Here is a 115343-nt window from a genome sequence, read left to right as displayed (position 1 = left end):
GGGACGTCCCGCACTCCCTCGGCGCCGAGGTCGACGCGCGCTCGAGCGCCTGTCGGGACGGTGACGACGATCGACACCCTGTCCTCGTCATCGAGGGTCCAGGCCACGTCCGCACGGCCGTACGCGGTCTCGAGCCACGCCTCGGCGGAGGTCAGACCGCCGCCGGGGCGCGGGGCCACCTCGAAGACGTCGCCTGCCGCCGACACCTGGCGCAGGCCGGCCACCGTCCCGTGCAGCCAGTCCGCGACGGCACCGAGCGCGTAGTGGTTGAAGGACGTCATGTCGCCGGGGTTCACCGTGCCGTCGGGCAGGATCGAGTCCCAGCGCTCCCACATGGTCGTCGCGCCCTGGCCCACCATGTAGAGCCACGACGGGCAGGCCGTCTGCAGCAGGAGCGCGTACGCGCGGTCGAGGTGCCCGGTGCTGGACAACGCCTCCAGGACGACCGGGGTGCCGACGAAGCCGGTGGCCACGACGTCGCCCTCCTCCTCGACGAGCGAGGCGAGACGGTCGCCGGCAGCGCTGCGCAGCTCGGGCGGGACCAGGTCGAACGCGAGGGCGAGCGCGTACGCCGTCGGGGCGTCGCTCGTGAGCCGGCCGTCGGGCAGCGCGTACCGCCGCACGAACGCGTCGCGCACCTCGGCGGCCAGCGCGCCGAACCGCTCGGCGTCGTCGGCCCGGCCCAGGACGTCGGCCATGCGCGCCAGCAGGTGCGCCGAGCGCGCGAAGTAGGCGGTCGCGACGAGGTACCGATCGGTGCGCGCGTCGGCCGGGTCGTCCGGTGGCGCCGCCGGGTCGAGCCAGTCCCCCAGCTGGAAGCCCTGGTCCCACACCCTGCCCGGACCCGCCAGCCGCTCGACGCACTCGACCCACGCGCGGGCCGAGCCGAACTGCCGGCGCAGCACGTCGAGGTCCCCGTACCGCTGGTAGAGCGTCCACGGCACGATCACGGCGGCGTCGCCCCAGGCGGCACCCGGCCGCGGGGGCGACCACATCGGGTTGCCGTAGATCGTCGGCACGAACCAGGGCACGGTGCCGTCGGGGAGCTGTTCCAGCGCGACGTCCCGCAGCCATGACGTCAACAGCCCCGCGCAGTCGTACAGGAACGTCCCGGTGGGCGCGAAGACCTGGATGTCGCCGGTCCAGCCGAGCCTCTCGTCGCGCTGCGGGCAGTCGGTCGGCAGGCCGACGAAGTTGCCCCGCATGCTCCAGACGACGTTGTCGTGCAACCGGTTGAGGCGGTCGTCGGACGAACGGAAGCCGCCGGTGCGTCGCATGTCGGTGTGCAGCACCCGGGCCACCACGTCGCCGGCACGGAGCTCGCCGGGCCAGCCCTCGACCTCGAGGAAGCGGAACCCGTGGACGGTGAAACGCGGCTCCCAGTCCTGGCGTCCGCCGGGCCCGACGGTGTACTCGTCGACCGACTGCGCGCCGCGCAGCGGCCGCACGGAGAGCTCGCCGTCCTGCAGCACCTCGGCATGACGCAGGCGCACGACCGTCCCCTCGGGGCCGTCGACGCTGATGCGCACCCGCCCGACGACGTTCTGCCCGAAGTCGACCAGCGCGGTGCCGCGGGGGGTCCGGGTGATCGACTCGGGCGCCAGCTCCTGCGTGCACCGGATCGGCGGTCCGTCCGGCGCGACCAGGGTCGCCGGGTCACGGTCGACCACCTCGACCGCCGACCATCCGCTGTCGTCGAAACCGGGCACGGACCAGCCGGCGAGCTCCAGCCGGGCGTCGTACCGCTCGCCCTCGTACAGGCCGGAGCTGAGGATGGGTCCCGTGCCGGCGCGCCATCCGGGTCCGGTGCTGATCACCTGCCGGGTGCCGTCGGCCAGCTGGACCTCCAGCTGGGCGAGCAGGGCGAGGCGGTCGCCGTAGATGTCGCGGTTGCCGCCGTCGAAGCCCAGACGCCCGCGGTACCAGCCGTCCCCGAGGAACGCTCCCAGCGCGTTGGCGCCGACGCACAGGAGGTCGGTCACGTCGTACGTCGAGTACGTGAGCCGGTGCGGGTACACGGTCCACCCCGGCGCCAGCTCCTCGTCGCCGACGCGCACACCGTTGAGGTGCGGCTCGACGAGACCGTGCGCGGTGACGTACAGACGCGCGGACGCGGGCTCGGCGGCGAGGTGGAACTCGTGGCGCAGGAGCGGCGGGCGGCGGAGGTCGCCGTCCTCGACGGGGCCGGCGGGGGTCACCGCCCTGGCAGTCCAGTCGGACGCGTGCAGCAAGCCGACTTCGACGACAGTCTCGCGGGACCAGCTCGACCGGCGCCCGTCCGCGTCCCGCACGCGCACCGCGAGGGCCACCCGCTCGCGTGAGCGCAGGGACTCGAAGGGCCACTCGACCAGCGTCTGCGTCACGGCCGGGGTCCAGCCCGAGGCCCGGTCCGGCACACCCTCGGACCTCACGCGCAGCTCGTAGTCCGCGGTCCGCCAGCCGGCCGGGGCACGGTCGAGCCGCCAGGAGACGCGCGGCCGCTCCTCACCGATGCCGAGTGCATGGGTGTGGTGCTCGACGGTGGGCGCGCCGACGGAGATGTCGTCGTCCGCGGCAGCACCGCGCTGGTCCGGCGTGAGCGCCGGACGGGGTTCGGTGATCACGCGTCAGCCCTTGACCGCTCCGGCGGACAGGCCGCGCATGACTCGCTGGTTGAGGAAGATGTAGAGCACCAGGACGATAAGCATGTTGATGCAGATCGCGGCGAACGTCGGGCCGTAGTCGACGGCGCCGAACTGCCCGGTGAAGTTGAGCAGCCCGACCTGGACCGTGCGCAGGTTGTCCTGGGTGGTGAACGTCAGGGCGATGAGCAGGTCGTTCCACAGGAAGAAGAACTGCACGAGCGCGATCGTGAAGACGGCGTTGCGCATCATCGGGAAGCCGATGGACCAGAACGAGCGGACCGCGGACGCTCCGTCGAGCGTGGAGGCCTCGAAGACCTCGCGCGGTATGGATCGGAAGTAGGTCGCCATCATGAACACGGTCAGCGGCAGGCCGATGGCGGTGTACGTGATGATCAGCGGCCAGAGCGTGCTGGTCAGGTGCAGCTGGAAGTACACCGTGAACAGCGGCAGCAGGATCATCTGGCCGGGGATCATGATGCCGGCCAGGAAGAGCAGCAGGACGCCGCCGCGGCCGCGGAAGACCATGACCTCCAGCGCGTACCCGGCCGCCGTCCCCAGCACGACGACGAGGGCGAGCGCGGGGAAGACGGCCAGCACCGAGTTGCGCAGGTAGAGCGCGATGCTCGACCACGCCTCGGTGTAGTTGCTGAAGTTCGTGAAGCTCTCCGGCAGCGACCACGTCGGGTTGTTGAGGAACTCGTCCTGCGTCTTGAAGGACCCGAGCAGGAGCCACAGCAGCGGGTACACCATCACGACCAGCAGGACGGTGACTCCTGCGTAGAGCGGGATGCGGCGCAGGCGGTTGCGCGTCCTCCCGGGGCGCGCGGGGCCGACGGGAGTGGTCACGGGAGACTGCGTCAGAGTGGTCATCGCTCAGTCCTGGGTGAGGTCGCGGCGGTTCGCGCGGAAGATGAAGAGGGTGACGATCAGGCACAGGATCGTGAGCGCCAGCGCGATCGTGGAGCCGTAGCCGTAGTCGCCGTAGAAGAACGACGTCCGGTACATGAGCAGGGTCAGCGGTGTCGTCCCGCTCCCCGGACCACCCCCGGTCAACGCGTAGATCGAGTCGAAGACCTTGAGGGTGCCGTTGATGCTGAAGATGATCGACGAGACCAGGACCGGCAGGGACAGCGGGAGCACGATGCTGCGCACCAGGCGCCAGCCGGCGGCACCGTCGAGGCGTGCGGACTCCAGCAGCTCGTCAGGCACGTCGACCAGGCCGGCGTACAGCAGGACCGCGTAGAACCCCATCGAGCGCCAGATGTCCATGAGCGCGATGACCCAGAACGCGTGGCTCGCCGTGCCGAACCAGTCGACGGCGTTGAGCCCGACGGCCTCGAGCAGCGCGTTGACCGGACCGGTCTGCGGGGCAAACTCGAAGAACTTCTGGAACAGCAGCGCGACCGCGACCGTGGGCAGCACCACGGGGAAGAAGACCAGGGTCCGGATGGTCGCCGACGCCTTGCGCAGGAAGAAGATGTAGAGCAGCGCGAGCGCGTAGCCCACCGTCACCTGCCCGATCGTGATGACCACGGCGTACTTCAGCGTGAACACGAGCGCGTCGCGCGCGGCGGGGTCGGTCAGGAGCTTCTGGAAGTTCTCGAGGCCGACCCACTCGAACCCCGTGACGACGCTGCCGCTGAAGAACGTGTACCCGAGCGACCACACCATCGGCAGCAGCATGACGAGCGAGTACACGAGCAGGGCTGGTCCGAGCAGCAGCAGGATGGCGCGCTTGTCGCCCAGGACACGGTTCATGGCAGGGGCCTCTCATCGTCGAGGGGTGTGGAGGCGGGCCGATGGATGCCCCTCGGCCCGCCTCGTCGTACTCAGGGGATCAGGAACCCAGGCTCGCCTGGACCTGCGACATGAAGTCCTCACCGCTCAGCTGCCCCGAGCCGAGCAGACCGCCGTCGTTCTGGCTCGTGGTGGTGGCCTCGGGGCTGAAGTAGGCCTCGAACCAGAGGATGCTCTCCTGCGTCTTGCCGATCTCGTCCTGGACCAGCTGGCTCAGCGGAGAGACCTCCACGTCGCCGTTGACCTTGAAGCCGGTGACCTGGCCGCTGTCGCGCAGGGCGACGGTGCCGTAGTTCGCGGCGACGCACTTGACCCAGTCCTGCGTGGCGGTGTCCTTGAAGCCCTTGGACGAGATCGCCATCGCTGTGCCGACGTTGGCCGGCATCTGGTCGGCCGAACCCTTGCCGCCGTCGACGGTCGGGAAGTGCATGAAGCCGATGTTGTCCGCACCGACCTTGTTCTGCTCGGGGTCGCTGAAGTTCGACACCGCCCAGGAACCCATGTAGATGAACGCCGCATCGCCGGTCAGGAAGGTGTTGAGGGCGGTCGTGTAGTCGATCGAGGTGGGCGACTCACCGAAGTAGCCCTGCTTGCCGAGGTCCGCGATCGCGTCGGCCGCCTTGACGTACTCCGCGTCCGTGAGCTTGGCCTTGCCGTCGCGCACGGCCTGCAGCGCGTCCGGACCGAGGTCGCGCGCGATGTAGTTGCCGACCCACCGGGTGACGCCCCATCCGTCGCCGCCCTTGCCGGCGTTGGAGATCGGCTGGATGCCGGCAGCCTTGAGCTTGGCGAACGCGTCCGTGAGCTCGGACCACGTCGTCGGGACCTCGATCCCGTTGTCGGCCAGGATCTGCTTGTTGTACCAGATGCCCTCGATGTTGAGCTCGGTCGGCAGGACCAGCTGCTTGCCGTCGTAGAGGTTCTCGATGACCGACGTCGCCGCGGGAAGGACATCGTCGGTGATGCCCAGCTGGTCGAGCGCGGTCCCGGCGTCCTCGAGCGTGCCCTGCTCCGCGAGCTGGGCGTTCAGCGACGGGGCGTTCGCGCTGATGAAGAGCTGCGGCAGCGCGTCCTGGCCGGCGAGCAGCTGGAGCTGCTGGTCGAGCGTCGACTGGGCCTGCTTGGTGATCTTGAGCGGCTGCGCGGCGTCCTCCGCCTTGCACTCGTCCTTGCTCAGCGTGGTGAGCGTGGTGGGGATCGTCTCGTTCTCGTTGATCGCGAGGAACGACAGGTTCTTGTCCGAGCTGCCGGACCCAGCGGTCGAGGACCCGCCGGAGCCAGAGCCAGAGCTGCAGGCAGCGAGCGCCAGCGTCGCGCTCAGACCGACGGCGCCCAGCAGCAGCGTCCGCCGGCGCTTCAGCATCGAGTTCACAGTTCCTCCTTGAAGTGCGAAAGTATGGATTGAAGCGTTTCAAAACGTAGCCTGCACCATCCGATCGGTCAACTAGTGTTGCGAAACCGTGATGTGACCAGGTTCGATGCGGGTAGCTGCTCGCGATCCGTGCCCGTGGACGAACGCACGGATTGGCTCGCTTCAATACGTCCGCGACACCACCGCAGGGTCCGGCCCTCCGGGGGGCGTCGACGGTTACTCTCGTCTCGCCACGACATCACGGGACCATGGAAGGAGTCATCGGTGCCTCCCCGAGACCAGCCGAACCGCTCCGGGTCCAGGTCGCGACCCAGCGTCGACGACGTCGCCTCCCTCGCCGGGGTGTCGCTGGGCACGGTCTCGAACGTGCTCAACCACCCCGACAAGGTCGCGGCCGCGACCCGGGAGCGCGTCGAGCGCGCCATGGCGATGCTCGGGTACGTCCCGAACACGGCGGCCCGCTCGCTGAAGTTCGGGTCGTCACGGTCGATCGGTCTCATCGTCTCGGACCTGAGCAACTCGTTGTTCGTCGACATCGCGCGCGGTGCGGAGAACGGCGCCGAACAAGGCGGACTCACCCTGCTCATCGCCAACAGCGACGCCAAGATCGAGCGCGAGTCGAGCTACCTGACCATGTTCGCGGAGTCGCGCGTCACCGGCGTGCTGATGACGCTCAACGACGCCGCCCACTTCGCGGCCGTCTCGCGGCGCGCACCGGCCGGGATCCCGCTGGTGCTGCTCAACTTCAGCGCTCCCCCGTCGCAGTACTGCAGCGTCGACGTCGACAACGCGCTCGGGGGCTACCTCGCGGCCAAGCACCTCATCGAGACCGGCCGCCGCAAGCTGGTCTTCGTCGGCGGCCCCTACGAGCTCCAGCCCGTCGTCGACCGCGGCAAGGGCTTCCACCGCGCCGTCGGTGAGCACCCCGAGGTGACCTCCGAGGTGCTGACGCCCGAGTGGATCAACCGGTCGGACGGCTGGGCGGCGGGCACCCAGCTGGCGCCACGGGTTGCCGCCGGCGAGGTCGACGGGATCTTCGCGGCGTCCGACCTCCTGGCGGCAGGCATCGTCCAGGCCCTGTCGGCCGCCACCGACGTCCGGGTCCCCGAGGACGTGGCCATCGTCGGCTACGACAACAACCAGGCCGCCTGGGACAGCCCGATCCCGATCTCGACGATCGCACAGCCCGGCGACGACGTCGGGCGCCTGGGCGCGATGCTCCTCCAGGAGGAGGCCGCGCACGGGACCGGGCCGCACGAGCACTCCACGATCGTCCTGCCTCCCCGGCTCATCGCCCGACAGAGCTCCCTGCCCCGGGCGTGACGTCGGGCGGCGCTCCGAGCGTCAGCCCCAGCAGAGGCAGAACGGGTGACCCGCCGGGTCCGCGTACACCTGGAACCCGTGGGCGGCCGTGAGGTCCGCCGCCTGCAGCAACCGGGCGCCGAGCGCGACCGCCTCCTCGTGGGCGGACGCCACGTCCTCGACGTACAGGTCGAGGTGGATCTGCTGCGGCTCGCCGTCCGGCCAGTCGGGCTGGACGTGGTTCGGCGCGAGCTGGAACCCCAGGTGCGGCCGGCCGTCGACCGAGACCGTGTGCCAGTCGTCCTCCGCGTCGACCGTCCCCCCGAGGAGGCCGGCCCAGAAGGTGCTCTCAGCGGTGAGGTCGGCGGCGTCGAACACGGTGATCTGCTTCGTGATCTTCATGGCGGCATGGTTCCAGCGACCGCCGACACGGGCTCGCGGTCCGCGGTGGTGCGCCCGTCGTCACCCCGACGTGTCCTCCTCGCCGCCTCCCTTGCCCTTGTTGCCCCCCTGGCCGTCCTTGCTGCCCTTGCCCTTGTTGCCGTCGTCGTCCGTGGCTGCGGGGGCGTCGGGGTCGGGCGTGGGCGTGGGCGCCGGCGCTGCTCCGGACGCGTCCGTCGACGCGACCGGCGCCGGCACGCTGATCGGCGCCGGCGCGGCCTGCGGCTCGTCGACCTCGTCGGCCGGCTGCGCCGCGTCCACCGCGCGGGGTTCCTCGGGTGCGTCGGGTGCGGCGGCCGCGGAGGTCGGCGCGACGACGAGGTCCGCCGAGGCGCCGCCGGCGCCCTCGGCACCAGGAGCGGTGACGGACTGCTCGGCGGGGACGGCGATGGGCGGCGCAGGCGGCGACGGGACGCCCGCCAGTGCACCGCCGGCGGTCAGGGTCGTCACCGACAGCACGAGGCCCACCGCGCCCGCGCTCTGCAGAGCGCCCGCCGCGGCCAGCCGCTGCACGGCGGACGGGAGGTCGGCGGCGAAGGAGGGAAGCCCGGGCAGGACCGAGAGGACGCCCAACGGGCCGGCGACCCGGCGGAGCCGGCCCAGGCCGATGGCGAGGAACGCCCGGACCACCTGCGGGTCGAACTGCTCGCCCGCGCACCGCGCGAGCTCTGCCCGCGCCGCCGACGCGGACAGAGGCTTCTTGTACGAGCGTACTGACGTGATCACGTCGTACGCGTCGGCGACGGCGACGATGCGCGCGCCACGGCTGATCGACTCGCCGGCAAGACCGGCCGGGTAGCCCCCGCCGTCCCAGCGCTCGTGGTGCTGTCCGATCACGTCCAGCCAGGGACCGAGCCACTCGCGCAGCGGGCCGGCGATCTGCATCCCGGCCTCGGGGTGGCCGGCGAGCACGGCCCACTCCCCCGCGGTGGGTTGTCCGGGCTTGCTCAGGACGCTCGTCGGGACGCGCAGCTTGCCCACGTCGTGCAGCAGCGCCGCCCAGCTGAGCTTGGCGGCGTCCTCCTCGGAGAGGCCGAGCTCCTTGCCGATGAGAGCCGCGTAGGCCTGGACCCGCTCCGAGTGGCCACGCGTAAGCGGCTCGTGGTCACCGATCGCCGCGACGAGGTTCAGGATCCGCGCGGCGTGCACGTCTCGTGGACGCAGCTCGCGCCGGCGCGCGAACCGGCTCCCCGACCCGGCCTGCAGCGCCCGCGGCGAGTAGTGGTTCATCGCCACCGCGAGCCGTGACGGGGCCCGGTCGGGGAAGTAGGACGTCAGCCGGAGCAACGTCGCCAGGGGCACGAGCCGGCGGGCAGTGCGCGTCGCGACGACCAGCACGAGCGTCGCGCAGGCGAGCTCGACCAGCAGCCACAGCCACGGGTTCACGCCGAGTCGGCGCGGCGGGAACCAGTGCAGGGCCGCGAGGCCAAGTCCCACGGAGAGCAGCACCGGGACGGCGGCGATCAGCGTCCGGACGGCCGCCGCCAGGATCGGACGGCCCTTCCACACGCCAAGACTGACGTCGTCGTAGTTCTGCGTAGGACCGAAGGCCATCCCTGTGCATCGACGCCGGACTCGCCCGGCTTGATCCCTCGCCCGAGTGACGCGCGTTCACCCGCAGGTGCACTTCAGGAACGCGTCGACGGAGAAGCCCGACTCCTGCAGCCGCTTGCGCAGCTCCGGGCTCATCGCGCGGGCCGCGCAGCGCAGGAGGTGGCACGCGTCGCCGGTCCCTGTGCCGGGCCGGCCCGGGTCGCTGGTCGGGTCCGGGTCGTTGCCGCCACGCCAGACGGCCCCCGTGACCACCTGCTGCCGCGTGAACGGCCTGCTGCGCGACGTCGTGCCGGCGGCGCCGACGACGAACCGGTAGATGCCGGCCAGGTGGGCCGGAACGGTGGCCTCGTAGACGGCGCCGCCGACGGGCGACAGCGTGACGGTGCTGGTCGATCCGTCGGGTGCCAGGAGCTCGGCCCGGACGCTCGTGTGGGTCGGGAGCGGCTCGCCGTACTCGGTGAGCCTGGCCCGGAGGTAGAGGGACGCGCCCGGCTCGTTGCCGTCCTGGGTCAGGGTGGCCACCATCCGCAGGTTCGAGAACGAGTGGACCATCGCGGTGAACTTCACGCCGTGCGCCACCGCCTCGGCGAACTCCTCCTGGTGGCCGTCGCGCAGGCCGGACAGGTACTTCTTGTAGCGCGCCTTGTCGACGGTCAGCACGAGGTTCCACGTGCCCTCCTGGGCGTTGACGGACACCCCGTCCTGCACCGGCAGCGTCATCCGGTAGTACGAGATGTTCGGTCGGTCGACCTTCTGGACGGTCGGGAACGAGCCGACGTTCGCCGGGTCGATGAGGTCGCCCTGCGGCGTCTCGACGGCCACCTGCAGCAGGTCCTGCATCGGCATGAGCACGATCGGGTCGACGGAGATGTCCGCCTCGCTGAGGATGAACGGGATGCGCACGACGGCGCCCGGTGCGACGTAGCCGTCGGGGTCGACGACGACGTCCTCGTTGTTGACCCCTGCCTGGATCTGCAGGAAGTACTTCGCCAGCTTGAAGGTGTCGTCGGCGTCCAGCTGGTCCGTGAGCAGGACGTACCCGTCGTGGTCGTGGCAGATCGCGCGCAGGGCTGCGGGGTTGAGCTCGCTCGCCGTCCCGAGGCCCACCGCGAACACCTGGTTGTCGATGAGGGAGGCGACGTCGGCGATGTACCGCGACGCGGTCTCCTTGCCGTCCGTGAACACGACGATCGCGTTCTTCTGGTAGCCGGCCGCCGCGGTGATCAGGTCGTGCCCGGCGCCGATCCCGTCGCCGATCGCGGTCGATCCGGCCGGGTTGGCCGCGTAGGTGCCGAGCGCCGTGCGGGCGCTGGTCCGGGCCGCGTCGAAGGGGTCGTCCGGGGCCCCGAACGGACCGGCGACCGGCGTGAGCAGGTCGTGCGCGTCCTGGTCGAAGGTGACCATGCCGACCCCGTTGTGCTCGCGCACGTAGTCGACGAAGATCCCCGCCGAGAAGCGCAGCACCTGCTCGCGGGTCATCGTCCCGACGCCCGACGGGTCGAGCATGCTGCCCGACTGGTCGAGGACGAGCGCCATCGCCGCGGTCGGGCGGGCGATCGTGTTCGCCGTGATGGTGACGGGGTACACCGCGCCGGTCGTCGTGCAGGTGACCTCCGCCGTGCCGGTGGCCGTGGCGCCCGCGGTCGTGCCGGTGTAGCGGACCCAGAGGTAGACCTCGCGCGGGGTGTCGTAGTCGGTGGACTTCCCCAGCGTGACCGGCCCCGAGTAGTTGTGCATCGAGAACGGCGCTCCGGGGAGCACGGACATCTCGAACGCCGTCTGGTGGAAGCTCTGCACGTCGATGCGGATCGCGCGCAGCTGGGTCTCCCCCTCGGGCACGTCGAGGAACGTGAGGTTCAGCTGCCGGGGAGTCAGCGCCCAGCCGGCCTTGAGCACGGCGTCGAGGGCGTCGATCCTGCCGTGGCCCCAGGAGTTGTCGAAGTCGCCCGCGCCCAGCTTGACCGCCGTGTTGCACACGACGTCGCGCACCTGCTCGTTGGTCAGCTGCGGCACCTGGCTCCAGACCAGCGAGGCCAGGCCGGTCACGTGCGGGGTGGCCATCGAGGTGCCGTCCCACGAGACGTAGTCGTGCACGGTGTCGCCGGTGACGTCGTACGTCGGGAAGGTGGACAGGATGCCGACGCCCGGGGCCACCACGCTCACGGCCGGCCCGACGTTGGAGAAGCCGGCGACCGCGTCGGCGCTGTCCGTCGCACCCACGGCGATCACGCCCGCGAAGTCCGCCGAGTGGATCGCGGGAGTCCGCAGCGTGCCGCCCTCGTTGCCCGTCGCCACGCAGAGCACCATCCCGTGGTCGTGCGCGTAGGCACAGGCGTCGCGCAGCACCTGGTTGTCCGTGAACCAGCCGGCGCTCAGGTTGATGACCGCGCGCAGGCTGTGCGCGACGGCGTAGTCGACGATCTCCTCGACGGCGGCCTCGAAGTCGGCCTCCGAGCCGTTGCCCGACGCGTCGAAGACCCGGCAGACGTAGACGGGTGACACCCAGTTCATGCCCGCGACGCCGACGCCGTTGTTCGACTCGGCGGCCGCGGTGCCGGCGGTGTGCGTGCCGTGGCCGTGCGCGTCCTGCGGCGTCGTGTCGTCGCTGACGAAGTCGGTGCCGAGGGTGTACCGCCCGGCGTCGTCGAGGTCGGGGTGGGTCAGTGCGCCGCCCGCGAAGCTGATCCCGGTGTCGATGTCGGCCACCAGCACCCCGGCGGCGCCCGTCTGGTGGTCCCACGCCTGGTCAGCCTTGATCTTCGGGAACCCCCACTGCTCCGCGTAGCGGGAGTCGCTCGGCGTGACCGTCACCGACGTCACCCGGTCCGGCCCGGCGAAGACCACGTCGCCCCGGCGCGCGAGCTGCTCGGCGGCCGCGACGACGTCGGTGTCGTCGGGCACCGTGAGCACGATCGTGCCCGTTCCCGCCGAGACGCGGAGCACGCGGGCGTCCGGCAGCTCGCCGGCCAGCTCGTCGGCGATCCGACGGACCCGTTCGGGGTCGGGCTTCCCGCGCTCGACCTTGACCTTCGCGATCACCCGGCCGACGCGGTAGGCGACGTCGTCGCCGCGCCACTGCGTGCGGGCGACGTTGATGACCTGCTTCTTCTCCGTGCTCTTCTCAGCCATGATGCGCTCCCCCTGCTAGTCCCGTGACAGTCAGGAGCGGGGACCACCGCGGCGTGATACCCGGGCGCAGGCGAGCCGAGGCCGTACGTCCACGGCCTCGGCTCGTCGTTCCGACCTAGACGGCCGACGGCAGCGGCGCGGGCGTGCGCTCGCACGTGAGCGCGTCACCGCTCCACGCCACGGGGATCGGGTCGCACAGCCCGCCCACGAAGTCGCCCGACTCGTCGTGGTTGGCGAACGCCAGGAGGTTCCACGTCCCCGACCGGTCCTGGACGAGACGCCCGGCGTACAGCGAGCTGTCCGTCAGCCGCGTGGCACGACCGACGTCGAACGGCCCGGTGAGGTCGTCGACCGGCAGGCTCCAGATGCCGCCACCGGGGTCGGTCGCGCGGCGTTCGTCGGCAAGCTCACCGTCCAGGCAGCTGAACAGCAGCACGCCGCGTCCCTCGACCTGGACCACCTGGAGGACCTCGAGCTGTCCGAAGCCGTTCTCGGGTTCGCTCAGCGGGGGCTGGACACGCCAGGTCCGCAGGTCGCTCGACGTGGCGTGCCCGATGACCCCGCGCTGCCGCAGGTCACCCTGGCGGGCTCGCGCGGTGACGAGCATGTGCCAGCCCCGGCCGCCCGGGTCCGGGAACACCCACGGGTCGCGCCACGTCTCGTTGTCCCACTCCGAGTCGCCGAACAGCTCGTAGTAGGCGCCGTCGGCCACCACCGGCGACTGGTCGGGATCGGCCCGCCAGCTGACCAGGTCGTCGGAGAGGGCGACTCCGACCCGCTGTCGCATTCCCGGCTCGTCCCGGGTGCGGCCGGTGTAGAACATCCGCCACACGCCGTCCGGTCCGTGCACCACGGAACCGGTCCAGATGGCGAGGTCGTCGAAGCCCGGCCCGTCGCTGGGGACGAGCGCGTCGGCGACCTCCGTCCACGTCCGCAGGTCGTCCGAGACGGCGTGGCCGACCGTGGCGCGGTCGTGCCTGYGGTGCGGGTCGCCGAGCGCGCGGGAGGCCTTGAGGTAGAAGGCGTGGAACTGGTGGCCGTCGTCGACGAACCACGCGTCCCAGGTCCAGACGTCAGGAAGGAGGAACATGCCTAACCCTTCACACCGCTCGAGGCGATGCTGTTGATGAACGAGCGCTGGAACGCGAGGAACAGCGCGAGGACGGGGAGCGTGATCATCGAGGCGTAGGCCATGACCTGACCCCAGGCGACGTTGAGCTGGAAGAAGTACTGGATACCGACCATGACGGGCCGCAGCTCCTCGCTCTGGACGACCATGAGTGGCCACAGGTAGGAGTTCCACGCCGGCAGGAACGTGAGGATCGCGACGGTCGCGATCGCCGGGCCGGACAACGGCATCACGACGTTGCGGTAGATGCGGAACCAGCCCGCACCGTCCATGCGCGCCGCCTCGTCCAGCTCGCGCGGGATGCTCGAGAAGTACTGGTAGAAGAGGTAGATCGAGAACGCGTTGGCGATGAACGGGATGACCTGCACCTGGTAGGTGTCGATCCAGCCGGTGGTCAGCGCCAGGTGGAACCCGTCGAGCTGCAGGGACGGGAGCTTGTTCACCCACCAGACGAGCGGCAGCGCCAGCGTCTCGAACGGGACGATGAGCGTGGCGATGATCGCAGTGAGCACGAGCTGCTGCCCCCGCCACCGGAGCCGGGACAGCGCGAACGCCGCGAGGCTGTTCACGAAGATGCCGAGCACGACGGTGAGCGCGGAGATCCCGATCGAGTTGACCAGGAAGCGCAAGAACGGCACGCGGTCGAACACGCCGGCGTAGTTGGCGAACGAGATGTCCCCGACCGGCACGAAGGCGCGCCAGTTCGTCATGTCGGCGAAGATCTGCAGGTCCGGCTTGAGGGACGACACGAACATGAAGAGCAGCGGCAGGACGAAGACGAGCACGAGGAGCACGCGGGCCGCGGTGACCACGACGGATCGCCGACGGCCGGTCGCGGCCCTGCCCTTGCTCGCGGGAGCTGCGGCGGGCTGCACGCCCGTCGGTGAGTCGGTGAGCGCGGCCATGTCAGACCTTCTCCCGGGTCAGGAACCGCTGGATCGCGGCCACGGTGAGGACGAGCACGAAGAACACGAGCGAGATCGCCGAGGCGTACCCGGTGGCGAGCTGCTGGTAGCCGGTGCGGACGGCCATGAAGACGAGCGTCGTGGTCGAGTCCAGCGGGCCACCCTGCGTCATCACGTTGACCTGCGAGAACAGGCTGAGCGCGGAGATCGTGATGGTGATGAGGATGAACGTCCGGGTGGCCAGCAGGCCGGGCCAGGTGATGTAGCGGAACCGCTGCCAGCCCGTGGCCCCGTCCAGGTCTCCCGCCTCGTACAGCTCGGCAGGGATGGTCTGCAGGCCGGCCAGCCAGATGATCATGTGGAAGCCGACGGCCTGCCAGATGGACATCAGCATGATCGCGGGCAACGCCGTGGACGGGTCGTTCAACCAGTCGATCGGCGTGAAGTGCCCGAACGTGACGCGCACGAGCACCTGGTTGAGCAGGCCGTCGAGCTGGTACAGGAACTTCCAGAGCAGCGAGATCACGACGATCGACGTGACGACGGGGACGAAGTACATCGTCCGGAAGAAGTTCGTCCCGCGGACCTTGGCGTTGACCAGCAGCGCGAGCACGAGGCCGAAGCCGGCCTGGACCGGCACGACGACCACCGCGAAGAACAGGGTGTTGCGCAGCGACGCCCAGAACACCGAGTCGGTGAACAGGTTGGCGAAGTTGTCGAACCCGATGAACTCCGCGGGTCGGGGTGAGATCAGCCGGGCGTTGGTGAACGCGAGGACGAAGGCGAGACCCACCGGCACCACCAGGAACAGGACCAGGAGGATCCCCGCGGGACCCACCATCCAGGCGGCGGTGCGGGCTTCGTGCGATCGGGTGGAGCGTGCTCGGCGCTGACCGCCGGCAGAGGGGCGACGCGTCGGGCGTCGGGTGGGAGCCAGCGCTACGGGGTCGTTCCCGGGCGCGAGCGGAGTCGTGGAGACCATGGCGGGCCCTTTCGGGTGGGGTCCGGCGGGCCGATGGCGGCTGAGCGCCACCGGCCCGCCGGGGCGGCGTCAGTACTCGTAGCCGCCGTTCTGCTTGATGTCGGCGTCGATGTCCTTGACGGCCTTGTCGAGGATCGTCTGGACGTCACCGCCGGAGAGGATGTCCTGGGTCGCCTTCTGGAAGACCGAGGAGATGATCGGGTAGGCGGGCGTGACCGGGCGCACCAGGGCGTAGTCCTTGGCGAGGGTGCGGTAGATCTCGCTGGCGCCGCCCGGGGCGTAGGCGGGCACCTGGGCAGCCGCCTCGTCGGTCGCGGGGACCAGGCCGAGCGTCGTCGCGAAGTCGACGAAGTACTTCGTCTGGTGCGCGAACTCCAGGTAGGCCTGCGCGGCGTCCGTGTCGTCGCACTGACCCGTCATGCCCCACTGCCACGAGCCGCCGCCGATCTTCGGCCCCTGGCCCAGGTCCGGCGGGGGCATGACGGCGACGTCGTCCCCGAAGGCCTTGCGCACGGTGTCGTTGGCCCAGCTGCCGGAGTAGAGGATCGCGCTCTTGCCGTTGACGAAGTCAGCGGTCGCGTCCTCCCCCGACTTCGCGGACATGTCGCCGTTGCTGACCAGACCCTGGAACCACGTGGCCCAGTCGACGGCCTCCGGCCCGTTGAGCACGCCGTCGGCGCTCTGGTAGTCCGTCCGGTCGATCAGGTCGCCGCCGAAGCTCTGCAGGAACGGCGAGTACGCGTAGGGGATCCACTCGCCGCCTCCCCCGGTGCCGAGGTCGAGCGGGTACGACCAGCTGCCGGCGCCCTTGAGCTTGGTGAGCGCGTCGTCGAACTCGTCCTTGGTCCACGGCTGATCGGTCGTGGCCACCCGGACGCCGGCGGCCTGGAGCACCGACGGGCGGGCGAACATGGCCAGCGCGACGTCGTAGAAGCCGTAGGAGTAGACCTTGTCGTCGATGGTGCCGATGGTGGTCGGCAGCTGCCCGTCCCAGGTGCTCTCCGGCAGGTCGAGCGGCGCCAGGTAGCCGGCCCAGGCCCAGTTCGGCACGTTGGGCGCGTCGATGTCCACGATGCACGGCAGCTTCTTCGCCGACGCCGCCGCGACGACCGCGTCGTTGTAGGAGTCCTGCGGGAAGGACTGCACCTTGACGGTGTACTTGTCCTGGCTGGCGTTGAAGTCCTTGACGATGCGGTTCACGACACCGAGCTCGGCCTCGTTGCCGCCGTTGTGCGTCCAGAGCTCGATCTCGCCCCCCGACGACGAGCCGCCGCCCGAGCTGGAGCATGCCCCGGTGAGCGCGAGTGCGCCGATCGCTAGACTGGCCGCCGTGAGGCGACGGATGCTTCGGTGAGCCACGTTTTCCTCCGTTGTCACTGATGGGTCCTGATAGGGATCCGGCCTCGCGTGCTCCAACACGCGGGCGGTGGCAGGCGTCGTCCCCTCCTCACGGAGGGGGCGACGTCACCGATGCGCGGTGGATCACCGCGCACCGGAGCTGTTCGGTCCTGGCGGGCACCGTCGTGCCGGCCGGAGCGTCGATCTGGGCGTACAGCTGGTCGACGGCCCAGACGCCCATCTCGTAGTGGGGCAGCGCCAGCGTCGTGACGCCCGGGTACAGCCCGTCGGAGATCAGCTCGAGGTCGTCGAACCCGACCACGGACAGGTCGGTCGGGATCGTCAGCCCGAGCTCGGCCGCGGCGCGATAGGCCCCCATGACCATCCGGTCGTTGAAGCAGAACAGACCGGTCGGCGCGTCCGGGCCGCGCAGCAGGCGAACGGCCGCCTCGTAGCCGCCCTGGGCGACCGCGACGCTGTGCTCGACCACGACGTCGGCCGCGGGCAGCCCGGCCTCCGCGCACCGCGCCCGGAAGCCCTGCTCGCGACCATGACGTGCGGGGATGTCGTCGACGTTGTTGATCATGGCGATCCGGCGGTGGCCGGCCGCGAGGAGCAGGTCCGCCGCGTCCCACCCGCCGCGCACCTCGTCCGGCACCACCCAGGAGGTGTCCGCGTCCTGCGTGCGCGCGTTGACGACGACGACGGGCGATCCGACCAGCGCCTCGGGCAGCGCGACGACGCGGTGGTACATCGCGGCGTAGAGCATGCCGTCGACACGCCGGTCCTGCAGCGCCTTGATCGCCTGCCGCTCGACGTCCTCGTGGTACTCGGTGGTCGCCACGAGCAGCACGCTCGCCCTCGCGCGGAGCGCGTCCTGCGCCCCGTGGATGAGGTGCCCCGCGAACGGCGTGGTCGCGATCTCGTCGGAGATGAAGCCCACGGACTGCGAGCGCTGCGTGCGCATCGTCCGGGCTACCGCGTCCGCCGCGTACCCGAGGTCCGCGGCGACCGCCCGCACCCGGTCGCGAGTCGCCGGCGCGACCCGAGCCACGCGGTTGTCGCTCAGCGCGTGGGAGACGGTGGTGATCGACACCCCGGCCGCGGCCGCCACGTCCTTGATGGTTGCCCGGCTCTGCGGCATCGTCGCCTCCCTCGCTCCATCGCGCGTGTGCAAATCGTTTTGCAACGCGACGATCGTGGACCGCAGGAGGACCCTTGTCAAGCCCCCGATCGCCACGCACCGCAGAGGAGAACCCGATGTCCACCCCGGTCCCCGACTTCACAGGCCTGACCGCCACGTACGTCAACTGCACGCTCAAGCGCAGCCCGGAGCTCAGTCACACCCAGGGCCTCGTCGACGCGAGCGCCGCGATCATGCGCAAGCACGGGGTCGAGGTGAACGAGCTCCGGCTGGTCGACCACGACGTCGCCACGGGCGTCTACCCCGACATGCGGGTGCACGGCTGGGCCACCGACGCCTGGCCCGACCTCTACCCCGGGATCGTGGCCAGCGACATCCTCGTCGTGGCCGGCCCGATCTGGCTGGGGGACAACTCCAGCATCACCAAGAAGCTCATCGAGCGGATCTACTCGCTCTCCGGCGAGCTCAACGCCAAGGGCCAGTACCTGTTCTACGGACGCGTGGCCGGCTGCCTGATCACCGGCAACGAGGACGGCATCAAGCACTGCGCGCAGAACATCCTGTACTCGCTCCAGCACGTCGGGTACACGATCCCTCCGAACGCCGACGCGGGCTGGATCGGCGAGGCCGGGCCCGGCCCGTCCTACCTCGACCCCGGCAGTGGCGGGCCGGAGAACGACTTCACCAACCGCAACACGACCTTCATGACCTGGAACCTCATGCACCTGGCGCGGATGCTCCGCGACGCGGGCGGCGTACCCGGGTACGGCAACCAGCGCTCCGAGTGGAACGCCGGAATCCGCTTCGACTTCGAGAACCCCGAGTACCGCTGAACCCGCGGCCGCTGGTCAGGAGGGCGGCTGGTGCTCCACATGGACGTCGGGACCGGGGAACACGAGCGCCTCGTGCCCGTCCTCGTACCGGACGAGGAACGGCGGTCCGCCGTCACTCCCCCGCGCCTCCACCACCGTGCCCGTCCGCGACACCGCGCCGACGGTGCGCCCGTGGACGACCACCTTGTCTCCGACCTCTGCGCGCACGACCCATCACCTCGGATCCAGGCTAGGACGCCGCGGGCTCCGACGACACCGCCGACCTCACCCGGGATCGGCGGGACTCCCGCACCGGCCGCGGCAGGTGAAGGATGGAGCGGTCCTCAGGAGATCCGGTGCGACCAGAGATGAGCACCTCATGCGTTCCGACATCGTGCCGGGCGGCGTCTTCCCGGACTACGAGCTGCCCGACCACACCGGCGAGCTGCGCCGGCTGAGCGAGATCCAGGGCGACGACCCGATGATCCTGACGCTCGCCCGCGGGCACTACTGCCCCAAGGAGCACCAGCAGCACCTCGAGCTCGCCTCGATGCAGCCGAAGCTCGGGGTGGCGTACACGCGCGTCGCCACGATCGCGACGGACGAGCGCCACACCCTCCAGGAGTTCCGCGCCTCGGTCGGCGCCCACTGGCCGTTCCTCTCGGACCCCGGCCGCGTGGTCCAGCAGGACCTCGACATCCAGGAGTACACGGACCCCACGAACGACCCGATGATCCCGCACACCCTCGTGCTGAAGCCGGGCCTCGTGATCCACAGCGTCTACAACGGGTACTGGTTCTGGGGCCGCCCGTCCGTCGACGACCTCTGGCGCGACCTCCGCGCCGCCACGAGCGAGGTCCGTCCCGACTGGGATCTCAGCGCCCCGGGGCTGCGCGAGGCGTGGGACGCGGGCGACGTCTCCGCGTTTCACGGCTGGGAGCGGTGGTCCCCGGAACAGGTCCGGCACGCCCGCGGACAGGACGACGCACCGGACCCGACCCGTGCCGGCTGACCCGGACCGCCCGATGGCGACGCTCGTCTCGGTGAACGTCGGCCTGCCCAAGGACGTGCCGTGGCGGGGCCGGACGGTGCACACCGGCGTCTGGAAGAGCCCGGTGACCGGTCCGCGGATGGTGCGCCGGCTCAACATCGACGGGGACGGCCAGGGCGACCTCGCGGGTCACGGCGGGGAGCAGCGGGCGATCCTCGTCTACCAGGTCCAGTCGTACCGGCACTGGCAGGAGCACCTCGGGCGCGACGACCTCGAGCCGGGGGCGTTCGGCGAGAACTTCACGGTGGACGGGCTCGGCGACGACGAGGTCTGCATCGGGGACCGGTACCGCATCGGCGAGGCCGAGTTCGAGGTCACGCAGCCACGCGTCACCTGCTTCCGGGTGGGCATGCGGATGGGAGAGCCGCAGCTGCCGTCGCTGCTGGTCGCCCACCGCCGACCGGGCTTCTACCTGCGCGTGCTGACCGAGGGCCACGTCTCCGCCGGCGACCCGGTCGTGCGCACGAGGCGCGGCCCGCACGCGCTGAGCGTCGCCGACGTCGACGGGCTTCTCTACCTGCCGGGCCACGACCCTGGCCTGCTCGAGGCGGCCATCGACATCCCGGCCCTGAGCCCCGGGTGGCGCGACTCGTTCCGGAGCATGCTGGCCGCCGGCCCCGGCGAGGTCCACCCGGCCGGCGTCGCCGTCCCCCCCGTGCCCTCGTGGTCGGGCTTCCGCACGGTGACGGTCAGGGGCGTCGTCGCCGAGACCGCAACAGTGACGTCGTTGGTGCTGGCCGGGGACGAGGCGCTGCCGGCGTTCGCGCCGGGGCAGTTCCTCAGCGTGCGCGTGCTGGGCGCCGGGGATCCCGCTCCCGTGCGGACGTACTCGCTGTCGGGCGACCCGGACGGCGGCGAGTACCGGATCAGCGTGAAGCGTGAACCACACGGCGCGGTGAGCGCGCGCCTGGCCACGCTCCTGCGTCCCGGCGACCGGCTCGAGGTCGCGGCCCCGCGGGGCACATTTGTGCTCGACGACGGCGACGGACCGGTGGTGCTGGTCTCCGCCGGCATCGGCCTGACGCCGGTCCTGGCGATGCTCCACCGACTCGCGACGAGCGGCAGCACGCGGCCGGTGTGGTGGATCCACACGACCCACGACCAGCAGAGCCAGGCCTTCTCCGCCGAGGTCGCCGACCTGCTCGCCCATCTCCCGGCGGCGCGCTGCCTGGTCTCCTACACGACCCCGAGCGGTCCCCTGCCCGCCGGTGCCCGGGCGGGACGGCTCACGGCGGAAGCGATCGCCGGCCTCGGCCTGCCGACCGACGCGGAGGCGTTCGTGTGCGGCCCGGAGAAGTTCATGGACGACATCGTCGCCGCCCTCACCGCGGCGGGGCTCGACCCTTCCCGCATCCGCACGGAGCGGTTCGGCTCGCGCTCTGCGATCAATCCCGGCGTCGTCGCGGCGGACGCGCCGCCGCCACACCAGCCGCCCGGGCCGCCCGGCACCGGACCGGCCGTCACGTTCGCGCGGTCCGGGCTCACGGCCGGCTGGTCGGACCGGTACGGCTCCGTGCTCGAGGTGGCCGAGGCGTGCGACGTGCCCACGCAGTGGTCGTGCCGCACGGGTGTCTGCCACACGTGCGTGACCGCGGTGCTGTCGGGCGCGGCGGCGTACGCGGCACCGCCGCTGGAACCGCCCGGCGACGACGAGCTGCTCATCTGCTCCGCCAGGCCGACGACGGACCTGGTGCTCGACCTCTGAGCAGCGCTATCGCCGGAGCAGCTGCTGACCACCGTCGACGTCGAAGGTCGCCCCGGTGAGGGCGGTGTTCGCCATGACGTGGACCGCCAGCGCCGCGACGTCGGCCGGCCCGACGACGCGCCCGATCGGCAGGATGGCGCGCAGCTGGTCGCGGCGCTCGTCCAGGTGGTCGCCCAGCAGGGACGCCGACAGCGGGGTGTCGACGAAACCGGCGGCGATCAGGTTGACGCGCACCGGAGCGATCTCGAGGGCGAGGTTCGCCGCGAGGACAGGCAGGGCCGCGGTCAGCGCCGCGGTGATGCCGAGGCCGACGCCCGGCTGACGGGCGCCCGTGCCACCCATGAACAGCAGCGTGCCGCCCGGGCGCATCGTGGCCGGCGCGTAGCGTGCCACCCCGAGCATCACCATCGGGTGCTCGGCCAGCGCGTGGCGCGCCTCCTCGAAGACCATGTCGGCGAGCGGCGCGTAGTACGGGGCACCCGCGGTCACCATGACGTGGTCGATGGGGCCGTCCAGGCCTGCGAAGAAGGCCTCGAGCGCGGCCAGGTCGTTCGCGTCGAACGCGGAGACGCTCCGCGCGCCGATCTCGTCTGCGGCACGCTGCAACCGGCCGGGATCGCGAGCCGTCAGGACGACGTCGGCGCCCTCGTCCCGGGCCAGCCGCGCCGTCTCCAGGCCGATGCCTGCACTGCCGCCGATCACGACGACCGTCTGCCCGGCCAGCGCGGGCTCGCGCATCGCCGGGCTCATCGGCCGATCTCGCCGAGCAGCGCCTTGAGCGCGCCGACGTAGATCTCCGAGAACGTCGGGAACGGCTGGATCGTGTCGGCCAGGACCTTCACCGGGACGTGCGCCCGGATCGCGAGCGTGGCCTGCTGGAGCCACTCACCCGCCTCGGGCCCCAGCGCGTACGCCCCGGTCAGCCGCTCCCCGTCGCTGACGAGCGTGAGGAACCCGTTGCTCTCGGCGTAGGCGCGCGTGTAGGTCGACGTCTTCGCCACCCCGGACACCGGGACGGTCGCCTGGAAGCGGCCCTCCGCGGCGCCCACGGCCGCTGCCTGCGGATCGGTGTAGGTGACCCGCGGCACGGCCTCGTAGTTGGCGGCCCGCACCTCGCCCAGGATGTTCGCGGCGACCACGTCGCCCTGGTACTTGCCGACGTGCGTCAGCGGCCACAGCCCGGTCACGTCGCCGATCGCCCACAGCCCGTCGGCGACGCGCAGGTGCTCGTCGACGGGCACGCCCTTGTCGTCCGGCTCGATGCCCACGGTCTCGAGGCCGAGGTCGTGCACGCGCGGGCGCCGTCCCGTGGCGACGAGCAGCTTGTCGCCGCGCAGCTCCCGCCCGTCGTCGAGCTCGAGCACGTAGTCGTCCCGGTCGCTCCGTGCCCGGGCCACACCGGCCGACAGCACGAGCTCGATGCCCTCGCCCCGAAGGACCTCGCCGAGCGCCTCACCGAGCGGCGCGGGCTCCCGCCCGAGCACGTGCGCGGACCGGTCGACCAGGACCACCTCCCCGCCGAGCCGACTTACCACCTGCGCGATCTCCACCCCGACCGGTCCGCCGCCCATGATGAGCAGGCGGCGCGGGACAGCCGTCATGGAGGTGGCCTCGCGGCTGGTCCAGAGGCCGTCCAGCTCACGCAGCCCGGGGACCGGTGGCACGATCGGCGACGCACCGTTGGCGAGCACGACGTGGTCGGCCGTGTGCCGCACGCCGTCGACCTCCACGGCACCGGGTCCGGCGAGCCGTCCGTCGCCCCGCAGCAGGTCGATGCCGTTGTCCGCGAGCCACGTCTCCTGGCCGGCGTCGGAGTAGTCCGACACCTGGAAGTTGCGCCAGGCGAAGACGGCCTCGAGGTCGATCTCGGCCGTCGCCGCGGCCTCGCGTGCCGCGTGCACCGCCTCGCCCGGCCGCAGCAGCGTCTTCGACGGGATGCACGCCCAGTACGAGCACTCCCCGCCGACCAGCTCCCGCTCGACGACGGCGACGCGCAGCCCGCCCTCGGCCAGCGCGCCCGCGCAGTGCTCGCCGGGCGAACCGCCGCCGAGCACGATCACGTCGTAGTCGGCGGTCACGTCGGAAGCTCCTCGCCGGCGCGCTCACGCACCATGTAGAGCGCGTACCAGTCGGGCCAGTCCGGGTCCGCCTCGCCCGTCCGGGCCTCGTGCTCGCCGTGCGCCGCGGCAGCCCGCCGCAACGCGTCGGCGAGGTCGCTCACGGACTCGTAGCGCGTGTCCATCGGGTCTTCCCCTCAGCGGCCGGGCAGGCGCGTCTTGATCTCCTGCAGCAACCAGCCGTTGCCGTCGGGATCGCTGAAGGCAACGAACGAGCCGTAGTCCGCATGGTCGGGTGCGGCCCCGTCGACCCGACCCGCGGTGCCCGCATGGTGGAAGATGCCGGTCTCGTCGTGGAAGGGCTCGCTGACCTCGATGCCCCTCTGCACCAGGTCGGCACGCGCGGCGTCGATGTCGTAGACGGACAGCTGCAGCCCCTCGAACGAGCCTGGCGCCGCCGCCGTCAGGCCCGTGCCGAAGATGATCGAGCACGCCGACCCCGGTGGCGTCAGCTGCACCACCCGGTAGCCCTCGTCGACCGCGAGGTCGGCGTCGAGCCGCCACCCCAGCGACTCGTAGAAGCTCTTGGCCCGGTCGACGTCGGAGACCGGGATGACCACCACCTCGAGCCTCACCTGCCCCGGTTCCACCGGCGGGCTGGGGGCCGCGCTCGTGCTGCTCGTCCCGGTGCTGCTCATCCCCTGGCTCCTTGTCGTGGCTGTGCCCGAGAGGACCACCCCCCGGTGGCGATGGTGACGCGCTCGTGTCACAACATGCTCTCGGCAACCTGTGCCGTCAAGACCCGCGTCAGGCCTCGACCGGGGCTGTCGTCGGAGTCGGCGAGGGTGCATTGTTGCGGGATGCCGTGGTTCCCGGAGTTCGTCTCCGCCGCCGAGCTGGCCCGCCGGCAGGTGCGCGAGGAGGGCCACGCCGACCCGGTCGCGCAGTACCTGCGGGCCCTCGACACCGGCGACTCCCGCGACCTCGAGCTCGTGTGGCCCGGCGACGTGGTGGTCAACGACCCACGGGTGGGCGAGGTGCACGGGCACTCACAGCTCCGGCAGTTCGCCCGGCGCAACGCGTCGTGGTTGGCCGACCACCACGCCCGCGTCGAGACCGTCGCGTCGACGACCGCCGGGCGGCGCGCTGTGGTGGAGCTGCTGGCGCGCGTCGAGGACGACGACGGCAACGCCATGGACTGGCCGGTGGCCGTCGTGGCCGAGTCTCCGGACGATCGCTCCGTGGTTTTCCGCACCTACTGCAGCCAGTGGCCGGTGGACGGCCGCCGCCACGTGCGGCCGCCCATGCTGCCCGCGAGCGGCGACAGCCTCGCCGGCGTCGTCGATCGCTTCCGGAAGTCGCTGGCCGCCGGCGACGTCGAGGCCGTCATGGGGACGTTCGCCGACGGCGCGTATCTGCGCGAGTCGTTCGGCCCGCACGCCGCGCACCGCGGCAGCGAGGCGCTGCGCGCCTACTTCACGACGAGCCTCGGCGCGGGCGGCGGCATCGAGCTCGAGCCCTGCGCGGTGACCGAGGACGGCGCGCGGTCCGCGGTGGAGTACACCTGCGTCCGCTGGGGCGACCGCGACCTGCCGCCCCAGGCCGGCCTCGCCGTCTACGAGCACAGCGGCGACGACCGGCTGACCGCTGTCCGCCTCTACGACGACATCGAGCCGCCCGGCGAACCCCGCTGAACAGACCTGAGATCGGCGGCGGGTGGCCTCAGGCGGTGCGGCTCACCACGCCCGTGGCCTGCGAGGGGCCGAGCAGGCGAAGCATGGACGTCCCGTACTCGTCCTGGTGCTCGAGGCTGATCGAGAGGACGCGGCCGCGCTGCCGGCTCCTCGCCCAGTCGAGCACGTCCTCGATGTCCTCGGCGTCGAGCAGCCGCCACCGCTCTCCGGCGCCGCTCCCACCGAGCTCGACCACGTAGACGGGCTCGGCGACCGACGCCCAGGAGTAGTGGGAGAGAGCGGGTTCGACACGCACGGCGTGCTCCTTCCTGAGGTTGATCGCCCATCGTCGTCGGGACGGGTGAACGCCAGGACGACGTCCCGTGACCGCGCGATGGCCAGGACGGATCGGCCCAGGGCGCGCGACTGGTGTCCGAATCCGTGGTGGGCAGCGGGCGGACCCGCTCAAGTCCTGCCTTTGTGGCGGATCCGCCGAGCGGGCACCATGGAGCGTATGAGCACCGAACCCGACGCGGACGACGTCGCGCTCACGGTCCTGTGCCCCCGATGCGCTGCCGCACCGGGCGAGCCGTGCCGGACCGCCGACCGCCTCCCCCGCGCTCCGCACCGCCGACGGACCTCCGCCTACCTGGAGAAGCTCGCCGCCCAGCGGTGACAGGGCCGCCCATGGCGCCGGACGCGGGTCCGGCGTCTAGCGCACCTGCACGACCTTGTCCTTGCGGACGTCGATCGGTATCCGCTGCCCACCGATCGCCAGGGTGACCTCGACGTCGTCGGAGCCGGTGGCGTGCTTCACGGACTCGAGAGTTCCCCGGAGCAGCCCGCGGGGGTGATGCTCCGTACCGAACGCGAGAGTCGCGGTCCTGCCGAGATGCGACCCGTTCAACGCCGCCGCGGACACCTCGGTCGTCGGGTCCTCAGTCATCGTCGCACCCCGCTCGGTCAGTGATCTCGTAGGGCGTCGACCGTAGGAGGTCCCGGCGACCATGCGATGAACAGTGCGCGAACATTGCTCGCGATGTGCTGCGCGGGCACGAGAAGCACAGAAGTCGTCGCTCGGCGTCCTGCTCCGGTCGAGCCGGGGTGCACGGTGACGGGGGCATGAACGTTGACCGGCGAGCAGCGAAACACGCTCATGACCTGCGGCGACGGCGACGACGATCGGGGCGTGGCCGATGTCCAGACCCTTCTGCGTGACCTGCGCTCCGGCGCCGTCCCGCCCACCGCGCCCGTCGCGACCCTCGCCGTCCCGCTGCAGGTGGTCGACGCCGAGATGCCCGTGCACGAGGTCGAACCGCTGTTCCTCGACCCGGCTCTCCTCCGGATCGGCGTCCTCGACCGCGCCGACCTCAGCCACATCGGACTCATCACGCGGTCGCGGTTCAACGCCGGCATGGCGGGCCGGCTGGGCTACGGCCGGGCCGTGCTGACCCGGCGGCCCGCGCGTGCCGTGGCCGACTGGGACCCGCTGGTCGTCGACCCGGCGTCGTCGGTCGTCGAGGCCGCCCTGCTCGCGATGAGCCGGCCGCCGGAGGCCCGGTTCGACGACGTCGTCGTCCGCGCGGAGATCTGGTCGGCGACGGGCACGTCGGAGCTCGTGCACGCGCTGGCCGCCGCGCTCGCCGACCAGGGCATGCGCGACCGCACCACGGGACTGGTCAACCGGCACAACCTGGAGCACACCCTCGAGTCGTGGGCACGAGAGATCCGAGGCACCCGCCGACGCCTGGCTGTGACGCTGGTCGACGTCGCAGCGTTCGGGCTGCTCAACGCGATCCACGGCCTCCCCCATGGTGACCGCGTCCTCACCACGATGGCCCAGGCACTCACGAGGGCCTATCCGACGGGCTGCGTGCTCGGACGGCTCGGGGACGACGAGATCCTCATCGCCGCGGTGCTCCCGGCCGTCCCGGACGAGCGGGCTCGCGAGGTCGCGGAAGACCTGCGGCGGGTCTCGCTGCGCGCGCTCGACGCAGCTCCCCCGGGTTTCGTCGACGGCGAGTGGCCGGCCGTCCGGGCCGTCGCCGCGGTGAGCCTGCAGGGGTGGGCGGACGTCCCCCTCCTCCTGCAGGAGGTGCATCGCGGGATGCGTCAGGAGAAGGCCGAGCCCAGCACCCGTAGCTGAGCCGGTCCCGACCATCGCCGGGACCGGCCCTCGTCTGCGTCAGCCGACGGTCGCGGAGGCGACGTCCGGGTTGTCGCTGAACAGCCCGTCCATGCCCGCCCCGACGAACACCCGGATCTCGCCGGCCAGGTCGCCGACGGCGTTCGGGTCCGCGCTGCTGCGGAACTCCACCGGCAGGAACTGGTTCTCCCGACGGAACGTCCAGCCGTGCACGTCCAGGCCGACGCGGTGCGCGTCCCGGATGACCGCGGTGGGCGCGCCGAGGGTGCCGTCGGCGTTCCTCGGGATCATCAGGTCCTTGCAGAGGCCCACGCCGTCCGCGTACCGGGCGACCTGAGCCAGGCCGGAGCGGGTGACCAGGTCGCGGTAGGTGCGCGGGTCACCGGCCGCGACGAGGTCGTACGGCGCCCCCGTGCAGTCCACGAGCTGCACCAGAGGGAGGTCGGTCATCGTGTCGAGCTGGCGCAGGTTGCCCGTCTCGAAGCTCTGGATGAAGACGGGTGCTCGGCGGCCGTCCAGGCCGTTCGCGCGCAGCTGCCCGAGAAGCGGCTCCTCGAGGGACAGGCCGATGGAGTCGAAGTAGGTCGGGTGCTTGGTCTCGGGGTAGACCCCGACCGGCTCCCCGTCGCACGTCTGCGAGTGACGGGCGAGGTCGAGCACCTCGTCGAACGTCGGGATCTCGTAGAGCTTGTCGTAGGCCGCGTTGGCCGGGCGGACGGCGGGGAGGCGCTCCTTGGCGCGCAGGGTCTTGAGCTCGGCGAGCGTGAAGTCCTCCGTGAACCAGCCGGTGACGCTGCGACCGTCGATGACCTTGGTGGCCTTCCGGCCGGCGAACTCCGCGTGGTCGGCCACGTCGGTGGTGCCGCCGATCTCGTTCTCGTGCCGGGCGACGAGCACGCCGTCCTTCGTCGAGACCAGGTCGGGCTCGATGTAGTCGGCGCACATCAGGATCGCCGTCTCGTACGACGCGAGCGTGTGCTCGGGCCGGTAGCCGCTCGCGCCGCGGTGCCCGACGACGGTGACGTCGCCCGCCCTCGGCGCCCGGACCTGACGTAGATCGACCACGTCCATCTCCGTGTCGTCCGGGGTACCCGCGATGCGCGCGTCGTTGCCGGGGTAGTTGTTGTCGTTGGCGATGAGCAGCCGGCCGTCGCGCAGCTGCACGACCGTCTCGAACGACTGCACCGGCAGGGAGAACGGGTCGTCCGTCCCGTAGCCGTCTCCGGCACCGAGGTGGTCGGGGTTGGCGATCTTGAGCGCGTCGAGCACGAGGGTCTTGCGCACGAAGCCGTCCGCGTCGGTCGCGTCGAGGTTCACCCGGTAGACGCGCTTCATCACCGAGGCCGAGCCCTGGAAGTCGTCGCGCTCGATGAGGAGGAGCTCGTGCTTGCCGGTCATGAACGCGTCTCCGACGACGTTCGCGTCCTGGTGCGTCTGGTACGCCCAGGTGCGGCCCGTGTACGCGCCGACGGCCGTGTCGAACTCCGAGATCGTGCGTCGGCGCTGCACGGGGTCGTCGACGAACGCGCCCTCGGTGATCGGGTACAGGAACCGGCCGTCGCGGGAGCCCGCCATCGCCTCGAAACCGCGGCTCGCGCGGATCCGCGGCGTCTCCCCGACCTGCAGGTAGGGGTTCTGCGGCGACTTGCCGGCCGGGAACGGCACCGGAGCGGCGAGGAGCTTGCCGGTCGCGTCGACGTGCAGGAGGAACGGGCCGAACTCCTCGCCGATCCAGAAGCTGCCGTCCTTCGCGCGGACGACCGACTCGACGTCGAAGTCGGCGCCCGTCAGCAGGCGGTCGGCGGTCGCGTCGTTGACGATCGGGAAGCCGATGCGGTGGTCGGGGTCGCGCAGCGAGACGAACTCGCCCACGCCGATCGCGCCGTCTCCCCCGGCGGCCGTCTGCCAGCGCGGGGTCACGTGGTACAGGCGCAGCAGGAAGTCGGCGGAGTTCGCCTTCGTGCCGAACCCGTTGTCCGGCAGCGCCCAGAACGTGCCGTCGCCGGCGTCGACCATGCCCGAGAAGCCGGGGATCACCTGCCMGGCGAACGGGCCCTGCCTGCCGTTGGCGGGCGTGGCCAGCGCGCCCGACGGCGGTCCGGGTGCGAGGTAGTCGGCGGAGAGGGTGGCGCGGGCGACGAGGGTCGGCTGCGTGATCGTGTGACGACCCCGGGTGTCCGGGGCGTCGCCACGGTCCCCCGCGAGCGCGGGTGTGGGGGCGAGGAGGGCGGCGGTCACGGCCGCCGCGAGGACGGAGAGTGCTGCGGTGCGTCTCATGCCCGCCAGGCAACCGGCACCGGGCGACGGGAGCCCGACATCACGGGAATGTCCGGATGGCGACCCTGTGAACGCCCTGTGACCTGCCTGCGTGACTGCAGTCGCGCTCGCACTGTCTCTGCGCAGAACCGCGCGTCGACGCTTGGGTGAACACTCGGCAAACTGGCCGTCCCCGAGTTGCCGCCGCCGGACGACGGGCCGACCTTCGTCGTGTGACCGATGTCCCGCTCCTCGTCCTGGTGGTCGTGACGGCGCTCGCCTTCGACTTCACCAACGGCTTCCACGACACGGCGAACGCCATGGCGACGTCGATCGCGACCGGCGCACTCAAGCCCAAGGTCGCCGTGCTCCTGTCCGCGGTCCTCAACGTGGTCGGCGCGTTCCTGTCCCTCGCGGTCGCCGCGACCATCGCGTCGGGGATCGTCGAGCAGGACGCCGTCACGCTGTCCGTCGTGTTCGCCGGCCTGGCCGGCGGCATCCTCTGGAACCTCGTCACCTGGTACCTCGGCCTGCCGTCGAGCTCCTCGCACGCGATCATCGGGGGACTCGTCGGCGCGGTCCTCGCCGCGGCGGGACCCTCGGGAGTCATCTGGGCCGGGCTAATCGGCAAGGTCGTGATCCCCGCGGTCGTCGCCCCGGTCGCCGCCGGCGTCGTCGCCCTGATCGGCACCTGGCTCGTCTACCGCATCACGCGGGGCGTGCCGGGCCGGGAGCGCACCCGGGAGTTCCGGTGGGGGCAGATCGGCTCGGCGTCGATGGTCTCCCTCGCGCACGGCACCAACGACGCCCAGAAGACCATGGGCATCATCCTGCTCGCCCTCATCGCGGGCGGAGCGCTTCCCGACGACGCCGCGGTGCCGGTCTGGGTGATCATCTCGTGCGCGCTGGCCATCGGCCTCGGCACGTACATCGGCGGCTGGCGGGTGATCCGAACCCTGGGCAAGGGGCTCGTCGACATCGAGTCGCCGCAAGGACTTGCTGCCGAGACGTCGTCGGCCGTGGTCATCCTGGTCTCGAGCAACCTCGGGTTCCCGCTGTCGACCACCCACGTCGCCAGCGGCTCCATCATGGGCTCGGGGGTGGGTCGCGGCAGCGAGGTGCGCTGGTCCACGGCCCGCCGGATGGCCGTCGCCTGGCTGGTCACGTTGCCCGCAGCCGCGATCGTCGGCGCGGCCGCCGAGGCCCTGCAGAGTTGGCTCGGGGGCACGCTGGGCAACGTCGCGGTGCTGGTCCTGCTCGTGGCGGCGTCCGCCACGATCTTCGTCGCCGCGCGACGCAGCGCCGTGAACCACGAGAACGTCAACGACGACTGGTCCGAGCCCGCCCGGCCGGCCCGTCGCCCCGCCACCGTCTGACCGGAGGACCCATGGACAACCTGATCGACGGCGGTGCCCTGCTCCGGGTCGTGGTGGTGAGCCTGCTGCTCGGCGCCAGCATCCCGGCGGTCTTCGCCCTCGGGGTCCGCGCCCTGGCCACCGACGGGGCTCCCCGCCCGGCCGTGCGGACGCTAGCCGGCTACGCCTGCTTCGTGCTGGTCGTGGGCGCGGTCGTGCTCGGCATCTACAGCATCGTCAAGGCGAAGTGATGAGCAGGCCGAGCGCGGTCCGCCGCGTCGCCGACTGGCTCCGGGCCGGGTACCCCGTGGGGGTGCCCGAGAACGACTACGTCGCCCTCCTCGCGCTGCTCCGACGCAAGCTCACCGAGGACGAGGTGCTCGAGGTCGCCGACCGCGTGATGCTCCTGCACCCCGACGGTGCGACGCAGGCCGCCGTCGGCGAGCAGATCGGCGCGCTGCTCAGCGAGGAGCCGCACGAGAGTGACATCGCCCGGGTCAGCGCCCGGCTCGCGGCCGTCGGCTGGCCGCTCGCCGACGTCGACGAGTAGCTTCCGCGCGCGTCGCGCGCCGGCTGGCGCGACGAGGCGTCAGGACCCGACGAGCGTCACGGTGAGGGTCGAGGTGTACGGCGCCGCGCCGGGCGACTCCGGTGCCCCCAGGGGACGAACGCGTGATGTCGGAACGCTCGCCCGGGACGGCCCGTCAGGCGAGGAGCTTCCAGGCGCTCCACGGCGTGCCCGGAGCGACGCCGGACGTCCACCACTGCGCCTGGTACGTGTGGCCCAGGTACGTCACCTTCTCTCCGCCGAGGTAGACCGTCGCCGCACTCCACGCCGGCGACGAGCCCGCCGGGACGGGCGCAGGGAGCGCGCTCCACGGGCCGCCCACGCCGCCGGGGACCTGGTTGCGGGTCCACCACATCGCCGTGTACTTCGTGCCGTTGTAGACCACCACGTCGCCCGTGGTGAAGACCCGCGAGGGCGTCCAGATCGCGGTGCCGTCGGCGGCCGTCGCGAGCTCCTCCCAGGAGCCGTACACGTTGCTGCCCGGGACCTCGCCGGAGGTCCACCACTGGGCACGGAACACCTTGCCGCCGTAGGTGACCTTGTCCCCCGCGGTGTAGACCTTGGCGCGATCCCACGCGGCCGGTCCCGGCACGCCCTGGGCGCCCAGGCCCAGGTCACAGCTGATCCGGCCGCTGTAGAGCGCGTGGCCCGCACCGGGCGACCCGGCCCCGGTGCCCCAGATCCCGTCGTCGGACCAGACGACCGCTTTGCTGCCGTCGACACAGGTCGAGCTCGGTGCCACCGCGAAGCCCTCGATGTTGTCCACCGGCAGGCTCGCCGGCTTGCTGTAGGCGACGTCCGGGACGATCGTCCCGGTCGCGCTCACCTTGAGCAGGGTCGACGTGACCCCGCAGGTGTTGTCGCACAGCGCCCAGATCCGCTTCGCGTCGGCGTCGTACTGCACGTCCATGACGTGCCCCATCCCCGTGTCGACGACCGCGACGCGGTGGAAGGTGCGGTCGCTGTTGAGCGCGTACGCATAGAGCTTGCCGTCGTTCTCCAGCGCGGCGAAGTACAGCCCCGTACCGTGCAGCGGGTAGCTGGTGGGCGTGTAGGTCGCGCCGGTGGAGGCGTCGACGAAACCGTTGGCCACGAGGTAGCTGTCCGGCACGAACGTCACGCCCTCGAAACCGAGGTTCGCCTCCGTCTTGTTGCCGGCGTGCAGCTCGGGGAACTCGGGCGTCAGGTTCCACTGGTCGGTCGCGACCAGCTGGGTGCCCGACTGGGTCGGGTCGAACCGCAGGATCGAGTTCAGCGGGATGTCGTTCGCCGCGTTGTTGCGCTCGGTCGTGACGTAGAGGGCGCCGTCCGGGCCGACCGTCAGGCCCTCGGAGTCGGGCTGGTTGGTGACGGGATCGGTGCTGCCCGGGAAGAAGATCTCCTTGCCGGCGCCCCAGCCGTTGCGGGTGTCGGGGACCCAGAGGCCGTTCTGGTTGACCAGGCGGAAGACCCAGCTCTTGTTCTTGACCGAGTAGAGGACGTTCGCGTCCGCCGGGTCGAAGACGAGGCCGCTGATGTCACGTCCCTCCGGCCCGGTCGTCGTCATCCAGGCGCACTGGGCGTCCGCCACGGTGACGGCTGCCGATCCGGGCCACGCGGTCGGCGTGAGCGCGGTCGCCGGGAGCGTGCCGGTCCCCGACGGGCCCTCGGGCTGGCACGTGAGTGTCGGGCCACCGGTGCCGCCGCCCGGGACGACCGGCGTCTGGCACGCGCTGGCGTTCGAGGCGCCGAAGCTCTTGGTCGTCACGGAGACGAAGCCGCCTGTCCCGTCCGGGCAGCGCGCGTACGACGCGGCGCCGATGGGGTTCGTCTCGTCGGTACCCGCCTGCCCGGAGGTGTACGTGACCGAGTCGACGAGCGTGCCGGCGGTCCCGTTCGGGCCGTCGGGCAGGTAGATCTTCACGCCGTCGCCCCCGCTGCCCAGGCCCTTGGTGGAGCCGAGGTACGCGAAGCCGTGCGCCGGGACGACCGTGGTGGCGCTGCCGTCGGGCAGCTTCGCCGAGAGGGCCGTGGCGGCGCTGGCGAGACCGCTGTCGATCTGCAGCCAGCCGGCGATGCTGACGTCGGTGGCGCCGCCGTTGTACAGCTCGACGGCGTCGCCGACCGGAGTCGCCGTGTTGTCCGACGAGACCTCGTTGATGCGGACCCGGGTCCAGCTCTCGGCGGGCGGCGTCGCAGGAGCGAAGCGGCTGCTGCCGGGCGAGCCGATGTCGCCGGTGGCCGACGCGCGCGACGCCTCGGCGTCGCCGACGGCCGACAGCTGCCACTGCGACGCGTCGTTCGCGCCGAGCGCGGCCGCACCGCTCGGGATGCCGGCGACCCCCTGCGTGCGCGGGCCCTTGACGGTGCCCGTGCCCTGGTCGTTGTAGGTGAGGCGATCGACCAGGTCGGCGACCGGGTCCGGGCCGTCGAAGATGTTGATCTCGTCGGCGCGGCCGAGGTTGGTGGTGTTCCCCGCGAGGATCTTGACCCCTGCGGCGAGGCCCCAGTCGCTGCGGAACGTCGTGTCCGTGGACTCCGTGATGATCGCGGACTCCCCCACCGCCAGGGTGCCCAGGCTGTCGAGGGGGACGGTCCCCGGCGCCCTGCTGTCGTCGTCGAACGACCAGCCGGCGAGGCTGGCGGGGGCGGCGCCGAGGTTGGTGATCTCGAGGTACTCGCCCGAGGAGAGCACCGGGTTGTACATCCACTCGGTGATCCGGACGGCGGGCGGCGCTTCGTCGGCCTGAGCTGCGGCGGGGAGGGCGACGGCCAGCACGCTCACGGTGGCCAGGAGGGCGAAGGGCGCGACGCCGCGCGAGATGCCAGGTTTCACGGTGCAGAGTCTGGCGACGCCACATAGACGGACAAAGACGGCACGGCCAACATCGAGGAAACACGCCGCCTACGGCCACGTCACGGAGCGGACGGCTCCGTGGAAGCGACCGGGGTGCTGCTCGGCACCGGCGTCGCGATCGGCGGGGCGCTCGGGCTCGGCGCAGCGTCGACCGGAGCGACACTGGGCTGCTCGACGACGGGCGGCGCGGGCACGCTCGGGGGCGGCGCGGTGGGCGCCTTGACGCCCACGGTGATCGGCACCGACGTGCCGGTGCCGGCGTCGTCCGACGTGCCGAACTCCCAGTGCCAGGGCTCGTGGGGTCCGCGGCCGCCCTCGTCCATGTAGGTCGGGTGGTGCCAGCCGTAGGTCATCGCGTTGGCCTTGAGCCAGGCGTACTGCGCGGACCGGTAGCCGTTGAGCTGGTCGAGGTCCACCGCCAGGCCCCAGCCGTGGTTGGACGTGCCGGGCACGGCGGCCATGGTCCCCTTGGCGGCCCGGGTGCTGACCTGCTCGTCGAGCGTGCGGTACGAGCCCGAGATCGTCAGGTCGCGGCCGAAGTCCACCCGGTAGGCCGCGTTCATCCGCGCCAGCGCCTCCGCCGCGTCGCACCGCAGGTGCTGGCTCGGGGCGAACGCGACCTTGCAGAGCACCTTCAGCGGGATGTCGCCGTTGGTGTACCCGTCGGTCGACCTGGCCTGCTTCTGCACCTTGGCGACAGCCGCCTTCGCCTCCTCGTCCCCCGCCACCGCGATCTGCTGCGCCGCGACCGTGATGCCGGCGGCGGCGTCCCGCGCCTGGATGGCGGAGGTGGCGGCCGCGACGACGTCCCGCGCCTCGGCGGCGGCGTGGGTGGCCGCGACAGCCCCGTCGAGCAGCGCGACCTGCGGGTCGGCGGCGACCAGCAGGCGCGTCATGGCGGCGTTCTGCGCCGACTGGTCGCCGAGGTCGAGCGCGACCAGCAGGACGTCGGTCTCGACGTCGTCGACCACGCGCGCCGCTGTGCCGACGTCACCCGCCGCCACCTGCTGGCGTGCGTCCAGCACGCGGTCCGGGAGCTGCTCGACGGTCAGCCCCGACACGACGGGGACGGCCGTGGCGTCGACCAGGTCGGGACGGACCAGCGTCCGCGAGGCGGCGTCCGTCGTGTCGACCAGCGGATGCCCGACGAGAGCGACGGTCGCCGTCTCGACGGCCGCCACGCGGTCGCCGAGCCGCGCGAGCGCCTCCGTGTGCGCCGGCCCGGTCGGCTGCCGCGCGGTCGGCGATCCCACGCGCGACGCCGCCTGCGCGACCTCCGCGGAGTGGGAGGCGTCGATGGGCGGCGCCGTCAGGACGGCCGTCAGGAACGCCATCGACGCGAGGATCGCGACCGACTCCCACGGCCGCCGCCCCTGCCGCGGGCGCGCCGAAAGACGACCCTGGGTCGTCATAAGTGGTCCGGGCACTGGTGTCCTCCGCGGTGCGTCGTCCGACGATCCCATCGCCGTACCCGCACGTCGACCCGCCAGATGGGGGGTCTCAGGTCACCAGAAAGGCCCTCGTGACCGGTATGTCACGAAGAGTCGTGAACGACATTGACCCGGAGCTATCCCACCCGCTGCTCGTCGCGGTGCGGGAGCCGCCAGCCCGGGCGCACGTAGTGGCACGTGTATCCGTGCGGGAGCTTCTCCAGGTAGTCCTGGTGCTCCTCCTCGGCCTCCCAGAACTCACCCGCCGGCTCGACCTCGGTGACGACCTTGCCCGGCCAGAGCCCGGACGCGTCGACGTCGGCGATCGTGTCGAGCGCGACCCGACGCTGCTCGTCGGAGGTGAAGAAGATCGCCGACCGGTAGCTGCGGCCGATGTCGTTGCCCTGCCGGTTCTTGGTCGACGGGTCGTGGATCTGGAAGAAGAACTCCAGCAGGTCCCGGTACGAGATCTGGTCGGGATCGAAGACGATCTCGACGGCCTCGGCGTGGTCGCCGTGGTTGCGGTACGTGGCGTTCGGGGTGTCGCCCCCCGAGTACCCGACGCGGGTGGAGATCACTCCGGGGCGGCGGCGCAGCAGCTGCTGCGCACCCCAGAAGCACCCGCCGGCAAGGATCGCCGTCTCCGTCGTGGCCATCTGCAACCTCCTTCATGGGGACGGCTGCGGCCGTCGGGTGATCTTGACCCCGCAGCGTGCCGGGGCGCAACCGACGTCAGGCAGGGGTCGCCAGAACCGATCCGGTGCTGGCGCGCACCACGAGGGAGGTGGGCAGCGTGACGGGGGCCGGCTCCCCACCCTCGACCAGCTCGACCAGCAGGCGCACCATCTCGCCGGCGATCCGCATCAGCGGCTGGCGCATGGTGGTGAGCGGCGGGTCGAGGTTCGCTGCGAGCCCGGAGTCGTCGAAGCCTCCGACGGCGACGTCCTGCGGGACCCGTCTGCCGGCCTCGCGGAGCGCCTGCAGCGCCCCCGCAGCCATCAGGTCGGAGCCCACGAACACCGCGTCGAGGTCGGGTCGGCGCTCGAGGAGCGTGCGCATCGCCACCGCGCCCCCTTCGCGCGTGTAGTCACCGTGGGCCACGAGCGACTCGTCGTAGAGCGAGCCGAGCTCGTCGCGGTAGCCCTCGAGCCGGAGCCTGCCGCCGGGGGTGTCCAGGGGTCCGGTGATCGTCGCGATCCTGGTGCGGCCGATCTCGAGCAGGTGCCGCGTCATCCGCCGCCCGCCGCCGAGGTCGTCCGCGGCGACGTACCCGAGGCTGCCCTCGAAGCCGAGCGGGATGCCGCACGAGATCATCGGGATGCCCTGCCGCACCAGCGCGTCGAGCAACGGGTTGCCGCTGTGCGACGAGATCGCGAGGACGCCGTCGACGTGCCCGGCGCCGACGTACGACGAGACCTGCTCCTGCTCCTCGGGGGTTCCCGCGACCATGAGCAGGAGCGGCATGCGGCGTGCGGCCAGCGCCTCGGCGGCTCCCCGCAGGAGGATCGAGAAGTTGGGGTCCTCGAAGAGCAGGTGCTGGGGCTCGGTCAGCAGGAACGCCACCGAGTTCGACCGTCCGGTGACCAGGCTGCGCGCGTGCTGGTTCGCGGAGTACCCGGTGGTCCGGATGGCCTCCTCGACCGCCGCGAGCGAGTCCGGCGACACCCAGTGCCCCCCGTTGATGACGCGCGAGACCGTGCCCCGGGACACGCCGGCCGCCGCCGCGACGTCACGGATCGTCGGGCGCTTGCGCGGCGCGGTCGTCGGTCCCATCGCCCGAGACTCTAGGGGAACACGAGCCCGATCAGTCCTCTCGGACGACGACGACGCCCCGCGCCGGGACGTCCGCCCCCGCCTCGTGACGTCGGTCGGCCACCAGGTCGTGCCCGGAGACGTGCAGAGGCACGCCCGCGTCGGTGTGGTTGAGCGCGAACAGCCAGCTGCCGGACGCGCCCGTCCGGCGCACGACCTCCAGGCCGCCGGGCGACGGGACGAGGGACGACACGCCGGCCGCAGCGAGCACGCGCCCGAGCAGGTCGGTGAGGGACGGGTGGTCGAGGCGGGTCGACAGGTACCACGCCGCACCGCTCGACCGCGTGGTCCGGCGCGTGACCGCAGGACCGCCCGCCGACGGTCCGTCGACGTAGGTCGCCAGGACCTCGGCGCCTGTCGACGTCATCCGCTCGGTCCAGACCTCCCCGGTGCCCCCGTCGCTCAGCGCCGTGGTCCCCTCGGCCGCCAGCGGCGCGAACTCCTCCACGCGCACCCCCAGCAGGTCCCGGAACGCCCCCGGGTACCCACCCAGGAGCACCCGGTCGGAGCCGTCGACGATGCCCGAGAAGTAGGAGACGAGCACCTGTCCGCCGCGGGCCACGACCTCGGTCAGCCGGTCCGCAAGGTCCGGCGGGGCCAGGTAGAGCGTGGGCACCAGGACGACGTCGTAGCCGTCGAGCGACGACCCGGCCGGCAGGACGTCCACCGTGACACCGGCGTCGAGCAGCGCGCCGTGCATGCGCTGCGCGAGGTCGAGGTAGCGCAGGTCGACGGTCGGGTGGGCCTCGAGCTCGGCGGCCCACCACGCCTGCGTGTCCCACAGGAGTGCCACGCGTGCCTGCTCGACCTCGCTCCCCCGCACCTCGGCGAGGCGGCCCAGGGTCGCGCCGAGCTCGACGACGTCCCGGAACAGCTGGGAGTCCCGGCCGGCGTGCGGAACCAGCCCGGAGTGGTACTTCTCCGCGCCGGCGCGCGACTGCCGCCACTGGAAGAAGAGCACGCCGTCCGAGCCGCGGGCGACGTGCTGCAGCGCGTTGCGCAGCATCTGCCCGGGCTCCTTGGCGATGTTGCGCGGCTGCCAGTTGACCGCGCTCGTGGAGTGCTCCATGAGGATCCAGGGGTGTCCCCCGGCCAGCCCGCGGGTCCTGTCGGCGCTGAAGGCGAGCTCCGCCCACCCGCGCGGGTCCTCGCCCCAGAGGTAGTGGTCGTTGGACACGATGTCGACCAACGGCGTGGTCTGCGTGTAGTCGATCTGGTGGAAGTCGCCCATGACCATGTAGTTGGTGGTCACCGGCAGGTGCGGCGTCACCTCGCGCAGCACCGCCGCCTCGGCCTCGAGGTGCGCGACGAACGCGTCGGACGAGAACCGCTCGAACGCGAGCCGCTGCCCCGGGTTGGGGATCGTCGTGGAGCGTCGGGGCGGCAGGATCTGCTCGAAGGACGTGTAGCGCTGACCCCAGAACGCAGTCCCCCACGCCAGGTTGAGCGCGTCGATGTCCGCGTACTCCTTGCCCAGCCAGTCGCGGAACGCGGCCGCCGAGACGTCGCAGTAGCAGCGCCCGTTGTGGCAGGCGAGCTCGTTGGACACGTGCCACATCTTCACCGCGGGATGGTGGCCGTACCGCTCGGCGACCACCCGGGCGATCCGCGTGGCGTGGTGCCGGATGACCGGCGAGCTCACGCACCACGACTCGCGGCTGCCGTGCGTGAACCGCAGGCCGTCGGCGTCCACCGGCAGCATCTCGGGGTGCTGCAGGTGCAGCCAGACCGGCGGGGCCGCGCTGGGCGTCGCCAGGTCCACCCCGATCCCGGCCTCGTGCAGCAGGTCCAGCACCCGGTCGAGCCACCCGAACTCGAACCGTCCTTCCTCGGGCTCCAGCTCGCCCCAGGAGAAGATCCCGACGCTCACCAGCGTCACGCCCGCCTCGCGCATGAGCGCGACGTCCTCGGCCCAGACCTCCTCCGGCCACTGCTCCGGGTTGTAGTCCGCACCGAACGCGATGCCCTCGCTGGGCCACGGGCCGGTCCAGCGCGCGCTCACCGGGTCACCGCCACGAGCACGTCCCACGCGCCGAGCGTGACGGTGTCGCCCGGGGTGAACCGAGCCGGGGTCGGCCAGGACCCGTGCGGCGCCGCGATGACGTCGAGGTCGGTAGGAACGGTGAGCACGGTGGCCTCCCAGGACCAGTTGTGGACGACGTGCACGCGCGCGCCGTCGGGTCGGGTCGAGCTGTGGACGGTGACGCTCGGCGGCAGGTCGGACCAGCCGGCGAGCGGGGTCGGCACCAACCAGTGCGCCAGGCTGCGGGCGAGGCTCAGGTCCGGCACGGTGCCGACGACCGTCACGCGACCCGCGCCGTACGCCCGCGTGGTGACCGCCGCCCAGGCTCCGAGGTGCGGGTGCTCGTAGGTGGCGAGGACGTCCGCGCCGTCCGCGACGAGGCACTCGGCCCAGGCCGTCGCCGCCGCGCCGTCGTCGAGCGGGAACGCGGCGGACCCGCGCACCGGGACCGGCTCGTCGAGGTTGGAGAACTCGTCGTACCAGGCTCCGGCCGGCTCGGACAGGCGCGCGGGCTGGGTCTCGGCCCGTGCGCGCGCCTCGTCGTCCGCGTACCCGGTCCGGGGCCCAACGACGAGGTGCCCGCCGGCCTCGGCGTACCGCCGGAGCCAGTCGAGGTCGCGGTCGGAGGCCGGGTAGTAGCCGGCCGCGACCAGCACCGGATGGGTGCGGGCGGCCTGCGCCGGTGCCTCGTCGAACAGGTAGCGCGGGCGCACCACGCGCACCTGCAGGCCGGCGTCGAAAGCGCCCCGGTAGAAGGACGCGACGATCCGGGGGTAGCTGTTGCGGTCCCCGGCGCCGTCGGGGAGCTGCAGCGGCGGCTGGGCGGCGAGCGCGAACCGGGCCTTGGTCGACGACAGGATCGCGATGTCGGCGTCGGGCGTCGCGTCGGCGATCGCGCCGCCCGCCCCGGAGAGCTCCTCACCCAGCCGGGCGATCTCGGCGTAGGCCCGGCCCGGCTGCCCGCTGTGCGGCAGGACGCCGCCCCAGTACGTCTCGGTCCCGTAGTGCAGCGTGTGCCAGTGCCAGTACTCGACCATCCGCGCGCCCCGCGCGACCAGCGCCCAGGCCGCCTGGCGCCACTGGCCGGGATAGGCCGGGTAGTTGGTGCTCGGGCCACCGATCGCCTGGGCATCCGTCTCGGTCACCAGGAACGGCTCGCCCCGGCTGGAGAACATCGCGTCGCCCGACTGGAACAGCGTCCAGGTCCCCTCGGTCGTCCAGTACTGCGGCACGACGGCTGCACTCGGGTGCGCGAGCCCGTCCTGCATGCGGTAGTAGGGGTTCCCGCTCGTGACGTCCAGGACGGCGGCGAGGTCGGCGTCCTCGAGCGCCGGGCGCTCGTAGGAGATGCAGGTGGTGACGAACTGGTCGGACCGGGCGAGCTCGCGGACCGCCTGGGCCTGCCAGGCGATCATCTCGGTGGTCAGGGCTGCCTGGAACTCGCGCCAGGCGAGGTCGTACTGCGGCTGGGCGTTGCCGTCCGGGGTCCACAGGTCCGCCCACGACGACAGCCGGTGCGACCAGTAGACGAGGCCCCACTCGCGGTTCAGGGTCTCGACGTCGCCGTACGTGTGCCGCAGGTGGTCGACGAACCGCTGGAACACCCCGTGGTTGTGCAGGAGGTGCAGCCCGGGCTCGTTGTCCACCTGGAAGCCGATCACGGCGGGGTGGTCCCGGTAGCGCTCGACGATCTTGCGCAGGATCCGCTCGGCGTGGAACCGGAACACCGGGTGCGTGAAGTCCGCCTCCTGCCGTGCGCCCCAGCCCATCGGGTGGCCCGTGCGGTCCTCGCCGGCGACCTCGGGGTAGCGCCGGACCAGCCACATCGGCAACGCATACGTCGGCGTGCCGATCACCACGTCGATCCCCCGGGCCAGTGCCCCGTCGAGGACGGGCTCGAGCCAGTCGAGCTCGAACCTGCCCTCGTCGGGCTCCCACGTGGACCAGACCGACTCCCCCACCCGGATCACCGAGAACGCCGCGGCCTGCATGAGGTCGAGGTCCCGCTCCAGCGTCTCGGGCTTCGGGTCCTGACCCGGACCGGCGTACTCGTAGTAGTACGCCGCGCCGAACCGCACTCGGTCGTGCTGCAGAGCCATGGTCGTCTCTCCGTGGTGGTAAGAGCGGGCGGAGCCCGATCCGAGCTCAGGCCGCGGCGAACCGGCCGCCGACGGGAGTGCACGCACTCCCGTCGGCGAGGTGCCGGGCCTTAGAGGAGGCCCCGGAAGGCGAACCGGAACGTCAGCTCGGTCTGGGTGGGCAGGCGGTACTCGGGATGGGTCTGTGCGCCCCAGGAGTCGTCGCCACCGACCCCGCGCCGCTGGAGCGCCGGCCGCAGGACCGTCTGGTAGATCGGCGGCAGCTCGGTGTGGTGCGCCGCGTTCTCGATCTCGAACGGCGTCCACGGCAGGGCCGACAGCTCCATCCCGTGGTCCGACTCCAACCGCAGGCCGGCACCCTGCTCGTCGGTCACGGTCGCCCAGCGCACGCCGGTCCGGCTGCCCGCCTCCTGCGGACGCAGGTACGGCGTGAGCGAGGTACGGACGTCGGCGTCCCACACGCCCAGCCGCGCGCCTGCTCGGCGGTCGACGTAGGACTCCTCGGGCCCCTCGCCGTACCAGCGCAGGGTGCGGAACGCGGGGTCGGTCACCAGCAGCAGCCCGAGCTCCGGCATGTCCGACAGCCCCGCGCCGGGACGCACGGTGAGGGTCACCTCGACGCGCCCGTCACCGTCCACGAGGTAGGAGAGCTCGCACTCCCCCGCGGGCGACGTGGGCAGCTCGTACCGGAAGCGGACCAGGACGCCGGCGTCCGTCTGCTCGACCGCCGGCTGGTCGGGACCGCGGACAGCCGTCGCGTACCGGCTGGCGATGAGCCACGCGCCGTCCTGCACGGGGGCGCCCCAGCCGTGCTCGTTGGAGGTGGGTGCGTGCCAGAAGCACGGCTGGGGCACCGACCGCAGGAGCTCGCGGCCCCCGTCCGGCGTCAGCCCGTAGCGGTACGAGAGCAGCCCGCCGTGCAGCCGCGAGAACAGGGCGGTGAAGTGCCGGCCCCGCACGCCCACGTTGTGGATGCCGTGGACCACCTCCGGCGCGGCGACCCGCCGGGTCGACGTCGAGGCCGCGGCCGGGACGGACACGACCGCCTGCTCGTAGGCCACCTCGTGCCCCGCCGGCGCCCAGCGCGTGGTGCGACGCAGCCGGAAGGACACGTCGACCGTGTACTCGCCGGGCGCGGTCGGCACGGTGACCGGGAGCGCGTAGATCTCCGAGGCCCCCGGGGCGACGGCCGTCTCCAGCACCTCCTCCTGGAGCACCCGGCCCTCCCGGGCGAGGGTCACGACGCACTCGTGCGCCGACGAAGGGGTGGCGAGGTGCCGGTTCTCGACCGTGACCTTGTCGCTGCCCACCGAGAGCCGGTAGCCCTGGTAGAGGTACCGCACCTCCTGGGTGAGCGGCTTGAGGGTGCGATCGGCGAAGACGATGCCGTTGCCGCTGAAGTCGGAGTCGTGCGGCGCGTCCCCGAAGTCCCCGCCGTAGCCGAAGTACTCCCGGCCAGCGGCGTCGGTGCGCCGGAGTGCCTGGTCGGCGAAGTCCCAGATGAAGCCGCCCTGGAACAGAGGCTCGCGGTAGGCGAGGTCGACGTACTTGTGGACCGCCCCGAACGAGTTGCCCATCGAGTGGGCGTACTCGCACAGCAGGTAGGGCTTGTCGCGGTGCGACGCGAGGAACTCCTCGATCTCGGCCGCCGGCGCGTACATCCGCGAGACCACGTCGGTCGTCTGCGGGTGCCGCGGGTCCCAGTGGACGCCTTCGTAGTGCACCGGCCGGGAGTCCGCGCGACGGAAGTACTCCGCGACCTCCAGGATGGTCGTCCCGCCGAACGACTCGTTGCCGCACGACCACATCACGACGCTGGGGTGGTTCTTGTCCCGCTCCAGCATGCTCTCGGCGCGATCGAGCAGAGTGGGCAGCCACTCGGGACGATCCCCGGGCAACGCCTCCTCGACCCCCGCCCCAGCGAACCTGATCCGGTCCCACATCCCGTGCGACTCGAGGTTCATCTCGTCGATGACGTAGAGCCCGTACTTGTCGCAGAGCTCGTAGAAGAACGAGTTGTTCGGGTAGTGGCTGGTCCGCACGGCGTTGATGTTCAGCCGCTTCATGAGCCGGACGTCGGCCTCGGTCTGCTCGCGGGTGATCACGCGACCCTGCAGGCCGAACTCGTGCCGGTTGACCCCGTTGAAGACCACGCGGGACCCGTTGACCTTCAGCAGGCCGTCCTCGATGCCGAACCGTCGCACCCCCACCTTCACGGGGACGTGCTCGGTCAGGCGGCCCGACGCGTCGTACACGTCGAGCACGAGGTCGTACCGGTGCGGGTCCTCCGCGCTCCACAGCCGCGGGCTCTCGATGCGGACCACGAGCTCGTCGTCGCCGGAGAGCTCTCCCGCACCGGTGATCCTGGCGTCCACGCGGCCGTCGCCGGCCAGGTCGACGCGCACGCGCACCGTCGCCTCGGAGAGGTCGTCCGCGACGTCGGTGACCACGCGCACGTCCTCGACGTGCACCGCGGGCCGCCGGTACAGGACGACGTCCCGGAACAGGCCCGAGAACCGGAAGAAGTCCTGGTCCTCGATCCACGAGCCGGCGCTCCACCGGACCACCTGCGCCACGAGGACGTTCTCGCCGGCGACCAACGCGTCGGTGAGGTCGAACTCCGACGGCGTGAAGGAGTCCGTCCCGTAGCCCACGTAGGCGCCGTTCAGCCAGACGGCCACGGCGCTCTCGGCGCCGTGGAAGCTCACGCTCAGCCGCTCGCCGGGCCCGAGCGGGTGCTCGAGGGCGAAGGTCCGCCGGTACGTCGCCACGGGGTTGAACCGCTGGGGAACCTGCCCCGGCTCGACCTGCTCGTAGCCGTCCCACGGGTACTGCACGTTCGTGTACTGCGGGCGGTCGTAGCCGAGCAGCTGAAGGTGGGCGGGGACCGGCACGTCGTCCCAGCCGCTGTCGTCGACGTCCACCCGCTCGAAGCCGGGGACGACGAGGGCGGGGCTCTTCGCGTAGTGCAGCTTCCACAGCCCGATGAGCGACTGCTCGAAGGAGCTCGTCCCGGTGGCCGCCTCCTGGGCAGAGGCGAACCACCGGTGGTCGGAGTGCGCGGCGAGCCGGTTCTCGTGGACGAGCTCGGGGTCGGCGATCCGGTCGAGGTCGAAGGTCACTTGATGGCCCCCGTGACGCCCTCTGCGAAGCTGCGCTGCAGCAGGAGGAACACGACCACCGTCGGCACCGAGACGATGAACACGGCGAGCATGAGGCTCCCGTAGTCGGTGACGTACCCGGCGCGCATGTTCGACAGCAGCATCGGCAACGTCTGGTACGCGTTGTCGACGAGGATCACCTTCGGCCACAGGAAGTTGTTCCACGAGAACAGGAAGGTGATGACACCCGCGGCAGCGAGGGTGGGCTTCATCGTCGGCAGGTAGATGCGCGCGAAGATGCTCACCTCGCCCAGCCCGTCGAGGCGCGCCGCCTCGATGATCTCGTGCGGGAACGTCCGCGAGGCCTGCCGGAACAGCAGGATGAGGAACGGCGTCGCGATCAGGGGCACGATGACCGCGACCGTCGAGTTCACCAGTCCCAGCTGGGCGAAGAGGCGGAACAGCGGGATCATCGTCGCCGCGAACGGGATCATGATCGCCAGGAGCAGGATGGCCATGACGGCGTCCTTCGCCCGCGAGTGGTAGATCTCGAACGCGTACCCCGCGATGGAGCACAGCACCAGGGCGAGCAGGGTCGTCGCGATGGCGTTGACCGCCGAGTGGTAGAACGCCGTCCCCAGGGGCTGGGAGTCGACGAGCGCCTTGAAGTTGTCGAGCAGGTGGCCACCCGGCAGCAGCTTGGACGCCAGGACCTCGTTGCTGGTGTTCGTCGCCGAGACGGTCATGAAGTAGAGCGGGAAGACCGACAGGATGACCGCGACCCAGAGGAACACGTATGCGGGGATCCGGCGAAGAGTTGTCCTAGTCACGCTTGTCGCCCACCTTCAGCTGGATGGCGGCCAGGATGGCCACGATGATGAGGATCGCGTAGGAGATCGCAGCCGCGTACCCGAAGTTGGGGCTGTTGCGGAACGACACGTTGTACAGGTAGTGCGAGACCGACATCGTCGTGTTGCCCGGACCACCGGCGGTGAGGTTGAACGACTCGTCGAACATCTGCAGCGTCCCGTTGGTCGACAGGATCGCGCAGAGCAGGATGATGGGCTTGAGCTGCGGCATGGTCACGTACCAGAAGGTCTTGAACCCGTTCGCGCCGTCGACGCGGGCGGCCTCGAGGGTCGACCTGTCGATGTTCTGGAGGGCGGCCAGGAAGAAGATCATGTTGTAGCCGGTCCACCGCCACAGCAGGCCGAGGATGATCACCATCCGGGCCGTGTTCGTCTGGCCGAGCCAGTTGACCGGAGAGTCGAGTATCCCGAACTGCGTGAGCAGGTCGTTGGCGAGGCCGTCCGTGGCGAAGATCTGCCGGAACACGAGCGAGTAGGACACGAGGCCCACCGCGCAGGGCAGGAAGATCGCGGTCCGGAAGAACCCCTTCCACCGCAGCCACGGCGCGTTGAGCAGGTTCGCCAGCAGCATCGCCAGCAGCAGCATGATCGGGACCTGGATGATCAGGTAGATGAACGTCGTGCTCAGCGTCAGCTTGAACTGGTCGTCCTGGAGCAACCGCTGGTAGTTCAACCACAGCGGCTCTGCCCAGTGCAGCTTGGTCCCGCGTCCCGTCTTGAGCGACAGGAAGAGCGCCTGGATCATCGGCCAGAAGTTGACCAGAACGATGATGGCCGCGGCGGGCACGATGAACGTCCACCCCGTCAGGCTGCGGCGGCGCTGGATCGCCGACAGGGGTGCGGCCTTGGGCGGCCGGGACGGGCGGGACGTCTTCGTCCCGGGAGGGGGCGCGCTCGGCGCGCGGCCCTCGGTCGGTGCGGTGGGAGCGGACATGAGCGGCTCACCTCTTCTTCGCGGTGACGGGCAGGGCAGGAAAGCGGGCGGCGGAGAGTGTTGTGGCCTCCGCCGCCCGCCCTCAGGTCACCCCATGGCGAACTCGACGGTCTGCTGCGCCTGGTCGAGCTCGGCCTTCGGGTCCGCGCCGTTGAGGATGTTGGTGATGGCGACGCTCACGGCGTCCCGACCCTCGTAGTAGTAGGCGCCCGTGTTGTTGCTGGGCACCTTCGCGGCGAACTTCAGGACGTCGGCGTAGATCGGCTGCCCGCCGTAGAACTCCTGCGGCTCGCTGTAGACGTCCGACTCACCCGCCGGGAGCCAGTTCGCGAGTGCACCGGACTTGGGCAGGATCGTGTCGTAGAACTCGGTCGAGCCGGCGAACGTGGCGTCGAGGAAGTCGCTGGCGAGCGCCTCGTTGCCGTTCGGGGTGATGGCCCAGGACGAGCCACCGTTCGCGGTGTAGTTCGTCGCGCCCTTCACGCCGTCGAGCTTCGGCACGTTGGTGACGGCCCACTTGCCGGACTGGTCGGCGGCGGACTGGATGGAGCCGGAGATCCACACGCCGTTGACGACGCCGGCCGTGTTCGAGTTGACGATCGTGTTGATGTACTCGTCCCACGAGTTGACCTCGACGAAGACGCCGGCCTTGACCAGCTGCCCGTACATGTCGATGGCGGCCAGCAGCGCGTCGTTGTCGGTGATGGTCGGGTTGCCCTCGTCATCGAAGAGGCTCGCGCCGGCGCTCTGCAGCATCATCATGATGGTGTCCGCCGAGCCGGCCTGGCCCGTCAGCAGCGGCTTGCCCGTCTTGGCCAGCACGTCCTTGCCGATCGTGAGGAACTGGTCCCACGTGATGTCGGTGAAGTCGTCGATCGTGTAGCCGGCCTGCTCGAGGACGTCCGTGCGGTACGCGCCGATCGCGGTCCCGTTGTCGAACGGCACGCCGTAGTGGGTGTCGTCGACCGTGGAGTACGCCACGACCGAGTCGGGGAACTCGGTGTAGTCCACCTTCGAGTCGTCGAAGTTGGCGAAGATGTCCGGGTAGTTGATGACGTTCTTCTGGAACGCGTTGTTCTGCATGAGGAAGATGTCGGGCAGCTGGTCGGTCTCGCCCGACTGGGCCAGCGTGGTCAGCTTGGTCTGCAGGTCGTCCCACGGCGTCTCGACGATGTCGAGCTTGAAGTCCGGGTGGTCAGCCTGGTAGACCTTCTCGGCCTCCTGGAGGGCGTAGATGTTGAACGCCGGGTCCCAGGCCCACACCGTCAGGGTGTTGTCGCCGGAGCCACCGCTCGCGCCGGCCGTCTCATCCCCGCCCGAGCCGCCGTCTCCGCCGCTGCAAGCGGCGAGGGCGAGGCTCAGCGACAGGACTGCGCCCAGCGCGCCGAGCGTGCGTGTCTTCTTCATCGGGTGATCCCTTCGTGCTGTTGGTCGTCCTTGACCGGTGCCGGCTCTCGCCGCGTCGCCGGCCCGGCTCGAGCGCCGCAACGTCGCGGCGGTCGAGCGGGAGAGGTCGACAGTGCTGTTGTGAGGTCGTGCGCCGTGCTGTGGTGAGGCGGTTACCAGCTCCAAGCCACAGGGGTCTGGTCCACACCGACCACGAACGAAACGGGGCCTCGCTCGACCTTCTCTGGCGTTTGGTGACGTCACCATAGCAGCGGCCAGCGGTCCGGTCAGCGACGGTTTGGTAACGGAAAGATATGTATTTTCCGCGTACTAATGCGTTTGGTGACGTCAACATGCCCGGTAGCACTAGCATCTCGCCATGACAACCGCGCCAGCGCCCGGCCGACGCCGCTCGGGCCCCTCGATCGGCGACGTCGCCCGCCTCGCCGGGGTGTCGCCGCAGACGGTGTCCCGTGTCTCGACCGGCGCCGACTCCGTCCGACCGAGCACCCGCGCCAAGGTCGTGCACGCGATGGACCAGCTCGGGTACTCGCCGAACCGGGCGGCCCAGGCGTTGCGGAACGGCACGTTCGGCGCCATCGGAGTGCTCTCGACCGGCTTCCAGCGCACCGGCGAGGCCCTGACGGCCGAGGCCCTCGTCGAGGCCGCCGCGCTCGAGGACTACTCGGTCACGCTGCTCCACGTGCGCAACCCCGCCCGCGAGAGCTGGGACCACGCCGCACATCGGATCTCGCACCAGGCCATCGACGGCCTCGTCATCATGCGGGCCGAGCAGGCCTCGCCGGCGACGCTGGTGCTCCCCGCAGGAATGCCGGTCGCAGTGTCCTTCTCCAAGTTCGCGGGCCACTACCCCACCGTCTCCGCCGACCAGGTCCAGGGCAGCGAGGATGCGGTGCGCCATCTCCTCGGCCTGGGACACCGCACCGTGCACCACCTCGCCGGGCCGCAGGACTCGGAGCACGCCCTGGTGCGCAGCGGCACGTGGCGCCGCTGCCTCCTGGAGGCCGGGATCCGTCCTCCCGAGCCGGTGTACGGCGACTGGAGCGCGCACGACGGCTATGAGGCCGGCCTGCGGCTCGCGGCCGACCCCGAGGTCACCGCCGTGTTCTGCGCCAACGACGAGATGGCGCTCGGCCTCGTCCGGGCGCTGCACGAGGCCGGCCGCCGCGTGCCGGAGGACGTCTCCGTGGTGGGTTTCGACGACATCGCCGTCGCCGGCTGGACGTCGCCTCCCCTGACGACCGTCCGGCAGGACTTCCACGCCATCGGCCGCGCGCTGATCACCCTGGTCGTCGGTCAGCTCCGGTCGCGGTCCGTCGCACCGCCGGCCCTGACGGTCGTGCCCACCGAGCTCATCGTCCGGGCGAGCACCGCACCGCCGCCACACTGACCACCCGCCGAACGATAGTGAGGACTCGATGGAGAGCATCACGAAGAACCGCCAGACGCCCGCGACGCTGCGTGCGATGGTCGAACGTGCCTACGGCGCCGACCAGGTGCCCACGGGCGAGCCGGACACCTGGCTCGAGGAGCTGGGGCACGGCTGGTTCAACGTCGCCTACCGGATCGTGCTGCGCGACGGCCGGGCCGTGGCGGTGAAGATCGCGCCGCCGCGGGACGTGCCGGTGATGACCGCGGAGCGCGGCGCGATGCGCATCGAGCTCGCTGCGCTGGCGTTGATCGCGGAGCGCACCGACGTCCCGGTCCCGCACGTCGACCACGCCGACCTGAGCCACGAGCTCGTCGACGCCGACTACTTCTTCATGCCGTTCGTCGACGCCGACAACTTCGGCATCATCAGCAAGGACCTGGGCACCGAGCAGCGCGACGCGTACAACGAGGCGCTCGGGGTCGCCAACCGCGAGCTGAACTCCCTGCGCGGCGGCTGGTTCGGACCGCTCGCCGGCCCAGGTCAGCCGTCCTGGCGCACCGCGTTCACCGGCATCGTGGAGGCCAACCTCGCCGACGGGGAGGCCCGCACCGTCGACATCGGCCGGGACTACGACGAGATCCGCAAGGTCGTCGCGCTGCACGCGGACGTCCTCGACGACGTCGTCGAGCCGCGGTTCGTCGAGTGGGACCTCTGGGACTCCAACGTCATGGTCCGCGACGGCAGGATCGTCACGATCATCGACCACGAACGCGCCCTGTACGGGGACCCGCTGATGGAGGCCGGCTTCGCCGCCATCGACCTGCCCGACTTCGGCGACCCGACACCCTTCATGCGCGGCTACGGCCATGCGGACCTCACACCGAGGGAGCAGACGCGCCGGCGCCTGTACACCCTGCACCTGGTCGTGATCATGGCGATCGAGACCGTCTACCGCGGACACACGACACCGACCCAGTACGACTGGGCGCGAGGGCAGATCGACAGGATGATGCGCCTGCTCACCGAGCCGTGAGCTCCCGCACGCTCGACGCCGCCGCCCTGGGCGAACGGCCCGTCGGGCGGCTGCTGTGGCAGGCCTGCACCCAGACCACCATCGCGGTCGGGGTCTACGGGATCTACGCGCTGACCAACGCCTGGTTCGTCGCCCGCGGCGTCGGGACCACCGCGATGGCGGCGGTCAACCTCGTCGCCCCGCTGCTCCTGGCGCTGGGCGCGGTCTCGACCGCCCTCGGCGTCGGAGCAGCCTCGGTCGTCTCCCGGCACCTCGGTGCCGGCGACACGAGGACCGCCGCGCGCGCCGCCGGGAACGCCTTCATCGCGTTCTGGGCCACCGCCGTCGGCATCACCGTGATCGGGCTGACCGGGCTCGAGCCGCTCCTGCGGCTGCTCGGCGCCCACGGCCCGACCCTCGACTACGCACGCGACTACGCCGTGGTCATCCTGGCCGGTGCGGTCGTCTCGACCGGGTTCTCCAGCCTGGTGCGCGCCGAGGGCCGGATGCGGTTCGCCACGATGCTGTGGGTCGTCCCGGTCGCCATCCAGATCACCCTCGATCCGCTGCTCATCTTCGGACTGGACCTCGGCGTCCGCGGAGCCGCCCTGGGCACCGTCGGCGGTCAGGCCGTCTCCGCCGCCATGAGCCTGTGGTTCTTCTTCGTCCAGCGGCACCGCCCCTACCGGGTGCGCGCGTCCGACCTGCGTCCCCACCTCCCGACGGTTCGCACCCTCGTGGGCATCGGCGCCCCCTCGTTCCTCGCCGGCTTCGGCGCCACCCTGCTCGTCGTCGTGGTCAACACCACGCTGTCCGGGGTGGCGGCCGCCACCGCGGCGCTCGCCGCCTTCGCGATCTGCTCGCGCATCCAGACGTTCGTCGCGATGCCGCAGCTCGGCATCAGCCAGGGGATGCAGCCGATCGTCGGGTACAACGCCGGGCGCCGGCTCACCACGCGCGTCCGACGCGCGCGGACCCTGTCGCTGCGCGGGACCCTCGTCTACAGCGCCGTCGCCGCCGGCTGCGTCGCCCTGCTCGCCGAGCCCATCGCCGCCGCGTTCGTCGACGACGCCTCCGTCCGGTCCGAGTCCGTCGACGCTCTGCGCATCCTCGCGATCGGGTTCGCCGCGGCCGGCGTCACGCCGCTGGTCTCCGCGTACTTCCAGGCCCTGGGCAGACCACGACCGTCCTACGTCCTCGCCGTCGGAACGCTCCTCCTGGTCAAGGTGCCGCTCGTGCTCGCCCTGGGCCACACCGGCCCCACCGGCACGTGGACCGGCCTGGCCGCCGGCGAGGTCCTGTCCGCGGGCATCGCACTCCTGGTCCTGCGCCGACTCGACGCCCCCGCCGCCCTGGGGTCAGCCCCGGCGCACGGCGATCCGGACGGCCGCGGCCATGCCGCCGTCGCCGTACGAGACCTCCCCGACCGGGAGTGAGCGGTCCGCGGCCACGAGGTCTTCCCACCGCCCGGCAGCGTCCATGGCGCGGGCCTCGAGCGCCAGCAGCACCTCCCGCAGGTGCCGCTCGAAGACGGCGCGGTGCTTGTCGACGAGGCGGCCGTAGAGCTCGAGCCGGGCGTCCATGGAGCGGACGTTCGCGGAGGCGGGCGCCGTCCGGTACTCGATGAGCGGCTCCGGCACGACGGCGACGTGCCCACCGTCGCCGACGAGCGACAGGAAGAAGTCCCAGTCCTCGAACCCGGCGCGCATGTCCTCGTCGTAGCCGCCGACCGCACGCCAGGCGTCGCGGCGGACGACCGCCGTGGCCGGGCAGGCGTTGCGATGCAGGAAGTCCACCGCCGACCCTCCCCCGGGCCGCACGACCGCGTCGATCACCCCGTGCGCACGCAGCCACGACGACGCGGCACGTGCGTCGGGGTCGCCGTCCAGCACCGCGGTCGTCCGCTCGAGGAACGTCGGTGCGAGGCGGTCGTCGCCGTCCAGCACGGCCACGAGGTCGGTCCCCGCGGCGGCGATCCCCGCGTTGCGGGCCGCGCCGACGCCGCGGTTGGGCTGCCGCAGCACCCGGACGCGAGCATCCCCCTGGAGGCGCTCGACGACCTCGACCGACTCGTCGTCCGTCGAGCCGTCGTCGACCACGATGACGGCGTCCGGGACGCGGGTCTGGCGCAGGACCGACTCGACCGCCTCGGCGACCAGCTCGCCCTGGTCGAACGCGGTGACGATGACGCTCACGCTCAGCACGCCTGATGCTGGCACGGGAGTCAGCGCACGGTCAGCCGCAGCGGCGCTGCGACGCCACTGCCGACCCTCCTGTCGTCGCTCACGTAGACCACGTGCACGGTGTACGTGCCCTTCGGCAGCGTCGCGAGCGTGACCGTCACGCTCCCGCCGTCGCTCGCCCGCAGGGGCACGGACGTCGACCTCGAGCCGTAGGTCACCCGGACCGTGCCGGTCGGCGACGTGAAGTCCGCCGCCTGCACCGTGACGGCGACCTTCGCGGCCTGCGACGGGCTGACGGTCGCGCCGGCGAGCTGCGCCGTCACGACCGGCGGTGTCCGGACGACCGCGACCAGGCCCGCCGTGGCCGAGGACCCGGCGACCACCGCGTCGCCGGAGTAGGTCACCTTGACGGCGTAGAGCCCGATCGCCAGGCGGGGCAGCTCGACCGCGAGCCGGCCTCCGTCCGCCTGCGAGAGCGGGACCTCCGTGGTCGCGGTGCCGGAGGTGACCGTGACCGTCCCCGTCGGGACCGTGCCCGGCGGCACCGAGCCGACCGTCACGTCGACCACGGCCCTGGTGCTCGTCGTGACGACGGCACGGCGCACGTGCGCGGTGACCGTGGACGCGAGCCTGGCGACGGTGAGCGTGCCGGCGGGGGCGTTCCCGGGCGCGACAGCCGCGTCACCGGCGTAGTCCACCGAGACGGCGTAGGTGCCGGCGGGCAGGACGGGCAGCGGCACGGTGACCTGACCCGCGTCGGCGGCGGTCAGGGTCGCGATGACCGACTGCGAGCCGTAGTGCACGGTGACCTGGCCGGTCGGTGCGGCCGACGCGCCGGCGCTCACCGTCACGTGGACCGACGCGGGCGTCACGGTGCTCACGGTGGTCGCCGCCAACGTGGCCGTCACGGTCGGGGCCGCGAGCGCGCTGACCTCGAGCTCCGCGACGGCGCCGTTGACCAGCGCCGTCGCCGCGGCGACGTCGTCGGCGGTGGCGAAGCTGCCGGCGAGGACGACCTGCCCGACCTCCACCGCGTGGTCGAGCGCCGCGAGCGAGGCGTCCGTGTACCAGGCGCGGTGGACGGCACCGGCGGCCGCGAGCGCGGCGTCGAGCGCGGAGGTGTCGGGTGCTGCGGCGCCGGTGCTGGGGGTCAGCACGACGTCGTCGAACCAGCCCCAGCCGTTCGCCGGGACCGATCCGCCGACCGCGACGGTCACGACACCGTCCGCCCCGACGACCACGTCGTCGACCGACGGGTTCGCCCAGAGCGCCCACCCGGTCTGCGGCATCGGCACGGACCAGGAGCCTGCCGACGTCTGCGCCGAGAGGCTGACGCCACCGACCTCGGGCGCACCGTGGTTCCACACCGAGAGCGTGTAGGCGCCGGGCGCGACCCCGGTGACCTGGCGGCCCACGGAGAAGGTGGCGTCGGAGCCGCTCCAGAAGTTCACGGCCATCGTGCCGCTGTGCACGTTCGCCGGCTCTTCCTTGACGTTCGCCACGTTCCAGTCGAGCGACCAGCCGGCGCCCCAGCTCTCGAAGCTGCCGTTGGGCACCACGTTGACCGGGAGAACTCGCACGGTCGCCGTCACGGCGTCGCCGTCGGCCGTGACCCCGCTGATCGTGTACGTGCCCGGGCCGCGGATCCACGCGACCGAGTCGCTCCACGTCACGGCGACATCGACGACGGTCAGGTCGTTGTACGTGACCGCGACCGTGCCCGGGAGAACCACGGCGTCACCGTCGGTGACCGTCACGCTGGGCGACTCGATCGAGTAGACCGCCCGCGGCGCGACCGCACCGGTCAGCACGTACCGGAACACCTGCAAGGACTCCAGCGGGTTCCCCGCGAAGTCGAACAGCGCCTGGTTGTCCCACTCGGAGCCGCCGTAGCGGGCGCCCGCGTCGACGGGGTCGTACTCCCCGACGTAGCTCGTCGCCCAGCCGGAGCCGTCCCGCTCCCACAGCACCTTGTTCGCCTCGAGCGCGCTCGGGGGGCCGACGGGCAGCCACGCGGGCTCCCAGTAGAAGACGCCGATCCCGGCGTCGCCCGGCACGTCCGCGACGGCCTGCATCACGTCACGCACCTCGTTCGCCTGGCCCTGCACCGAGTACGGGTAGGCGGGGTCGGCGACCGAGCCCTCGCGGATCACGTTGGGCTGTCCGTCGCCGTCCTCGAGGGTCCGCGCCCACGACGTCTCCGCGACCATGACCTTCTTGCCGTACGTGGTCGCGACGTCGCTCAGCACCGCCGTCAGGTTGTCCAGCGTGCCGTGCCAGAACGGGTAGTACGACGAGGCGAAGACGTCGTAGTCGACGTCCCGCGCGTCGAGCTCGGCCGCGTACCCGGCGTACCGGCCGGCCGACTCCGGGTTGGTGAAGTGCAGCGCGACGAGCGCGTCCGGGAGCACGTCGCGGACGGCGGCGCTGCCTGCCGAGAAGATCTGCGCCATGTCGTCCCAGCCGGTCACGCCCGCGATGCCGTTGTTCGTCTCGTTGCCGACCTGCACCATGTCGACGTCGACCCCGGCGTCCTCGAACGCCTGCAGGCTCTGCGCCGTGTAGGTCTCCACGGCAGCTGCCTTCTCGGCGACCGACAGCCCGGCCCACGCCTTGGGGGCCTGCTGCTTGCTCGGGTCCGCCCAGAAGTCGGAGTAGTGGAAGTCGACCAGCACGCCCAGTCCCGCGGCGGTCGCCCGCTCGCCGATCTCCACCGCCCGCTCGACGTCCACGTTGCCGGCGCCGTACCCGTGGCCCTGCGCGTCCCAGGGGTCGTTCCAGACGCGCACGCGCACGTCGGTGACGCCGGACTCGGCCAGCACGTCGAACAGGTCCGCGACCTGGCCGTCCGTGTCCCGGAACGTCACGCCGCTCTCCTCCAGGGAGAGGGCCGTGGAGACGTCGACGCCGCGCATGAAGCCCTCGGGCATCCCCTCGACCTTCTGCACGGTGATCCCGGCGTCGACCGGGGCCGGGTCGGCGGCCGCCGCCGGGAGCACGGCTCCCGGGACCAGCGCGAGGATGACCGATCCGGACGCCAGGCAGGCGGCGGCCCTGAGTCGACGAGGCAGTGAAGACACGGCGTTGTCCCTTCGTGGCGAGCGTCATCGGTCGTACGTCGTCGTCGACCGTGGCCGAGCAGCGGACTGCGCGCGCCTGGCTGTGACCGTGCACAGGCTAGGCGTCGCCGTCGACCAGGCGAAAGCCCAGGGACCGGTCCGTTACCGGACTGTGACAGACACGGACATACCCGGTGGCGAGCGACGGACTGGGCTGCGCGACCCGTCAGCGAGGACCGGAGAGCTCCCGCCGCAGGTCGAGGGCCCGCAGCCGGCTGGGCTCGCGGGCGAGGACGTCGTCGAGGCCCGCGGCCGCGGCGCCGACGTCGCCCCGCAGGACCGCGACCTGTGCCTCGAGCAGGGTCGCGGTCGTCGTCTGCGCCGCCTGCAGGTCGTCCTGGAAGAGCAGCATGGTCGGCAGCGAGGTCGCGAAGTAGTCCACCGTGGCGGGCGTCGTGCGGAGCGTCACCGCGTGCGCGGCCAGGCCGTCGACCAGGGCGTGGGCGCGGACGTCGTCGCCGAGGCGGCGTGAGGCCAGCGCGGCGTAGTAGGTCAACTCGGAGAACGCGACCGGGGCCATGCTCTGGAAGTCGCCCGTGGAGCGTGCGGCGTGCGACCAGGCCACGCGGGCGGCGTCCTGGTCGCCCGTCGCCGCCAGGGCGTCGCCGAGCATCAGGTTCAGCTGGGCGGTGTTGGCCAGGGGGTGCCGGGCCTCACCGAGGCTCGCGACCGGCTCGAGCGCCGCGCCGACGTGCTCCAGCGCCCGCTGCCCGTCGTCGTCGGCGAGTGCTCGGCGGGCGAGGGCGACGTGCGCCTCGTCCCATGCCGAGAGCACCTGTCCCTCGCCGCCCTCCCACGGCTGGAACCGGCGGGCGAGGAGGAGCTCGAGCGCGAGCTGCGGCGCGCCGGTGGCGGTGTGCAGCTGGGCGAGCTCGACGGTGAGGTCGTCGCGGGCGTCGACCGCCGACCGCTCGCCCGTGAGCACCACGAGGCGCTCCTCGGGCGTCGTGCCGGACCGCTTGGCCAGCTGGTCGCGCTCGTAGACCAGGCGCGGGTCGCCCGGCGCGACCGCGAGCGCGCTCGCGTAGTGCTGCCGCGCGGCGTCCCGGTCGCCCAGGACGTTGAACGCCGCGACCGCGCGGTTGCGCCACACGACGGGGTCGCTCGGGTCCAGCTCCGTCGACGTGCGCCATGCGGCGATGGCGTCCCCGTGCCGACGCTGGAAGTACAGCCAGTGACCGAGGATCGCCCAGGCCCGGGCGTCGTCGGGATGCCGCTCGACGTTCGCCTGAAGCATGTCCACGTCGTCGAGGCGCGAGGCGAGGCAGTGCACGGCGGGGACCGTCCGCGCCCGCGCACGGTGCCGGTCGGCCTCGGCGTGCTCGCCGGCCGCCTCCAGGATCCGTGCCGCGTGCAGGTGCACGAGGGGACGGACCTCCACCTGACCGAGGGCGGGCTCGACCGCGGCCGCGCCCTCGAGGAGCCGGACGGCGTCGCGCCACGCGCCGACGGAGTCGTGCTCCAGGGCGACGTCCAGGAGCGTCGGACCGTCGGCAGCGACGTCCACGCCGGMGAGGTCGCGCGTCCAGACGTCGAGCGGGTCACGCGCGAGCGAGCGCGCCAGGACCGAGTCGGCCTCGCCGTCACGGCCGGCGCGCCGCAGGAGGGCGGCCAGCACGGCGTGCGCCTGCAGCTGGTCCGGGTCGCCGTCGGCCGCGGCACGGGCATGCGCCAGTGCTGCGACGTCGCGTCCGCGCGCGGCGTCGAGCCGCGCCATCGCGAGGAGCGCCGGACCCCGCCACGCCTGGTTCCACCGTGCCTTGCCCCACGCCTCGTAGGCCTCGTCCGGGCGACCGGTGCGCGCGAGCACCTGGCCGAGGCGAAAGGCGGCCTCCCCGTCGCCGGGGTTCGTGTTCAGCCGGGTCTGGCGGGCGAGCGCGGCACGCAGGTGCCGCTCGGCCTCGGCGTACCGGCCGGCCCGGTAGCGCCGCGCGGCGAGCGCGAGGTTCGAGCGGTAGTCGCCCTCGTCGCGTCGCACGGCCTCCAGCCAGTACGGCTCGGGCGACCGTGTCGCGTGCCGGTACTGCTCGAGGTGCACGCCGATCAGGTAGAGCTCGTCCACGGACGGGACGTCGGCGGGTGCAGCCGGCTCCTGCGCGGGCTCGGGCAGCTCCGGGCCGGACGGCGCCGCACGGGGTCGCCAGGCGATCACCTGGGCGCCGTCGTGCTCGACGACGAGCGTCAGGTCCTCGGGAGCCCAGGCGGCGTCGAGAAGCAGGTCATGCACGATCGGACGATCCGGGCCCCCGTCGACCTCGGCCTGCCACAGCGTCGCGGCCTCGGGTCCGGTCACGCGTACGGCGACCCCGACCCGGACCCGGGTCAGCGCGACCGCGACCCGCACCGCGGTGGAACCGGCGCCCGGCGTCACGTCCAGCCGGACGGCCGCCTCGAGGTTGGCCTGGTGGACGGGGCCGGTCTCCTGGATCGGGTACCAGTACTGGCTGAACGTCTTCGTCTCGCCCGGTGCCAGGAACGTGAAGTCGGGCTGGTTGTCCGTGAAGACGCCGGCCATCAGCTCGACGTAGGGCCCGTCGGTGTCGGTGAGGTTCGCGTCCCACGCCCTGCCGAACTCGCCGTTGCCCCAGGTCCACTGCTTCTTGCCGGGTGCCACCTGGTGGTCGGCCCAGTGCACGAAGCCCGCCCGCCGGCCGTGGTCGTAGCCACCGAAGAAGTCGTCCTGCGTGCCGAGCGCCATGTAGGACGTCGGCACCGGGATGTTGCGGTACCAGTCGATGCGGTCGCCGTCGGGGTGCTCCGCGTCCTTCCCGGCCGGGTAGTCGATCCCGTAGTACGGCCGGTCGGCCGCGGGGAACGCCGTCACGGCGCGCTTGGCGTGGTCGGCGACGGCGCGGACGTCGGTCGGGAAGAACGACTGGTAGTCGTCGTTGACGGCGGCCGCGACGTTGGCCCACCAGAGGAACGTCTGGATCTCGTCGGTACGGTTGAACAGCCTGGCTCGCAGCTCGATCACCGAGGAGTCCGGACGCAGGCGGATGCCGTGCATGCCCTTCATCCGGGCGAGCGGGTCGTGGTCCGAGCACCACACCGTGACGGCGCCGTCGCCCTCGTGCTCGATCGAGGCCTCGACCGGGAGGAACGTCGCAGGGCGGTGGTGCTGCGGCCAGTTGAGCTCGACCCCGCCCGAGAGCCAGGGCCCCGCGAGCCCCACGAGCGCGGGCTTGATGACGTTGTTGCGGTAGAAGAAGTCGTACCCGTTGGTGGTGTCCATCCCGACGTGGATCCGACCGCCGAGCTCCGGCAGGATCATCATTCGGACCCACGGGTTCTCGAGGTGGATCGCGTCCCAGGCGTGGGGCGCCTTGGTGGCGCTGATGCGCTCGTGGAACGGCAGCGGGTACACCTGGCCCGACGAGCCCTGGTAGACGCGGTTCTCGAGGAACGCCGGGTAGCGGTCCGCCGCGTCCGGCAGGTACGTGTCGATGGTGACCGGCTCGCGCCACGCGGCGACGGGCTGGCCCGCGAGGTGTGCGGGCACGGCGGGGAGGACCAGGCGGGACTCGTCGTCGAGCATGTCCAGGACGCTACGGCCCGCCACGGTGCTGCAGAATGGGCATTCTCCCCGAGCATATGGACGAATCGATGACCGAGACGCGTGAGACGGCGCCACCCCGCCGACGGGAGGGCTTCCCCGGTCAACGCATGCGCGTGCTCCCCCGCCCGCTCGTCGCGCAGGCGTCGCGGACGCCCCCTCTGTCGCAGCTGCTCGTCACCGACGTCGGATACTTCCCGCACGCGTCGACCCACGGGCGCGTCCGCCCGAACGGTGCCGCGCAGCACATCGTGATCGTGTGCGCGGCCGGGCGGGGATCCTGCGTGCTCCCGTCCGGCGTGCACCCGGTGAGCGCGGGCCAGGCGCTCGCCATCCCTGCCGGACTGGCCCACCGGTACGAGGCCGACGTGGACGAGCCCTGGACCATCTGGTGGATGCACCTCGTCGGCCAGCAGGTGCCCGACCTGCTGGCGGCGATCGGCGCGACGCCCGACCAACCGGTGGTGAGCCTCGGCGACCCGGCTCGCGTCGTCTCCCTCGTCGACACGATCCTCCGGCGGATGGAACGCGACGAGACGACGGCGAGCCTGCTGGCGTCCGCGGGTGCCGCATGGCACGCGTTGGCGCTGCTGGCGGCCGACCGTCGAACCACCAGCCCGCAGCAGTCCGACCCGATCGAGGCGACGATCGAGCACCTGCGCGCGAACGTCTCGACCCGCATCTCGCTCGCCGACCTCGCCGGCATGGCCGGGTTGAGCGTCTCGCACTACTCCGCGCTGTTCCGGCGGGCCACGGGCTACGGCGCGCTGGAGTACCAGACCCGTCTGCGCATGGGTGCGGCGCGCGAGCTCCTCGACACCACCGACAGGTCCGTCGCGTCGGTGGCCGGGCAGGTCGGGTTCAGCGACGCCCTCTACTTCTCGCGACAGTTCCGCCGGATCCACGGCATGAGCCCGACCGAGTACCGCTCGCACGCCAAAGGCTGAGCGCAGGCATACTCAGCGACGCATCCCCGCCGTGCTCCAAGGAGAGACATGACCAGCGCCGTTCGCCCGGGCACCCTCGTGGCGCCGCACCGCCTCACGGTCGCCGCACCGACCGCACCACGTCGCGGCCACCTCGGTGTCGGCGAGCCGCCCGCGGGCGATGACCCGATCGAGGTGACCAGCAGGTGGCTCGAGCGGGGCGGCATCCCGTGGTTCCCCGTCACCGGCGAGATCCACTACTCGAGGGTCCCGCGCGATCGCTGGCGTGACGTGCTGGGCCACGCCCGGGCAGGCGGCCTGACGTCGGTGGCGACGTACGTCTTCTGGCAGGCCCACGAGCCGGCGCAGGGCGAGTTCCGGTGGGACGGCCAGCTCGACCTGCGTGCCTTCGTCGAGGAGGCCGCGGCACACGGCCTCGACGTCGTCGTGCGGCTCGGCCCGTGGGCCCACGGCGAGGCTCGCTACGGCGGGTTCCCGGACTGGCTGGTGGAACGGGACCTGCCCACCCGCACGAACGACACCGCGTACCTGGAGCTGGTGCACGCCTTCTATGCCGAGACGGTGGCGCAGCTGGTCGGCCTCGCGCACGCCGACGGAGGGCCCATCGTGGCCGCCCAGATCGACAACGAGCTGTACGACCAGCCGCAGCATCTCGCACGACTGCGCGAGCTGGCCGAGGAGCTCGGGCTCCGCGTCCCGATCTGGACGGCGACCGGCTGGGGTGGTGCGCAGGTCCCCGACACGCTGCTGCCCGTGTACAGCGCCTACGCCGACGGCTTCTGGGAGGACGAGCAGACCGAGTGGCCCGAGTTCTCCGCGTTCCACTTCCGCTACAGCCCCGTGCGGGACGACCTGTCTGTCGGGGCGGACCTGCGCGAGGCCCTCGACGGCATCACCCTCGACCCCGACGCGGTGCCGCTGAAGGACGACGACGCCGTGCCCTTCGCGACGTGCGAGCTCGGCGGCGGGATGCACGTCGCCTACCACCGCCGGCCGATGGTCGCCCCCGCCGACGTCGCCGCCCTCGCGCTCGCCAAGATCGGCAGCGGGTCGATCTGGCAGGGCTACTACATGTACGCCGGCGGCACGCAGCGCACCGGTGCACACGGCTCTGAGCAGGAGTCCCACGCGACCGGCTATCCCAACGACGTGCCCCGGGCGACCTACGACTTCGCCGCCCCGATCGGCGAGCACGGTCAGATCCGCCCCCACCACCACTACCTGCGGGCCCAGCACCTGTGGCTCCAGCACGACGGGCACCGCATCGCCACGATGGCCACGACCGTCGGCGGCGGCGGCGCCGACCCGGAGATCCTTCGGTGGGCCGTGCGCTCCGACGGTCGCAGCGGCTACCTGTTCGCCTCGACGTACCAGCCCGCGAAGGCGGCGCTGCGGGAACAGAGCGGCGTGCAGTTCACGGTGACCCTCGACGACGAGGACGTCACGGTGCCCACGCAGCCGGTCACCATCCCGGCCGGTGTCTCGCTGGCGTGGCCGCTTCGGTACCCGCTCGCCCGGGGCGTCGTGCTGCGGAGTGCGACCGCGCGGGTGCTCACCCGCGTCACCGTCGACGACCGCGACGTCGTGGTGCTGGGCGCCTACGACGGCATCCCCGTCGAGCTCGTCCTCGACGGGCACCATCTCGTGGGTGGCGCGGGCGTCGCCGACCACCGCGACGGAGCGACGATCGTCTCGCTCGCGGCGCCGGCCGGCCCGACGTGCGTCGTCGAGCTGTCGGGCGTGCGGATCATCGTCCTGGACCAGGACAGCATCGACCGGCTCTACCGGCTCGACGTGGACGGCCGCGAGCGGCTGGTGCTGTCCTCCGCGCCGCTCTACGCGGTGGACGGCGAGCTCGTCGTCCAGACGGAGAGCCCGGACGTCACCGTCTCCCTCCTCCCCGCTCCCGAGACGCTCCGGGCCGATGACGGCGCCGACCTGAGCGAGCCCTCCGACGACGGCCCCTGGCGGACGTGGCGCGCGCACGCGCACCAGGTCGGCCGCCGCACGCTCGCCTCCGAACTCCGCCCGGAAGCGGCATCGGTCCCGCGCCCGGAGCGAGGCGGTCCCCTGAACCGGCTCAGCGCGCCCACCGACTTCTCCCGTGCGGCCGTCGTGCAGGTCGAGGTCCCCTCCGACCTGTTCGAGGGCACTGATCGCACGCTGCTCCGCATGCGCTGGAGCGGCGACGTCGGTCGCGCCTACGTGGGCGACCGGCTGATCAGCGACCACTTCTGGCACGGTCGCGACTGGGACGTCGACCTCACGCCGTGGGCGGCCGCGATCGCTCGACACGGTGTGCGGTTCGAGCTCCTGCCGTGGCGGCGCAGCACCGGTGTCTGGGTCGACCCGACGGTGCGGGACGTCCCGGACGGGCTGCACGTCGCCGCGGTGGAGGTCGTGCGCGTCGGCAAGGTCCGTCTCACCGCGCGGTAGGGGTTCTGCTGTCCGCGCGTGCCACCATTCCGGGGTGACCAGAACAGCGAGACCACGCGTCGGCGTGCGGCGGGAGGCCGCGGACCACGCGGACGTCCGCGAGACCGGCCACGCCAGGCGCGGCACCCGGTCGTTGTTGGCGCTGGGCGCACTGGGAGTGGTGTTCGGGGACATCGGCACGAGCCCGCTCTACTCGCTGCAGACGGTCTTCAGCATCGAGCACAACAGCGTCCTGCCGACGGCCGTCGACGTGTACGGCGTGATCTCGATGGTGTTCTGGTCGATCGCGGTCGTCGTGTCGGTGAACTACGTCGCGCTGGTCATGCGGGCCGACAACGACGGCGAGGGCGGCATCCTCGCGCTGGTCGCGCTGCTGCGCCAGAAGCTGGCGGACAGGCRGCGGCTCGCGATCGCCACGATGCTGGGGATCTTCGGTGCGGCCCTGTTCTACGGCGACAGCGTGATCACCCCGGCCATCTCGGTCATGTCGTCGATCGAGGGTGTCGTCGTGGCCGACCCGTCGTTCGAGCGACTGGTGCTGCCGGCGGCGGTGGCGGTCCTCACCGTGCTGTTCGTCGTCCAGCGACGCGGCACCGAGGTGGTCGGCCGGGCGTTCGGCCCGGTGATGGCGCTGTGGTTCGCGGTCCTGGCCGTCCTGGGGCTGCCGCATATCGCCGCCAACCCGGCGATCCTGCGCGCACTGTCGCCCACCTACGCGATCGCGTTCGTCGTCGAGCACCCGTTGACCGCGTTCATCGCCATGGGTGCGGTCGTGCTGACGATCACCGGCGCGGAGGCGCTCTACGCCGACATGGGCCACTTCGGGCCGGCGCCGATCCGGCTGGGCTGGTACGCGGTCGTGTTCCCGGCCCTGACCCTGAACTACCTCGGCCAGGGAGCGATGATCCTGGACGACCCCGGCACCATCGACAACCCGTTCTTCCACCTCGCACCCACCTGGGCGACGCTCCCGCTGGTCGCGCTGGCGACCGTGGCGACGGTGATCGCGTCGCAGGCCGTGATCTCGGGGGCGTACTCCGTGTCCCGGCAGGCCGTCCGCCTCGGCCTCCTGCCGAGGCTCTCGGTACGCCAGACGTCACGCCACGCGGGCGGGCAGATCTACCTCCCGGCAGTCAACTGGATCCTCTTCGCCGGTGTGCTCGTGCTCATCGGGGTGTTCCGCAGCTCGAGCCGGCTCGCCACCGCCTACGGCCTGGCGGTCACCGGGACGCTGCTGCTCACCAGCGCGCTGTTCCTCCTGCTGGCCAAGCGGGTGTGGCACTGGGCGACGTGGAAGGTGGTCGCGTACGGCGTCGTCGTCTTCGGCCTGGAGATCGTCTTCTTCGGGGCCAACCTGACCAAGATCGTCAGCGGAGGGTGGCTCCCGCTGCTCATCGCGGCCGTCGTCGTGACGGTCATGACCACGTGGCGCGCGGGGGCCGACCGCTTCTACGCCCGGCGCAGCGAGCTGGAAGGTCCGCTCGACGACTTCGTCGCGATGATCAAGGACCGCGGCGTCCCGCGGGTTCCCGGACTGGCGGTCTTCCCCCACGGGAACAAGCTGACCACGCCGCTGGCCCTGCGCTCGCACGTCGCGTTCAACCGCGTGCTGCACGAGCACGTCGTCATCGTGCAGATCATCAACGAGAACGTCCCGCACATCCGGCACGTCGACCGCGTCATCGTCGACGACCTCGGCCGCGCCGACGACGGCATCGTGCACGTCTGCGTGCGCGTCGGGTTCAACGACAGCCAGGACATCCCCAGGGGCCTGGCACTGGCGATCGGCCAGAGCCCCGAGCTCACGCTCGACGTCGACGAGGCTCACTACTTCCTGTCGGTGGTCACCGCGCAGCTCGGTGGCCCTCCGCACCGGAAGGGCTGGCGTGCGCGGCTCTTCGTGTGGCTGGCGCGCAACGCCGCGAGCCGCACCGAGGTCTTCCACCTACCGCCCGAGCGGACCGTGATCATGGGCGCGACCCTCGACCTGTGACCGTCGAGCACCCGGTCAGGCGGGGCGGCTCGCGAGTGCGGCTGCCACCTGGTCGGCGAGCAGGACGACGACGCGACGCTGCTCGAGGGTGGGCCGGACCGTCCGGGTCGAGGCGGTCAGCACGAACCGGCCGTGCCTCGCGCCGCGGTTGCTGACGTCCAGGGTGATGAGGTCGTCCGTCGGCAGCCCGTCCCGGTCCACGTCGAGCGTCTGGCCGCGGCGGGCGACCGTGCCGTCGTGCTCGAGCGTGGTCGCGGAGCGGACCTCGTCGCCCTGTGGTGAGAACCGGCATGCGTCGATGTCGAGCACCTCGACGATCTGGCGGCTGACCCGGTCGATGAGCGTCTCCGGCGACCCTTGCCGCAGGGCCACGATGTCGGCGGTGCCGAGGACCCCGTCGAGGTACCCCGCCCGGCGGCTCGCGCGCGCCTGCTGCCGGCGCCCCCACAGGGCGATCTCGCTGACGGCCACCCCGACGACGAGGAGCAGCACGGTCGTCTGGATGTCGTCGCTGTCAGTGACCTTGAAGCTGCCGTAGGGCTCGGTCATGAAGAAGTCGAACCAGGCACCCGAGGACAGGGCAGCCACGATGCCCGCGGCCCGCTGCCCGGTCGCGGCGGCGGCCACGACCACGAGCACGAGCACGAGGGCGGCGGTCGTGCTGGTGACGCCGCCACGGATCGTTGCCAGGAGAGCGGCGACGACCAGGGGTGCGATCAGTGCGTAGCCGATGACCACGGACCGGTGCGACTGGATGTACGACATGCTCTCCCTCTCTTCTCCCTGTCGGGGCCGCCGTGACTCCGTCGTCGGTTCACGGAGGCCTTGTCAGGCGGCCGTGAGCCGACCTCTGTCGAGCATGCCCGCCGCACGCGGGTGCCGGCCGCCAAGGTTGCGCTAAGACCTGTCGGGGGACCGTCAAGATGCCGTCAAGAGGGCCGAAGAGCCCCCGTTCACGGGCGTAGACCTGCGGATGCGGCCCCGGTGCGGGCCGTCGGGTGGCCCCCGCGGGCGGTCCCCCGCCCGTCGTCGAAGGTGCAGTGAGACCCATGGCCGATGTGGCCTTCCTCGCGCTGACCGTGGCGTTCTTCGCCGCGGTCGCGCTCCTCGCCCGCCGGGCAGACCGCTCATGAGCGGGCTCGACATCGCCGGCCTCGTCGTGGCCGGCGCACTCCTGGTGTACCTGGTGGTCCAGCTGCTGCGCTCGGACAAGGTCCGATGAGCGCCACCTGGATCGCGATCGGCCAGATCGGGATCGTCGTCCTGGTCCTCGCTGCCGCGCACCGACCGCTGGGTGACTACCTCTTCCGGACGATGACGTCGACCACGCACCTCGCCGTCGAGCGCGCGGGGTACCGGGTCATGCGCGTGGACCCCGACGCCGAGCAGCGCTGGAGCACCTACCTGCTCTCGCTGCTGGGCTTCTCCCTGGCCTCGGTGCTGGTCCTGTTCGGGCTCGCCCGGCTGCAGGACAAGCTGCCGCTGGACATCGGCATGGCCCCGATGGACCCGGCCGGTGCGTGGAACGCGGCCGTCTCGTTCGTCACCAACACCAACTGGCAGTGGTTCTCCGGCGAGGCGGCAGCGGGGCACCTGCTGCAGATGGCCGGCTTCGCCGTGCAGAACTTCCTGTCCGCGGCCGTCGGCATCGCCGTCGTCGCCGCCCTGGCGCGGGGCTTCTCGCGGTCCGGCACGGACGGGCGGGTGGGCAACTTCTGGGCCGACCTCGTCCGCGCCACGGTCCGCGTCCTGCTGCCGCTGGCGTTCGTCGCAGCGCTCGCGCTGGTCGCTGCCGGCGTGATCCAGAACCTGAACGCGCACACCGAGATCACCACGCTGGCCGGCGGCACCCAGTCGGTGCTCGGCGGCCCCGTGGCCTCGCAGGAGGCCATCAAGGAGCTGGGCACCAACGGCGGCGGCTTCTTCAACGCCAACTCCGCCCACCCGTTCGAGAACCCCACGCCCTGGACCAACGCCCTCGAGGTGGTCCTGCTGCTCCTCATCCCGTTCAGCATGCCGCGCATGTTCGGCCGCATGGTCGGCGACCGCCGGCAGGGCTGGGCGATCCTCGCCGCCATGTCGACCCTCTGGGTCGCGGCCGTCGGCCTGCTCACCTGGGCCGAGATGGCCGGCCCGGGCCTGGTCCCGGCGGCCGCCGGGGGCGCGATGGAGGGCAAGGAGCTCCGCTTCGGCGAGGCCGCCTCGGCGCTGTTCGCCGCGTCGACCACGATGACGTCGACCGGCGCCGTGAACTCCCTGCACGACTCGCTCACCGCGCAGGGCGGCGGTGTCGCCCTGATCGGGATGCTGCTCGGAGAGGTGTCGCCGGGCGGCGTCGGCAGCGGCCTGTACGGGATGGTCGTGCTGATCATCGTCTCGGTGTTCCTGGCCGGTCTCATGGTCGGGCGCACGCCGGAGTACCTGGGCAAGAAGATCGGCCGGCAGGAGATCACGCTCGTCGCCCTCTACGTGCTGGCCATGCCCGCCGTCGTCCTGATCGGGTCCGCGATCGCGATCTCCACCCAGGCGGGCCTGGCCGGTCAGCTGCAGGGTGGGCCGCACGGCTTGTCCGAGATCGTCTACGCCTTCGCGTCCGCCGGGAACAACAACGGCTCCGCGTTCGGCGGGCTGACCTCCGGCACGCCGTTCTACAACACGCTGCTCGGCCTCGCGATGCTCGTCGGCCGGTTCGTCCCGATCGCGCTGGTCCTGGCCCTGGCCGGGCGGCTGGCGCAGCAGAAGAAGACGCCCGAGGGGGCCGGCACCCTGCCCACGCACACACCGCTGTTCGTCGGCCTGCTGGTGACCGTGACCCTCGTCGTCGTCGGCCTCACCTTCGTCCCCGTCCTGTCCCTCGGTCCCGTCGTGGAGTCCCTGTCATGAGCACCACCCTTCTCGAGAAGCCGGCGACCAAGCCCCACACGGTGCCGGCCGCCGCGTCGACGCTGTCCCTCCGGCAGCTGGTCGCCGCACTGCCCGGCGCCCTGCGTGGGCTCGACCCGCGCCGGATGTGGGACTCCCCCGTCATGTTCGTCGTCGAGGTGGGCGCCGCGTTCACCACGGTCCTGGCGATCGTCGACCCCAGCGTGTTCGCGTGGTCGATCGCCGTGTGGCTGTGGCTGACCGTCGTGTTCGCGACGCTGGCCGAGTCCGTGGCCGAGGGCCGCGGCAAGGCCCAGGCCGCCAGCCTGCGCGCCACCCAGCGCGAGACGACCGCCCGCAGGGTGATCTCGGGCGACGAGACGGCCCAGGTCGCGTCGTCCACCCTCACGGTCGGTGACGTCGTCATCGTCGTCGCCGGCGAGACCATCCCCGGCGACGGGGACGTCATCGAGGGCGTCGCGAGCGTCGACGAGTCCGCGATCACGGGCGAGTCCGCGCCGGTCATCCGCGAGTCGGGCGGCGACCGCTCGGCGGTCACCGGCGGCACGGTCGTCCTCTCCGACCGCATCGTCGTGCGCATCACCGCCCCGGCCGGACACACGTTCGTCGACCGGATGATCGCGCTGGTCGAGGGGTCCGAGCGGCAGAAGACGCCGAACGAGGTGGCCCTCAACGTCCTGCTCACGACGCTGACCATCATCTTCCTGCTGGCCGTCGTCACCCTGCAGCCGTTCGCCGTCTACTCGGCCGCCCCGCAGACGCTCATCGTGCTCGTCGCGCTGCTCGTCTGCCTGATCCCGACGACCATCGGCGCGCTGCTCTCGGCCATCGGCATCGCGGGCATGGACCGGCTGGTCCGGCGCAACGTGCTCGCGATGTCCGGCCGCGCGGTCGAGGCCGCGGGCGACGTCGACGTGCTGCTGCTGGACAAGACCGGCACCATCACGCTCGGCAACCGGCAGGCCGCGGACCTGCTGCCCGCCGCGGGCATCGACCCCGCGCTGCTGGCGGACGCCGCGCAGCTGTCGTCGATGGCCGACGAGACCCCGGAGGGCCGTTCGGTCCTCGTGCTGGTCAAGGAGCGGTTCGGGCTGCGCGAGCGCCCCGAGGGCGACCTCGTCGGTGCGGAGCTGGTGCCGTTCGCCGCCCGGACCCGGATGAGCGGTGTCGACCTGCCGGCCGCGGCCGGTCGGCAGTCGCGTCTGGTGCGCAAGGGTGCGGCGGCCGCCGTGACCCACTGGGTGCGGACGACCGGCGGCCACGCGGGCGCGGACGTCGCCGCGACGGTCGACGCGATCTCCGCGTCGGGCGGCACGCCTCTCGTGGTCGCCGAGCAGCTGGGCGACCAGCCGGCCCGCGTCCTCGGGGTGATCCACCTCAAGGACGTCGTGAAGGAGGGCATGCGCGAGAGGTTCGACGCGCTGCGCGCCATGGGCATCCGGACCGTCATGGTCACCGGCGACAACCCGCTCACCGCGAAGGCCATCGGTGCGGAGGCCGGCGTGGACGACGTGCTGGCCGAGGCGACGCCCGAGGACAAGCTCGCGCTGATCCGCCGCGAGCAGGAGGGCGGACGGCTGGTCGCGATGTGCGGCGACGGCACCAACGACGCCCCCGCGCTCGCCCAGGCCGACGTCGGCGTCGCCATGAACACCGGCACGACCGCGGCGAAGGAGGCCGGCAACATGGTCGACCTCGACTCCAACCCGACCAAGCTGCTCGAGATCGTCGAGATCGGCAAGCAGCTGCTCATCACGCGCGGGGCCCTCACCACGTTCTCGGTGGCCAACGACGTCGCCAAGTACTTCGCGATCCTGCCCGCGATGTTCGTCGTCGCGTTCCCGCAGCTCGGGGTGCTCAACGTCATGCACCTGTCGTCGCCGCAGTCGGCCATCCTCTCGGCCGTCATCTTCAACGCCCTGATCATCGTGGCGCTGCTGCCGCTGGCCCTGCGCGGAGTCCGCTACACGCCGTCCTCGGCGTCGGCCCTGCTGCGTCGCAACCTCCTGATGTACGGGCTCGGCGGCGTCATCGCCCCGTTCGTCGGCATCAAGCTCATCGACCTCATCGTCACTGCCCTAGGGATGTCCTGATGACCACCGTCCCCCGCCCGCACTACTCCACCGGCGCTGACACCGTCGCGTTCGTCCGGCAGACCTGGGCCGGGCTCCGGGTGCTGCTCGTGCTCACCGTCGTGCTCGGCCTGGCCTACCCGCTGGCCGTGACCGGGGTCTCGCAGCTCCTCATGCGCTGGCAGGCCAACGGGTCGCTGGTCTCGCCGACCGGCGAGCGGGTGACCTCCCGCGACGACGCCATCGGCTCGCTGCTGATCGGTCAGCCGTTCGACGGGCCCGAGTGGTTCCACCCGCGCCCGTCGGCGGCCGGTGACGGGTACGACACCCTCGCCTCGGGCGGCTCCAACCTCGGCCCGCTCAACCAGGACCTGCTCGCCACCGTCGAGGGACGCCGGTCCGCCGTGGCCGGGGAGGAGGGCGTCGACCCGGCCGACGTCCCCGTCGATGCGATCACCGCGTCCGCGTCCGGCCTCGACCCCGACATCTCCCCCGCCTACGCCCGCCTGCAGGTCGCGCGGGTCGCCAGGGAGCGAGGCCTGTCGGCCGACCAGGTGCAGGCCATCGTCGACGACGCCACCGTCGGGCGTGACCTCGGCGTCCTCGGACAGCCGCGGGTCGACGTCCTGCGGCTCAACCTCGCCCTGCGGGACCTGGGCGCATGATCCGGCCCGACGAGGGCGGCACGGKGGTCGACCGCCCTCGTCGGGGTCGGTTGACCGTGTACCTGGGTGCGGCGCCGGGGGTCGGCAAGACGTACGCGATGCTCGACGAGGCGCACCGGCGCCTGTCGCGTGGCACCGACGTGGTGGTCGGGCTGGTCGAGGATCACGGTCGGGCGGCGACGGCGGCGCAGCTGGTCGGGCTCGAGGTGCTGCCCCGACGCGTCCTGGTCTATCGCGACAGCGAGTTCACCGAGCTGGACGTGGACGCGGTCCTTTCCCGGGCGCCGCAGGTGGTGATGATCGACGAGCTCGCGCACACCAACGTGCCGGGCAGCCGGCATGCCAAGCGGTGGCAGGACGTGCACGATGTCCTGGACGCCGGGATCGACGTGGTCACCACGGTGAACGTGCAGCACCTGGAGTCGCTGAACGACGATGTCGAGGCGATCACGGGGGTCAAGCAGCGCGAGACCGTGCCGGACCACGTGGTGCGCGACGCCGACCAGATCCAGCTGGTCGACCTGGCGCCGGAGGCCCTGCGCCGCCGCCTCGCGCACGGCAACGTGTACCGGGCCGAGCAGATCGACGCGTCGCTGTCGCAGTACTTCCGGGTCGGCAACCTCACCGCGCTGCGTGAGCTGGCGCTGCTCTGGTTGGCGGACCGGGTCGATGATGCGTTGGCGACCTACCGGCGTGACCACCGCATCGAGGCGCCGTGGCCGGCCCGGGAGCGGGTGGTGGTCGCGGTCACCGGCGGCCCCGAGGGCGACACCCTGCTGCGCCGTGGGGCCCGGATCGCCCAGCGSGCGGCCGGSTCGGAGCTSCTSGCCGTGCACGTGCTGGCCACCGACGGCCTGCCGWSCGCACCGCCCGCGCGGATCGCCGAGCAGCGTCGTCTCGTGGRGTCGCTCGGCGGCACGTTCCACACGGTGGTCGGCGAGGACGTGGCCTCGGCCGTGGTCGACTTCGCCCGGGGCGTCAACGCCACGATGATCGTCGTCGGCGTCTCCCGGCGCAGCCGCTGGCGCGARGCCSTSSSGGAGRGCAACGGCACGGAGATCGCCCGCCTGGCCGGCATGATCGACGTCCACCTGGTCACCCACGASAAGGCGCGCGGGGGCCGCCGACGACCACGGCGCTCGCCCCTSTCCCGGTCGCGACGGCTCGCCGGGTGGAYCACGGCGCTGCTCGGYCCGGTGCTGCTCACSGTGCTGCTCAGCGCCMTGCGGGACGTGGTGAGCCTGCCCACCGAGCTCATGCTCTTCCTCGCCCTCACGGTCCTGGTCGCGCTGGTCGGCGGGCTGTGGCCGGCGATCGTCAGCGCCGTCGTCGGGTTCCTGCTGCTCAACTGGTTCTTCACGGTCCCCACCGGGCACCTCACCGTCGCCGCACCCGAGAACGCGCTGGCACTGACGGTGTTCGTCCTCGTGGCCGCCGGCGTCGCCTCCGTGGTGGACCTGGCGGCGCGGCGCACCGCCGACGCGTTCCGGGCCCGGGCGGAGGCGTCGGCCCTGGCCGCGGTCTCCCGGTCCGTGCTGACGGGCCAGGACACGGCCGCCGCCCTCGTCGCGCGCCTGCGCGAGACGTTCACGCTCTCGGCCGTCGCGCTCCTGGAGTCCCGGGGCGCCGGCTGGGAGGTCCTCGCCGCGGATGGCGTCGACCCCGCCGCGCGACCCGAGGACGCGGACGCCGTCCTCACGGTCGACGACCACCGCGTGCTCGCCCTGACCGGCCGGGTCCTGCCGGCGAACGACCGCCGCGTGCTCKAGGCGTTCGCGTCACAGGTCGGCGTCGTGCTCGAGCACGACCGGCTGCGCGCCCAGGCCGACCAGGCCCGCGTGCTCGAGCAGACCGACGCCACGCGCACGGCCCTGCTGGCCGCGGTCTCGCACGACCTGCGCACCCCGCTGGCCACCATCCGCGCCTCGGTCGACGGGCTGTCCCTGCAGCTCGACCCGGCCGACCGGGCGGCGCTCGTGCGCACGCTCGGCGAGTCCACGGCGCGGCTCGAGCGGCTCATCGACAACCTGCTCGACCTCTCCCGACTCCAGACCGGCAGCGTCCAGCCGGTGCTGCGCGCCACCAGCCTCGACGAGATCGTGCCGCTGGCCGTCGAGGGGTTCGCGGTAATCCTCGACGTGCCCGAGGAGCTGCCGTACGTCCTCACCGACCCCGGCCTGCTCGAGCGGGTGGTCGCCAACCTGGTCTCGAACGCCGTGCGCTACGCGCCCTCCGGCAACCCGGTGCGGGTGAGTGCGGCAGTTGTCGGGCGTGGGATGGTGCTGCGCGTGGCCGATTCAGGACCCGGCGTGCCGGACGAGCTCAAGGGGCGGCTGTTCGCGCCCTTCCAGCGCCTCGGTGACGCCTCCGGCACCGGCCTCGGGCTCGGCCTCGCCGTCGCGGACGGTCTGGCGACGGCCGTCGGCGCCGAGCTCACCGCCGAGGACACCCCCGGCGGCGGCCTCACCATGCTGGTCACGGTCCCGCTCGCCGACGCCCCGGCCTCCGCGGGACCGGACGCGTCGGCTGCTCGCGCACCCGCCACCCGGCCGTCGTCGCGACCCGCTGTCTCGTCGTCCCCACCGCCTTCGTCCCCACCGCCGTCGTCGCGACCGGATGTCCCGTCGTCCTCACCGCCTACGTCTCCACCGCCGTCGTCGCGACCGAACGAGGGAGCGACGCAATGACCGGCAACCGCGTCCTCGTCGTCGACGACGAGCCCGGCCTCGCGCACGCCCTCGCGATCACGCTGCGCGCGTCGGGCTGGGACGTGGCGACGGCCGCGGACGGCGCCTCCGCGATCACCTCGGCGGCCTCGCGCGCGCCGGACGTCGTCCTGCTCGACCTGGGACTTCCGGACATGAGCGGCCTCGACGTCATCACCGCGATCCGGGGCTGGAGCCGCGTCCCGATCGTCGTCCTGTCCGCCCGGCAGCACGGCGAAGACAAGGTGGACGCCCTCGACGCGGGGGCCGACGACTACGTGACCAAGCCGTTCGCCATGAACGAGCTGCTCGCGCGGCTGCGCGCCGCCGTCCGGCGGTCGTCGGCGTCGGTGTCGGACGACGAGGCCGTCGTGACGGCCGGCGCGCTGACCGTCGACCTCGCGCGGGCCCGGGTGCTCCGCGACGGCGTCGAGGTGCGCCTGACGCCCACCGAGTGGTCGATGCTCGAGGTCCTCGTCCGCAACCGCGGGAAGCTGGTCGGGCGTCGACAGCTGCTGCAGGAGGTCTGGGGGCCCGGGTACTCGGACGAGACCCACTACCTGCGCGTCTACTCCGCCCAGCTCCGCCGCAAGCTCGAAGCCGACCCGGCCCACCCGCGCCACATCCTCACCCAGCCGGGCCTGGGCTACACGTTCGAGGTCTGACCGACCCACGGCGCGCGCAGCAGAGCGCGAGCCATCCACCGCCTCCGCCGATACCGGTCGCGCCGCCGTGAGGCGAAGACCTGCCGGGGGACCCGGCCGCCGCGCGCGAGGCCAGGTCGCCGCCAAGCCGACCCGCGAGCTGCCGGGCTGGCGAGGCGAGAACGGAAGTTCGCCGCGAGAACGGCAGTTCAAGGTGACGTTCTCGCGGCGAAGTGACGTTCTCGGGGCCCTGCGGGCGCTCCGAGAGGACTGTCGGGGGTCCGTCCAACTCCATCATGGATAGCGGTTTCCGTTGGCGGGAGCGCTCCCCTCGACGGAATCACGCGAATGTCGCAGGACGGGTTGACTCGGGTGAACCAGGCGATACGGTCGTGGGCGGTCGGGGTCAAAGGCGCCCCCGACTTTCCTCATGGCGGGCACACCGATCGCGCATGGGGACCGTCTAGGCGATTGAAAGGATTCAAGGATGAGTCTGACATCACGTAGAGGCTCGACACCGCCAGGATCGCCGGTCCCGCGCACCGGGTCCGCACGCGACGAGGCCTCGGCGGCGCAGGTGCGCGCCCGTCGGCTGGCCGCCCCGGCGATGCTCGTCGGCTCCGTGCTGCTCGTCGGCACCCTGACCGCGACACCCGCCGCCGCCGGCACGCCCCACCACGGCGGCACCACCCACGGTCCCGACGGGCTCACGCTCGAGCGCCTCGACCGAGGGCTGGTCGCAGCCGTCACGCCGGAGGGCGTCTTCCTCAGCTGGCGCCTGCTGGCGAGCGAGGTCACCGGCGCGACGAAGGCCGGGCTGACCGGCCCGGACTTCGCGGTCTACCGGGACGGCACGAAGGTGGGCACCGTCACGGACTCGACGAACTTCGTCGACCCCGCCGGCACGGCGACCTCCCGCTACCGGGTGGCGGCCGTCGTCCAGGGGGTCGAGGTCGACGGCACCGAGACGACGCCGTGGGCGCAGCCCAGCCTCGACATCCCGCTGCACAAGCCCGCCGGCGGCGTCACGCCGGTAGGCGAGGCGTACACGTACTCGGCCAACGACATGTCGGTCGGCGACGTCGACGGAGACGGCCAGTACGAGTACATCGTCAAGTGGGACCCGTCGAACTCGAAGGACGTCAGCCAGGTCGGGTACACCGGCAACGTCTACGTCGACGCGTACGAGCAGGACGGTACGCAGCTCTGGCGCATCGACATGGGCGTCAACATCCGGGCCGGCGCGCACTACACGCAGCTGCCCGTCTACGACTACGACGGTGACGGCAAGGCCGAGCTCATGATGAAGACGGCGCCCGGCACGAAGATCACGCGCTACGCGCCCGACGGCTCGGTCGCCAGCTCGACGTACGTGACCCTGCCGCAGCGCGACCGCGACGCCGGCGTCACCGACACCACCGACTACCGGCTGAGCAAGGCCGGCTACTTCGAGCACCTGGTCAGCATGCTCGAGGGCTGGAGCAGCCACCCGGAGGTCGTCGCGGGGCACTGGCCGTCGACGGTCGAGGAGGCGCTCGGCATCCCGAAGCAGTACACGTACCCCCTGAGCCACGAGGACGCGACGGCGCTGGCGAACTACTTCGTCGACGTCTATGCGCCCAGCCGCAGCACCCGCAACGTGCTGCGCAACTTCGAGGGCTTCATCGTCGACGGGCCCGAGTACCTCACGGTGTTCGAGGGGGCGACCGGCAAGGAGCTGCAGACCATCGACTACAAGCCGGGTCGGGGCGACGACGGCCTGATGTGGGGCGACTACGCGATGGCCCGCATCGAGCCGGCCAACCGCGTCGACCGCTTCCTCGCCGGGGTGGCGTACCTGGACGGGGCGACGCCGTCGGCGATCTTCGCCCGGGGCTACTACACGCGCACGACGATCGTCGCGTACGACTGGGACGGCAAGGCGCTCAAGGAGCGCTGGTACGTCGACAGCGGGCACGTGCCGATGACCAACCCGTTCAACGACAGCCCGCACGGCCGTGACGGCACCGACCCCGTCTACGGGAAGATCACCACGCAGGGCTTCCACTCGCTCTCGGCGGCGGACGTCGACGGGGACGGGAAGCAGGAGATCGTCTACGGCGCCGCGACGATCGACGACGACGGCTCCGTCCTGTACTCGTCGTTCGACACGCTGCCGCCGGGCAGCGCGGCACCGGGCGAGGTGGTCCGGCTCGGCCACGGCGACGCCATCCACGTCACCGACATCGACCCCGACCGGCCCGGCCTCGAGATCTACACCTCGCACGAGGGCGCGACGTTCGCCCCGTACGGCATGGACCTTCGCGACGCCAAGACCGGCCAGGTCATCTTCGGCAAGTACTCCGGCGCCGACACCGGCAGGTCGATGATCGGCGACGTGCTGCCGAACGTCCGCGGACTCGAGGTCTGGGCCAGCCTCCCCGGCGGCTCCGGCTCGCTCGGCCTGTACACGGCCACGGGTCAGTTCACCCCGGGCGCCATCCCCGGGACGAACATGAGCATCAAGTGGCTGCCGGACGGCACCACGCAGATCGTCAACGGCTCGGGCGACCAGGACGTCACCATCGACGACTGGACCCGCGGCCGCCAGCTCACGGCCACCGGCACGCGGGCCAACAACGGCACCAAGGGCACCCCGTCGCTGGTCGCCGACATCCTGGGCGACTCGCGCGAGGAGCTGCTGGTCCGCACGGCGGACTCGTCGGCGATCCGGGTGTTCACCAGCACGGCCCTGAGCCACCGGAAGATGTACACGCTCATGCAGGACCCGCAGTACCGGGTCGAGGTCGCCCGCCAGCAGACGACCTACAACCAGCCGTCGGACGTGGGCTTCTACCTGGCCTCGGACACGGACTTCACGCAGGTGCCGGTGCCGTCGTACTACGCGCCGGGCAGCATCGACGCCCTGCGTGACGCGACCAAGGCGCAGATCGCCTCGGGTGCGATCACGGGCGTGGCGGTCGTGCAGCTGCTCGCGGCGATCGAGGTGGCGGACAAGGCGGCCGACCGCGGCAACGAGAAGGTCGCGGCGAAGTCGCTGGCGGAGTTCGTCGGCCGGCTGACACCGAAGCAACCCCACTCGACGGTCACGCCGGCCGCGCGGGCAGCGCTCGGATACCAGGCGCAGCAGATCATCTCGATGCTCAGCTGAGCAGGTGCGGGAGTGCGGGGTCGCAGGTCATCCTGCGGCCCCGCCCTTCTGTGCGTGCGGGCCGGAGACGACGACGCCCCCGCCGCCCAGAGGGGCGACGGGGGCGTCGTGCACGGAACGTCAGACGCGGTACAGCGCCGTCATCGGGCAGTTGAACGGGTCGCGGTCGGGCTTCCCGACGGTGTTCAGGTACTTCACGATGATCGCGTACGAGCGCGGCAGCGAGACCTGCACGTACGGGATGTTGTGCTCGCGGCAGTAGGCCTCGACGATCGGCTTCGCGCGGCGCAGGGACGGGCGGGGCATCGACGGGAACAGGTGGTGCTCGACCTGGTGGTTGAGCCCGCCCATGAGCACGTCGACCCACTTGCCGCCGCCGATGTTGCGGCTGGTCAGCACCTGGCGGCGCAGGAAGTCGAGGCGCGAGTCCTTGGGGATCAGCGGCATGCCCTTGTGGTTCGGGGCGAACGAGGCGCCCATGTAGAACCCGAAGACGCCCATCTGCACGGCCAGGAACACCAGGGCGATCGGCCAGGACATGGTGAGCAGGACCAGCGCGAGCCCTCCGACGAGCCGGATGGTCATCATGACGATCTCGGCGGCGCGGTGCTCGAGCTTCTCACGCGACGACAGCCGCTTGACGGCGGCGACGTGCAGCGCCAGGCCTTCGAGCAGCAGCAGCGGGAAGAAGAACCAGCCCTGGTGGTTGAGGAACCAGATCGAGAGCTTCGACGTGCGCGTCGCGGCCTGCTCCGGCGTGAAGGAGAGGACCTCGAGGTCGATGTCGGGGTCGGTGTCGATCTTGTTCGGGTTGGCGTGGTGGCGCGTGTGCTTGCGCTGCCACCAGCCGTGGCTCAGGCCGACGAAGAGGTCGGCGAGCACGAGGGAGGTCCAGTTGTTGGCGCGTCCGTCGGAGAAGATCTGCCGGTGCGCGGCGTCGTGGCCGAGGAAGGCGACCTGCGTGAGGATCACGGCGGCGGCGAACGCGACGGCGATCTGCCACCAGGAGTCACCCACCAGGATGATCGTGGCGACGAGGCCCAGGACCGCGACGACGGCGGCGGACAGCCGCACGGCGTAGTGCGCGGGGCGGCGCTTCATCAGGCCGGCGGCCTGGACGGTGCGGGTCAGCTCGGTGAAGTCGCTGACGGCGCGGTCTCGAGGTCGGGCAGGTGTGGCGGCGAGCGTCGGAGTGCTCATGGGCGTCCGTCCTGTCGGGTCGTGCAGTGCGCGGCGCGAGTTCGGTCGGGGATGAGCGGGATCCGGGAGCGCCTGTTCGATGATGCGACGAGACCCCGGCACAAGGCCGGGGTCTCGTGTGGAGCTATGAGCTCAGAGGACTGCAGCTCAGAGAGGCGTGATGTTCGACGCCTGCGGGCCCTTGGGGCCCTGCGTGACCTCGAACTGGACCTTCTGGTTCTCCTCGAGCGTGCGGTAGCCGCTCGTCGTGATGGCGCTGTAGTGCGCGAACACGTCGGGGCCGCCGTCCTCGGGAGCGATGAAGCCGAAGCCCTTCTCGGCGTTGAACCACTTCACGGTGCCAACAGGCATGATGTTCTCTTCTCTCACGTGCGGTATGGACAACTCCCGGGTGACCGGGACCGGTATTCACGGTGTTCGTCGTCCGTCTCCGAGGTGGTCCTCGAGAACGTCCTGCCGGGTTTCCCTCGGCCGTCATGACAAGCGATTCACTGCGACTACAGGCACAACCGTACGGCACTATGGGCCTGACCGGAACGTGGAACGCGAACCGGTCTGCTCGGAGCCCGCGGCGCGTGGGATCCGAGCCACCCCTGCGAGCCCCCCGGAACGCACGCGGACGACAGGCGGAGACACCGATGACCGAGACCGATGACCGCTGCCCGTGCGGGACCGGCGAGACGTTCGGCGAGTGCTGCGGCCGCTATCTCCAGGACGGCCGGGTGGCCCCCACGGCCGAGGCGCTCATGCGGTCGCGGTACACGGGCTTCGCGACGAGGGCGGTGCACTACCTGCTCGCCACGTGGCACCCGAGCACCCGCCCCGACGAGCTTGAGCTCGCCGAGGACATGGTCTGGCGCCGGCTGGATGTGCTGCGCACGGACGCCGGTGGTCCGTGGGACGACGCCGGCACGGTCGAGTTCGTGGCGCACTACCGGCTCGACGACGGCACGGCGATCGGCCAGCGCGGGCGCCTGCACGAGACCAGCAGGTTCGTGCGCGAGGACGGCCGCTGGCTCTACGTGGACGGCGGGATCGGCGCGTAGCCGGTCAGGCGCGCGACGCGTCCTCGACGAGCACCAGCGCGGTCGCGCGCGCGGCCCGCGCGGCCTCGCGGTCGTGGTCCATGCGCGCGGAGATGCCGACGCCGTCGTACAGGAGGTGCAGGCGGCGGCCCAGGGTGGCCGGGTCGCGCACGCCCTCGATCTTCGAGGCGAGGTCGGTGAGCAGCTCGCGGACCCAGCGCCGGTACGCCTCCGCCGCGTGCACGACGGCACCGTCCGGACGGGCCTCGGTGCTGGCCGCCGCGAACGCGCAGCCGCGGTACGTGGGCTCGTGGACCATCTCGTCCTGAGCCTCGAACACGGCGAGCAGCCGGTCGGTCGGGTCGGTGTAGCCCTCGACGTGCCGCGCGATCCGGGCCGCGATGCGGTCGTGCCGGGACTCGAGGTAGGCCCGGACCAGCTCGTCCTTGCTGCCGAAGGTGTTGTAGAGCGAGGCCTTGGCGACGCCGGCCTGCTCGATGACGCGGTCGATGCCGACCGTCTGCACGCCCTCGGCGTAGAACAGCTCGTTCGCGGCGTCCAGCAGCCGCTCGCGCGCGCTCGTCCTCGTCGTCATCGTTCTCCCTCTCGTCAGACAGGTCTGTCTACTGTACGCCGCAGCAGCCCCGCGAGGGCGGCCAGCGCGAAGGCGATCACGGCGAGCGCGTAGCCCTGCGCGGTCACCAGCAGGCCGCCGTCGTGGACGACGACGATCCCGGCGATGACGGCCGGCACGCCCATGCCCAGGTAGGACACGACGTAGAGCAGGGACAGCACGCCCGCGCGCTCGTGCGGCAGCGTCTGGGGGACGACGAGCCGGATCGCCCCCTGGAACCCGCCGCCGAAGCCGATGCCCGCGACCGCGGTGCCGACGAAGAACAAGACGGGCGCGCGCAGCCGGATCGACACCAGGACGACGGTCAGGCCGACGACGAGGGCTGCGATGCCGACGAGCAGGACGTCGCGCGCGGGCTTGCCGCGCAGGACGACCACAGTGACCGCCGCGGTGCCGGCGAGCACGAAGAGACCCAGTCCGGCGAACAGCGCCGAGTGCGACCCGACGAGCGTCGCGACTAGCGCCGGGCCGAGCGAACCGTAGAAGCCGGGCAGCGCCCAGACGGCGAACAGCACGGGGAGCGCCACGGCGGCCGGTCGACGGACGCTGCGGGGCAGGGCGACCGTCGGTCGCAGGCTGGCGACCGCACCCGGCTCCGGCGTCACCGTCTCGGGCATCAGTGCGACCCCGACCGCCTGCACGGCGAGCACCACGAGCAGCGCCAGGAAGATGAGGTGGGTCGGCGCGGGCAGCAGGGCGACGACGAACGAGGCGAGGAGAGCGCCGAGCGCGGTCCCCATCGCCGGGACGGCCGCGTTGGCCAGCGTCCCCCGGACCCGGTCGATGTCGAGCATGCCGGCGCCGATCGCGGCGACGGCCGCGCCGGTCGAGAGCCCCTGCACCGCGCGGGCCACCAGCAGCATCGGGACGCCGTCGGCCGTCGTGAAGACGACCAGGGCCACCGCCTGCACCGCTATCGCCGCGAGCAGCACCGGCCGACGCCCCACGTGGTCGGACAGCCGACCGAGCACCAGGAGCGAGGCCAGGACCGCGATCGCGTAGGTGCCGAAGACGATGGTCGTCGTGGTCGCGGTGAAGCCCCACTCGGACTGGTAGACGGCGTAGAGCGGCGTCGGGGCGCTGGAGGCGGCGAGGAACGCGAGGACGATCGACGCCAGCAGGACGAAGGACGACCGCGGCGACAACCGTCGGCGGGTTCGGGTGAGGGTGGTGCTCGGTCGTTCGGCGAGCTGGGTCACGGCGGGCTCCGATAGGTAGACCGGTCTGTATAGTGGAGACTAGACAGGTCTGTCTGCGGGCGTCAACTGTTGGTGGCTGGCGAGCGCGCTGTAGGCGGTCGGGTGCACGATGCCGACATGCTGTTCGCCGAGCTCGCGACGACCTCCTCCGCGGTGGCGACGACCCGGTCGCGGCTGGCCAAGCGCGCCCTGCTCGTCGACCTGCTCCGCCGGACCCCGCACGAGGACGTCGGCATCGCCTCGCGCTACCTGGGCGGGCAGCTGCGGCAGCGGCGCACCGGGCTCGGCTGGCGGTCGATGGCGGCGATGCCCGAGCCCGCGCCGGAGCCCTCGCTCACGGTGGCGGCGGTCGACGACGCCTTCGAGGCGATGTCGCGCCTGGCGGGCGCCGGCTCGAGCACCGCGCGCACGGCGGCCGCTCGTGCGCTGTTCGCGGCCGCGACGCCCGACGAGCAGCGCCTGCTGCGCGGCCTGGTCACCGGTGAGCTGAGGCAGGGATCGCTTGACGCGCTGCTGCTCGACGCGGTGGCGGAGGCGGCCGGGGTGGCGCCGGACGCGGTGCGTCGGGCCGCGATGCTCGCAGGGGACACCGAGCCGGTCGCCGTCGCCGCGCTGACGCAGCCCGACCCGGCGGCGGCGCTCGCGGCCTTCACGCTCGTGGTCGGGCGTCCGGTGCGGCCGATGCTGGCGCAGTCGGCGCCGGACGTGGACGCCGCCTGGGCCGGCCTGGCGCCGGGCCCGGTGGTCGTGGACTCGAAGCTCGACGGCATCCGGATCCAGGTGCATCGGCGCGGGTCCGAGGTCGCCGTGTTCACCCGGAGCCTGGACGACATCACGTCGCGGGTGCCCGAGATCGTCGCGGCGGTCCAGCGGATGCCGGCGACCGACCTCGTGCTCGACGGCGAGGCGCTCGCGCTGGGCCCCGACGGGCGTCCCCGGCCGTTCCAGGAGACGGCCTCCCGTTCGGCCACGCGCGACGCCGAGGTGGCCGCCGCGGTCACGTTGACGCCGTTCTTCTTCGACTGCCTGCACGTGGACGGCGCCGACCTGCTCGACGCGCCGCTGCTGCGGCGGCTCGAGGCGCTCGACGCGGTGGCCGGGTCGTCCGTCGTCGAGCGCCTGGTCACGTCCGATCCTGCGGCCGCCCGCGAGTACTTCCACGCGGCGGTCGTCGCGGGGCAGGAGGGGGTCGTCGTCAAGGCGGCCGACGCCCCGTACGAGGCCGGCCGGCGCGGCGCCGGGTGGATCAAGGTCAAGCCGCGCAACACCCTCGACCTCGTCGTGCTCGCCGTCGAGCGGGGGTCCGGGCGGCGGCAGGGGCTGCTGTCGAACATCCACCTGGGAGCGCGTGACGGCGACGGCTTCGTCATGCTCGGCAAGACGTTCAAGGGGATGACCGACCAGATGCTCGCGTGGCAGACGGAGCGGTTCACCGAGCTGTCCGTCTCGGACGACGGCTGGGTGGTCACCCTCCGCCCGGAGCAGGTGGTCGAGATCGCCTTCGACGGGCTGCAGCGATCGACGCGGTACCCGGGCGGCCTCGCGCTGCGGTTCGCGCGCGTGGTCCGCTACCGCGACGACAAGACGGCGGCCGAGGCCGACACCATCGAGACGGTGCGGGCGCTCGCGGGCTGACCGCGGCGCCTACGATCGAGTCGTGAGCGTCTTCTTCCGACGACGAGCCGACTGGGTGCTGGCGGACGGCGTCGAGCGGCACGCGCTCTCGCCGAGCACCTTCCGGATCGTCGACGACGAGGCGAAGGCGGCCCTGCGGGAGGGCGATCGCGTCAAGCTGATGGTGGTGCCGTCGGAGGGCATCGCCGAGCGCCTGTGGGTCGTGGTCAGCTCGGTCGGCGACGAGGTGCTGCACGGGACGTTCGCGAGCGACGCCGTCGAGCTGCGCGGGCTGCACGCCGGCGACGTCGTGACGTTCGAGCGCCGGCACGTCCTCGCCATCCGCAGGCCGGACGCCTGAGCCGCGGCATCCGACTGAACCTGTGGACGGCGGGCCACGGGCTCGGACGGACGGACCTACGCTCGCGCTCGTGGAGACCCCGCCGACCGCCGAGCCGCTCGTCTGGCTGACGTGCACCACCGACGCGTCGTTCGTGCGCCGGGCCGTCAACGCCCAGTGGCGACGCATCCTGGCCCGGCCGCGGATGCTCATCGCCGAGGGGTTCGTCGCGCTGGCGCTGATTCTCGCGCTCCTGGTTCCCGAGGTTGCAGCGACGGCGCTCACGGTCGCGGTGGTGCTGGTCGCGTGGGTGCTGCTCGCGTACCTGCTGGCGTGGGTCCGCTCGGCGCGGAGCGTCCCGGCCGGCACGGAGCTGAAGGTCGCGATCGACGGGGACAGGATCGTCGGGCAGGGGACGCGCGGCACGACGTCGATCCGCCTCGCCGCCTACCGCCGCGTGCACGTAGGGCCACACGTCGTGCTGCTGGAGAACCGGACCAACGCCTACCTGGCGGCCTACCCGCGCGAGATGTTCCCCGACGCGGTGCTCGACGACCTGCGGTCCCGCATCGCCGGCTTGCCGCAGGAGGCGTCACTGACGGTGCTCGACGACCTGCCGACCCCCGTCGCCGCCGCGCTCGCGCGCCCCAGCGCGACGGCGTTCTACACGACCGGTCCGGGGTACGTCGACCGGGTGGTCGACGCGTACGTCAGCGAGGTGGTGCTCGCTCCGCGCCGCGTGGTCGTGCAGGCGCTCGTGGCGGTCGCGGTCTTCGTCGTGGGGGTCGTGCTCGGCGGCGGCGGGACGACCGGCGTGATCGTCGGCCTCGTCTACGTGGGGTTCGTCGCGGGCGTCGTGGCGTGGTCGATGCGGCGTCAGCGCACCCGGTTCGCTCGCCGGCTGGCCCGGCAGATCCCCGTGGGCTCGACGTTCCGGGCCGCCCTGCTGCCGACCGCTCTCTGGGTCGAGGGACCCCTCGTGACGGGCGAGACCAGCTATGCGGCCTTCCGGTCGGTGTCGGTCCGGGACGAGCTCGTGTTCCTGCGCGCCCGGGACACCGCTCTCTTCTGGATCTACCCCGTCCAGCTGTTCCCCGGCGGCTCGCTGGACCTGCTGCGCGAGAGGGTCGACGCCGCGGCGGCCGCGGCGTCGACCCGGCGGGCTCACGCCCCCTCGTCGACCCGGTAGATCTCGTCGGCCACCAGGCCGTGCGCCTGGCGGTGCACGGTCGCGGCGGCCTCTTCGTCGGGGGCGTCGACGAGGCAGAAGATCTTCCCCTGCGTCTCGTCGACCCAGTACTTCAGGTAGCTGACGTCGAAGGCGCCCTGGGTGGCCAGGTCGGCCTGGTGCGCCTGCGCGACATCGCCCATCCCGACGGGTCCGTCGATGGTGTGGACGTCCATGAACAGTGGCATCTCGTGCTCCTTATGCGTGGTTTGTCGGTGTGACACGATCAGCCTCGTGGTGAGCACGTCCGCGGACCATGACCGCGTCACCGGGTCTCCTGATCGAGAACCCACGCACCAGGACCTGCTGCAGGCCTCGCTCGAGCGGCTGCGGCTGGAGGGCGCGGTGTTCCTGCGTGCCGAGTACCGCGAGCCGTGGACGTACGAGTCGATGACCGGACCGGTCACCGCGAACCTGCTGCGTCCCGGCACCGACCGTGTCGTCCTCTTCCACGTGGTGGCGTCGGGTTCCTGCTGGGTCTCGGTCGGGGACGGCGCGAAGCACTGGGCCGCGGCGGGCGACGTCATCGTGCTGCCGTACGGCGACCAGCACCGGATGGGTGGCCTGGAGGACGCCGAGGTGGTGCCGATCTCGACGTTCATGCCCGCGACGCCGTGGGTGCAGATGCCTGTGCTGCGGTACGGCCGAGACGGCTCGGAGACCGATGTCGTGTGCGGCTACCTGCACAGCCGCGATCCGCTGTTCGACCCGGCGCTGCGGGCGCTCCCGACGGTGTTCGTCGTGAGCCCGACCGGGCCGGCGGCGCAATGGGTCCGCGCAAACGTCGAGTACGCGCTGGAGCAGACGTCGGCGGGCGCGCTCGGGATCCCCACGCGCCTGCCGGAGGTGTTGCTCGTCGAGGTGCTCCGGTTGCACCTGGCGTCGGCGCCCGCGGCCGACCACGGCTGGGCGGCGGCGCTCCGCGATCCCGTGCTCGCGCCGGCGCTCGCAGCCATGCACACGACGCCCGAGCGCAAGTGGACCGTCGAGCTGCTCGCGCGCGAGTCCCTCGTGTCCCGGTCGCAGCTGGACACCCGGTTCCGCGAGGTGCTCGGCCGGTCGCCCATCCGGTACCTCACCGAGTGGCGGATGCACGTGGCGCAGGACCTGCTGGCGACCACCGACCTCGGCGTCGTGGCCGTGGCCCACCACGTCGGCTACGAGTCGGAGGAGGCGTTCAGCCGGGCGTTCAAGCGCAGTCGTGGCGACCCGCCCAGCGTCTGGCGGTCGGGGCGCACGGCGGCGGTCTGAGACCGGTCAGGGGCGACGTGCCCGGACGCCCACCACGACGAGCGCGATCCCGACGACGGCGATGATCGGGCCGACGATCGCCCACATCGTCACCCCCGTCATCGCGCTCCCCGCGAGGTAGCCGAGTCCCTGCAGCGTGAAGACCACGCCCATGGCGAGCAGGACCAGACCCAGTGCGATGGCGACGGGCTTGCGCATGGTCATCTCTCGCGAACGTCGGCGTCGGGGGACGTGTCCATTGTGGTGCATGGCTCCTGTCGCGGGAGTCTCGGCTACGTTCGGCCGATGAGCAGGGCGAGCGTGGTCGGCGGTGGGCCGGCAGGGCTGATGGCCGCGGAGGTGCTGGCCCGGGCCGGCGTCGCCGTGACGGTCTACGACCGGATGCCGTCGCCCGCCCGCAAGCTCCTCCTGGCGGGGCACGGCGGCCTGAACATCACCCACTCCGAGGACCTCGACCTGTTCCTCGCCCGGTACGGCGCGTCGGCCGACCGGCTCGCGCCGATGCTGGCGCAGTTCAGTCCGACCGACCTGCGGGAGTGGTGCGCGGACCTGGGCGAGCCGACGTTCGTGGGGTCGAGCGGCCGGGTGTTCCCGAGCTCGTTCCGGGCCACCCCGTTGGTCCGCGCCTGGCTCGCGCGGCTGGCCGACCTGGGTGCGACGATCGAGCGGAGGCAGCGCTGGACGGGTTGGACCGACGACGGCCTGCGGTTCGTCGGCACCGACGAGGTGCCCCGCGAGGTCGTCGGCGACGTGACGGTCTTCGGGCTCGGCGGAGCGTCGTGGCCGCGGCTGGGCGCGGACGGCGGGTGGGTGGACGCGTTCGCCGACCGCGGGGTCGCGACGGCGCCGTTGCTGCCGGCGAACGTCGGCCTGCGCGTCGACTGGACGGCGACGTTCGCGGACCGGTTCGAGGGGACGCCGCTCAAGCACGTGGGGTTGTCGGTGGGCGGGCAGCGGTCCCGCGGGGACGCGATGGTCACGCGGACGGGCATCGAGGGCGGGCCGGTCTACGCGATCGGCGCGGCGATCCGCGACGCGCTCGACACGGACGGACGGTGCGTGCTCGAGGTCGACCTGCGCCCCGACCACACCGCGGGCCAGCTCGTCGAGCGGTTGCAGCGCCGCCGACCGAAGGACTCCGGCTCGAACTGGCTGCGCCGCTCGATCGCCCTCGACCCGGTCGGGGTGGGCCTGCTGCGGGAGTCGAGGGGCGGGTCGTTGCCCGACGACGCGTCCGTCGTCGCGGAGCTGGTGAAGTCCGTCCCGGTGGTGGTGACCGGCACCATGCCCATCGAGCGGGCGATCTCCACGGCCGGCGGGATCGCGTGGTCCGAGGTCGACGCGTCCCTGATGCTGCGCCGGATGCCCGGCACGTTCGTCGCGGGCGAGATGCTCGACTGGGAGGCACCCACGGGCGGCTACCTGCTGCAGGCGTCGTTCAGCACCGGGGTGGTCGCGGCGCAGGGCGCGCTGGCCTGGCTCGGGCGCTGACGGCTCGCGCGGTGCCTCAGCCGCACTCGTCGCAGATACCCGTGGCGGGGAGCGTCATCGAGCACGTCGGGCAGATCGCGGGCGCGGCCTCGCGGACGGGGGTCGCCCGCGCGACCGGGGTCCGCGGGGCACGTGGCGMGCGCGCGGCGCGGGCGGGCGGCGGGCGGTACGTCGACCGCGGCTCGGTCACCTCGAAGCCGCGCTTGCGCAGGATGGTGACCGCACCCACCACGTCGCTGCCGAACTCCTCCGACGTCGCGAGCCGCCCCGTCGCGTACCGGTGGGCGACGCCGAGGAGGGCTCGCGAGTCGTAGCTGCGTCCCTCGTGCACGAGCGCGTACTCCTCGGTGGGTGCGAATCCGTAGACGTCGAGGAACTCCGAGCCGCCGCGGGCGTCGTACTCGGCGATCGCCTGGAGGACGTGCTGTCTCGACACGGAGGAGAAGGTGGCCACGACGTGCGAGCGTACGTCGAACCGGACGTCCTTCGCCTCCAGCGCGGAATGACGAAGGGCCCGCGACCAGGAGGTCACGGGCCCTTCGGTGCGCGGAGGATGGGGGATTCGAACCCCCGAGGGCTTTCACCCAACACGCTTTCCAAGCGTGCGCCATAGGCCACTAGGCGAATCCTCCCGGCCGACAGAGGATACCCGACCTCGAGCGTCGGACCGAACGGGGTCAGACGACCAGCAGGACGACGCCGGCGAAGATCAGCACCATCTCCGCGACGAAATGGCCCAGCAGCGGCAGGACGGCGCGCCCGCGGCCACCGGGTGCCACCGCGACGGACCGGCTGTCGGACCACATGAGGGCGCCGCCGACGGCCCACGCCAGTGCGGCGCCGAGCCGGATCCACCGCCCCTCGGTGAACGCGAGGACGACGGCGAGCACGGCCAGGAGCCAGAAGGCCGCCGCGCCGAGCTGGAGCCGGGAGCCCCAGAAGGCGAGCGGGGCGGCCTTGGTCGGAGGCGTCCCGGCGGGCATCGGCTCGTTGCTGGCGAGCAGGCCGGGGATGTCGGGATCCGTCACGGACCGATCATGCCGTGCGCTGCGGACGTTGGGTGCGACGGGCTCAGGCGGCCCCCGGGATCCTGGCGAGATACGCCCGGATCCGCTCTGCGTCCCAGCCATGGGTGTCGCGGAGGCCGTCCTCCATGGTGCGGAGGTACGCCCCCGTCGGGGTCGTCACCGGTGCAGCCGCCCAGGAGTCGGAGGTGAGGGTGAGCAGAGGGATCTGGTCGAGCGTGYCGACGCGTACCACCGTCTCGTAGCGGCCGGGCCCGAGACGGAATCGGCCGTGGAGGTCGAGGTCGACCAGGTCGAGGTCGACGTCCGGTGCGCGCCGCATCTCCTGGGCCAGCACGTCCGCCAGCTGACCGGTCCGGAGCAGGTAGGCGGCGGCCGCCACCTCACCGTCCCCCGCGGGGTCGAAGACCGCCGTGCCGCCGCCCCACGTCGTCGAGACGCCGGTGAACGCCAGCCTGCCCCGGATCTGCAGGGCGACCGTACGCGCCGGGTCCGTCCGGTCGCGACAGCCGGGGTACGTCCGACGGCTGCCCGGAGGCGTACCCCCTCGGAGGTAGCAGCGGAACCGGTCCGCGCTGAGGTTCGAGCCGTACGCGACGTACCAGACGTGGTCGAGCCTCGCAGGCTGCCTCGTCATCGTGGCAGGGCGCCCGCGCGCCCGGCTTCGGCTGCCTCGGTCAGCAGGATCTCCTCGGCACGGCGGTACAGCGCCATCGCTTCCTGCGGGGTGTTGCCGACGGCGGTCAGACCCACGCGGCCCAGCTCCGTCAGGCAGCTGATCATGTGGAAGACCACGCCGACCTGTCTCGACTGGTCGAAGTGGAGTCCGTGCCGCGCCACGACGTCGAAGAGGTCGCCCACCCGCAACGCCCGTAGCTCCGGCGCCTCCAGATGGTCTGTCGCGACCAGGTGCTTCTCGTCGCCGGTGGACGTGAGGAACCGGCCGGAGGCGCCGTCGTACCGACCGTCCGTGAGGAACTGGAGGGTGAGGAACGGGTGGGTCGTCCCGCCCTTGCGCAGGTTGAGCTCGATGGCGTGCGCCGACCAGGCGCCGGCCTCGTCGCGCACGACGACGAAGTCCACGGCGAACCTGCCCAGAACTCCCTCGCGCGCCAGCCGGCGGCCGATCACCTCCGCCGGCTCGCTGATGAGTCGCGCGTACGCCGGGTCGGCGGGGAACGTGCAGCCGAGGTAGCGCTGGCCGCTGGGACCGCCGAGCAGCTGGTCGTGGGTGGAGAGCAGCTCGACCGTGCCGTCGGGCAGCGCGCGCAGCTGCACGCTCGGGCTCCGCAGCTCGATACCGGTGACCCGCTCCTCGACGATTCCGTGACCTCGCGCGAAGCGACCCCAGTAGTCGTCCCGCGTCATGGTCGGCGACTCCAGCTCGAGGAGCGCGACCCGCTCGGAGACGCGGCGGCGTCGCGCGTCGTCGCCTCCCGCTGCGCCGAGGTCGCGAAGGTCGACGAGGGCGTTCCCGTTCCCGGACACCCCGTCGTTCAGCTTGACGATCATCTGAGTGATCCCCGCCTCGGCGTCCAGGGCGTCGGTCACGGCGTCGACCACGGCCTCCTGGTCGGTGAGGTCCTCGAATCCGAGCGGGTGCCGCACGCCCTCCTCGGCGAAGAGCCGGCGGCACCCGGTCTTCGTGCCGAAGGCGGCGAACCTCGGGTCGGACCCGTACACCGGGATGCCGAGGAGCAGGGCGAGGTCCCGCTCCCGCTCGGTGGTGCTGTAGGCGATCAGGTGGCAGCGACCCCGGTTGGGGATGCCCGACCCGATCGCCTCCACGACGCGCGGTCGCTCGAGCAGCTTCTCGGTGAGGGGGCGCAGCGTGGCGTCGTCGACCGAGACGAGCGTGAGCCGCGCCAGCGCATGGCTCGGGATCACGCCGGGCAGCAGCGCCAGGTAGTACTCGATGATGCTGGCCTTGATCGGCATCGAGGTGACGTACGTCATCCGGAGCATCGGCTGGCGGAGCAGCAGCAGAAGGAAGAGGAAGCGCTCCTCGTACGCCTGCACCATGCCGGCGCTGGCGACCGTCGCGTCGACCGCGACCGAGGGCACCACGACGACGGACTCGTCGCCGTGGCCCTGGCGCATGTCGTCCCAGACCGGGCGCATGCGCTGCTGCAAGGCGATGAAGCTCGCCTGCCGGGACGGCTCGTCGAGGTCCTCTAGCGTGGTCATGGCTGCCTCACTCCTGTGCTGTCGACCGCGTAGGTGCCGACGGGTCTGCTGAACCCCCGCAGGTCCAGCGAGCCGAGGGGGCGACCGGCGACCCGGTCCTCGACCGCCGAGAAGACGCGTTGGCTGACCAGCACGTCGCCCGCCGGCGCCGCCGCGCACAGGCGCGCGGCGAGGTTGGTGACGCTGCCGATGGCGGCGTAGTCCGAGCGGCCCTCGAACCCGATCAGGCCGAGGGTGGCGTACCCCTGCGCGACGCCGACGCCGAACCCGAGGTCGTGCCCTCGTCGGGTCCAGCCCGCGGCCAGGTCGGCCACCCGGTCGCGCATCGCGACGGCCATCGCGACGGCGCGCCACGGGGGGTCGTCGCACGGGACCGGATCGTTGAAGAACACCATGAGACCGTCGCCGGTGAAGCGCTCGAGCGTGCCCTCGAACTCGACGATCAGGTCTCCGAGGACGCGGTGGTACTCCCGCAGTACCTGCATCACCTCTTCGGGCTCCGACTGCTCCGCGAAGGGCGTGAACCCGCGAAGGTCGCAGAACACCACCACGATCTCGCGGCGATGGCTGTCCAGGAGCGACTCGTCACCGGAGTCGAGCACGAGGCCCGCCAGCTGAGGGGGCAGGAAACGCCGGAGCCGGTGCAGCCGATCCAGCTCCTCGACCTGCGCACGGACGCGCGACTCCAGGTCCCGGTTCCACGCGGCCAGCTCCGCCGCCTGCGCCGCGATCGTGTCCTGGTACCGCTTGACCCGTGCGAGGGACGCGACCCGGGCCACCAGCTCGCCCTGGTGGAAGGGCTTGGCGACGAAGTCGTCGGCACCGGCCTCGATCGCGCGCACCTTCTCCTGCTCCCCGCTGGCGGTGATCATCACCACGGGCAAGAAGGCGGTGCGTGGATGGGAGCGGACGCGTCGGCACACCTCGTACCCGTCGATCCCCGCCATCACGATGTCGAGCAGGACGAGGTCGATCCGCGACCCCTCGGCGTGGAGGATCTCGAGCGCCTCCTCACCGGACGTCGCCAGGACCAGGTCGTAGCCGCGCGGCGCGAGCACGGCCTCGAGGAGGCGCAAGTTCTGGGGCAGGTCGTCGACGGCGAGGATCCGGACCGCGTCAGGCATGACCGTCACCGCCCGCGAGGAACGCCTCGATCTGCGCAGGCAGCGCCCGGACGCTGATCGGCTTGGACAGGTACCCGTCGAAGCCGTCGGAGTAGGCACGGTCGCGGTCCGCCTGCATGGCGAACGCGGTCACGGCCACGACGGGCACGTCGGCGACGGACGGGTCGCCGCGGATCTGATGGAGCGCCTCGACGCCGTCGATCCCGGGGAGCTGGAGATCCATCAGGACCAGGTCCGGCGAGCAGGAGCGGGCGAGGTGCACCCCCTCCTCGCCCGACCGCGCCTCGACCACCTCGAAGCCGCAGTGCTGGAGCACGTCTCTCATCAGCTTGAGATTCAGCGAGTTGTCCTCGACGACGAGGATCCGGGCGCCGGTCATCCGCCGACCCCCCTCGGCACCGGGTCGAGGCCGGAAGGCAGCGCGTCGACGCGACGCAGCGCCCGCACGAGGTCGTCCCGCCCCACCGGTTTGATCAGGTACTCCGCGGCTCCGAGCGCGAGCCCCCGCTGTCGCTCGTCGAGGATCGACGCGACGATCACGGGGACATCGCGTGTGCCGTCGTCGGCCTTGAGACGCTCGAGCACCTGCCAGCCGTCGAGGCCGGGCAGCCGGATGTCGAGCACGACGGCCGCGGGATGGGTCGCCCGGACCGCCTCGAGACCCGCGCGGCCGTCGCGCGCGCGGACGATGCGGACGTCGAGCCCGTCCAGGTAGGCGGCCAGAAGGTCCAGGGACGCCCGGTCGTCGTCCACCAGCACGACCACCGGAGAGTCGGTGCGCGCGAGGGGCAGGTCGGCGTCAGGGGCGGCCGAGCCGGCGGGCACAGCGAACCCGAAGGTGCTGCCGACACCGACCTGGGTCTCCAGCCACATCCGGCCGCCGAGCAGTGCGACGAGCCGGCGGCACAGGGTCAGACCCAGGCCGGTCCCTTCCTCCTTCGGGGCCCCGCGCCGGCCCTGCTGGAACGCCTCGAAGATCCGTTCCCGCTCCTCCACCTCGATGCCTGGGCCGTCGTCTGTCACGGTCACCTCGACGTCGATACCCACCCGGCGCGCCGCCACGGCGACGTGCCCCCCGTCGGGCGCGAACTTGACGGCGTTGCTGAGCAGGTTGACGACCACCTGCTTGAACTTCAGCTCGTCCGACTCGACGTGGTCGAGCCCGGGACCGATCGCGACGGTGATCTCGATGCCGTGCGCCTGCGCGCGTCCCCGCACCGTCGCCATGCCGTAGTCCACGGCAGCCGGGGCGGAGAAGACGGACCGCTCGAGCTCCATGCGGCCGGCCTCGACCTTCGACAGGTCGAGGATCTCGTTCAGGAGCTCGAGAAGGTGCTGTCCGGAGCTCAGGATGTCCCGCAGGTACTCCTCCTGGCGTTCGTTGAGGTCGCCGAACAGCTTCTCCAGGAGGACCTCCGAGAACCCGATGACGGCGTTCAGCGGTGTCCGGAGCTCGTGGGACATGCTCGCGAGGAAGTCTGACTTGTGCTGGCTCACCACCTCGAGCTCGGCCGACTGGACCTCGAGCTCCCGGAACAGCCGGGCGTTGGAGACGGCGAGGGCCGACTGGCTCGCGAACGTCTCGAGGAAGTCGACCGTCTCCTGCGCGAACGTGCCCGGGGCCCGCCGGCGCACGACCAGGGCGCCGAGGATCCGCTCGCCGCGCAGCACGGGGACGGCCAGGACGGATCGCCAGCCGTCGGCGTGCAGCACCGCGAGGTGGGAGTCGAGGGGGACGAGGTCCAGGTCGGGGACGGCCACGGGGCGCCGCTCGAGGGCGGCGCGGCCGACGAGCGTCGTCCGGAGCTCGATGCGCGCCGACCGCAGGGCGGCCAGGAGCTCGGGGCTGCTGGCGTACGCGCTGCGCACCGAGAACAGCTGTTCGTCCTCGAGGTACTCCATCATCGAGCCGCCGTCGCAGCCGGCGAAGCGGACGGCGTTCTTGATGATGGTCGAGAGGACCTCGTCCAGGACGAGGCTCGAGCTCACGATCCCACCGACCGCGCTGAGCGCCTCCAGCTGGTCGACGCGACGCGCGAGCTCGGCGCCGCGGGCGTCCAGTGCGGCGACCAGGTCCACGTGACGCACGACGACAGCCGCCTGGGCGGCGAACGCCTCCAGGAGGGCCACCGCGCTGCTGTCGAACGGCTCCACCTCGCTCCGGAGCAGCGAGAGCGCGCCGACCACCTCGTCGTCGAGCATCATCGGCGCCGCGACCACCGTGCGGAAGCCCACCATCTCCTGCAGGTCGCGCCGGCGGTACTGCGGGTCGACGAGCACGTCGGAGATCTGCTGGACCTTGCGGCTGGTGGCAGCGCGGCCCACGATCGTGTCGCCGTCGACCCGGATGGGATGCTCGCGCCAGTAGCGGCGCAGCTCGTCCGTCAGACCCAGGGACGACGCGAGCGTGAAGCGGTCGCCATCGATCAGGTAGATGAGCACGGTCTGCGCCCGACACAGCCGCCGAGCGCTGTCGACGATGGTGTCCAGGACCGCATCGGGGTCCGCGGCCGACCCCAGGGCGGTGAGGACGGCGCTCGCTGCCGCGAACTGCTCCGTGGCGTCGTCGTAGGCGCGGCGCAGGCGCTCGTGCTCCACCTGGCTGACGGTCCCGCCGGCCCCGGCCATCGTCGGCCGCCCTTCCCCGGGTCTTGACGTCCCGGGCGTACCTCAGTGTGCTCGCGGGGCCGGGCGAGGTGCAACGGCCCGACGCCGCGCCTCGCCGGTCGCACCTGACGGGACGGCGAGGACGACGGCTCGAGCGGGCTGTCGTCCTCGTCGGGCCGGTCCTAGGCTTGTCGGGTTCCGGGCCCGCCAACCCGAGGGCCCTGCAGGAGTGCGAGGAGCGAGGCCATGGCGCACGGCGACATCACGCACATCGACATCCCGGCGGACGACCTCCAGCGCGCGACGGCGTTCTACGCGGAGCTGTTCGGCTGGGACATCAAGGAGTCGCCCGGGTACGAGGGGTACCCGATGTGGGCCGCCCCGAACGGCATCAGCGGCGGAGGCCTCAGCGCACGGGCGGGCAATCTGCAGGTGCCGCGCAGCTATGTCGAGGTGGACTCCATCGAGGACGCGCTCCGGCGGGCGAACGAGCTCGGCGGCCGCACCGTCCTGGAGAAGACGGAGATCTCCCCGACCAGCTGGTGGGCGGTGTTCGAGGACTCCGAGGGCAACCAGCTCGGCCTCTACGAGGGGACGACGGCCACCGGCTGACCGGAACGCGTTCACCCGGGCGTCGCACGCGAGGGTGATGATGCGCCCATGACGACCCTCATCGCCCAGCACCTCCAGCCCGACGTCGACCTCGCCCTCCGCGCCGTCGAGGCCGGCCTCGCGGTCGTACGAGGGACCGACGACCGCGCGATCCTGCGGCTCAAGGGCCCGAACGACCTGGTCACCGCCGTCGACCTGGCGACGGAGGACGCGGTCGTCCGCACGCTGCGGCACGGGTCGGCGCTGCCGGTCCAGGGCGAGGAGGGGTCGCCGCGGGAGTCGGCGCCGGACCGCTGGGTGGTCGACCCCATCGACGGGACCGCCAACTTCGTCGCCGGCCTGCCTCTGGTCGCCTGCACGCTGGCCCGGCTCGCGGACGGTGAACCCGTGGTCGGCGTCACCGCGGACGTCACCACGGGCGAGATCGTGTGGGCCGCGCGGGGGGCAGGGGCATGGCGCCGGACGGACGACGGCGACGTCCGGGTGACGGCCGTCGGCGGTCCGCTCGACTCGCTCACCGTGACGGTCGGGGACCTGTCGTGGACCTCCGTGGCGCCGTGGCCGCTCGACGTCCGGGCCCGCGCGCTGCGGGAGGTGGCTGCGACGGTCGGCAAGGTGCGGGTCGTCGGGACCTCGGCCACCGAGCTGGCGTGGGTCGCCACCGGCCGCACGTCGGCCTCGCTCGCGTTCGGGAACGCCGCCTGGGACGTGGTGGCGGGCGTGGTGCTGGTCCGGGAGGCCGGCGGGGTCGTGGTCGATGCCCGCGGGGAGCCGTGGTCGCTGGAGTCCGACTCGATCCTGGCGGCGGCGACACCCGAGATCGCCGAGGCGATGGTGGCCGCAGTGGCCATCGCCGTGGCCGCCCACGGCTGACCAGTCGATGGAGAGAGCCGACTGGAGCCTCAGCTGCTGAAGCGGTCGACCTGCCGGATCTTGTTCGTCGCGTCGAGCGCCGCCACCTTGTAGGCCTCGGAGAGCGTCGGGTAGTTGAGGACGGTGTCGACGAGGTAGTCGACGGTGCCGCCGCACGCCATGATCGCCTGGCCGATGTGCACGAGGTCGGTGGCGGACGTCCCGAAGATGTGGACGCCGAGCAGCTCACGCGTCTCGGTGTGGACCAGCAGCTTGAGCATGCCGTAGGAGTCGCCGACGATCTGCCCGCGCGCCAGCTCGCGGTAGCGGGCGACACCGACCTCGTAGGGCACCGCCTCGCCGGTGAGCTCCTCCTCGGTGCGGCCGCAGTACGAGATCTCGGGGATCGTGTAGATGCCGATGGGCTGCACGGACTGCAGCTCGCGGGCCGGCTCCCCGAACGCGTGGTACGCCGCCAGGCGGCCCTGGTCCATGCTCGTCGCCGCCAGGGCGGGGAACCCGATGACGTCGCCGACGGCGAAGATCGAGGGCACCTCGGTCCGGTACTCCGCATCGACGGCGATCCGCCCGCGCGAGTCCGCGGACAGCCCGGCCGCCGCCAGGTTCAGGGCGTCCGTCTGGCCCTGCCGGCCGGCCGAGTACATGACGGTGTCGGCGGCGATGCGCTTGCCCGAGGCCAGGCGGGTCACGGTGCCGTGCGTGTTGCTGTCGACGCCCGCGACCTCCTCGCCGAACCGGAACGAGACCGACAGGTCGCGCAGGTGGAACTTCAGCGACTCGGCCACCTCGGGGTCGCACATCTCGAGCATCGCGGGCCGCTTGTCGATGACCGTGACCCGCGTGCCGAGGGCCGCGAACATCGAGGCGTACTCGATGCCGATGATCCCGGCGCCGACCACGACCATCGAGTTCGGCACCTTCTCTAGTGCGAGCAGGCCGTCCGAGTCGAGGACCGTCCGCTCGTCGAACTGGACCGTGCTGGGCCGGTGGGGCTTGCTGCCGGTGGCGATCACGACGAACCGCGCGGTGAACTGGGTGCGGCGGACGCCGTCGTCCTCGAGCACGGCGACCGTGTGGGCGTCCACGAACGACCCGGTGCCGTTGAGGATGTCCACGTGGTTGCGCAGCAGCTGGGCGCGGATCACCTCGTGCTCCCGACCGATGACGTGCTGCGTGCGGGCGAACAGGTCCTCCATCGTGATGTCCGACTTCACGCGGTAGCTCGCGCCGTACACCTCGCGCTGCGCCATGCCCGTGAGGTACATGACCGCCTCGCGCAGGGTCTTGCTCGGGATCGTCCCGGTGTTCGTCGAGACGCCGCCCATCATGTGCCGCCGCTCGATGATGGCCACCTTGTGGCCCAGCTTGGCGGCCGCGATCGCCGCCTTCTGGCCGCCCGGGCCCGAACCGACCACCATGAGGTCGTAGTCGTAGTGGGCGTCCGCCTGCTCCTGCGCCACCGCGGCATCCCCGGGAACCCCATCAGTCGCCATGGGGGCAGTCTGCAACCAAAGGCGTCGCCGCGTGAGTCGGGGAAGTCACCGGCAGGTGACGGTCACGTCTCGCGCCCGTCGGACGACTGGCCGACGCGGTCAGCGGCACCGACTGTTCGGGTTAGGATTTCCGGCAGACCCCTCGTGCGGCGTCATCTCGCTGAACTCCCCCAGGGCCGGAAGGCAGCAAGGGCAGGTGAGCTCTGGCGGGTGTGCGGGGGGTCCTTTCATGCCCGCATCGCGAGGCGGGTGAACGTCTGCGCCACCCCCGCCTCGCGCTTCAGCCGCCGGACGAAGAGGTCCAGTGCCGCCGGGTCGGTGACCACGGCGTGCAGCAGGTAGTCGTACGAGCCGGTCACGTGGACCGCGTCGAGGACCTGCGGGAAGCCCCGTCGCGCTAGCGCCTCCGTGAAGTCCTCGTTGGTCGTGCCGTCGGCGAGCCGCACCTCGACGAACACCTCCAGGCCCGGGCCCGGCGTCGCCGCGCCACCCCCGCGGACGATGGTGAACGCGCGGATCGTCCCGTCGGCGACGAGGCGGCCGACGCGGTTGGCCGCGGCGTTCGGGCTCAGGCCGACACGGGCGCCCAGCTCGCTGTACGGCAACCGCGCATCCATGGTCAGCTCGCGGAGGATTGCGTCGTCGATGGCGTCCATGCGTCGATGATCGCAGTTCGCCTTCGGATTCCGCAGTATGACCGTGACCGATCGGCGGGCATCCCGGAGCCTTGCTCGCGTGACCACGGCCTTCCTCCTCGGGGTGCTCGCGGGCCTGTCCGTCGCGATGCCGGTCGGGCCGGTCGGCGTGCTCCTCCTGCGCACCGGGCTGGTGGACGGCGTCCGGGTCGCGATCGGCGCCGCGTGCGGCGTCGCGACCGTCGACCTGGCCTACGCGGTCCTCGCCGTGGCGGTGGGCGCGCCCGTGAGCCGGGTGCTCGGGCAGCATGCGGCGCTCGTCCGGTGGGTCAGTGCCGGGGTGCTCATCGCCGTCGGCGCGGTCGGGGTCGTCACCGCCGCCAGGACGTCCGGAGACCTCGCCCCCACGGGCACGGTCGCGGCGTCGGCGTCGCGCGCCTACCTGCGGTTCGTCGGGCTCACGGCCGTCAACCCGCTCACGGCGGTCACGTTCACGACGATCGCCGTCGGGCTGGCCGCGCAGGTGGGGGGAGCCGGGTCCGTACCGGCGTTCGTCGTCGGCGTCGGGCTGGCCTCGCTCGCCTGGCAGCTCCTGCTCGCGGTGGGCAGCGGGGCGCTCGGCGTCCGCGTCCCGCCGCAGGCCCGTCGCTGGGTCTCGATGGCCGGCGCAGGGGTCGTCGTGCTCGCGGGCGTGGCGCTCGTGGTCTGAGCGGTCGTGTCCCACGGTGGGCGGACCCGGGTCCGCCTGCGGGCGCACGACCGGGCGACGGGAAGCAGCCTGCGGGCCGACGCGTCCTGGTGGCCGGCGGGTTCAGGCTGAGGCCATGACCACAGCCTCGTCCCGCCTCTCCGCCCGCGGCCTCGTGAAGTCCTTCGGGCCGACGACCGCCCTCGCCGGCGTCGACGTCGACCTCGCGGCGGGCGAGTCGCTCGCCGTGATGGGCCCGTCGGGGTCCGGCAAGTCGACCCTGCTGCACTGCCTGGCCGGCATCCTCTTGCCCGACGCCGGCACGGTCGCGCTCGACGGGCGGGAGGTCGGTCGCCTGTCCGACCGCGAGCGCTCGCTGCTCCGGCGCCGGCACTACGGGTTCGTGTTCCAGTTCGGCCAGCTGCTCTCGGAGCTGCCGGCCGTCGAGAACGTCGCCCTGCCAGCGATGCTGCTGGGCACGTCCCGGCGCGACGCGACGGCACTGGCCACGCAGTGGCTCGGCTCGCTCGGGCTGGCCGGCATGGAGGGGCGTCGGCCGGGGGAGCTGTCCGGCGGGCAGGCGCAGCGGGTGGCCGTCGCGCGCGCCCTCATCACCGGGCCGGCAGTCGTGTTCGCCGACGAGCCCACCGGCGCGCTCGACCAGGCCACCGGGCACGACGTCATGCAGGTGCTCACGCACACGACGAAAGCGGCGGGGGCGTCCCTCGTCGTCGTCACCCACGACGCCCAGGTGGCCGCGTGGTGCGACCGCCGCATCGAGGTGCGCGACGGGCTCGTCGTCGGCGCGCCCGCCTCCGCCGAGGTGGCCCGGTGAACGCGGTCGTCGCCCTCGCGCCCCGGTTCCAGCGTGCCGGCGGGCGCGACTCGCGCATCACCACGGGCCTGGCGATCACGGCCTTCGCCGTGGTGACCGGCCTGACGCTCAGCGTCGTCGGCGGCCTGCTGGGCTTCTCCGGCCGCTCGACGCTGCCGGTCGGGGACGACCAGACCGACATCCGGAGCCTCTACATGACGCTGGCGTGGTTCGCCGTCGTGCTGCTGGTGGTCCCGCTGGTCACGCTCGGCGGGGCGGCCGCGCGGCTCGGGGTGGCCCGCCGCGACGCCCGGCTGGCGACCCTGCGGCTGCTGGGCGCCACGCCCCGCGAGGTGGTCGCACTGACCGTCGCCGAGACGGCCTGGCAGGGGTTCGTCGGCGCCGTGCTCGGGATCGTCCTCTACGGACTCCTGCTGCCGATCGTCTCGCTGCTGCCGTTCCAGGGCACCACCTTCTCCGTCGCCGAGCTCTGGGTGGGGTGGCAGGGGCTCGCGGCCGCCCTGGTCGCGGTGCCGGTGCTCGCGGCGATCTCCGGGGCGGTCTCGCTGCGGCGCGTCACCGTCTCGCCGCTCGGCGTGGCGCGGCGGGAGACCCCGAAGCGGATGACCTGGCTGCGGGTCGTCGTCACGGTGGTCGGGATCGGGCTGTTCATGGCGCTCAGCGCCGCCTCGGGCGCCCTGGGGGCCGCCGCGGTCGGCGCTCTCGTCGGCGCGCTGGCGCTCGGTTTCGCGACGCTCAACGCCATCGGGCCGTGGGTGCTCGGTCGGGTCGGCAGGATCCAGCTGCGCGCCGCGACGACCCCCGCGCAGCTGCTCGCGGCACGCCGGCTGCTCGACGACCCGAAGGCGGCGTGGCGCGTGGTCGGCGGTCTCGGGCTCGCGAGCTTCGTCGCCGGGGTCCTCGCGATCATCCCGACGTTCGTCGCGGTCGACACCTCGCAGGACCCGCAGGGCGCGATGCTCCTTGACGACCTGGTCACCGGCGCGATGGTGACGCTCGTGGTCGCGTTCCTGCTCGCCGCCGTGTCGGCGGGCATCGCCCAGGCGGCCTCCGTGCTCGACTCTCGTCGGGAGATCGCCCTGCAGAACCTGGCCGGGACGCCGGTCGAGCTGCTCGACGCCGTCCGCCGACGGGCCGTGCTCGTGCCGCTGCTGTTCGTCGCCGTCGGCTCCGCGGTGACCGCGCTCGTCATGCTCCTCCCCCTGTTCGGCCTGACCGCCGTGCAGTCGCCGCAAGGGCCGCTGCTGCTCGCCGGGTTCCTCACCGGTGGGTGCGCGCTGGTGTTCGGCGCGACCGAGACGTCGCGGCCGTTGCTCCGGTCGGTGCTGGCGGACACGGTGGTGCGCGCTGACTGAGTGAGGCACGCGACGTGGGGCTCCGTCTGTCGGCGGAGGCGTCTAGGGTTCGTGGCGTGACGACAGCCCTGTACCGCCGCTACCGGCCGGAGAACTTCGCCGAGGTGATCGGTCAGGACCACGTCACCGCCCCCCTGCGCCAGGCGCTGCGCAGCGGTCAGGTGAACCACGCGTACCTCTTCTCCGGGCCGCGCGGCTGCGGCAAGACGACGTCCGCCCGGATCCTCGCCCGCATCCTCAACTGCGCGCAGAACACCGAGGAGCACCCGACCGACACCCCGTGCGACGTGTGCGACTCGTGCGTCGAGCTGGCGCGCGGGGGGCCGGGCAGCCTGGACGTGGTCGAGATCGACGCGGCCAGCCACGGCGGTGTCGACGACGCCCGCGAGCTGCGCGAGCGCGCCACGTTCGCGCCCGCGCGCGACCGCTACAAGGTCTTCATCCTCGACGAGGCGCACATGGTCTCGAACCAGGGCTTCAACGCCCTGCTGAAGATCGTCGAGGAGCCCCCGCCGCACATCAAGTTCATCTTCGCGACGACCGAGCCGGACAAGGTCATCGGCACCATCCGCTCCCGCACGCACCACTACCCCTTCCGGCTGGTGCCGCCCGACGTGCTCGTGCCGTACCTCCAGCAGCTCTGCGACAGCGAGGGCGTGCCCGTGGCCCCGGGCGTGCTGCCCCTCGTGGTCCGCGCGGGCGGCGGGTCGGTCCGGGACACCCTGTCGGTGCTCGACCAGCTCATCGCCGGCTCCGGCGGGGGCGAGCTCGCGTACGAGGGCGCCGCCGCCCTGCTCGGGTACACGCAGGCCTCATTGCTGGACGACCTGGTCGAGGCGGTCGCCGCCCGCGACGGCGCCTCGGCCTTCCGCGTGGTCGAGCGGGTCATCTCCACCGGGCACGAGCCGCGGCGCTTCGTCGAGGACCTGCTCGAGCGGCTGCGGGACCTCATCGTCATCGCCGCGTCCGGCGACGCCGCCGACGCGGCGCTGCGCGACGTGCCGTCCGACCAGCTGGACCGCATGCGCCTGCAGGCGCGCCACCTCGGTCCCTCCGAGCTGTCGCGCTCGGCCGACCTCTGCAACGCCGCGCTCACCGAGATGACGGGCGCGACCTCCCCGCGCCTGCACCTCGAGCTGCTCATGGCACGGCTGCTGCTGCCCGCCGCCGAGGACACGCGCTCCGGCATCGGGGCGCGGCTCGACCGGCTCGAGCGCGGCCTCCCGGCGGACGGCGGCGGCGTTCGCGTGCCGACGCACGACGCCCCGCACGCACCCACCCCTGCGGCCGAGCCCGCTGCGGCGGGCCACGCGCCGGCTCGTGCAGCCGAGCGCGCGCCGGCGGTTGAGCCCGCCCCGGCACGGGCGAGTGCACCGACGTCCGCGCCGGGGGGTGAGCCCGCCGCCGCGCGGGCGAGTGCACCGACGTCAGCGCCAAGGGCTGAGCCCGCCGCCGCGCGGGAAGGTGCACCGACGTCCGCGCCGGGGGCTGAGCCGGCCGCCGCGCGGGCGAGCGCTCCCGCCTCCGGGCCGGTGGCCGAGGGCACCCACGGCCCCGTACGCGCCGCAGCGCCCGCGTCCGTGCGGGAGCCCGTTGGCGAGCCCGCGTCCAGCGTCACCCCKGCCCCGGTCGCCGACCCGGCGCTCGCTGCCGAGCCTGCGCCGGCAGCCGACGCGGCAGCGCCCGCCCCCGTCGCTCCCGCGGCGGCGCCTCCCGCCCGCTCCTCCGGCGGCCCCGACACCGAGATGCTCCGCCGCCGTTGGCCGGAGGTGCTGGAGACCGTCAAGGGCCTGCGCCGCGTGACCTGGGCGCTCATCGACCCCCGCAACGCGCAGGTGGCCGAGCTCGACGCGACCACGCTGCGGATCGCGTTCGACAACCCCGCGCTCGCCACCACGTTCCGCAACGGTGCCCACGCGGACGTCGTGGCACGGGCCGTGCGCGAGACGCTCGGGTTCGAGGTCCGGGTCGAGGGCATCCTCGCCGAGCAGGCGTCGGCACCGGCGGCTCCGTCGTCGCCGACGCCGCGCACCCCGGCGGACGACAGGGCGAACCCCCGCGCCGTCACCCCCGCGGAGGCCGCGGCCTCGTGGGACGACGAGCCGCCGGCCGCCGAGCCGCCCGACGACGAGCCGGGCGAKCCCGGCGAGGCCGCGCCGCCGCCGCAGGATCTCGACGCACCGATCCCGCCCGCGGGTACCGCTCGTGAGCGGGGGATGGCGGCCGCCCGCGAGTCCGCCGCCCGCGTGATCCCCGGAGTGCCCGACGAGCCGTCCCCCGACGACCCGGACATCACCACGTCGACCCTGATCGGCGCACCTCTGGTCGCGCAGATGCTCGGCGGCACGGTCATCGACGAGCAGCTGGACGACGGCACGTCGTGACCGCACGGCGGTCGGTGCACCCCGACCCAGGGCGGTCGTGACCGACGCGGCGCGCGGCGGCCTGCACCACCTGGAGATCTGGGTGGCCGACCTCGCGTCGGCGGAGGCGAGCTGGGGCTGGTTGCTGGGCGAGCTCGGCTACACCGTCCGCGACCGCTGGCCCGACGGCGCGAGCTGGGGGCAGTCCGGCGGCCCGTACGTGGTGCTCGAGTCCGGGCCCGACGTGGCGCCCACGCCGCACGACCGTCTCCGCCCCGGGCTCAACCACGTCGCGTTCCACGCGGGCACGCGCGCCGAGCTCGACGCGCTGGCGGCGGCCGCGCCGGAGCACGGCTGGTCACTGCTGTTCTCGGACCGGCACCCGTACGCGGGCGGCCCCGACCACTACGCGGCGTACCTTGAGGACGCGCAGGGCTTCGAGGTCGAGCTGGTGGCGTCCGACGGCCCGGCGTCAGGCGGTCCGGCGCCGTCGACCACGTAGGCTGGCGGTCGTGTACGAGGGCGCGGTCCAGGACCTGATCGACGAGCTCGGGCGACTGCCCGGAGTCGGTCCCAAGAGCGCCCAGCGCATCGCGTTCCACGTGCTGTCGGCGGACCCGGCGGACGTCCGACGCCTCGCCGACGCGCTCACCGAGGTCAAGCTGCGCGTCCGCTTCTGCGAGATCTGCGGGAACGTCGCGCAGGAGCCGCAGTGCCGCATCTGCCGCGACCCCCGGCGCTCGCCGCTGACCATCTGCGTGGTCGAGGAGCCCAAGGACGTCGTCGCCATCGAGCGCACCCGCGAGTTCCGCGGCAAGTACCACGTGCTCGGCGGGGCCATCAACCCGATCGCCGGCGTCGGTCCGGACGACCTGCGGATCGCGCCGCTGATGACCCGGTTGGCCGACGGCACGGTCACGGAGGTCATCCTGGCGACGGACCCGAACGTCGAGGGCGAGGCGACGGCCACCTACCTGGCCCGCCTGCTCGTGCCGATGGGCCTGACGGTGAGCCGGCTCGCGTCGGGTCTGCCGGTGGGCGGAGACCTGGAGTACGCCGACGAGGTCACGCTGGGCCGTGCCTTCGAGGGCCGTCGACGGATCAGCGCGTAGGGGGAGACGGATGAGCACATCGGCAGACGCCGACCTCCGCGACATCGCGCACGCCGTCGCCACCGAGGCCCGCAGCTACCTCACCACGATCACCGAGGTGGCGTCGGGGGCCAACCCGGACGCGTCGCTCCCGCTCCTGCTGCTGGCGGTGAGCGACATGCTGGCCGCCGGCGCCCGCCTCGGGGCCACCACGGACGTCGTGCCGGCCGAGCGGTTCGAGCCGGACGTCGGCCCCGACCCGGACGTCGAGCCGCTGCGGGCCAACCTCGCCAACGTGTTCGAGGGCATCGACGAGTACGTCGAGGTGGTCGACCCGCTGCTCGGGGTCGAGGTGCAGCCCGCGAGCGTCTCGGGCGACCTCGTCGCGATCGCCGGCGCGCTGGCCCAGGGCCTGCGGCACTACGAGACCGGCGGCGTGCTCGAGGCGCTGTGGTGGTGGCAGTTCTCCTACCTGTCCGACTGGGGCGAGCGCGCGTCGAGCGTGCTCCGCACCCTGCAGACGATGCTCGCGCACCTGCGCCTCGACGTGGAGGACGACGTCGCGGCCGAGGCGGAGTACGACGCGCTGCAGCCCTGACGCCCGGCAGCCGCGCCCGCAGCCGGGCTCAGGCAGCCCTGACGCTCGGCGGGCATCCACGGCAGCGCCGGTCTCAGGCCACGCGCGTGCCGCGGCGAGCGTGCGCGTCCGGACGCCGGAGCCGGCGCACGGCGACGGCCGTCATCGCGGACGTCGGTGCGAGCTCCGCAACGACTGAGCCCACCACGCCGAGCGACACGGTCCCCCGAGCCCCACGACCACACCCTGGCGCTGGCGAGGTCTCGCGGGGCACGGTCGGCTCGATCCGACCCGATCGAGCCGGCCGCGTTCGGGGCCGACGTCGGCCTGGCGTCGTCCCACCTGTTGCGTCGCCGCCCGCCTGGCTCCGTCCACATCGAGGGCGCCCGCTAGACGCGACGGCGCCCGATCTGCGTGGCGCCACCGGCGATAACGGGAGCCGTCGACGACCGGGCGGGGGTGCACGCGGACGGGCGGMGGTGGTGCGCGCTGGTTGTGGGCCGCCGGGCGGGCCGGCGGCGTGGGGGTGGGCACGGGTCCGGTGCGCCTGCCGCGGTCCTGGAGCGTTCCGCGAGCAGCCACGATCCGGCATCTGAAACTCGCTGCCCACCTGGTGGGCACCCACGTACACTCGCCCGGTCCCGTCCCGAGCCCGCGAAAGAGCTGTCCCGTGGCCCTGATCGTGCAGAAGTACGGCGGTTCCTCCGTCGCCGACGCCAGCAGCATCAAGCGCGTCGCGAAGCGGGTGGCCGAGGCCAAGCGCGCCGGCCACGACGTCGTGGTCGTCGTCAGCGCGATGGGCGACACGACGGACGAGCTCATCGACCTGGCCCGTCAGGTGACGCCCCTGCCGCCGCAGCGGGAGATGGACATCCTGCTGACCGCGGGCGAGCGGATCTCGATGTCGCTGCTGGCCATGGCGATCCACAACCTCGGCGTCGACGCGAAGTCGTTCACGGGCCAGCAGGCGGGCGTGATCACCGACGAGGCGTACGGCAAGGCGCGGATCATCGACGTGTCACCCAGCCGCATCCGGGACACGGTCGCGCGGGGCTCGGTGGCCATCGTCGCCGGCTTCCAGGGCGTCAACCCGTCGACCAACGACGTCACGACGCTCGGCCGGGGTGGCTCGGACACCACGGCCGTCGCGCTGGCGGCGTCGCTCAAGGCCGACGTCTGCGAGATCTACACCGACGTGGACGGCGTGTTCACGGCGGACCCGCGCATCGTGCCGAACGCGCGCAAGCTCGACCGGGTCAGCTACGACGAGATGCTCGAGCTCGCGGCCAGCGGCGCCAAGGTGCTCGTGCTGCGCTGCGTCGAGTACGCCCGGCGCTACGGGGTACCGATCCACGTGCGTTCGTCGTTCAGCACACACAAGGGCACGCTGGTGACCGACCAGCCTGCAGACGAGGGAGAGACCGTGGAGCAGCCGATCATCGCCGGCGTCGCGCACGACCGCAGCGAGGCCAAGATCACGGTCGTCGGCGTCCCGGACGTGCCGGGCAAGGCGGCGCGCATCTTCGAGGTGGTCGCCGGGTCGGGCGTCAATATCGACATGATCGTGCAGAACGTGTCGGTCGCCGCCACGGGTCTGACGGACATCTCGTTCACGCTGCCGGCGTCGGACGGCGCGGCGGGCACGGCGGCGCTGACCGAGCACCAGCCCGACATCGGCTTCCAGTCGCTGCAGTACGACGACACCATCGGCAAGCTCTCGCTCATCGGCGCGGGCATGAAGTCGCACCCCGGCGTCTCCGCGCGGTTCTTCGCCGCGCTGTCGGACGCGGGCATCAACATCGAGATGATCTCGACGTCGGAGATCCGGATCTCCGTGGTCACGCGGGCGGACTCGCTCGACGACGCGGTGCGCGCGGTGCACACGGCGTTCGACCTGGACTCCACGGAAGACGAGGCCGTCGTGTACGGCGGGACGGGACGGTAGGACCATGGGACTCAACATCGCGGTGGTCGGCGCCACCGGCCAGGTCGGCAGCGTCATGCGCCGGCTGCTGGAGGAGCGCGCCTTCCCGGTCGACTCCATCCGCTACTTCGCGTCCGCGCGCTCGGCCGGCACGACGCTGCCGTGGAAGGGCGTCGACGTCGTCGTCGAGGACGTGGAGACCGAGGACCTCTCGGGCATCGACGTCGCCCTGTTCTCCGCCGGCGGCGCGGCCTCCAAGGTGCACGCCCCGCGGTTCGCCGCGGCGGGCGCGCTCGTGATCGACAACTCGTCGGCGTGGCGCCGCGACCCCGAGGTCCCGCTCATCGTCTCGGAGGTCAACCCGGGTGCGTTGTCCGGTGCCGTCAAGGGCATCATCGCGAACCCGAACTGCACCACGATGGCCGCGATGCCGGTGCTCAAGGTGCTGCACGACGAGGCCGGCCTCAAGCGCCTGGTCGTGTCGACGTACCAGGCCGTCTCCGGCTCGGGCCTCGCGGGTGCCGACGAGCTCGACAGCCAGATCCGCGCCGCCGTGGAGCAGGACACCCTCGCGCTCGTGCACGACGGGTCCGCCGTCTCGCTGCCGGCGCCGGTCAAGTACGTCGCGCCGATCGCGTTCGACGTGATCCCGCTCGCCGGGAACCTGGTCGACGACGGGTCGTTCGAGACGGACGAGGAGCAGAAGCTGCGGCACGAGTCGCGCAAGATCCTCGACATCCCCGGCCTGCTCGTCTCGGGCACCTGCGTGCGCGTGCCGGTCTTCACCGGCCACTCGCTGTCCATCAACGCCGAGTTCGAGCGCGCGATCACCCCCGAGCGCGCGACGGAGCTGCTGGCGGACGCCCCCGGTGTGCAGCTCGCGGCAGTTCCGACGCCGCTGGTGGCCGCCGGGCAGGACCCGACCTTCGTCGGCCGCCTGCGCCAGGACGAGGGCGTCGAGGGCGGCCGCGGGCTCGCGCTGTTCGTCAGCAACGACAACCTGCGCAAGGGCGCCGCGCTGAACGCGGTCCAGATCGCCGAGCTGGTCGCCGCCGAGCGCCTCACCACCGTCTGACCCCGCCCGCAACGTCCGCACTCGAGAGGGCTCTGGCCCTCCGGAGTGCGGACGTTGCGCTGCGTGGGGTCTGCAACGTCCGCACTCCAGAGGGCTCTGACCCTCCGGAGTGCGGGGAGCCGCCAGCGGCGCGGCGGGAGGTGGGGCTTGCGGGGGAGTCGGCTTCTGTGGTTAGTTGGTTGGGTAATGAACCAGCGAAGGGAGCCGCGCGGTGTTCGACGGGCGTGACCCCCTGTACGTGCAGATCGCGGACCAGATCCGCGCCGACGTCCTGTCCGGCGCGCTCCGGGCGGAGGAGCAGGTCATGTCCACCACGCAGTACGCGACGACCTTCCGGATCAACCCCGCGACGGCCGCCAAGGCGTTCACCGAGCTCGTCGACGAGGGCGTCCTGTACAAGCGGCGGGGGATCGGGATGTTCGTCGCCGAGGGCGCGCGCGAGCGGCTGCTGGCGGAGCGTCGCACGAGCTTCTTCACGGACGTCGTGGATCCGATGCTCGAGCAGGCGCGCCTGCTGGGCATCGGCGTCGACGAGATCGTCCGGCGGATGCAGGAGGGGGACCGATGAGCGGCTTCGGAGTCGAGCTGCGCGACCTGACGGCCCGCTACGGGCCGACGACGGCGCTGGACACGGTGAGCTTCACCATCCGACCCGGCGTGATCACGGGCCTGCTGGGGCGCAACGGCTCGGGCAAGACGACGGCGCTGTCGCTCATGGCGGCGTTCCGACGCCGCTCGTCCGGCACCCTGCTGGTGGACGGTGAGGACCCGTGGGAGAACGACCGCGTGCTGGCCGGCACGTGCCTGATCCGGGAGAGCGGCGACGTGATCCTCGACCGGCCCCTGAAGGAGACGCTGGCCTTCGTCGCGAACCGGCGTCCGGAGTTCGACCGGGACCTCGCGGCCTCGCTGCTCGACACCTTCGAGCTCGACCCGACCCGGCAGCCGCGCCGGCTCTCGCGCGGCAAGCGGTCGGCGTTCGGCGTCGTCCTGGGCGTCGCGACGCGGGCTCCCCTGACCCTTCTCGACGAGGTCCACCTCGGCATGGACGCCCCGTCGCGGTACGCGTTCTACGACGCCCTGCTCGCCGGCTGGCTCGAGCATCCGCGCACGATCGTCCTGTCCAGCCACCTCATCGGCGAGATCGAGCGGCTGCTCGAGGACGTGATCGTGCTCGACCGCGGGTCGGTGCTCACGGTGGCCGACGCCGACACCCTGCGGCAGAGCGGTTTCACCGTGACCGGGCCGGCCGAGTCGGTGGCGGCGTTCGTCGTGGACCGCGAGGTCGCCGCCCGCCAGCAGCTGGGCCGCACCGCGCAGGCGACCCTGGTGCGCACGCGACCCGGGGACCGGGAGCGGGCCCGCGCGGCCGGCCTCGAGCTCGGCCCCGTCGCCCTGCAGGACCTGTTCGTGCACCTGACCGAGCGCGAGACGAAGGAGGGGGCCCGATGATGAGCATCGACCTGACCGCTGCGCCGCCCCGGCGCACGGTCCGCGCGACGGCCGCCTGGATGCTCACCGTCCACCTCTACGTCGCCGCCTGGTTCTGGGCTCTCGCGATCGTCGTCGTGGGCCTCGCCATCGTCGTGATCAACCTGCTGGGCCAGGTCAGCACCAGCATCGTCGCCTTCAGCCAGCAGGGCGCCCTGTGGTTCCCCTTCTCGATGTTCATCGGGGTCACGGCCGCCTACCTCCCGGTGCACGTGGCTGCGGGACTCACTCGCCGGACGATGTCGCTCGGGGCGTTGATCGCGGCCGTGGTCACCGGGCTCGTCTACGGGGCCGTGTTCGGGGCGCTCCTGCTGATCGAGCGTGCGCTCTTCGGGGCGCTCGGGTGGCACTGGCGGATCCTCGACAGCGTCTCGGCCGCCGACACGGGTGCTCTCGACTTCGTCGTCGCCAGTGCGCTGACCTTCGTCGTGGCGTACGTGTCCGGGCTGCTGGTCTGCCTCACCTACCAGCGGGTCGGCGGGTGGTGGGGCACGCTCGCGCTGCCGCTGACGGCGGGGCCGATCTTCGCCGTGTCTGCGCTGTTCGCCCGGGACACGGGCCCGTTCTCCACCGCCACGTGGTTCGGCGGCGCGCAGCCCCTGCTGGTCGCCACCGTGGTGACCGTGGTCCTCGTGGCCGCGATGGGGCTCGTGTTCGACCGCCTCACGCGCGGCGCCGCCGTGCCCACCCGCACGTCGTGAACCGCACGTCCTGACGGGACCGGCGACCTGCCGCTCCCGCGGCACCGCACACCCTCGGAGGCCCTGCCATGTCCGTCATCCAGGTCGAGCACCTGCACAAGCGCTACGGCGAGACGGTCGCCGTCGACGACGTCAGCCTCGAGGTCCGCGCCGGCGAGATCTTCGGGATCCTGGGCCGCAACGGCGCCGGCAAGACCACCACCGTCGAGATCATCGGCGGCCTGCGCGCCCCGGACGGTGGGAGCGTCCGCGTCCTCGGGCTCGACCCGGTGCGTGACCGCGCCCGGCTGCGCGAGGTGGTCGGGCTCCAGCTCCAGGAGAGCCAGCTCCAGGCGAAGATCACCGCGCGGGAGGCGCTCGACCTCTACGCGTCGTTCTATCCCGATCCCGCCGATCCCGCGGCGCTGCTCGACGAGCTCGGGCTCACCGACCGGTCCGGCGCACGGTTCGAGCAGCTGTCCGGCGGTCAGAAGCAGCGGTTGTCGGTCGCGCTCGCGCTCGTCGGCAACCCGCAGATCGCGATCCTCGACGAGCTCACCACCGGGCTGGACCCGCTCGCCCGCCGGGACACGTGGGAGGTGGTCGAGCGGATCCGGTCGCGCGGCGTGACGATCGTGCTGGTCACGCACCTGATGGAGGAGGCCGAGCGCCTCTGCGACCGGATCGCGCTCATCGACGCCGGCCGCGTGGTCGCCACCGGGACGCCGGCCGAGCTCGTGGGGCGGGCGACCGCGGAGCAGGTGCTGCGCTTCCGACCGTCGGCGCCCGTGCCGGCGGGGCTCCTCGACGGGTTCGGCACCGCCAGCCAGCGCGACGGCGAGATCGAGGTCCGCGGCCAGGGGAACGTCGTGCAGGACGTGCTCGTCGCCCTCGACCGGCACGACATCCGGCCCGAGCAGCTGCGGGTCGAGCAGAGCTCGCTCGAGGACGCGTTCGTCGCCCTCACCACCACCCTGGAGGTCTAGTCATGTCCAGCACGCACGCGCTCACGCGCCTCACCGCCGTCGAGTCCCGGCTGTACCTGCGGGACCCCTCGGGGGCGTTCTTCGCCATCCTCTTCCCGGCCGTCCTGGTCACCGTCCTCGGGCTCGTGATGCCCTGGGCCGACCAGCCCTTCGACGCCACCGACCCGGTCCTGTCCCAGGTCAACGGCATCACCGGGTACACGCCCACGGTCCTCGCGCTCGCGGTCGCCACCGTCGCGCTGTCCACCTTCCCGACGACCATCGCCACCTACCGGGCGCGCGGCGTGCTCAAGCGGCTGTCGACGACGCCCGTCGCGCCGTCGCGGGTGCTCGTGGCCCAGCTGCTCACCAACCTGGGTGCGCTGCTCGTGGCGGCGGTGCTGATGTATGTCCTCGGCGCGACAGTGGTCGGCGTCGAGCCGCCGGCCGAGCCGCTCGTGCTGCTGCTCGCGCTGCTGGCCACCGTGCTGTCGGCGTTCGCGGTGGGTGCTCCCATCGCGGCCCGAGCGCCGACCGCGCCGGCGGCCACCGGCTGGGGGATGGGCGCCTACTTCACGTCGCTCTTCTTCGCGGGGGTCTGGCTCCCGCTGCCGCTGATGCCGCCCACGCTGCAGACGATCGCGGGCTACACGCCGCTCGGCGCGGGCAGCGAGGCGCTCGCCGCGGCGTGGTTCGGGCAGCCGTTCCCGACGCACGCGCTGCTGGTGATGGCCGTCTGGTCGCTCGTCGGCATCCCGGTCGCGTCGCGGCTGTTCCGCTGGTCGTGAGCCGGGTGGTCGCGCTCCCATCGAATCGTTTAGGAGTCTGGACGCTGCCTGTGCGCGGAACGACAGTGGCTGCCGACCCGACCACCGCACGCCCGGGAGCCCGCAGAGCTGCGGGCGACACGGGCGCCGACGGTCAGTTCCTTCGTGCACCTCCGACACCGCCTTCACGCGCCCGCGTGCGGGGGGCCGGGTCGTGCCCGCGGCGTCGCGGGGACGTGCCCGACAGCCAGAAAGGTACGAGTAGATGTCCTCATCGATCCGACGGCGAACCGCCTGGGTGGCTGTCGCCACCCTGAGCGTCTCGTCGCTCCTGGCCGTGTGCGGCTTGCAGTCCGCCACGGCCGCCGGACCGGCCGCCGCGGCCGTCCCCGCAGCGGCACCCGCCCAGGCCGCTGCCGCACCCACCGGCGAGTACGCGCAGCGGTTCCTCGCGCAGTACAACAAGATCAAGGACCCCGCCAACGGCTACTTCAGCCCGCAGGGCATCCCGTACCACTCGGTCGAGACCCTGATCGTCGAGGCGCCGGACTACGGCCACGAGACGACGTCCGAGGCGTACTCCTACTGGGTCTGGCTCGAGGCGCTGTACGGCCAGGTCACCCAGGACTGGGCGCCGCTGAACCACGCGTGGGACACGCTCGAGAAGTACATGATCCCGACGGCCGCGGACCAGCCGACCAACTCGTTCTACAACCCGGCCAGCCCGGCCACCTACGCCTCGGAGTTCAACCACCCGAGCAGCTACCCGTCGCAGCTGCAGAGCGGCGTGACGTCGGGCAGCGACCCGATCGGCGCCGAGCTGAAGTCCACCTACGGCACCGCGGACATCTACGGCATGCACTGGCTGGCCGACGTCGACAACAAGTACGGGTTCGGCGCGACCCCGGGCGCGGGCTGCGAGCTCGGCCCGACAGCGACCGGCACGTCCTACATCAACACCTTCCAGCGCGGCCCGCAGGAGTCGGTCTGGGAGACCATCCCGCAGCCGTCGTGCGAGGAGTTCAAGTACGGCGGCCCCAACGGCTTCCTCGACCTGTTCACCAAGGACTCGTCGTACGCCAAGCAGTGGAAGTTCACCAATGCCCCCGACGCCGACGCGCGCGCGATCGAGGCCGTCTACTGGGCCAACCAGTGGGCCACGGCGCAGGGCAAGCAGGCGGACGTCGCCGGCACGGTGGCCAAGGCCGCCAAGATGGGCGACTACCTGCGGTACTCCCTGTTCGACAAGTACTTCAAGACGATCGGCTGCACGTCGCCCTCGTGCCCCGCGGGCTCCGGCAGGAGCAGCGAGCACTACCTGCTGTCCTGGTACTACGCCTGGGGCGGCGCGCTCGACTCGTCGGCCGGCTGGGCCTGGCGGATCGGCTCGTCGCACGCGCACTTCGGCTACCAGAACCCGCTGACGGCCTGGGTGCTGTCGAACGACGCGGCGATGACGCCCAAGTCGCCGACGGCGAAGACCGACTGGTCGACGTCGCTCGAGCGTCAGCTGGAGTTCTACACGTGGCTGCAGTCGCCCCAGGGCGGCATCGCCGGTGGCGCGACGAACAGCTGGGACGGCGCCTACGCGACGCCGCCGAGCGGGACCCCGACGTTCTACGGCATGGCGTACACGGAGGCCCCGGTCTACAACGACCCGCCGTCGAACCAGTGGTTCGGCATGCAGGCGTGGGGCGTCCAGCGCGTCGCGGAGCTCTACTACGCGTCGGGCAACGCGCAGGCCAAGAAGATCCTCGACAAGTGGGTCCCCTGGGTCGTCGCGAACATCAGCACGGACGGCGCCAGCTGGAAGGTTCCCTCGGAGCTGACCTGGACCGGCAAGCCGGACACGTGGAACAAGACCACGCCGGGTGCCAACAGCGGGCTGTCCGTCGCGGTCAAGAGCTACGGACAGGACGTCGGCGTCGCCGGCGACACCGCCCGTGCGCTGCTCTTCTACGCGGCCAAGTCGGGCGACACCGCGTCGCGCGACAAGGCCAAGGCGCTGCTCGACGCCATCTGGGCGTCGAACCAGGACCCGATCGGCATCACCACGCCGGAGACGCGCGCCGACTTCCTGCGGTTCGACGACACCTACGTCCCGGGCGGCAACGGCGTCTACGTGCCGGCGGGCTGGACGGGCAAGATGCCCAACGGCGACACCATCAAGCCGGGCGTCTCGTTCCTCGACATCCGGTCCTGGTACAAGAACGACCCGCAGTGGTCGAAGGTCGAGACCGCCCTGGCCACGGGCGTCGCACCGACGCTGTCGTTCCACCGGTTCTGGGCGCAGACGGCCATCGCGGCCGCGCTCGGTGACTACTCGCGGCTGTTCGAGGGCACCACGCCCCCGCCGGTCGACACGGTGGCCCCGAGCGTCCCGACGGGCCTGCTCGCCGGCACCACGACCGCCACGTCGGCCACGATCTCGTGGACGGCATCGACGGACAACACGGGCGGCTCCGGCGTGGCCGGGTACGACGTCTACCGCGGGACGACGAAGGTCGGCTCCTCGACCACCACGTCGTTCACCGACACCGGCCTGACGGCCTCGACCGCGTACTCGTACACGGTCCGGGCGAAGGACGTGGCGGGCAACGTGTCCGCGGCGTCGTCGGCCCTGTCCGTCACGACGAAGGCCACGCCGTCGGACACGACCGCGCCGAGCGTCCCCACGGGCCTCGCCGCGAGCGCGGTCACCCAGAACAGCCTCACGCTGTCCTGGGCGGCGTCGACCGACAACTCCGGCGGCTCCGGCCTGGCCGGGTACGACGTCTACCGGGGCACGACGAAGGTCGGCTCCACCACGACGACGTCGTACTCCGACACGGGTCTGACGGCGGCGACGGCGTACTCGTACACCGTGCGGGCGAAGGACGTGGCGGGGAACGTCTCCGCGGCGTCGGGCGCGCTGGCGGTGACGACCCTGCCCGGCAGCACGCAGGACACGATCGCCCCCTCGGTGCCCTCGGGCCTCGTCGCGACGACCGTCACGGAGACCAGCGTCGCCCTCACGTGGACCGCGTCCACGGACACGGGCGGCTCGGGCCTCGCCGGGTACGACGTCTACCGGGGCACGACGAAGGTCGGCTCGCCGACCACCGCGTCGTACACCGACAGCGGCCTCACGGCGGCGACGGCGTACCAGTACACCGTCCGGGCACGGGACGTCGCGGGGAACATCTCCGCCGCGTCGTCGGCCCTCTCGGTGACCACGAAGTCCACGACGTCGACCAGCTCCTGCAAGGTGTCCTACACCGCGAGCAGCTGGAACACGGGCTTCACGGCCTCCGTCAAGGTGACCAACACCGGTACGACGGCGATCAACGGCTGGACCCTCGGGTTCTCGTTCGCCAACGGCCAGAAGGTCACGCAGGGCTGGAGCGCCGACTGGTCGCAGTCCGGCACGGCGGTCACCGCGAAGAACGCCGCGTGGAACGGCGCGCTCGGGGCCGGTCAGAGCACCGACATCGGGTTCAACGGCTCCCACACGGGGACCAACACCAACCCGACGGCGTTCACCCTGAACGGCGCCACCTGCACCATCGGCTAGTCGCCTGACGGACGGGCCGGTCCTCGCATGCGGGGGCCGGCCCGTCGGCGCGCCTCGGTCGAGCTCGTGACCCCGAGCCGAGCTCGCCGGTCGTCACCGGCGAGCTCGACCGGAGCTCACGAGCTCGACGCCTCGGGCAGCCGGGGTAGGGGCAACCCCACCCCGGGCTCGTGGGTGGTCAGGCTGTCTGGTGAGAGCCCCGGCCCCCTAGCGTCACTGTCATGAGCTCTCCGACGCCCCCGAGCAGCGTGTCCGACGACCTGCGCGTCGTCGCCCCCGCGTTCACGGACCGCCGCGCGCTGGCCGCGGCCCCCGTCTCCGTCGCCACCTGGCGGGGGATCTCGCAGCTCGTCGTCGGCTCGTTCGTGCTCCTCGTCGCCGCGATCGCGCTGACGGTCGCGCTGTCCCTCTCGCTGAGCCTGGTCGTGCTGTTCGTCGGCATCCCGATGCTGGTGGCCACCCTGTGGGCCTGCCGCCCGTTCGCCCGGCTGGAGCGGGCCCGGCTGCGCGCTCAGCTCGGCGTCGAGATCTCGACGCCCACCTATCCGCGACGCCAAGGCATGTGGGCGTCGTGGTGGGCCGTCCTGTCCGACGGCCGCACGTGGGCGCACGTCGCCTACGTCGTGGTCGCCGGCCTGCTTCTCACCATCCAGAGCGTCGTCGTGACGGTGTTCGCCGGGTTCGCGCTCGGCGGCCTGGTCTATCCCGTGGTCGCCCTGACCACGGGTCTGCACCATCCCCCGATCCCGCTGGTGCTCATGGTCCCGGCCGCGGTCGTGTGCGCGTGGGTGGCCGCCCTGGCCACCCAGGCYGGGTCGCTCGCGATCGTGCGGCTCGGCCGGTCCCTGCTGGGGG

General features: G+C 72.2%; 95 protein-coding genes, 1 tRNA gene and 1 other RNA gene (1 of these 97 running past the window's edge). 47 read left to right on the top strand and 50 right to left on the bottom strand.

Annotated elements, in window-relative coordinates; genetic code table 11:
* From AC1DQC_RS05280 to AC1DQC_RS05265, 4 genes are all read right to left on the bottom strand, one after another.
* Positions 1 to 2603, bottom strand: partial view of a family 78 glycoside hydrolase catalytic domain gene (locus AC1DQC_RS05280; RefSeq protein ID WP_477050170.1) — the 5' portion only. It extends 52 nt beyond the left edge of the window; only the first 2603 of its 2655 coding nucleotides appear in the window; its start codon is at positions 2601 to 2603; its stop codon lies beyond the left edge, outside the window.
* Positions 2604 to 2606: 3 nt separating this feature from the next.
* Positions 2607 to 3494, bottom strand: coding sequence for a carbohydrate ABC transporter permease (locus AC1DQC_RS05275; RefSeq protein ID WP_477050169.1), 888 nt, complete (start codon positions 3492 to 3494; stop codon positions 2607 to 2609).
* A 3-nt stretch (positions 3495 to 3497) separates the two neighbouring features.
* Positions 3498 to 4382 (bottom strand): carbohydrate ABC transporter permease, encoded by an 885-nt coding sequence (locus AC1DQC_RS05270; RefSeq protein WP_477050168.1) that lies wholly within the window; start codon positions 4380 to 4382, stop codon positions 3498 to 3500.
* Between the two features lie 79 nt (positions 4383 to 4461).
* Positions 4462 to 5784: an ABC transporter substrate-binding protein gene (locus tag AC1DQC_RS05265; RefSeq protein WP_477050181.1), complete on the bottom strand. Its 1323-nt coding sequence runs from the start codon at positions 5782 to 5784 to the stop codon at positions 4462 to 4464.
* Positions 5785 to 6057: 273 nt separating this feature from the next.
* Between AC1DQC_RS05265 and AC1DQC_RS05260 the strand changes: the two genes are divergently transcribed.
* The gene (locus AC1DQC_RS05260) at positions 6058 to 7116 is read left to right on the top strand and encodes a LacI family DNA-binding transcriptional regulator (RefSeq protein WP_477050167.1); all 1059 of its coding nucleotides are present in this window, start codon (positions 6058 to 6060) and stop codon (positions 7114 to 7116) included.
* Between the two features lie 21 nt (positions 7117 to 7137).
* Here the strand turns inward: AC1DQC_RS05260 and AC1DQC_RS05255 are convergent, their stop codons facing one another.
* From AC1DQC_RS05255 to AC1DQC_RS05220, 8 genes are all read right to left on the bottom strand, one after another.
* The gene (locus AC1DQC_RS05255; protein WP_477050166.1) at positions 7138 to 7497 is read right to left on the bottom strand and encodes a VOC family protein; all 360 of its coding nucleotides are present in this window, start codon (positions 7495 to 7497) and stop codon (positions 7138 to 7140) included.
* A 60-nt stretch (positions 7498 to 7557) separates the two neighbouring features.
* The gene (locus AC1DQC_RS05250; protein WP_477050165.1) at positions 7558 to 9090 is read right to left on the bottom strand and encodes an HD-GYP domain-containing protein; all 1533 of its coding nucleotides are present in this window, start codon (positions 9088 to 9090) and stop codon (positions 7558 to 7560) included.
* Positions 9091 to 9147: 57 nt separating this feature from the next.
* The gene (locus tag AC1DQC_RS05245) at positions 9148 to 12219 is read right to left on the bottom strand and encodes a S8 family serine peptidase (protein WP_477050164.1); all 3072 of its coding nucleotides are present in this window, start codon (positions 12217 to 12219) and stop codon (positions 9148 to 9150) included.
* Positions 12220 to 12334: 115 nt separating this feature from the next.
* Positions 12335 to 13309, bottom strand: coding sequence for a glycosyl hydrolase family 32 (locus AC1DQC_RS05240; protein ID WP_477050163.1), 975 nt, complete (start codon positions 13307 to 13309; stop codon positions 12335 to 12337).
* A 2-nt stretch (positions 13310 to 13311) separates the two neighbouring features.
* Positions 13312 to 14253: a carbohydrate ABC transporter permease gene (locus AC1DQC_RS05235; RefSeq protein WP_477050162.1), complete on the bottom strand. Its 942-nt coding sequence runs from the start codon at positions 14251 to 14253 to the stop codon at positions 13312 to 13314.
* A 1-nt stretch (position 14254) separates the two neighbouring features.
* A complete protein-coding gene (locus AC1DQC_RS05230) occupies positions 14255 to 15094 on the bottom strand; it encodes a carbohydrate ABC transporter permease (RefSeq protein WP_477050161.1) in 840 nt (279 codons plus the stop codon).
* A 210-nt stretch (positions 15095 to 15304) separates the two neighbouring features.
* On the bottom strand, positions 15305 to 16594 hold the full coding sequence (locus AC1DQC_RS05225; protein ID WP_477050160.1) for an ABC transporter substrate-binding protein: 1290 nt from the start codon (positions 16592 to 16594) through the stop codon (positions 15305 to 15307).
* 88 nt (positions 16595 to 16682) lie between these two features.
* Positions 16683 to 17717 (bottom strand): LacI family DNA-binding transcriptional regulator, encoded by a 1035-nt coding sequence (locus tag AC1DQC_RS05220; RefSeq protein ID WP_477050159.1) that lies wholly within the window; start codon positions 17715 to 17717, stop codon positions 16683 to 16685.
* Positions 17718 to 17833: 116 nt separating this feature from the next.
* Between AC1DQC_RS05220 and AC1DQC_RS05215 the strand changes: the two genes are divergently transcribed.
* Positions 17834 to 18550 (top strand): flavodoxin family protein, encoded by a 717-nt coding sequence (locus tag AC1DQC_RS05215; protein WP_477050158.1) that lies wholly within the window; start codon positions 17834 to 17836, stop codon positions 18548 to 18550.
* A 15-nt stretch (positions 18551 to 18565) separates the two neighbouring features.
* Here AC1DQC_RS05215 and AC1DQC_RS05210 read toward each other — a convergent pair whose 3' ends face one another.
* Positions 18566 to 18757 (bottom strand): DUF1918 domain-containing protein, encoded by a 192-nt coding sequence (locus AC1DQC_RS05210; RefSeq protein WP_477050157.1) that lies wholly within the window; start codon positions 18755 to 18757, stop codon positions 18566 to 18568.
* A 151-nt stretch (positions 18758 to 18908) separates the two neighbouring features.
* Here AC1DQC_RS05210 and AC1DQC_RS05205 point away from each other — a divergent pair, with 151 nt between their 5' ends.
* Together AC1DQC_RS05205 and AC1DQC_RS05200 are read left to right on the top strand one after the other, a co-directional pair.
* Positions 18909 to 19541 (top strand): redoxin domain-containing protein, encoded by a 633-nt coding sequence (locus AC1DQC_RS05205; protein ID WP_477050156.1) that lies wholly within the window; start codon positions 18909 to 18911, stop codon positions 19539 to 19541.
* A gap of 13 nt (positions 19542 to 19554) precedes the next feature.
* On the top strand, positions 19555 to 21285 hold the full coding sequence (locus tag AC1DQC_RS05200) for an MOSC domain-containing protein (RefSeq protein ID WP_477050155.1): 1731 nt from the start codon (positions 19555 to 19557) through the stop codon (positions 21283 to 21285).
* Between the two features lie 6 nt (positions 21286 to 21291).
* On the opposite strand, the gene AC1DQC_RS05195 is transcribed toward AC1DQC_RS05200, so the two are convergent.
* Genes AC1DQC_RS05195 through AC1DQC_RS05180 form a run of 4 tightly spaced genes read right to left on the bottom strand, consistent with a single transcriptional unit; the run spans position 21292 to position 24040 of the window.
* Positions 21292 to 22035, bottom strand: coding sequence for an SDR family oxidoreductase (locus tag AC1DQC_RS05195; protein ID WP_477050154.1), 744 nt, complete (start codon positions 22033 to 22035; stop codon positions 21292 to 21294).
* A complete protein-coding gene (locus tag AC1DQC_RS05190) occupies positions 22032 to 23363 on the bottom strand; it encodes a dihydrolipoyl dehydrogenase family protein (protein ID WP_477050153.1) in 1332 nt (443 codons plus the stop codon). The genes AC1DQC_RS05195 and AC1DQC_RS05190 overlap by 4 nt, the downstream gene beginning before the upstream one ends.
* Entirely contained in the window at positions 23360 to 23527 is a 168-nt protein-coding gene (locus tag AC1DQC_RS05185; RefSeq protein WP_477050152.1) for a hypothetical protein, read from the bottom strand. Before AC1DQC_RS05185 ends, AC1DQC_RS05190 begins: the two co-directional genes overlap by 4 nt.
* Before the next feature lie 12 nt (positions 23528 to 23539).
* Positions 23540 to 24040, bottom strand: coding sequence for a VOC family protein (locus AC1DQC_RS05180; RefSeq protein WP_477050151.1), 501 nt, complete (start codon positions 24038 to 24040; stop codon positions 23540 to 23542).
* A gap of 162 nt (positions 24041 to 24202) precedes the next feature.
* Here AC1DQC_RS05180 and AC1DQC_RS05175 point away from each other — a divergent pair, with 162 nt between their 5' ends.
* Positions 24203 to 25036, top strand: a complete 834-nt coding sequence (locus tag AC1DQC_RS05175) for a nuclear transport factor 2 family protein (RefSeq protein WP_477050150.1) — start codon at positions 24203 to 24205, stop codon at positions 25034 to 25036.
* Positions 25037 to 25064: 28 nt separating this feature from the next.
* Here AC1DQC_RS05175 and AC1DQC_RS05170 read toward each other — a convergent pair whose 3' ends face one another.
* Positions 25065 to 25331, bottom strand: a complete 267-nt coding sequence (locus AC1DQC_RS05170; RefSeq protein WP_477050149.1) for a hypothetical protein — start codon at positions 25329 to 25331, stop codon at positions 25065 to 25067.
* Between the two features lie 198 nt (positions 25332 to 25529).
* Between AC1DQC_RS05170 and AC1DQC_RS05165 the strand changes: the two genes are divergently transcribed.
* Positions 25530 to 25691, top strand: coding sequence for a zinc finger domain-containing protein (locus tag AC1DQC_RS05165; RefSeq protein ID WP_477050148.1), 162 nt, complete (start codon positions 25530 to 25532; stop codon positions 25689 to 25691).
* Between the two features lie 36 nt (positions 25692 to 25727).
* On the opposite strand, the gene AC1DQC_RS05160 is transcribed toward AC1DQC_RS05165, so the two are convergent.
* Positions 25728 to 25961 (bottom strand): hypothetical protein, encoded by a 234-nt coding sequence (locus AC1DQC_RS05160; RefSeq protein WP_477050147.1) that lies wholly within the window; start codon positions 25959 to 25961, stop codon positions 25728 to 25730.
* A 243-nt stretch (positions 25962 to 26204) separates the two neighbouring features.
* On the opposite strand from AC1DQC_RS05160, the gene AC1DQC_RS05155 reads away from it, so the two are divergent.
* The gene (locus AC1DQC_RS05155; RefSeq protein WP_477050146.1) at positions 26205 to 27161 is read left to right on the top strand and encodes a diguanylate cyclase domain-containing protein; all 957 of its coding nucleotides are present in this window, start codon (positions 26205 to 26207) and stop codon (positions 27159 to 27161) included.
* 39 nt (positions 27162 to 27200) lie between these two features.
* Here AC1DQC_RS05155 and AC1DQC_RS05150 read toward each other — a convergent pair whose 3' ends face one another.
* Positions 27201 to 29438: an esterase-like activity of phytase family protein gene (locus AC1DQC_RS05150; RefSeq protein WP_477050145.1), complete on the bottom strand. Its 2238-nt coding sequence runs from the start codon at positions 29436 to 29438 to the stop codon at positions 27201 to 27203.
* Positions 29439 to 29650: 212 nt separating this feature from the next.
* On the opposite strand from AC1DQC_RS05150, the gene AC1DQC_RS05145 reads away from it, so the two are divergent.
* The 3 genes from AC1DQC_RS05145 to AC1DQC_RS05135 are packed head-to-tail and all read left to right on the top strand — an operon-like array spanning position 29651 to position 31322.
* Complete coding sequence (locus AC1DQC_RS05145; RefSeq protein ID WP_477050144.1) at positions 29651 to 30793, top strand: inorganic phosphate transporter; 1143 nt, start codon at positions 29651 to 29653, stop codon at positions 30791 to 30793.
* 11 nt (positions 30794 to 30804) lie between these two features.
* Positions 30805 to 31023: a hypothetical protein gene (locus AC1DQC_RS05140; RefSeq protein WP_477050143.1), complete on the top strand. Its 219-nt coding sequence runs from the start codon at positions 30805 to 30807 to the stop codon at positions 31021 to 31023.
* Complete coding sequence (locus AC1DQC_RS05135) at positions 31023 to 31322, top strand: DUF3349 domain-containing protein (protein ID WP_477050142.1); 300 nt, start codon at positions 31023 to 31025, stop codon at positions 31320 to 31322. Before AC1DQC_RS05140 ends, AC1DQC_RS05135 begins: the two co-directional genes overlap by 1 nt.
* 154 nt (positions 31323 to 31476) lie before the next feature.
* Here the strand turns inward: AC1DQC_RS05135 and AC1DQC_RS05130 are convergent, their stop codons facing one another.
* From AC1DQC_RS05130 to AC1DQC_RS05085, 10 genes are all read right to left on the bottom strand, one after another.
* On the bottom strand, positions 31477 to 34155 hold the full coding sequence (locus tag AC1DQC_RS05130) for a carbohydrate-binding protein (RefSeq protein WP_477050141.1): 2679 nt from the start codon (positions 34153 to 34155) through the stop codon (positions 31477 to 31479).
* 80 nt (positions 34156 to 34235) lie between these two features.
* Entirely contained in the window at positions 34236 to 35510 is a 1275-nt protein-coding gene (locus AC1DQC_RS05125; RefSeq protein WP_477050140.1) for a M15 family metallopeptidase, read from the bottom strand.
* A gap of 233 nt (positions 35511 to 35743) precedes the next feature.
* Positions 35744 to 36262 carry a peptide-methionine (S)-S-oxide reductase MsrA gene (gene msrA / locus AC1DQC_RS05120; RefSeq protein ID WP_477050139.1) on the bottom strand — a complete coding sequence of 173 codons (519 nt, stop codon included), beginning with the start codon at positions 36260 to 36262 and terminating at the stop codon, positions 35744 to 35746.
* A 76-nt stretch (positions 36263 to 36338) separates the two neighbouring features.
* On the bottom strand, positions 36339 to 37379 hold the full coding sequence (locus AC1DQC_RS05115) for a LacI family DNA-binding transcriptional regulator (protein WP_477050138.1): 1041 nt from the start codon (positions 37377 to 37379) through the stop codon (positions 36339 to 36341).
* Positions 37380 to 37410: 31 nt separating this feature from the next.
* Entirely contained in the window at positions 37411 to 39420 is a 2010-nt protein-coding gene (locus AC1DQC_RS05110; RefSeq protein WP_477050137.1) for a beta-galactosidase, read from the bottom strand.
* Positions 39417 to 41540, bottom strand: coding sequence for a beta-galactosidase (locus AC1DQC_RS05105; RefSeq protein ID WP_477050136.1), 2124 nt, complete (start codon positions 41538 to 41540; stop codon positions 39417 to 39419). The genes AC1DQC_RS05110 and AC1DQC_RS05105 overlap by 4 nt, the downstream gene beginning before the upstream one ends.
* A 110-nt stretch (positions 41541 to 41650) precedes the next feature.
* On the bottom strand, positions 41651 to 44662 hold the full coding sequence (gene lacZ / locus AC1DQC_RS05100; protein WP_477050135.1) for a beta-galactosidase, LacZ type: 3012 nt from the start codon (positions 44660 to 44662) through the stop codon (positions 41651 to 41653).
* Positions 44659 to 45471 carry a carbohydrate ABC transporter permease gene (locus tag AC1DQC_RS05095; protein WP_477050134.1) on the bottom strand — a complete coding sequence of 271 codons (813 nt, stop codon included), beginning with the start codon at positions 45469 to 45471 and terminating at the stop codon, positions 44659 to 44661. Before AC1DQC_RS05095 ends, lacZ begins: the two co-directional genes overlap by 4 nt.
* Positions 45464 to 46444 (bottom strand): carbohydrate ABC transporter permease, encoded by a 981-nt coding sequence (locus AC1DQC_RS05090; RefSeq protein ID WP_477050133.1) that lies wholly within the window; start codon positions 46442 to 46444, stop codon positions 45464 to 45466. The genes AC1DQC_RS05095 and AC1DQC_RS05090 overlap by 8 nt, the downstream gene beginning before the upstream one ends.
* A gap of 87 nt (positions 46445 to 46531) precedes the next feature.
* Positions 46532 to 47851, bottom strand: coding sequence for an ABC transporter substrate-binding protein (locus AC1DQC_RS05085; protein WP_477050132.1), 1320 nt, complete (start codon positions 47849 to 47851; stop codon positions 46532 to 46534).
* A 358-nt stretch (positions 47852 to 48209) separates the two neighbouring features.
* On the opposite strand from AC1DQC_RS05085, the gene AC1DQC_RS05080 reads away from it, so the two are divergent.
* The 3 genes from AC1DQC_RS05080 to AC1DQC_RS05070 are packed head-to-tail and all read left to right on the top strand — an operon-like array spanning position 48210 to position 51671.
* A complete protein-coding gene (locus tag AC1DQC_RS05080) occupies positions 48210 to 49241 on the top strand; it encodes a LacI family DNA-binding transcriptional regulator (RefSeq protein WP_477050131.1) in 1032 nt (343 codons plus the stop codon).
* A 28-nt stretch (positions 49242 to 49269) separates the two neighbouring features.
* Entirely contained in the window at positions 49270 to 50256 is a 987-nt protein-coding gene (locus AC1DQC_RS05075; RefSeq protein WP_477050130.1) for a phosphotransferase family protein, read from the top strand.
* Positions 50253 to 51671 (top strand): MATE family efflux transporter, encoded by a 1419-nt coding sequence (locus AC1DQC_RS05070; RefSeq protein ID WP_477050129.1) that lies wholly within the window; start codon positions 50253 to 50255, stop codon positions 51669 to 51671. The genes AC1DQC_RS05075 and AC1DQC_RS05070 overlap by 4 nt, the downstream gene beginning before the upstream one ends.
* Here the strand turns inward: AC1DQC_RS05070 and AC1DQC_RS05065 are convergent.
* The 3 genes from AC1DQC_RS05065 to AC1DQC_RS05055 all read right to left on the bottom strand — a co-directional run bounded on the left by AC1DQC_RS05065 (position 51594) and on the right by AC1DQC_RS05055 (position 59072).
* A complete protein-coding gene (locus AC1DQC_RS05065; RefSeq protein WP_477050128.1) occupies positions 51594 to 52430 on the bottom strand; it encodes a glycosyltransferase family A protein in 837 nt (278 codons plus the stop codon). The two genes, AC1DQC_RS05070 and AC1DQC_RS05065, sit on opposite strands and share 78 nt — an antisense overlap.
* A 29-nt stretch (positions 52431 to 52459) precedes the next feature.
* Positions 52460 to 55498 (bottom strand): glycosyl hydrolase 53 family protein, encoded by a 3039-nt coding sequence (locus AC1DQC_RS05060; RefSeq protein ID WP_477050127.1) that lies wholly within the window; start codon positions 55496 to 55498, stop codon positions 52460 to 52462.
* A gap of 205 nt (positions 55499 to 55703) precedes the next feature.
* Positions 55704 to 59072, bottom strand: coding sequence for a DUF5107 domain-containing protein (locus AC1DQC_RS05055; protein WP_477050126.1), 3369 nt, complete (start codon positions 59070 to 59072; stop codon positions 55704 to 55706).
* 128 nt (positions 59073 to 59200) lie between these two features.
* Here AC1DQC_RS05055 and AC1DQC_RS05050 point away from each other — a divergent pair, with 128 nt between their 5' ends.
* Genes AC1DQC_RS05050 through AC1DQC_RS05040 form a run of 3 tightly spaced genes read left to right on the top strand, consistent with a single transcriptional unit; the run spans position 59201 to position 64466 of the window.
* Positions 59201 to 60037: a helix-turn-helix domain-containing protein gene (locus AC1DQC_RS05050; protein ID WP_477050125.1), complete on the top strand. Its 837-nt coding sequence runs from the start codon at positions 59201 to 59203 to the stop codon at positions 60035 to 60037.
* Positions 60038 to 60085: 48 nt separating this feature from the next.
* Positions 60086 to 62473 (top strand): beta-galactosidase, encoded by a 2388-nt coding sequence (locus tag AC1DQC_RS05045; protein WP_477050124.1) that lies wholly within the window; start codon positions 60086 to 60088, stop codon positions 62471 to 62473.
* A 34-nt stretch (positions 62474 to 62507) separates the two neighbouring features.
* A complete protein-coding gene (locus tag AC1DQC_RS05040) occupies positions 62508 to 64466 on the top strand; it encodes a potassium transporter Kup (RefSeq protein WP_477050123.1) in 1959 nt (652 codons plus the stop codon).
* A gap of 15 nt (positions 64467 to 64481) precedes the next feature.
* Here AC1DQC_RS05040 and AC1DQC_RS05035 read toward each other — a convergent pair whose 3' ends face one another.
* Positions 64482 to 65231: a DUF4118 domain-containing protein gene (locus AC1DQC_RS05035; RefSeq protein ID WP_477050122.1), complete on the bottom strand. Its 750-nt coding sequence runs from the start codon at positions 65229 to 65231 to the stop codon at positions 64482 to 64484.
* Positions 65232 to 65684: 453 nt separating this feature from the next.
* Between AC1DQC_RS05035 and kdpA the strand changes: the two genes are divergently transcribed.
* The 6 genes from kdpA to AC1DQC_RS05005 all read left to right on the top strand — a co-directional run bounded on the left by kdpA (position 65685) and on the right by AC1DQC_RS05005 (position 76586).
* Positions 65685 to 67349 carry a potassium-transporting ATPase subunit KdpA gene (gene kdpA / locus AC1DQC_RS05030; protein ID WP_477050121.1) on the top strand — a complete coding sequence of 555 codons (1665 nt, stop codon included), beginning with the start codon at positions 65685 to 65687 and terminating at the stop codon, positions 67347 to 67349.
* Positions 67346 to 69442 carry a potassium-transporting ATPase subunit KdpB gene (gene kdpB / locus AC1DQC_RS05025; RefSeq protein WP_477050120.1) on the top strand — a complete coding sequence of 699 codons (2097 nt, stop codon included), beginning with the start codon at positions 67346 to 67348 and terminating at the stop codon, positions 69440 to 69442. Before kdpA ends, kdpB begins: the two co-directional genes overlap by 4 nt.
* The gene (kdpC, locus tag AC1DQC_RS05020) at positions 69442 to 70086 is read left to right on the top strand and encodes a potassium-transporting ATPase subunit KdpC (RefSeq protein ID WP_477050119.1); all 645 of its coding nucleotides are present in this window, start codon (positions 69442 to 69444) and stop codon (positions 70084 to 70086) included. Before kdpB ends, kdpC begins: the two co-directional genes overlap by 1 nt.
* Positions 70083 to 72773 (top strand): DUF4118 domain-containing protein, encoded by a 2691-nt coding sequence (locus tag AC1DQC_RS05015; protein WP_477050118.1) that lies wholly within the window; start codon positions 70083 to 70085, stop codon positions 72771 to 72773. Before kdpC ends, AC1DQC_RS05015 begins: the two co-directional genes overlap by 4 nt.
* Positions 72770 to 73456, top strand: coding sequence for a response regulator (locus AC1DQC_RS05010; RefSeq protein ID WP_477050117.1), 687 nt, complete (start codon positions 72770 to 72772; stop codon positions 73454 to 73456). The genes AC1DQC_RS05015 and AC1DQC_RS05010 overlap by 4 nt, the downstream gene beginning before the upstream one ends.
* 586 nt (positions 73457 to 74042) lie before the next feature.
* Positions 74043 to 76586 (top strand): rhamnogalacturonan lyase, encoded by a 2544-nt coding sequence (locus AC1DQC_RS05005; RefSeq protein ID WP_477050180.1) that lies wholly within the window; start codon positions 74043 to 74045, stop codon positions 76584 to 76586.
* A 120-nt stretch (positions 76587 to 76706) separates the two neighbouring features.
* Here AC1DQC_RS05005 and AC1DQC_RS05000 read toward each other — a convergent pair whose 3' ends face one another.
* Positions 76707 to 77786 carry a fatty acid desaturase family protein gene (locus tag AC1DQC_RS05000; RefSeq protein ID WP_477050116.1) on the bottom strand — a complete coding sequence of 360 codons (1080 nt, stop codon included), beginning with the start codon at positions 77784 to 77786 and terminating at the stop codon, positions 76707 to 76709.
* 147 nt (positions 77787 to 77933) lie between these two features.
* A complete protein-coding gene (locus AC1DQC_RS04995; RefSeq protein WP_028049733.1) occupies positions 77934 to 78137 on the bottom strand; it encodes a cold-shock protein in 204 nt (67 codons plus the stop codon).
* A 287-nt stretch (positions 78138 to 78424) separates the two neighbouring features.
* On the opposite strand from AC1DQC_RS04995, the gene AC1DQC_RS04990 reads away from it, so the two are divergent.
* A complete protein-coding gene (locus tag AC1DQC_RS04990; RefSeq protein WP_477050115.1) occupies positions 78425 to 78832 on the top strand; it encodes a YchJ family protein in 408 nt (135 codons plus the stop codon).
* A gap of 4 nt (positions 78833 to 78836) precedes the next feature.
* Here AC1DQC_RS04990 and AC1DQC_RS04985 read toward each other — a convergent pair whose 3' ends face one another.
* Together AC1DQC_RS04985 and AC1DQC_RS04980 are read right to left on the bottom strand one after the other, a co-directional pair.
* Entirely contained in the window at positions 78837 to 79406 is a 570-nt protein-coding gene (locus tag AC1DQC_RS04985) for a TetR/AcrR family transcriptional regulator (RefSeq protein ID WP_477050114.1), read from the bottom strand.
* A gap of 14 nt (positions 79407 to 79420) precedes the next feature.
* Positions 79421 to 80644: an MFS transporter gene (locus tag AC1DQC_RS04980; RefSeq protein WP_477050113.1), complete on the bottom strand. Its 1224-nt coding sequence runs from the start codon at positions 80642 to 80644 to the stop codon at positions 79421 to 79423.
* 117 nt (positions 80645 to 80761) lie between these two features.
* Between AC1DQC_RS04980 and AC1DQC_RS04975 the strand changes: the two genes are divergently transcribed.
* From AC1DQC_RS04975 to AC1DQC_RS04965, 3 genes are all read left to right on the top strand, one after another.
* Positions 80762 to 82279 (top strand): ATP-dependent DNA ligase, encoded by a 1518-nt coding sequence (locus AC1DQC_RS04975; RefSeq protein WP_477050112.1) that lies wholly within the window; start codon positions 80762 to 80764, stop codon positions 82277 to 82279.
* Positions 82280 to 82301: 22 nt separating this feature from the next.
* Positions 82302 to 82619: a hypothetical protein gene (locus AC1DQC_RS04970; protein ID WP_477050111.1), complete on the top strand. Its 318-nt coding sequence runs from the start codon at positions 82302 to 82304 to the stop codon at positions 82617 to 82619.
* Positions 82620 to 82689: 70 nt separating this feature from the next.
* Positions 82690 to 83787 (top strand): hypothetical protein, encoded by a 1098-nt coding sequence (locus AC1DQC_RS04965; RefSeq protein ID WP_477050110.1) that lies wholly within the window; start codon positions 82690 to 82692, stop codon positions 83785 to 83787.
* Here the strand turns inward: AC1DQC_RS04965 and AC1DQC_RS04960 are convergent.
* Positions 83763 to 84014, bottom strand: a complete 252-nt coding sequence (locus tag AC1DQC_RS04960; RefSeq protein WP_477050109.1) for a DUF4242 domain-containing protein — start codon at positions 84012 to 84014, stop codon at positions 83763 to 83765. The genes AC1DQC_RS04965 and AC1DQC_RS04960 overlap by 25 nt on opposite strands.
* Before the next feature lie 46 nt (positions 84015 to 84060).
* Between AC1DQC_RS04960 and AC1DQC_RS04955 the strand changes: the two genes are divergently transcribed.
* Complete coding sequence (locus AC1DQC_RS04955; RefSeq protein WP_477050108.1) at positions 84061 to 85077, top strand: AraC family transcriptional regulator; 1017 nt, start codon at positions 84061 to 84063, stop codon at positions 85075 to 85077.
* Positions 85078 to 85083: 6 nt separating this feature from the next.
* Here the strand turns inward: AC1DQC_RS04955 and AC1DQC_RS04950 are convergent, their stop codons facing one another.
* On the bottom strand, positions 85084 to 85281 hold the full coding sequence (locus tag AC1DQC_RS04950; protein ID WP_477050107.1) for a hypothetical protein: 198 nt from the start codon (positions 85279 to 85281) through the stop codon (positions 85084 to 85086).
* A gap of 81 nt (positions 85282 to 85362) precedes the next feature.
* On the opposite strand from AC1DQC_RS04950, the gene AC1DQC_RS04945 reads away from it, so the two are divergent.
* Positions 85363 to 86568 (top strand): BaiN/RdsA family NAD(P)/FAD-dependent oxidoreductase, encoded by a 1206-nt coding sequence (locus AC1DQC_RS04945; RefSeq protein WP_477050106.1) that lies wholly within the window; start codon positions 85363 to 85365, stop codon positions 86566 to 86568.
* Between the two features lie 16 nt (positions 86569 to 86584).
* Here the strand turns inward: AC1DQC_RS04945 and AC1DQC_RS04940 are convergent, their stop codons facing one another.
* The 8 genes from AC1DQC_RS04940 to AC1DQC_RS04905 all read right to left on the bottom strand — a co-directional run bounded on the left by AC1DQC_RS04940 (position 86585) and on the right by AC1DQC_RS04905 (position 93502).
* A complete protein-coding gene (locus AC1DQC_RS04940) occupies positions 86585 to 87022 on the bottom strand; it encodes a ScoMcrA-related endonuclease (protein WP_477050105.1) in 438 nt (145 codons plus the stop codon).
* 93 nt (positions 87023 to 87115) lie between these two features.
* A tRNA-Ser gene (locus AC1DQC_RS04935) sits at positions 87116 to 87200 on the bottom strand.
* A gap of 45 nt (positions 87201 to 87245) precedes the next feature.
* Positions 87246 to 87596, bottom strand: coding sequence for a hypothetical protein (locus AC1DQC_RS04930; RefSeq protein ID WP_477050104.1), 351 nt, complete (start codon positions 87594 to 87596; stop codon positions 87246 to 87248).
* 43 nt (positions 87597 to 87639) lie between these two features.
* Positions 87640 to 88230 (bottom strand): histone deacetylase, encoded by a 591-nt coding sequence (locus AC1DQC_RS04925; RefSeq protein WP_477050103.1) that lies wholly within the window; start codon positions 88228 to 88230, stop codon positions 87640 to 87642.
* Positions 88227 to 89780, bottom strand: coding sequence for a peptide ligase PGM1-related protein (locus AC1DQC_RS04920; RefSeq protein ID WP_477050102.1), 1554 nt, complete (start codon positions 89778 to 89780; stop codon positions 88227 to 88229). The genes AC1DQC_RS04925 and AC1DQC_RS04920 overlap by 4 nt, the downstream gene beginning before the upstream one ends.
* The gene (locus tag AC1DQC_RS04915; protein ID WP_477050101.1) at positions 89777 to 90904 is read right to left on the bottom strand and encodes an adenylate/guanylate cyclase domain-containing protein; all 1128 of its coding nucleotides are present in this window, start codon (positions 90902 to 90904) and stop codon (positions 89777 to 89779) included. The genes AC1DQC_RS04920 and AC1DQC_RS04915 overlap by 4 nt, the downstream gene beginning before the upstream one ends.
* Positions 90897 to 91283, bottom strand: coding sequence for a response regulator (locus tag AC1DQC_RS04910; protein WP_477050100.1), 387 nt, complete (start codon positions 91281 to 91283; stop codon positions 90897 to 90899). The genes AC1DQC_RS04915 and AC1DQC_RS04910 overlap by 8 nt, the downstream gene beginning before the upstream one ends.
* The gene (locus AC1DQC_RS04905; RefSeq protein ID WP_477050099.1) at positions 91280 to 93502 is read right to left on the bottom strand and encodes a GAF domain-containing protein; all 2223 of its coding nucleotides are present in this window, start codon (positions 93500 to 93502) and stop codon (positions 91280 to 91282) included. The genes AC1DQC_RS04910 and AC1DQC_RS04905 overlap by 4 nt, the downstream gene beginning before the upstream one ends.
* Positions 93503 to 93757: 255 nt before the next feature.
* Between AC1DQC_RS04905 and AC1DQC_RS04900 the strand changes: the two genes are divergently transcribed.
* On the top strand, positions 93758 to 94123 hold the full coding sequence (locus AC1DQC_RS04900) for a VOC family protein (protein WP_477050098.1): 366 nt from the start codon (positions 93758 to 93760) through the stop codon (positions 94121 to 94123).
* Positions 94124 to 94171: 48 nt separating this feature from the next.
* On the top strand, positions 94172 to 94996 hold the full coding sequence (locus tag AC1DQC_RS04895) for an inositol monophosphatase family protein (protein WP_477050097.1): 825 nt from the start codon (positions 94172 to 94174) through the stop codon (positions 94994 to 94996).
* A gap of 29 nt (positions 94997 to 95025) precedes the next feature.
* Here AC1DQC_RS04895 and sthA read toward each other — a convergent pair whose 3' ends face one another.
* Positions 95026 to 96489, bottom strand: a complete 1464-nt coding sequence (gene sthA / locus AC1DQC_RS04890; RefSeq protein ID WP_477050096.1) for a Si-specific NAD(P)(+) transhydrogenase — start codon at positions 96487 to 96489, stop codon at positions 95026 to 95028.
* Positions 96490 to 96622: 133 nt separating this feature from the next.
* Between sthA and ffs the strand changes: the two genes are divergently transcribed.
* Positions 96623 to 96719, top strand: an RNA gene (ffs, locus tag AC1DQC_RS04885) — signal recognition particle sRNA small type.
* Here the strand turns inward: ffs and AC1DQC_RS04880 are convergent.
* Positions 96717 to 97145 carry an Lrp/AsnC family transcriptional regulator gene (locus AC1DQC_RS04880; RefSeq protein WP_477050095.1) on the bottom strand — a complete coding sequence of 143 codons (429 nt, stop codon included), beginning with the start codon at positions 97143 to 97145 and terminating at the stop codon, positions 96717 to 96719. The genes ffs and AC1DQC_RS04880 overlap by 3 nt on opposite strands.
* A 79-nt stretch (positions 97146 to 97224) precedes the next feature.
* On the opposite strand from AC1DQC_RS04880, the gene AC1DQC_RS04875 reads away from it, so the two are divergent.
* The 16 genes from AC1DQC_RS04875 to AC1DQC_RS04800 all read left to right on the top strand — a co-directional run.
* A complete protein-coding gene (locus tag AC1DQC_RS04875; RefSeq protein WP_477050094.1) occupies positions 97225 to 97833 on the top strand; it encodes a LysE family transporter in 609 nt (202 codons plus the stop codon).
* Positions 97834 to 97948: 115 nt separating this feature from the next.
* Positions 97949 to 98647 carry an ABC transporter ATP-binding protein gene (locus AC1DQC_RS04870; protein ID WP_477050093.1) on the top strand — a complete coding sequence of 233 codons (699 nt, stop codon included), beginning with the start codon at positions 97949 to 97951 and terminating at the stop codon, positions 98645 to 98647.
* Positions 98644 to 100002 carry an FtsX-like permease family protein gene (locus AC1DQC_RS04865; protein ID WP_477050092.1) on the top strand — a complete coding sequence of 453 codons (1359 nt, stop codon included), beginning with the start codon at positions 98644 to 98646 and terminating at the stop codon, positions 100000 to 100002. Before AC1DQC_RS04870 ends, AC1DQC_RS04865 begins: the two co-directional genes overlap by 4 nt.
* A 56-nt stretch (positions 100003 to 100058) precedes the next feature.
* Positions 100059 to 102386, top strand: a complete 2328-nt coding sequence (locus AC1DQC_RS04860; RefSeq protein ID WP_477050091.1) for a DNA polymerase III subunit gamma and tau — start codon at positions 100059 to 100061, stop codon at positions 102384 to 102386.
* A gap of 37 nt (positions 102387 to 102423) precedes the next feature.
* On the top strand, positions 102424 to 102867 hold the full coding sequence (locus tag AC1DQC_RS04855; RefSeq protein ID WP_477050090.1) for a VOC family protein: 444 nt from the start codon (positions 102424 to 102426) through the stop codon (positions 102865 to 102867).
* 10 nt (positions 102868 to 102877) lie between these two features.
* Positions 102878 to 103477: a recombination mediator RecR gene (gene recR, locus AC1DQC_RS04850; RefSeq protein WP_477050089.1), complete on the top strand. Its 600-nt coding sequence runs from the start codon at positions 102878 to 102880 to the stop codon at positions 103475 to 103477.
* Positions 103478 to 103487: 10 nt separating this feature from the next.
* Complete coding sequence (locus AC1DQC_RS04845; protein WP_477050088.1) at positions 103488 to 104054, top strand: DUF5063 domain-containing protein; 567 nt, start codon at positions 103488 to 103490, stop codon at positions 104052 to 104054.
* Positions 104055 to 104703: 649 nt separating this feature from the next.
* The gene (locus AC1DQC_RS04840) at positions 104704 to 105978 is read left to right on the top strand and encodes an aspartate kinase (RefSeq protein WP_477050087.1); all 1275 of its coding nucleotides are present in this window, start codon (positions 104704 to 104706) and stop codon (positions 105976 to 105978) included.
* A gap of 4 nt (positions 105979 to 105982) precedes the next feature.
* A complete protein-coding gene (locus AC1DQC_RS04835; protein ID WP_477050086.1) occupies positions 105983 to 107032 on the top strand; it encodes an aspartate-semialdehyde dehydrogenase in 1050 nt (349 codons plus the stop codon).
* A gap of 211 nt (positions 107033 to 107243) precedes the next feature.
* Positions 107244 to 107600: a GntR family transcriptional regulator gene (locus AC1DQC_RS04830; RefSeq protein ID WP_477050085.1), complete on the top strand. Its 357-nt coding sequence runs from the start codon at positions 107244 to 107246 to the stop codon at positions 107598 to 107600.
* Entirely contained in the window at positions 107597 to 108484 is an 888-nt protein-coding gene (locus tag AC1DQC_RS04825) for an ATP-binding cassette domain-containing protein (RefSeq protein ID WP_477050084.1), read from the top strand. The genes AC1DQC_RS04830 and AC1DQC_RS04825 overlap by 4 nt, the downstream gene beginning before the upstream one ends.
* Positions 108484 to 109224 carry a hypothetical protein gene (locus AC1DQC_RS04820; protein ID WP_477050083.1) on the top strand — a complete coding sequence of 247 codons (741 nt, stop codon included), beginning with the start codon at positions 108484 to 108486 and terminating at the stop codon, positions 109222 to 109224. Before AC1DQC_RS04825 ends, AC1DQC_RS04820 begins: the two co-directional genes overlap by 1 nt.
* A 68-nt stretch (positions 109225 to 109292) precedes the next feature.
* On the top strand, positions 109293 to 110189 hold the full coding sequence (locus tag AC1DQC_RS04815; protein ID WP_477050082.1) for an ABC transporter ATP-binding protein: 897 nt from the start codon (positions 109293 to 109295) through the stop codon (positions 110187 to 110189).
* Positions 110190 to 110191: 2 nt separating this feature from the next.
* Complete coding sequence (locus AC1DQC_RS04810; protein ID WP_477050081.1) at positions 110192 to 110956, top strand: ABC transporter permease; 765 nt, start codon at positions 110192 to 110194, stop codon at positions 110954 to 110956.
* A gap of 244 nt (positions 110957 to 111200) precedes the next feature.
* On the top strand, positions 111201 to 114488 hold the full coding sequence (locus AC1DQC_RS04805; protein ID WP_477050080.1) for a glycoside hydrolase family 48 protein: 3288 nt from the start codon (positions 111201 to 111203) through the stop codon (positions 114486 to 114488).
* A gap of 221 nt (positions 114489 to 114709) precedes the next feature.
* The coding region (locus AC1DQC_RS04800; protein ID WP_477050079.1) for a sensor domain-containing protein at positions 114710 to 115343 on the top strand (634 nt) is incomplete at its 3' end.

The sequence above is a fragment of the Cellulomonas sp. P4_H12 genome (genome assembly GCF_056400905.1).
The sequence above is the reverse complement of the archived record's forward strand: the minus strand, read 5'-3'. Positions and strand labels throughout refer to the sequence as shown.

Excerpts from the sequence above, each read along its gene's own strand:
- AC1DQC_RS04985 (WP_477050114.1), bottom strand. The coding sequence starts at position 79,406 with ATGACGACGAGGACGAGCGCGCGCGAGCGGCTGCTGGACGCCGCGAAC.
- AC1DQC_RS04895 (WP_477050097.1), top strand. The coding sequence starts at position 94,172 with ATGACGACCCTCATCGCCCAGCACCTCCAGCCCGACGTCGACCTCGCC.
- AC1DQC_RS05215 (WP_477050158.1), top strand. The coding sequence starts at position 17,834 with ATGTCCACCCCGGTCCCCGACTTCACAGGCCTGACCGCCACGTACGTC.
- msrA (WP_477050139.1), bottom strand. The coding sequence starts at position 36,262 with ATGGCCACGACGGAGACGGCGATCCTTGCCGGCGGGTGCTTCTGGGGT.
- AC1DQC_RS05050 (WP_477050125.1), top strand. The coding sequence starts at position 59,201 with ATGCGCGTGCTCCCCCGCCCGCTCGTCGCGCAGGCGTCGCGGACGCCC.
- AC1DQC_RS05005 (WP_477050180.1), top strand. The coding sequence starts at position 74,043 with ATGCTCGTCGGCTCCGTGCTGCTCGTCGGCACCCTGACCGCGACACCC.
- AC1DQC_RS05105 (WP_477050136.1), bottom strand. The coding sequence starts at position 41,540 with ATGGCTCTGCAGCACGACCGAGTGCGGTTCGGCGCGGCGTACTACTAC.
- AC1DQC_RS05140 (WP_477050143.1), top strand. The coding sequence starts at position 30,805 with ATGGACAACCTGATCGACGGCGGTGCCCTGCTCCGGGTCGTGGTGGTG.
- AC1DQC_RS05255 (WP_477050166.1), bottom strand. The coding sequence starts at position 7,497 with ATGAAGATCACGAAGCAGATCACCGTGTTCGACGCCGCCGACCTCACC.
- AC1DQC_RS05125 (WP_477050140.1), bottom strand. The coding sequence starts at position 35,510 with ATGGCGTTCCTGACGGCCGTCCTGACGGCGCCGCCCATCGACGCCTCC.
- kdpA (WP_477050121.1), top strand. The coding sequence starts at position 65,685 with ATGAGCGCCACCTGGATCGCGATCGGCCAGATCGGGATCGTCGTCCTG.
- AC1DQC_RS04815 (WP_477050082.1), top strand. The coding sequence starts at position 109,293 with ATGTCCGTCATCCAGGTCGAGCACCTGCACAAGCGCTACGGCGAGACG.
- AC1DQC_RS04810 (WP_477050081.1), top strand. The coding sequence starts at position 110,192 with ATGTCCAGCACGCACGCGCTCACGCGCCTCACCGCCGTCGAGTCCCGG.
- AC1DQC_RS05010 (WP_477050117.1), top strand. The coding sequence starts at position 72,770 with ATGACCGGCAACCGCGTCCTCGTCGTCGACGACGAGCCCGGCCTCGCG.
- AC1DQC_RS05080 (WP_477050131.1), top strand. The coding sequence starts at position 48,210 with ATGACAACCGCGCCAGCGCCCGGCCGACGCCGCTCGGGCCCCTCGATC.
- AC1DQC_RS05205 (WP_477050156.1), top strand. The coding sequence starts at position 18,909 with ATGCGTTCCGACATCGTGCCGGGCGGCGTCTTCCCGGACTACGAGCTG.
- AC1DQC_RS05115 (WP_477050138.1), bottom strand. The coding sequence starts at position 37,379 with ATGGGACCGACGACCGCGCCGCGCAAGCGCCCGACGATCCGTGACGTC.
- AC1DQC_RS04820 (WP_477050083.1), top strand. The coding sequence starts at position 108,484 with ATGAGCATCGACCTGACCGCTGCGCCGCCCCGGCGCACGGTCCGCGCG.
- AC1DQC_RS04880 (WP_477050095.1), bottom strand. The coding sequence starts at position 97,145 with ATGGACGCCATCGACGACGCAATCCTCCGCGAGCTGACCATGGATGCG.
- AC1DQC_RS05180 (WP_477050151.1), bottom strand. The coding sequence starts at position 24,040 with ATGAGCAGCACCGGGACGAGCAGCACGAGCGCGGCCCCCAGCCCGCCG.
- AC1DQC_RS04945 (WP_477050106.1), top strand. The coding sequence starts at position 85,363 with ATGAGCAGGGCGAGCGTGGTCGGCGGTGGGCCGGCAGGGCTGATGGCC.
- AC1DQC_RS05245 (WP_477050164.1), bottom strand. The coding sequence starts at position 12,219 with ATGGCTGAGAAGAGCACGGAGAAGAAGCAGGTCATCAACGTCGCCCGC.
- AC1DQC_RS04990 (WP_477050115.1), top strand. The coding sequence starts at position 78,425 with ATGACCGAGACCGATGACCGCTGCCCGTGCGGGACCGGCGAGACGTTC.
- AC1DQC_RS05195 (WP_477050154.1), bottom strand. The coding sequence starts at position 22,035 with ATGAGCCCGGCGATGCGCGAGCCCGCGCTGGCCGGGCAGACGGTCGTC.
- AC1DQC_RS04950 (WP_477050107.1), bottom strand. The coding sequence starts at position 85,281 with ATGACCATGCGCAAGCCCGTCGCCATCGCACTGGGTCTGGTCCTGCTC.
- AC1DQC_RS05230 (WP_477050161.1), bottom strand. The coding sequence starts at position 15,094 with ATGGTGGGTCCCGCGGGGATCCTCCTGGTCCTGTTCCTGGTGGTGCCG.
- AC1DQC_RS04805 (WP_477050080.1), top strand. The coding sequence starts at position 111,201 with ATGTCCTCATCGATCCGACGGCGAACCGCCTGGGTGGCTGTCGCCACC.
- AC1DQC_RS04960 (WP_477050109.1), bottom strand. The coding sequence starts at position 84,014 with ATGCCACTGTTCATGGACGTCCACACCATCGACGGACCCGTCGGGATG.
- AC1DQC_RS05045 (WP_477050124.1), top strand. The coding sequence starts at position 60,086 with ATGACCAGCGCCGTTCGCCCGGGCACCCTCGTGGCGCCGCACCGCCTC.
- AC1DQC_RS05220 (WP_477050159.1), bottom strand. The coding sequence starts at position 17,717 with ATGCCGCAGAGCCGGGCAACCATCAAGGACGTGGCGGCCGCGGCCGGG.
- AC1DQC_RS04825 (WP_477050084.1), top strand. The coding sequence starts at position 107,597 with ATGAGCGGCTTCGGAGTCGAGCTGCGCGACCTGACGGCCCGCTACGGG.
- AC1DQC_RS05200 (WP_477050155.1), top strand. The coding sequence starts at position 19,555 with ATGGCGACGCTCGTCTCGGTGAACGTCGGCCTGCCCAAGGACGTGCCG.
- AC1DQC_RS05185 (WP_477050152.1), bottom strand. The coding sequence starts at position 23,527 with ATGGACACGCGCTACGAGTCCGTGAGCGACCTCGCCGACGCGTTGCGG.
- AC1DQC_RS05175 (WP_477050150.1), top strand. The coding sequence starts at position 24,203 with ATGCCGTGGTTCCCGGAGTTCGTCTCCGCCGCCGAGCTGGCCCGCCGG.
- AC1DQC_RS04910 (WP_477050100.1), bottom strand. The coding sequence starts at position 91,283 with ATGACCGGCGCCCGGATCCTCGTCGTCGAGGACAACTCGCTGAATCTC.
- AC1DQC_RS05090 (WP_477050133.1), bottom strand. The coding sequence starts at position 46,444 with ATGTCCGCTCCCACCGCACCGACCGAGGGCCGCGCGCCGAGCGCGCCC.
- AC1DQC_RS05270 (WP_477050168.1), bottom strand. The coding sequence starts at position 4,382 with ATGAACCGTGTCCTGGGCGACAAGCGCGCCATCCTGCTGCTGCTCGGA.
- AC1DQC_RS05035 (WP_477050122.1), bottom strand. The coding sequence starts at position 65,231 with ATGTCGTACATCCAGTCGCACCGGTCCGTGGTCATCGGCTACGCACTG.
- AC1DQC_RS05075 (WP_477050130.1), top strand. The coding sequence starts at position 49,270 with ATGGAGAGCATCACGAAGAACCGCCAGACGCCCGCGACGCTGCGTGCG.
- AC1DQC_RS04835 (WP_477050086.1), top strand. The coding sequence starts at position 105,983 with ATGGGACTCAACATCGCGGTGGTCGGCGCCACCGGCCAGGTCGGCAGC.
- AC1DQC_RS04915 (WP_477050101.1), bottom strand. The coding sequence starts at position 90,904 with ATGCCTGACGCGGTCCGGATCCTCGCCGTCGACGACCTGCCCCAGAAC.
- AC1DQC_RS05085 (WP_477050132.1), bottom strand. The coding sequence starts at position 47,851 with ATGAAGAAGACACGCACGCTCGGCGCGCTGGGCGCAGTCCTGTCGCTG.
- kdpC (WP_477050119.1), top strand. The coding sequence starts at position 69,442 with ATGACCACCGTCCCCCGCCCGCACTACTCCACCGGCGCTGACACCGTC.
- AC1DQC_RS05160 (WP_477050147.1), bottom strand. The coding sequence starts at position 25,961 with ATGACTGAGGACCCGACGACCGAGGTGTCCGCGGCGGCGTTGAACGGG.
- AC1DQC_RS04995 (WP_028049733.1), bottom strand. The coding sequence starts at position 78,137 with ATGCCTGTTGGCACCGTGAAGTGGTTCAACGCCGAGAAGGGCTTCGGC.
- AC1DQC_RS04975 (WP_477050112.1), top strand. The coding sequence starts at position 80,762 with ATGCTGTTCGCCGAGCTCGCGACGACCTCCTCCGCGGTGGCGACGACC.
- AC1DQC_RS04920 (WP_477050102.1), bottom strand. The coding sequence starts at position 89,780 with ATGACCACGCTAGAGGACCTCGACGAGCCGTCCCGGCAGGCGAGCTTC.
- AC1DQC_RS05135 (WP_477050142.1), top strand. The coding sequence starts at position 31,023 with ATGAGCAGGCCGAGCGCGGTCCGCCGCGTCGCCGACTGGCTCCGGGCC.
- kdpB (WP_477050120.1), top strand. The coding sequence starts at position 67,346 with ATGAGCACCACCCTTCTCGAGAAGCCGGCGACCAAGCCCCACACGGTG.
- AC1DQC_RS05000 (WP_477050116.1), bottom strand. The coding sequence starts at position 77,786 with ATGAGCACTCCGACGCTCGCCGCCACACCTGCCCGACCTCGAGACCGC.
- AC1DQC_RS04845 (WP_477050088.1), top strand. The coding sequence starts at position 103,488 with ATGAGCACATCGGCAGACGCCGACCTCCGCGACATCGCGCACGCCGTC.
- sthA (WP_477050096.1), bottom strand. The coding sequence starts at position 96,489 with ATGGCGACTGATGGGGTTCCCGGGGATGCCGCGGTGGCGCAGGAGCAG.
- AC1DQC_RS05265 (WP_477050181.1), bottom strand. The coding sequence starts at position 5,784 with ATGCTGAAGCGCCGGCGGACGCTGCTGCTGGGCGCCGTCGGTCTGAGC.
- AC1DQC_RS05165 (WP_477050148.1), top strand. The coding sequence starts at position 25,530 with ATGAGCACCGAACCCGACGCGGACGACGTCGCGCTCACGGTCCTGTGC.
- AC1DQC_RS05275 (WP_477050169.1), bottom strand. The coding sequence starts at position 3,494 with ATGACCACTCTGACGCAGTCTCCCGTGACCACTCCCGTCGGCCCCGCG.
- AC1DQC_RS04870 (WP_477050093.1), top strand. The coding sequence starts at position 97,949 with ATGACCACAGCCTCGTCCCGCCTCTCCGCCCGCGGCCTCGTGAAGTCC.
- AC1DQC_RS05235 (WP_477050162.1), bottom strand. The coding sequence starts at position 14,253 with ATGGCCGCGCTCACCGACTCACCGACGGGCGTGCAGCCCGCCGCAGCT.
- AC1DQC_RS05250 (WP_477050165.1), bottom strand. The coding sequence starts at position 9,090 with ATGGCCTTCGGTCCTACGCAGAACTACGACGACGTCAGTCTTGGCGTG.
- AC1DQC_RS04900 (WP_477050098.1), top strand. The coding sequence starts at position 93,758 with ATGGCGCACGGCGACATCACGCACATCGACATCCCGGCGGACGACCTC.